95 protein-coding genes (2 of these 95 cut by a window edge) are annotated in these 115,343 nt (G+C 48.6%); 57 read left to right on the top strand and 38 right to left on the bottom strand.

Translation table 11 applies throughout. The features are described from left to right. From GCE9029_RS11325 to mltC, 3 genes are all read left to right on the top strand, one after another. Positions 1–332 carry the final stretch of an EAL domain-containing protein gene (locus GCE9029_RS11325; protein ID WP_062663376.1) on the top strand. 3,436 nt of this gene lie to the left of the window's left edge, so only the last 332 of its 3,768 coding nucleotides appear in the window; the start codon falls outside the window, past its left edge; it ends in the stop codon at positions 330–332. A gap of 149 nt (positions 333–481) precedes the next feature. Continuing rightward, positions 482–1,669, top strand: coding sequence for an L-2-hydroxyglutarate dehydrogenase (gene lhgD / locus GCE9029_RS11320; protein ID WP_062663375.1), 1,188 nt, complete (start codon positions 482–484; stop codon positions 1,667–1,669). 155 nt (positions 1,670–1,824) lie between these two features. Continuing rightward, positions 1,825–2,940 (top strand): membrane-bound lytic murein transglycosylase MltC, encoded by a 1,116-nt coding sequence (mltC, locus tag GCE9029_RS11315; protein WP_062663374.1) that lies wholly within the window; start codon positions 1,825–1,827, stop codon positions 2,938–2,940. A gap of 43 nt (positions 2,941–2,983) precedes the next feature. Here mltC and GCE9029_RS11310 read toward each other — a convergent pair whose 3' ends face one another. The 5 genes from GCE9029_RS11310 to GCE9029_RS11290 form a co-directional block, all read right to left on the bottom strand. Further along, positions 2,984–3,334 carry a rhodanese-like domain-containing protein gene (locus GCE9029_RS11310; RefSeq protein ID WP_062663373.1) on the bottom strand — a complete coding sequence of 117 codons (351 nt, stop codon included), beginning with the start codon at positions 3,332–3,334 and terminating at the stop codon, positions 2,984–2,986. A 21-nt stretch (positions 3,335–3,355) separates the two neighbouring features. Beyond that, positions 3,356–3,832: a peptide-methionine (S)-S-oxide reductase gene (locus GCE9029_RS11305; RefSeq protein ID WP_062665597.1), complete on the bottom strand. Its 477-nt coding sequence runs from the start codon at positions 3,830–3,832 to the stop codon at positions 3,356–3,358. 45 nt (positions 3,833–3,877) lie between these two features. Then, positions 3,878–4,192 (bottom strand): antibiotic biosynthesis monooxygenase family protein, encoded by a 315-nt coding sequence (locus tag GCE9029_RS11300; protein ID WP_002536663.1) that lies wholly within the window; start codon positions 4,190–4,192, stop codon positions 3,878–3,880. A gap of 241 nt (positions 4,193–4,433) precedes the next feature. Then, a complete protein-coding gene (locus GCE9029_RS11295; RefSeq protein WP_062663372.1) occupies positions 4,434–6,932 on the bottom strand; it encodes a putative bifunctional diguanylate cyclase/phosphodiesterase in 2,499 nt (832 codons plus the stop codon). Then, positions 6,932–7,975, bottom strand: a complete 1,044-nt coding sequence (locus tag GCE9029_RS11290; RefSeq protein WP_062665595.1) for a substrate-binding domain-containing protein — start codon at positions 7,973–7,975, stop codon at positions 6,932–6,934. The genes GCE9029_RS11295 and GCE9029_RS11290 overlap by 1 nt, the downstream gene beginning before the upstream one ends. Positions 7,976–8,186: 211 nt before the next feature. On the opposite strand from GCE9029_RS11290, the gene GCE9029_RS11285 reads away from it, so the two are divergent. Beyond that, positions 8,187–9,224: a substrate-binding domain-containing protein gene (locus GCE9029_RS11285; protein ID WP_157487830.1), complete on the top strand. Its 1,038-nt coding sequence runs from the start codon at positions 8,187–8,189 to the stop codon at positions 9,222–9,224. Positions 9,225–9,470: 246 nt separating this feature from the next. On the opposite strand, the gene GCE9029_RS11280 is transcribed toward GCE9029_RS11285, so the two are convergent. From GCE9029_RS11280 to GCE9029_RS11265, 4 genes are all read right to left on the bottom strand, one after another. Further along, on the bottom strand, positions 9,471–10,676 hold the full coding sequence (locus GCE9029_RS11280) for a sensor histidine kinase (RefSeq protein ID WP_062663370.1): 1,206 nt from the start codon (positions 10,674–10,676) through the stop codon (positions 9,471–9,473). Continuing rightward, on the bottom strand, positions 10,673–11,368 hold the full coding sequence (locus GCE9029_RS11275; RefSeq protein ID WP_002536655.1) for a response regulator transcription factor: 696 nt from the start codon (positions 11,366–11,368) through the stop codon (positions 10,673–10,675). The genes GCE9029_RS11280 and GCE9029_RS11275 overlap by 4 nt, the downstream gene beginning before the upstream one ends. A 32-nt stretch (positions 11,369–11,400) precedes the next feature. Further along, the gene (locus GCE9029_RS11270) at positions 11,401–11,664 is read right to left on the bottom strand and encodes a hypothetical protein (protein ID WP_062663369.1); all 264 of its coding nucleotides are present in this window, start codon (positions 11,662–11,664) and stop codon (positions 11,401–11,403) included. A gap of 68 nt (positions 11,665–11,732) precedes the next feature. Beyond that, positions 11,733–12,275 carry a PepSY domain-containing protein gene (locus GCE9029_RS11265; RefSeq protein WP_062665593.1) on the bottom strand — a complete coding sequence of 181 codons (543 nt, stop codon included), beginning with the start codon at positions 12,273–12,275 and terminating at the stop codon, positions 11,733–11,735. A 222-nt stretch (positions 12,276–12,497) separates the two neighbouring features. On the opposite strand from GCE9029_RS11265, the gene GCE9029_RS11260 reads away from it, so the two are divergent. Further along, positions 12,498–12,728: a DUF350 domain-containing protein gene (locus GCE9029_RS11260; RefSeq protein WP_002536650.1), complete on the top strand. Its 231-nt coding sequence runs from the start codon at positions 12,498–12,500 to the stop codon at positions 12,726–12,728. Positions 12,729–12,731: 3 nt separating this feature from the next. Next, the gene (locus GCE9029_RS11255) at positions 12,732–13,544 is read left to right on the top strand and encodes a transglutaminase domain-containing protein (protein ID WP_062663368.1); all 813 of its coding nucleotides are present in this window, start codon (positions 12,732–12,734) and stop codon (positions 13,542–13,544) included. A gap of 193 nt (positions 13,545–13,737) precedes the next feature. On the opposite strand, the gene GCE9029_RS11250 is transcribed toward GCE9029_RS11255, so the two are convergent. Continuing rightward, positions 13,738–15,945 carry an esterase-like activity of phytase family protein gene (locus tag GCE9029_RS11250; protein ID WP_062663367.1) on the bottom strand — a complete coding sequence of 736 codons (2,208 nt, stop codon included), beginning with the start codon at positions 15,943–15,945 and terminating at the stop codon, positions 13,738–13,740. 245 nt (positions 15,946–16,190) lie between these two features. Between GCE9029_RS11250 and GCE9029_RS11245 the strand changes: the two genes are divergently transcribed. Then, a complete protein-coding gene (locus GCE9029_RS11245) occupies positions 16,191–16,667 on the top strand; it encodes a DUF3291 domain-containing protein (RefSeq protein ID WP_062663366.1) in 477 nt (158 codons plus the stop codon). Between the two features lie 167 nt (positions 16,668–16,834). Further along, complete coding sequence (locus GCE9029_RS11240) at positions 16,835–17,188, top strand: VOC family protein (RefSeq protein ID WP_062663365.1); 354 nt, start codon at positions 16,835–16,837, stop codon at positions 17,186–17,188. A 28-nt stretch (positions 17,189–17,216) separates the two neighbouring features. Here the strand turns inward: GCE9029_RS11240 and GCE9029_RS11235 are convergent, their stop codons facing one another. Then, entirely contained in the window at positions 17,217–17,804 is a 588-nt protein-coding gene (locus GCE9029_RS11235; RefSeq protein WP_002536638.1) for an acyl-homoserine-lactone synthase, read from the bottom strand. Between the two features lie 296 nt (positions 17,805–18,100). Between GCE9029_RS11235 and GCE9029_RS11230 the strand changes: the two genes are divergently transcribed. Continuing rightward, on the top strand, positions 18,101–19,072 hold the full coding sequence (locus GCE9029_RS11230) for a hypothetical protein (RefSeq protein WP_197475354.1): 972 nt from the start codon (positions 18,101–18,103) through the stop codon (positions 19,070–19,072). Between the two features lie 376 nt (positions 19,073–19,448). Then, complete coding sequence (locus GCE9029_RS11225) at positions 19,449–20,189, top strand: LuxR family transcriptional regulator (protein WP_062663363.1); 741 nt, start codon at positions 19,449–19,451, stop codon at positions 20,187–20,189. Positions 20,190–20,268: 79 nt separating this feature from the next. Here GCE9029_RS11225 and GCE9029_RS11220 read toward each other — a convergent pair whose 3' ends face one another. Then, positions 20,269–21,582, bottom strand: a complete 1,314-nt coding sequence (locus GCE9029_RS11220) for a type III PLP-dependent enzyme domain-containing protein (protein WP_062663362.1) — start codon at positions 21,580–21,582, stop codon at positions 20,269–20,271. Positions 21,583–21,596: 14 nt separating this feature from the next. Then, on the bottom strand, positions 21,597–21,965 hold the full coding sequence (locus tag GCE9029_RS11215) for a hypothetical protein (RefSeq protein WP_062663361.1): 369 nt from the start codon (positions 21,963–21,965) through the stop codon (positions 21,597–21,599). A gap of 142 nt (positions 21,966–22,107) precedes the next feature. On the opposite strand from GCE9029_RS11215, the gene GCE9029_RS11210 reads away from it, so the two are divergent. The 20 genes from GCE9029_RS11210 to GCE9029_RS11110 all read left to right on the top strand — a co-directional run bounded on the left by GCE9029_RS11210 (position 22,108) and on the right by GCE9029_RS11110 (position 44,786). Further along, the gene (locus tag GCE9029_RS11210; protein ID WP_062663360.1) at positions 22,108–23,055 is read left to right on the top strand and encodes a beta-ketoacyl-[acyl-carrier-protein] synthase family protein; all 948 of its coding nucleotides are present in this window, start codon (positions 22,108–22,110) and stop codon (positions 23,053–23,055) included. Further along, positions 23,048–24,601: an AMP-binding protein gene (locus tag GCE9029_RS11205; RefSeq protein WP_082804333.1), complete on the top strand. Its 1,554-nt coding sequence runs from the start codon at positions 23,048–23,050 to the stop codon at positions 24,599–24,601. Before GCE9029_RS11210 ends, GCE9029_RS11205 begins: the two co-directional genes overlap by 8 nt. Continuing rightward, positions 24,598–25,587: a 3-oxoacyl-[acyl-carrier-protein] synthase III C-terminal domain-containing protein gene (locus tag GCE9029_RS11200; protein ID WP_062663358.1), complete on the top strand. Its 990-nt coding sequence runs from the start codon at positions 24,598–24,600 to the stop codon at positions 25,585–25,587. The genes GCE9029_RS11205 and GCE9029_RS11200 overlap by 4 nt, the downstream gene beginning before the upstream one ends. Further along, the gene (locus tag GCE9029_RS11195; protein ID WP_062663357.1) at positions 25,568–27,103 is read left to right on the top strand and encodes an AMP-binding protein; all 1,536 of its coding nucleotides are present in this window, start codon (positions 25,568–25,570) and stop codon (positions 27,101–27,103) included. Before GCE9029_RS11200 ends, GCE9029_RS11195 begins: the two co-directional genes overlap by 20 nt. After that, on the top strand, positions 27,096–27,986 hold the full coding sequence (locus GCE9029_RS11190) for a hypothetical protein (protein ID WP_062663356.1): 891 nt from the start codon (positions 27,096–27,098) through the stop codon (positions 27,984–27,986). Before GCE9029_RS11195 ends, GCE9029_RS11190 begins: the two co-directional genes overlap by 8 nt. Continuing rightward, positions 27,983–28,933, top strand: coding sequence for a transglutaminase domain-containing protein (locus tag GCE9029_RS11185; protein ID WP_062663355.1), 951 nt, complete (start codon positions 27,983–27,985; stop codon positions 28,931–28,933). The genes GCE9029_RS11190 and GCE9029_RS11185 overlap by 4 nt, the downstream gene beginning before the upstream one ends. Beyond that, positions 28,914–29,873 carry a 3-oxoacyl-[acyl-carrier-protein] synthase III C-terminal domain-containing protein gene (locus GCE9029_RS11180; RefSeq protein WP_062663354.1) on the top strand — a complete coding sequence of 320 codons (960 nt, stop codon included), beginning with the start codon at positions 28,914–28,916 and terminating at the stop codon, positions 29,871–29,873. Before GCE9029_RS11185 ends, GCE9029_RS11180 begins: the two co-directional genes overlap by 20 nt. Positions 29,874–29,881: 8 nt before the next feature. After that, complete coding sequence (locus GCE9029_RS11175) at positions 29,882–30,841, top strand: alpha/beta hydrolase family protein (protein WP_231870085.1); 960 nt, start codon at positions 29,882–29,884, stop codon at positions 30,839–30,841. A gap of 226 nt (positions 30,842–31,067) precedes the next feature. After that, positions 31,068–31,337 carry an acyl carrier protein gene (locus GCE9029_RS11170; RefSeq protein ID WP_062663352.1) on the top strand — a complete coding sequence of 90 codons (270 nt, stop codon included), beginning with the start codon at positions 31,068–31,070 and terminating at the stop codon, positions 31,335–31,337. Between the two features lie 137 nt (positions 31,338–31,474). Next, positions 31,475–32,230, top strand: a complete 756-nt coding sequence (locus GCE9029_RS11165; RefSeq protein WP_231870084.1) for a hypothetical protein — start codon at positions 31,475–31,477, stop codon at positions 32,228–32,230. After that, complete coding sequence (locus tag GCE9029_RS11160; protein WP_062663351.1) at positions 32,230–32,832, top strand: hypothetical protein; 603 nt, start codon at positions 32,230–32,232, stop codon at positions 32,830–32,832. Before GCE9029_RS11165 ends, GCE9029_RS11160 begins: the two co-directional genes overlap by 1 nt. Next, positions 32,829–33,941, top strand: coding sequence for an acyl-CoA dehydrogenase family protein (locus GCE9029_RS11155; RefSeq protein ID WP_062663350.1), 1,113 nt, complete (start codon positions 32,829–32,831; stop codon positions 33,939–33,941). The genes GCE9029_RS11160 and GCE9029_RS11155 overlap by 4 nt, the downstream gene beginning before the upstream one ends. Continuing rightward, positions 33,938–35,251 (top strand): MATE family efflux transporter, encoded by a 1,314-nt coding sequence (locus GCE9029_RS11150; RefSeq protein WP_197475353.1) that lies wholly within the window; start codon positions 33,938–33,940, stop codon positions 35,249–35,251. The genes GCE9029_RS11155 and GCE9029_RS11150 overlap by 4 nt, the downstream gene beginning before the upstream one ends. Continuing rightward, positions 35,248–36,837 carry a class I adenylate-forming enzyme family protein gene (locus tag GCE9029_RS11145; protein ID WP_062663348.1) on the top strand — a complete coding sequence of 530 codons (1,590 nt, stop codon included), beginning with the start codon at positions 35,248–35,250 and terminating at the stop codon, positions 36,835–36,837. The genes GCE9029_RS11150 and GCE9029_RS11145 overlap by 4 nt, the downstream gene beginning before the upstream one ends. After that, entirely contained in the window at positions 36,834–37,949 is a 1,116-nt protein-coding gene (locus GCE9029_RS11140; protein WP_062663347.1) for an efflux RND transporter periplasmic adaptor subunit, read from the top strand. The genes GCE9029_RS11145 and GCE9029_RS11140 overlap by 4 nt, the downstream gene beginning before the upstream one ends. Continuing rightward, a complete protein-coding gene (locus tag GCE9029_RS11135) occupies positions 37,946–41,143 on the top strand; it encodes an efflux RND transporter permease subunit (RefSeq protein WP_062663346.1) in 3,198 nt (1,065 codons plus the stop codon). Before GCE9029_RS11140 ends, GCE9029_RS11135 begins: the two co-directional genes overlap by 4 nt. Before the next feature lie 261 nt (positions 41,144–41,404). Then, entirely contained in the window at positions 41,405–42,220 is an 816-nt protein-coding gene (locus tag GCE9029_RS11130) for a helix-turn-helix domain-containing protein (protein WP_062663345.1), read from the top strand. Positions 42,221–42,268: 48 nt separating this feature from the next. After that, on the top strand, positions 42,269–42,667 hold the full coding sequence (locus tag GCE9029_RS11125) for a VOC family protein (protein WP_062663344.1): 399 nt from the start codon (positions 42,269–42,271) through the stop codon (positions 42,665–42,667). 226 nt (positions 42,668–42,893) lie between these two features. Beyond that, positions 42,894–44,132, top strand: a complete 1,239-nt coding sequence (locus tag GCE9029_RS11120; protein ID WP_062663343.1) for a DEAD/DEAH box helicase — start codon at positions 42,894–42,896, stop codon at positions 44,130–44,132. A gap of 198 nt (positions 44,133–44,330) precedes the next feature. Continuing rightward, positions 44,331–44,786 (top strand): GNAT family N-acetyltransferase, encoded by a 456-nt coding sequence (locus GCE9029_RS11110; protein ID WP_062663341.1) that lies wholly within the window; start codon positions 44,331–44,333, stop codon positions 44,784–44,786. Between the two features lie 48 nt (positions 44,787–44,834). On the opposite strand, the gene GCE9029_RS11105 is transcribed toward GCE9029_RS11110, so the two are convergent. From GCE9029_RS11105 to GCE9029_RS11080, 6 genes are all read right to left on the bottom strand, one after another. Next, the gene (locus GCE9029_RS11105; protein WP_062663340.1) at positions 44,835–45,317 is read right to left on the bottom strand and encodes a YehS family protein; all 483 of its coding nucleotides are present in this window, start codon (positions 45,315–45,317) and stop codon (positions 44,835–44,837) included. A 194-nt stretch (positions 45,318–45,511) separates the two neighbouring features. Then, positions 45,512–45,760, bottom strand: a complete 249-nt coding sequence (locus GCE9029_RS11100) for a DUF3297 family protein (RefSeq protein ID WP_002536576.1) — start codon at positions 45,758–45,760, stop codon at positions 45,512–45,514. A 188-nt stretch (positions 45,761–45,948) separates the two neighbouring features. Beyond that, on the bottom strand, positions 45,949–47,280 hold the full coding sequence (locus GCE9029_RS11095; protein WP_062663339.1) for an HlyD family type I secretion periplasmic adaptor subunit: 1,332 nt from the start codon (positions 47,278–47,280) through the stop codon (positions 45,949–45,951). Further along, positions 47,270–48,949 (bottom strand): type I secretion system permease/ATPase, encoded by a 1,680-nt coding sequence (locus GCE9029_RS11090; protein ID WP_062663338.1) that lies wholly within the window; start codon positions 48,947–48,949, stop codon positions 47,270–47,272. Before GCE9029_RS11090 ends, GCE9029_RS11095 begins: the two co-directional genes overlap by 11 nt. A 14-nt stretch (positions 48,950–48,963) precedes the next feature. Then, positions 48,964–49,473, bottom strand: a complete 510-nt coding sequence (locus tag GCE9029_RS11085; protein ID WP_062663337.1) for a toxin-activating lysine-acyltransferase — start codon at positions 49,471–49,473, stop codon at positions 48,964–48,966. A 71-nt stretch (positions 49,474–49,544) separates the two neighbouring features. Further along, positions 49,545–52,730, bottom strand: a complete 3,186-nt coding sequence (locus GCE9029_RS11080) for a hypothetical protein (RefSeq protein WP_062663336.1) — start codon at positions 52,728–52,730, stop codon at positions 49,545–49,547. 846 nt (positions 52,731–53,576) lie between these two features. Between GCE9029_RS11080 and GCE9029_RS11075 the strand changes: the two genes are divergently transcribed. After that, on the top strand, positions 53,577–55,430 hold the full coding sequence (locus GCE9029_RS11075) for an MFS transporter (protein ID WP_062663335.1): 1,854 nt from the start codon (positions 53,577–53,579) through the stop codon (positions 55,428–55,430). Positions 55,431–55,471: 41 nt separating this feature from the next. Here the strand turns inward: GCE9029_RS11075 and GCE9029_RS11070 are convergent, their stop codons facing one another. The 3 genes from GCE9029_RS11070 to GCE9029_RS11060 all read right to left on the bottom strand — a co-directional run bounded on the left by GCE9029_RS11070 (position 55,472) and on the right by GCE9029_RS11060 (position 57,296). Beyond that, positions 55,472–55,915 carry an L-alanine exporter AlaE gene (locus GCE9029_RS11070; RefSeq protein ID WP_062663334.1) on the bottom strand — a complete coding sequence of 148 codons (444 nt, stop codon included), beginning with the start codon at positions 55,913–55,915 and terminating at the stop codon, positions 55,472–55,474. A 248-nt stretch (positions 55,916–56,163) separates the two neighbouring features. Beyond that, complete coding sequence (locus GCE9029_RS11065; RefSeq protein WP_062663333.1) at positions 56,164–56,682, bottom strand: hypothetical protein; 519 nt, start codon at positions 56,680–56,682, stop codon at positions 56,164–56,166. Positions 56,683–56,840: 158 nt separating this feature from the next. Beyond that, positions 56,841–57,296, bottom strand: coding sequence for a hypothetical protein (locus GCE9029_RS11060; protein ID WP_062663332.1), 456 nt, complete (start codon positions 57,294–57,296; stop codon positions 56,841–56,843). Between the two features lie 270 nt (positions 57,297–57,566). On the opposite strand from GCE9029_RS11060, the gene GCE9029_RS11055 reads away from it, so the two are divergent. Continuing rightward, positions 57,567–57,896 (top strand): hypothetical protein, encoded by a 330-nt coding sequence (locus tag GCE9029_RS11055; protein ID WP_062663331.1) that lies wholly within the window; start codon positions 57,567–57,569, stop codon positions 57,894–57,896. 93 nt (positions 57,897–57,989) lie between these two features. Then, on the top strand, positions 57,990–58,493 hold the full coding sequence (locus GCE9029_RS11050; protein ID WP_062663330.1) for a CreA family protein: 504 nt from the start codon (positions 57,990–57,992) through the stop codon (positions 58,491–58,493). A 60-nt stretch (positions 58,494–58,553) separates the two neighbouring features. Here GCE9029_RS11050 and GCE9029_RS11045 read toward each other — a convergent pair whose 3' ends face one another. After that, positions 58,554–58,808, bottom strand: coding sequence for a hypothetical protein (locus GCE9029_RS11045; protein ID WP_062663329.1), 255 nt, complete (start codon positions 58,806–58,808; stop codon positions 58,554–58,556). Between the two features lie 181 nt (positions 58,809–58,989). Here GCE9029_RS11045 and GCE9029_RS11040 point away from each other — a divergent pair, with 181 nt between their 5' ends. After that, positions 58,990–59,559, top strand: coding sequence for a DUF1415 domain-containing protein (locus tag GCE9029_RS11040; RefSeq protein WP_062663328.1), 570 nt, complete (start codon positions 58,990–58,992; stop codon positions 59,557–59,559). Here GCE9029_RS11040 and GCE9029_RS11035 read toward each other — a convergent pair. Further along, a complete protein-coding gene (locus GCE9029_RS11035) occupies positions 59,556–60,221 on the bottom strand; it encodes a fumarylacetoacetate hydrolase family protein (RefSeq protein ID WP_062663327.1) in 666 nt (221 codons plus the stop codon). The two genes, GCE9029_RS11040 and GCE9029_RS11035, sit on opposite strands and share 4 nt — an antisense overlap. Positions 60,222–60,438: 217 nt before the next feature. Between GCE9029_RS11035 and GCE9029_RS11030 the strand changes: the two genes are divergently transcribed. The 3 genes from GCE9029_RS11030 to yieH all read left to right on the top strand — a co-directional run bounded on the left by GCE9029_RS11030 (position 60,439) and on the right by yieH (position 62,868). Beyond that, positions 60,439–60,816 carry a DUF3302 domain-containing protein gene (locus GCE9029_RS11030; protein ID WP_062663326.1) on the top strand — a complete coding sequence of 126 codons (378 nt, stop codon included), beginning with the start codon at positions 60,439–60,441 and terminating at the stop codon, positions 60,814–60,816. Further along, complete coding sequence (locus GCE9029_RS11025) at positions 60,816–61,946, top strand: HlyD family secretion protein (protein WP_062663325.1); 1,131 nt, start codon at positions 60,816–60,818, stop codon at positions 61,944–61,946. The genes GCE9029_RS11030 and GCE9029_RS11025 overlap by 1 nt, the downstream gene beginning before the upstream one ends. 229 nt (positions 61,947–62,175) lie before the next feature. Further along, entirely contained in the window at positions 62,176–62,868 is a 693-nt protein-coding gene (gene yieH / locus GCE9029_RS11020; RefSeq protein ID WP_062663324.1) for a 6-phosphogluconate phosphatase, read from the top strand. Here yieH and GCE9029_RS11015 read toward each other — a convergent pair whose 3' ends face one another. From GCE9029_RS11015 to GCE9029_RS10995, 5 genes are all read right to left on the bottom strand, one after another. Beyond that, positions 62,869–68,373: a calcium-binding protein gene (locus GCE9029_RS11015; RefSeq protein WP_062663323.1), complete on the bottom strand. Its 5,505-nt coding sequence runs from the start codon at positions 68,371–68,373 to the stop codon at positions 62,869–62,871. A 246-nt stretch (positions 68,374–68,619) separates the two neighbouring features. Then, complete coding sequence (gene putP / locus GCE9029_RS11010; RefSeq protein WP_062663322.1) at positions 68,620–70,116, bottom strand: sodium/proline symporter PutP; 1,497 nt, start codon at positions 70,114–70,116, stop codon at positions 68,620–68,622. A gap of 152 nt (positions 70,117–70,268) precedes the next feature. Beyond that, positions 70,269–71,006 carry a hypothetical protein gene (locus tag GCE9029_RS11005; protein WP_062663321.1) on the bottom strand — a complete coding sequence of 246 codons (738 nt, stop codon included), beginning with the start codon at positions 71,004–71,006 and terminating at the stop codon, positions 70,269–70,271. Continuing rightward, the gene (gene putA, locus GCE9029_RS11000; RefSeq protein WP_062663320.1) at positions 71,003–74,110 is read right to left on the bottom strand and encodes a bifunctional proline dehydrogenase/L-glutamate gamma-semialdehyde dehydrogenase PutA; all 3,108 of its coding nucleotides are present in this window, start codon (positions 74,108–74,110) and stop codon (positions 71,003–71,005) included. Before putA ends, GCE9029_RS11005 begins: the two co-directional genes overlap by 4 nt. Before the next feature lie 216 nt (positions 74,111–74,326). After that, positions 74,327–75,100, bottom strand: coding sequence for a helix-turn-helix domain-containing protein (locus GCE9029_RS10995; protein WP_062663319.1), 774 nt, complete (start codon positions 75,098–75,100; stop codon positions 74,327–74,329). 742 nt (positions 75,101–75,842) lie between these two features. On the opposite strand from GCE9029_RS10995, the gene GCE9029_RS10990 reads away from it, so the two are divergent. Beyond that, the gene (locus GCE9029_RS10990; protein ID WP_062663318.1) at positions 75,843–77,681 is read left to right on the top strand and encodes an SUMF1/EgtB/PvdO family nonheme iron enzyme; all 1,839 of its coding nucleotides are present in this window, start codon (positions 75,843–75,845) and stop codon (positions 77,679–77,681) included. A gap of 508 nt (positions 77,682–78,189) precedes the next feature. Next, entirely contained in the window at positions 78,190–78,906 is a 717-nt protein-coding gene (locus tag GCE9029_RS10985) for a helix-turn-helix transcriptional regulator (protein WP_062663317.1), read from the top strand. Positions 78,907–78,978: 72 nt separating this feature from the next. On the opposite strand, the gene pdxH is transcribed toward GCE9029_RS10985, so the two are convergent. Further along, entirely contained in the window at positions 78,979–79,617 is a 639-nt protein-coding gene (pdxH, locus tag GCE9029_RS10980; RefSeq protein WP_062663316.1) for a pyridoxamine 5'-phosphate oxidase, read from the bottom strand. Positions 79,618–79,760: 143 nt separating this feature from the next. On the opposite strand from pdxH, the gene GCE9029_RS10975 reads away from it, so the two are divergent. From GCE9029_RS10975 to GCE9029_RS10940, 8 genes are all read left to right on the top strand, one after another. Further along, complete coding sequence (locus GCE9029_RS10975) at positions 79,761–81,569, top strand: sensor histidine kinase (RefSeq protein ID WP_062663315.1); 1,809 nt, start codon at positions 79,761–79,763, stop codon at positions 81,567–81,569. Then, positions 81,566–82,873, top strand: coding sequence for a sigma-54-dependent transcriptional regulator (locus tag GCE9029_RS10970; RefSeq protein ID WP_062663314.1), 1,308 nt, complete (start codon positions 81,566–81,568; stop codon positions 82,871–82,873). Before GCE9029_RS10975 ends, GCE9029_RS10970 begins: the two co-directional genes overlap by 4 nt. Before the next feature lie 361 nt (positions 82,874–83,234). Then, entirely contained in the window at positions 83,235–84,635 is a 1,401-nt protein-coding gene (locus GCE9029_RS10965; protein WP_062663313.1) for an HlyD family type I secretion periplasmic adaptor subunit, read from the top strand. An 83-nt stretch (positions 84,636–84,718) separates the two neighbouring features. Further along, positions 84,719–86,038, top strand: coding sequence for a TolC family outer membrane protein (locus GCE9029_RS10960; RefSeq protein ID WP_062665589.1), 1,320 nt, complete (start codon positions 84,719–84,721; stop codon positions 86,036–86,038). A gap of 3 nt (positions 86,039–86,041) precedes the next feature. Next, a complete protein-coding gene (locus GCE9029_RS10955; RefSeq protein ID WP_062663312.1) occupies positions 86,042–86,632 on the top strand; it encodes an OmpA family protein in 591 nt (196 codons plus the stop codon). Between the two features lie 16 nt (positions 86,633–86,648). Then, positions 86,649–87,317, top strand: a complete 669-nt coding sequence (locus GCE9029_RS10950) for a transglutaminase-like cysteine peptidase (protein ID WP_062663311.1) — start codon at positions 86,649–86,651, stop codon at positions 87,315–87,317. Positions 87,318–87,323: 6 nt separating this feature from the next. Next, positions 87,324–89,255, top strand: coding sequence for a bifunctional diguanylate cyclase/phosphodiesterase (locus tag GCE9029_RS10945; protein WP_062663310.1), 1,932 nt, complete (start codon positions 87,324–87,326; stop codon positions 89,253–89,255). Continuing rightward, complete coding sequence (locus GCE9029_RS10940; protein WP_062663309.1) at positions 89,248–91,365, top strand: type I secretion system permease/ATPase; 2,118 nt, start codon at positions 89,248–89,250, stop codon at positions 91,363–91,365. The genes GCE9029_RS10945 and GCE9029_RS10940 overlap by 8 nt, the downstream gene beginning before the upstream one ends. A 102-nt stretch (positions 91,366–91,467) precedes the next feature. Here GCE9029_RS10940 and GCE9029_RS10935 read toward each other — a convergent pair whose 3' ends face one another. The 6 genes from GCE9029_RS10935 to GCE9029_RS10910 all read right to left on the bottom strand — a co-directional run bounded on the left by GCE9029_RS10935 (position 91,468) and on the right by GCE9029_RS10910 (position 99,114). Continuing rightward, positions 91,468–93,132 carry a flagellar assembly protein A gene (locus GCE9029_RS10935; protein ID WP_062663308.1) on the bottom strand — a complete coding sequence of 555 codons (1,665 nt, stop codon included), beginning with the start codon at positions 93,130–93,132 and terminating at the stop codon, positions 91,468–91,470. Positions 93,133–93,417: 285 nt separating this feature from the next. Then, positions 93,418–93,801, bottom strand: coding sequence for a PilZ domain-containing protein (locus GCE9029_RS10930; RefSeq protein ID WP_062663307.1), 384 nt, complete (start codon positions 93,799–93,801; stop codon positions 93,418–93,420). A gap of 192 nt (positions 93,802–93,993) precedes the next feature. Continuing rightward, positions 93,994–94,746 (bottom strand): phosphatase, encoded by a 753-nt coding sequence (locus GCE9029_RS10925; protein WP_062663306.1) that lies wholly within the window; start codon positions 94,744–94,746, stop codon positions 93,994–93,996. Continuing rightward, positions 94,743–96,800 carry a tRNA(Met) cytidine acetyltransferase TmcA gene (locus tag GCE9029_RS10920; RefSeq protein WP_231870082.1) on the bottom strand — a complete coding sequence of 686 codons (2,058 nt, stop codon included), beginning with the start codon at positions 96,798–96,800 and terminating at the stop codon, positions 94,743–94,745. Before GCE9029_RS10920 ends, GCE9029_RS10925 begins: the two co-directional genes overlap by 4 nt. Before the next feature lie 133 nt (positions 96,801–96,933). Beyond that, a complete protein-coding gene (locus GCE9029_RS10915) occupies positions 96,934–97,902 on the bottom strand; it encodes a ParB/RepB/Spo0J family partition protein (RefSeq protein ID WP_062663304.1) in 969 nt (322 codons plus the stop codon). Positions 97,903–97,905: 3 nt separating this feature from the next. Next, positions 97,906–99,114, bottom strand: coding sequence for an AAA family ATPase (locus GCE9029_RS10910; RefSeq protein WP_062663303.1), 1,209 nt, complete (start codon positions 99,112–99,114; stop codon positions 97,906–97,908). Positions 99,115–100,454: 1,340 nt separating this feature from the next. On the opposite strand from GCE9029_RS10910, the gene GCE9029_RS10900 reads away from it, so the two are divergent. The 7 genes from GCE9029_RS10900 (at position 100,455) to GCE9029_RS10870 (ending at position 109,098) form a co-directional block, all read left to right on the top strand. After that, the gene (locus GCE9029_RS10900) at positions 100,455–102,437 is read left to right on the top strand and encodes a replication initiator protein RctB domain-containing protein (RefSeq protein ID WP_062663301.1); all 1,983 of its coding nucleotides are present in this window, start codon (positions 100,455–100,457) and stop codon (positions 102,435–102,437) included. A 414-nt stretch (positions 102,438–102,851) separates the two neighbouring features. After that, positions 102,852–103,211, top strand: a complete 360-nt coding sequence (locus tag GCE9029_RS10895; RefSeq protein ID WP_231870154.1) for a P-loop NTPase family protein — start codon at positions 102,852–102,854, stop codon at positions 103,209–103,211. A gap of 29 nt (positions 103,212–103,240) precedes the next feature. Further along, positions 103,241–104,503 carry an ABC transporter substrate-binding protein gene (locus GCE9029_RS10890; protein ID WP_062663299.1) on the top strand — a complete coding sequence of 421 codons (1,263 nt, stop codon included), beginning with the start codon at positions 103,241–103,243 and terminating at the stop codon, positions 104,501–104,503. Positions 104,504–104,563: 60 nt separating this feature from the next. Then, on the top strand, positions 104,564–105,484 hold the full coding sequence (locus GCE9029_RS10885) for a carbohydrate ABC transporter permease (protein ID WP_062663298.1): 921 nt from the start codon (positions 104,564–104,566) through the stop codon (positions 105,482–105,484). Between the two features lies 1 nt (position 105,485). Next, positions 105,486–106,316, top strand: coding sequence for a carbohydrate ABC transporter permease (locus GCE9029_RS10880; protein WP_002542581.1), 831 nt, complete (start codon positions 105,486–105,488; stop codon positions 106,314–106,316). Between the two features lie 8 nt (positions 106,317–106,324). Continuing rightward, positions 106,325–107,947 carry an alpha-glucosidase gene (locus GCE9029_RS10875; protein ID WP_062663297.1) on the top strand — a complete coding sequence of 541 codons (1,623 nt, stop codon included), beginning with the start codon at positions 106,325–106,327 and terminating at the stop codon, positions 107,945–107,947. 17 nt (positions 107,948–107,964) lie between these two features. Then, on the top strand, positions 107,965–109,098 hold the full coding sequence (locus GCE9029_RS10870; protein ID WP_062663296.1) for an ABC transporter ATP-binding protein: 1,134 nt from the start codon (positions 107,965–107,967) through the stop codon (positions 109,096–109,098). Between the two features lie 75 nt (positions 109,099–109,173). On the opposite strand, the gene GCE9029_RS10865 is transcribed toward GCE9029_RS10870, so the two are convergent. Both GCE9029_RS10865 and GCE9029_RS10860 read right to left on the bottom strand, forming a co-directional pair. Then, positions 109,174–110,715, bottom strand: coding sequence for a glutamate synthase-related protein (locus tag GCE9029_RS10865; RefSeq protein ID WP_062663295.1), 1,542 nt, complete (start codon positions 110,713–110,715; stop codon positions 109,174–109,176). Positions 110,716–110,867: 152 nt separating this feature from the next. Further along, on the bottom strand, positions 110,868–112,484 hold the full coding sequence (locus GCE9029_RS10860) for an alpha-amylase family glycosyl hydrolase (RefSeq protein ID WP_062663294.1): 1,617 nt from the start codon (positions 112,482–112,484) through the stop codon (positions 110,868–110,870). Positions 112,485–112,734: 250 nt separating this feature from the next. Here GCE9029_RS10860 and GCE9029_RS10855 point away from each other — a divergent pair, with 250 nt between their 5' ends. From GCE9029_RS10855 to torC, 3 genes are all read left to right on the top strand, one after another. Further along, positions 112,735–114,438, top strand: a complete 1,704-nt coding sequence (locus GCE9029_RS10855; RefSeq protein ID WP_062663293.1) for a PAS domain S-box protein — start codon at positions 112,735–112,737, stop codon at positions 114,436–114,438. Between the two features lie 266 nt (positions 114,439–114,704). Further along, on the top strand, positions 114,705–114,884 hold the full coding sequence (locus GCE9029_RS10850; RefSeq protein WP_046308195.1) for a periplasmic nitrate reductase, NapE protein: 180 nt from the start codon (positions 114,705–114,707) through the stop codon (positions 114,882–114,884). 41 nt (positions 114,885–114,925) lie between these two features. Next, on the top strand, positions 114,926–115,343 hold the 5' end (the start) of the coding sequence (torC, locus tag GCE9029_RS10845; RefSeq protein WP_062663292.1) for a pentaheme c-type cytochrome TorC. The gene runs 761 nt beyond the window's last position; 418 of the gene's 1,179 nt are visible here — the first part of the coding sequence; the start codon lies at positions 114,926–114,928; its stop codon lies off the right edge, out of view.

The following is a 115,343-nucleotide window of genomic DNA, read 5'->3' as shown; positions in this document are numbered from 1 at the left end:
AACTCTCCTCGTTTGGTTACTTGCGCAAATTCAATATCAGCCTAATCAAAATCGATGGCAGCATTATCTCAATGATGAAGTCGAGCAAGGTCGATAAACGCATTGTTGAATCCATCAAACAGGTGGCGGATACACTGAAAGTTAAAACTTCCGCGCACAAGGTCAACAGCGAGGAAGACCTTCGCCATGTGCGCGAAGTGGGCCTTGATTACACCCAAGGCTATGTGTACGGAGAACCTATCCCGCTTGGGCGCGTCATTTCCTCTTCTAAGGCCGGCATCAGAAATCCCTACGAGAAAGACGCAGCCAGCAATAGAAAGTCTGCAGGTTAACAACATTCATATTCAAACAATACGCAGATCCAGCATTCGGGTCGTTTGGGTATAGCTCGTGTCACAGAGTCACTCCTAACACCTTCCCATCATTGACGATTTAGCATTCAATCAAACTTCTTACAGAAGGCTTTATCAGGGATTGATACATGGTGAATTGCGACTATTTGATCATTGGCGCAGGAATCGTTGGATTGAGTGTCGCCAGTGAACTGCAAAAGCAGGAGCCCAATGCGCGTGTTGTGGTGGTCGAAAAGGAACCTCAACCTGCCAGCCACCAAACAGGACGCAACAGCGGTGTCATCCACGCTGGTGTTTACTACACACCGGGCAGCATGAAGGCGCGTTTTTGCAAAGAAGGCAATCAAGCCATTAAAGCTTTCTGTACCGAGCACCAAATCCCTTTCGAGGAATGCGGCAAACTGCTGGTTGCCACCAGTGAAGTTGAACTGGAACGCATGGAAGCATTAAAAATCCGCGCAGCTGACAACGAATTGGATTTCGATGTGCTGGACGCGGCACAGCTAGAGAATAAAGAGCCAAATATCAGTGGGCTTGGTGCTATCTTTATCCCTTCCACAGGCATCGTTAGCTATCGCCAGATCTGCCAAAAACTCGGAAGTATGATCAAGGAGCGCGGTGGGGATATTTTTTATAGTCATCCTGTTGAGTACATTCAGGAATCAAAAGATGGCGTGACTGTGGTGGCAGGTGAACAAACCTTCCATACCAGCAAGCTGATTTCCTGCGCAGGCATCATGTCAGATCGCATTGTGCGCATGCTGGGAGAGACGCCGGATTTCCAAATGGTGCCGTTTCGCGGCGATTACTACCAACTGGCGAGCGAACATAATGCCATTATCAGCAGTCTGATTTATCCCATCCCTGACCCTGCTTTGCCCTTCCTCGGCGTTCACCTGACCAAAATGATTGATGGCTCGGTCACTGTTGGCCCAAATGCGGTGCTAAGTCTTGCCCGTGAAGGCTACTCTCGCTTTTCTTTCTCTCCGAGTGACGTGGTTGAGATGCTGCAGTATCCCGGGTTTTACAAAGTGATTCGCCGCAATTTCAAATCCGCCATGAAGGAGCTCAGGAATGGGTTCTGGAAACCGGGCTACTTAAAGGAAGTGCAGAAGTATTGCCCTTCCCTAACCAATCAGGATTTGCGTTCCTACCCCTCCGGTATTCGTGCTCAAGCGGTCTATCAAAACGGCGATCTGGTTGATGATTTCCTGTTCCACAAAACCGAGCACGCATTAGTCGTATGCAATGCACCTTCACCGGCAGCAACATCTTGCTTTCCTATCGCTAAACATATCGTCGAACAACTCAACTAGACCTGCTCAAAAAGCGCGCTAACACCTTGTGTGCTAGCGCAAAATTTCTTTCTTTAGCTCCCTCGATGCCGACAAATTTCTTTCCTTTTTTCAAGGTCAGGCATAGCATCGTCGCCTCTATTCACTAAGAACAAAAACAACAATCAGAAGTGACGATGAAAAAAGCCATTCTTCTGCTGTCAGCAACCCTGCTTACTGGCTGCTCAGCAGCGCCCGAAACCCCGGATTGCAACTGCGATAACACTCCGCTACCTGTCACCAGCCAACCCGTATCTGATGCCAACAAAAAGGCAATTAGCGCCCTGTTCGCTTACATTGCCAAAGAGGCGAAAAAACAATGGGGCGACGATGAGTATGTCGAGTCCAGCAAACACCGCTATGTGAAATATCTGGACGGTTATCAGACCCGGGCACACATCGACTTTGAGGCTGGTAAGATTTACGTTTCTACCGTTGCCCAACGCCAGCCGATGGAAAAGCTGCAAAAAGCCATCGTTCAAACGGTATTAATGCCCGCTGATCCGAAGCACGTCGAGCAGTTTACGGACAAAGAGATTGAGCTCACCGGAAAGCCATTTTTCCTCGGTCAGATTGTCGATCAGGAAGGCAAATCAATTGAATGGGAATGGCGCGCAAACCGCTTTGCGGATTACCTCATCGACAACAAGCTGCAAAGCAAATCCATCAAGCGCGGCAAAGCCTATTACGTGCAGATTGATATGGTGAAAGATCATTTGGAGCAGCGTGAATACCAGTATGCACACTATGTCCGCGACGCCTCAAAGCGTTACGACATTCCAGAAGATCTGATTTATGCGGTGATCAAAACCGAGAGCAGCTTCAACCCTTATGCTGTCAGCCATGCCGGTGCGTACGGTTTAATGCAGGTGATCCCGAAAACAGCAGGTGCAGATGTGTTTAATCTGGTGAAGAAGAAGCCGGGAATGCCGACCAAAGAGTACCTGTTCGATCCCGCAAACAATATCGACACAGGCACGGCATATCTGCACATTCTGAAAACCCGCTACCTGCGTGATGTGAAGAACGCTTCGTCCAAGCACTTCAGCATGATCTCCGCCTACAACGGCGGCACAGGCGGCGTACTGGCGACCTTTCATAGTGATCGTAAACAGGCGATGGTAGAGCTTAACCGTAAGTCCCCGCGTCAGGTCTACGATGCCCTGACAACCCGACACCCGAAAGACGAGGCGAGACGCTACCTTCAGAAGGTGCTCTACTTCCAGAAAGACTTTAATGAAGGAAAAATCTAGGTCGGTAAGGTAAGAGTGCTCTAACAGAAAAACGCGAAGTCAGTTACTTCGCGTTTTTCATCTCTTCGAATCCACCAGCATTGTGAAGATTGGTGAAGCCTTTGCTCAGTAGGTATTGATACGCTGCACCTGAGCGAACACCGCTGCGGCAATACAGCACCAGCGGTGTGTCTTTATCTAAATTCTGGATGTGTCTATCCAGTTCTGTCACGGGGTAATTCACCGCACCGCTCAAGTGGCCGTCATCGAATTCACCCGGCGTGCGAACATCCACCACCATCGCGCCCTGTTCAATCATTTCCCAACCATACTCTGCGCGGTCGGATGCCAAAGCTAAAGGCGCCACCAGCAGGGCACTACAGAGTGTCAGGGTTAACGCGATTGTTTTATTCATTCCTTCATCCTTGGTACAAATCTACTTCTGCTTGTATTTATGTAATAAATCCAGAGGGATATGGCAATAGTCATCAGGGAAACGGGTCAGCCTATCCTGATGTTCTTTATCGCTCGGCACGTAGTTACTCAATGGCAGTACTTCCACCGCAACCCTGTCTGCATCTTCCCTGGCCGCAATGAAGTCGCGGACAATAGTCAAATGCTCAGGATGATTGCTGTATACGCCTGTGCGGTATTTTTCGCCGACATCTTCGCCTTGCTTGTTAACGCTATGCGGGTTGATGATTTCAAAGAAATATCCCATCAATGTCTCTACTGAGACCGTGTCAGGGTCGAATTGTGTTCGTACACATTCGGCATAACCATCATAAGGTGAAGCCGTTGAGTGGCTGGTGCCGTTTGCCCGTCCCGCTTCGGTGAACACCACGCCCGGCAAGTGGCGCATAAACTCTTGCACGCCCCACAGGCAGCCACCTGCAAAGTAGATCTCTTCCAACGGTTTTTCTGGCGAAGCATTTTTCATTGTTAATGAGTATCTTGTTTATTGGTTTAAACGACTTTCAACTACTTCATAGTGAGACACGTGAAAGTCAGGTTTCAGTTCGTACTTTTCATCTTCCGGGTACAAACGGGCAATGCCGATATCCTCACCCGCAAAGGCCTTAATGCACTCCAGATCTTTCCAGTAGCTGATCAACGTGATTTCTGAATTTCCATCCATCTCCCGCTTGAAGATCTGCGCCCCCTGAAAGCCCTCAGTCTCAGACGTTTCTTTCACACCAGTTTCATAAAGATAAGCAATAAAGCCCTCTTCATGATGCTTTGGACAGCGCGCTTTCCATTCCCTTGCGATCATCTCAAACCCCTTGTTACTCCCTGAATTTTGAAAACCTTAACACGGTAAAATCCCACTTGGGGAAATTTGTCCGCTAGTCTTCATACATATTCATCCTTTCCAACGAAAAACAGCCCTCTAAGGGCTGTTTTATGAATAATGTTCATCGGTTGAAATCGGGAGAGAAAACTACCGCTTAACAATGTATGGAGTAATACTATTCGGCCTATAAAACCGTTCAGTACCTGCCAATAGCAAGGCTTTATGTCACGGATTTCAGCCTGATAAAGTCACTCTGACTGGCCTTGCGCTGGTTTTCCTCCAAGTAGTCAAGCCAACCATCAACGGGCAGCGGTTTGGCAAAATAGTAGCCTTGAGCCGAAGCACACCCAAGCTGACGCAATGTATCGACATGCGGTCGAGTTTCTGCCCCTTCTGCCACCACGGATAAGTCCAGCACGTTCGCCAGTTGGAGAATCGCTTTGGTGATTTCATAGTCCGACGATGATGAGTGAACGTCTTTGATGAAACTACGATCGAGCTTGATGTAATCGGCTGACAGATTTTTAAGCACGGAGAGCGAGGAGTAACCCGTGCCGAAGTCATCAATCGCGATTTTGTAGCCTTTGGCGTGAAGGGTTTCGATTGTCCTGACGCAGGTTTCAAAGTCCCGCATCATGTCGCGTTCCGTGATTTCCAAAATCAGCTGGCTCGGCTCGCAATCTGTCTTATCGAGGATTTTTTGCAGTTGCTCTGCCAAATCTGTCATGTAGAACATTCTTGCGGAGAAGTTAACGGAGATAAGGATACTTGACGTGTCGATACCGGCATTTTTCCACTCTGTGACCAATCTGGCTACCTTGCTAAACACCCATTTATCGATGTCGACAACCAGATCAGATTTCTCTGCGACTTCCATGAAAGCAGACGGCGGGAGCAAGCCCAGTTTAGGATGCTGCCACCGCACCAATGCTTCTGCACCAACAATATTGCCGGAAGCTAAATTCACTTTGGGTTGGAAAAAAACAGTCAGTTCATCTCGACGAACCGCATGGTTTAAACCGCGGTTGGTTTCGATGATGTCGTTCACTTCTGTGGTCATTTCATCCGTATAAATACGGTAACTGTCGCGACCATTGCGTTTCGCGTAATACATCGCCGTATCTGCATTCCGGATCAGTGTTTCACCATCATGTCCGTGGTCAGGGAACTCACAGATACCGATACTGGTTGATACAAAAATTGTGCTTTTTTCAATGTAGTAAGGCTGCTTGATTGCCTTATTAATTCTCTGGGCAATGAGCTTCCCTTGCTCTAAGTGAGTGTTAGGAATGAGGATCATAAACTCATCCCCACCCATGCGGGCGACAAAGCCGGAATCACCAATCAATCTGGTCAGTTTCTCCGCCACGTTGACCAGTAAGTTGTCTCCCGCGGCATGTCCCAGGGAGTCATTGATGGTTTTGAATTCATCAATATCCAGATAGAGAAGCAGGAATTTGGTGCCATTCTCCTTGGAGTCAGCGATTTGGTTACGCAGCTCTTTCGTCGCGAGTAATCGATTCGCTAAGCGGGTCAACGGGTCATGGTGGGCAAGAAAGTCGAAGTTTTTCTTCTCTTCGGTAATGGCCTGATAAGCTTCGGACAGCCTCGCTGCCATGTTGTTGTAGGCATTCTCGATATGCCCCCACTCATCCGAACGCCCCAAATCAATGGGCCGTTTGGTTCCATGGGAAACCAAGCGATCGAATCCATCTTTAAGATCGTCCAGAGGCTTCTGGATATGCCTGCTGACAACGTGATTAACCAGCAGCACGGAGAACAAAAACGCTAACAGGCTGATGATGATAGCGTTGAAGCGAGATTCAGTGATCACATCTTCCAGCTGAGTCGTGAGCTGTAAGGTTTGCTCCTGCACACGGGATTCCGTGCTTTCCACCATTTCTAGCAAACCTGCCTGAGCCTGAACAAGTGCCGCCATCACAATCCAACGCTGGTCCAGATTGGCGCGGATTTTCCTGAGCGTCGCATGGTATCGCTCTAAGGTCCGCTTAATCGCGATTTTCTGCGTTCGGACTTCCGTGGTGGATATGTCCACGTTTTCCAGATGAAGCTGAAGAATATCCAGCTCCTTTTCTGCCTCGATGAGTAACACTTTTTCGGTTTCAGGCGTAATGCGGCTATGAATATCCCCCAACATTTTACCAACCATCAAAAATGACTCACGAAGCATGGCGATAATATCGAGCTCGTTGTTGTAGATAGTCACTTCTTCCTCGCCGAGGTGTTCTAACTTGCTCGCTGCCACTGCCACCTCAAGCGCGTTGAGTTGATCCGCCAGGGTCGCATCAATGGTTTTGGTCTGTTTGAGAATTCGGTTCAGTGCCAGAGAGCTGCCGAGAAAGCGGTGGAAGTTGTCGATGAACGCATCTATTTGATAGGAAAAGTCCTGATTCGTAGAAAGATCTCTTAGCCTTTGCAGTTGGAAATCAATGTTAAACGCTTCTTCAGAAAGCACAGTTTCACTGTACAGGAAGGTTTGTTCCAATAGCTTCACACGCGAGGTCAATGCAAAGACACGACGGCTGATCTCTGAGTTCACAATCAGTTCAGAGACATGACGTGAGGTTTCCGTTTTGAGTGTTGATTCGACGTAGAACAGCGAACGAATAACAATCAAAACAGCGAAGCTCACCATCAGGAGAGAGATGAGGCTTGAGATGATAAGCCTTTGGGTAATACTGGTATTGTTCAGGTTCATCATGGCTTCCATATCTTGAGGTAGGCATCGCGGTAGCCATTTTTTGGGTCGTACACACCACGTTCATGCTTGCCAATCAATTCACTGACATTATCTGGTGTCACCATGTGTACAGGCGCGGAATACCCACTCGGGGGAAGTTGGTTGAATGCGCGGTTCAGTTCATCCGTGATCTGCCAACCATGCAAGTAGAGTGGCTCTGGAACTGTTGCTAACTGGAAGCTGCCATTGTTGATGCGCTTATAGGCCGCACGGCTTCCGTCACCGGCAGAGATGTTCTGCGGTATATGAATTTGCTGTTCAACGTTTGTTTCTAGCGAAGGGATAACATAATCAATATAGAGGTCGTTGATGGCGAGAATGTGGGTAATATCTGCGCCGTATTTCTTCCATAGACCTTCAAACGTTACTGGCATCTGCTCGGCAATTTTATCCAGCGGCAGCGCGTTGACCTCCAAGACTTCACAGTTTGCACAGCGCCGGATGGTGTCAGCCATGGCGTTCGCTTTGATGGTGGCAATTTTATAGTTGGGGTCTGTGAATATCAGGGTTTTTGCGCGCCCCTTGGAGTTGACGATAGCCAGCATGGCGGCAATCTCAGCAACGGCGAGAGGATCTGTGGTGACGTTCATGAAAAGACCCAGTTCGCTGTTCCCACCTGCTAACTCGGTTGCATGCCAACCAATCACCACGATCCCCTGGCTTTTGGCTATCTTGAGAACGTCTTTATGATGCTGGGCGTCGATGCCACCGAGCACAATCGCATCCGGTTTGAAACTGATGGCTTTCTTGATGGCTGCTCCTTGGCGAACCTCTGAGCCAAACCCATCAATAAACCTAAGGTGCCAGTCGATATTGGAAATGGCTTCAGACATTCCTTTCCCAACGCCGTACACCCCACCGTTTCTCAAGTCAGAAGCAACGAAAATAATGTTTTTGTCGCTCACGATACTCGGGCCGGTCGTGGGGCCATCCCAGACAGCGTTCTCAGATATCGCTCTTCTCACTTTTTCCTGCGCATAAGCAACGTAATACGCTGTCATCGTTTCGGCAGAACACGTTGTCGCGAAGAAAAAGATGATAAAAGTCTTGAATCGGGAAAAAATATAAGCACTCAAAGAATGAAACCAGTCCGATTTATAATTCTCATGTATCATTAATAAGCATGTTAATAGAGTTTTTCCAGTTGGTAAACCACAAGGAAGGAAAATGAAAAGAAGTATAGTGGCAGGCCTGGTTTTTGCTTTATGGGTGATGTCTTTTTCAGTTTCATCTAAAGAAAACCTAAATAATTCGAATAATGAAAAACTTAAAACATTTCAGAAAACCGTTAGTGAACCACCTTTACCGACGAATATAGAAAAATTAAGCAAACCTATGCGTATTGCAGTTATTTACCCGAGTGCAGATATCTCTGATTTTTGGGTGAAAAATTTCAAAGCGATGACCAAACGCTTACTGGACTTAAAGCTGCCCTATGAGGTTCATGAGTATCCCTCAAAGCAAATCGAGCACTCATTGCAATCGCAATATACAGATCAAGTACTTAACGCTGAGCAGCCTTACGACTTCGTGATTTTCGGCCCTTCCGAACTGGACCTGCAGGCAGATAACATCCAAAAACTCTCGGCGTCAGACAAGTTCAAAACCTTCATTTGGGCGTTCCACACACCTAACAATCAATGGACACATCAACCAGACGGCTGGTTCGACTTTTCGAGTGCTATGGGCGCAGATGTGCTTTGCGATCACGTGATTAAACACATGGGAAAACAGGTGGAGTTTGCGGCAAACCGTGGGATTCCTGGCATTACAGATACTCAACGTTCTCAAGGATTTATCGACTGTGTTCAGCAGAAAGGCGATTGGCTAAACATTTACGAGCACTTTGGCCAATATCAGAAACTCGGAGGCGCTGACGGCGTAAGGTTGGTACTCAATAATTTCCCTGAAGTGTCAATGATACACAATGCCAATACGGCCATGACCATGGGAGCGGTTGAAGCGCTTGGTGAAGCAGACCGATTGTCTGACATTTATGTGACGGGCTGGGGTGGTACAGCAAAGGAGATCGAAAAAATTCGGGCGGGTGAGTTAGATGCGACGCCAATGCGGATGAGTGATGATCTGGGTGTGGCCACCGCTGAAGCCATCAAATTTCACATTGAAGGTAGGGCATCAGAAGTACCTTTAATTTATCTCGGACGTATCACTGTGGTTCATAACCAGATGGAAGAAAGCGAATTAAATCGCCTGACCAAAGAAGCATTCCGTTATTCTGGCATTGAGTGAAAAATATCAAAACCCGACACCTTAATTCTCATTAATGAGAATTAAAGTGTCGATAATCCAATTTATTCTCGAACTTAAGAAGATAAAATAATATCCAATTGAATTAATTTGCACAACTGAAAACGAAATGAAAAACATTTCATATAAAAAAGAAAGGTGGCAGTTTAAGAATTATTCTTCCGAGCCTGTACACCTTCCACTTTCTTTATTAATAAAAACAATCTAATAGTGCGTTTAATTGGTCACCTAGCGAACTGGGATAGCTACCCTGACGCCCAACCCTGGCTCAGCATCAAACAGCTCAATATTGCCATAATGCAAACCAGCCACCGCTTTTGCCAAAGACAACCCAAGACCCAAGCCACCATCTGTGCGGCTTTTGTCTACGCGGTATAGGCGCTCGAACACGCGCTCTTTTTCTTCATCCGCAATGCCAGAACCGTTATCGCTCACTTCGAGCCACACATTGCCACTTTCCAAATTTTCCCCGCAGCGAAGTTGGATATAGCTGCCCGCCGGACAATAGCGCAGCGCGTTCTCAATCAGGTTCGCCACCTGCTGGATAAGTAGTTCTCGATCGCCTTGAATCATCAATGGTGAATCTGGCTTATCAACCGTCAGCGTCATCTCGGCATCTTCAGCCACATCGACATAAATCTCTGCCACAGTTTCGATGACATCGTTGAGATCAAGGGCCATAAATCGGCTTCGGCGAGCACCGGATTCAATCTGGGAAATCCTCAGCAACGCGTCAAAGATAGAAGCTAAACGCTGCGAATCTTCCAGCGCTTTGTCCAGTTCCTCGATAAAAGCGTCATCGAGATTCGGCTCGACACGGTCGGCTTCTTCACGGAGTGTCAGCAGGTTATGGCGCAAGCGGGTAATCGGTGTTTTTAGCTCGTGAGCGATGTTGGCAGAGATGTCGCTCATCGCCGCGACAGAGCCTTCCAGTCGTGACAGCATGTCATCAACAGAAACTGAAATACGCGCCAAGTCATTGTGTGTATATTTCACGTCCGTACGTGCGGAAAGATCGCCCTCAGCCGCGGCATTGAGCACGCTTTCAATGCGATTAATGCGTTTTTGACTGATACGGCTCATCGCAATAACCAATGCCACGGTGAAAATCGAAACCAATACGCCGGCAAGTACAAAACCAGATGCCAGCACCGCAAGAATCTCATCGTCCTCAATCGGGTCGTCATCCACTTTTTTGTGGTGACCCGTGGCAAGCTGCTGGGACTCTTTCACTATCTCCCGGTTCTGATCTTTCAGCTCATGCTCGACATAGAGGAAGGTCACGGTTGCCATCAGTACCAGACTGATAATCGACACGCCACCAAACATCAAACCTTGCTGGGTTGCCGAGCTTTTCATCCACGTCGGCAACAACGTCAGCAGTTTGCGCTTGGAAAAGTGGCGATGGAATAAGTCCGTCACTCTGGCTTTCATTTCGCCTCACCACCTTTTTGTTCAAGCTTGTAGCCCACGCCACGCACAGTCTGAATCAGTGTGTCGCCAAATGGCTTTTCGAGCTTGTTGCGAAGGCGGCTGATGTGGGTTTCCACTACACTGGTTTGCGGGTCGAAATGAATATCCCAAACGTGTTCAAGCAGCATGGTACGGGTGATAACCCGACCAGGATGACGGAGGAATAGCTCCAGAATACGGAACTCTTTCGGCTGTAAATCCAGTGGCTGCCCCTGTCGGGTGGCGGAATGCTCAAACAGGTTCAGCACCACGTCGCCATAACTGATTTCAGGGCTGGCTTCGGTGGACTTCAACACAGAACGGCGGGAAAGCGCGGTGACGCGAGCCAACAGCTCAGAAAACGCGAAAGGCTTGGTGAGGTAATCATCACCACCCGCTTCCAAGCCCTGCACGCGATCGTCTACACCGCCTAGGGCGGTCAGAAAGAGAATCGGCGTGCCGACCTGAGCTGCACGCAGCGCTTTTACCAAAGAGAGGCCATCCAGCCCCGGCAACATACGGTCGACAATCGCCACATCGTAGCTTTCTGCCATACAAAGCGTGAGCGCATGCTTACCGTTGTCGGTGACTTCAACCTGATGGCCTGCTTCACGCAGGCCTTTTTCTACAAAACTACTGAGGCTGGTATCGTCCTCGACCAACAACACGCGCATAGGGACTCTCTCTGTTCGGATAACATTGCGGCTTACATAGCCGCAATCGGTTCTTCGTCGTTTCTCTTATCTGTTGGGTTGGCAATGTCGTTCGCCATCTTGCGCTGTTGCCATTTTGCCATAATGATGGCGGCAACCCCTGCCATCAAACTGATACCCAGTGTAACCAGTCCCAGCATAAATAGTAGTGAGAAACTCACAACACCCAGAATTGCCATAGGTGCCTCTTGAACAACACGTTTCACCATCTCTTTTGCGCGTTGCCACATTGATGTGTTTTTGTTTTCGTCGTTCATATGTACCTCCAAATGGGGGCGACACCGCCCCACAGAAAGATTCGAATGGTCTACTTTTCAGCGTGGGTTTACTTCGCTGCTACCGCATTGATGCGGGTTTCAACGCGTTTGCCGTTTGCATCCAGAAGCTCAACTTCATAAGAAGGCTGGCCACGGTGGTCATCTTGCTCAATGCTCCAGGCTTTACCGCCTACCTGGGTTTCTGCTTGCATCAGCGCTTGTTCCAGTGACAGGTAAGTCCCGTCTTTGATGCCTGACAGCCAGATCGCATCTTCTACGTCGTCATCGTGGTGATCGTCATGGTCGCGGCGGGTTTTCGTCAGGATCACTTCTCCCGTCGTCGCGTTCACCACGGTTTTGATTTCTTCACCGGTTTCGCTTGCCAATTCAATCTCGTATACCGCCTGGCCCATTTCTACGTCGCGTTCTGCTTCAAGTACCACGCCGCCAGTGGCGTTTTTGGCAATCTCAACCGCCTGAACCAGGCTGACTGCATCTTCGTTCAGTGACTTTGGCGCGTCACCCGCATTTGCAGTGCCTACCGCCATCATGGCGCTCAGACCCAATACAGCAGAAATAGCAGCAGGCTTAAAAATCATTGTCTTTTTCATGGTGTCATCCTCGTTATTGGTATCGGTGGACAAGGACGTTTCCCTGTCGACGTAGATACTCTAACCAAAGGGGCTTTCGCCAACTTTTCGCGAACTATACATTTTTGTAAGGTTTGATAAGGCTCGCTTTCCCAAGCATTTGCATCGAATCATCGCGATAAAAACAGTAGTATCAACGCTTATGGCAGAAGCCGATTCTTTCCCTATGCAAGGAGTGCAACTATGGGCAGCGAGTTCTTTTTCGCTTCAATTCTCAACCTTTCCATCAATCTCATTTACACCATCATTTCTCTGCTGGTTGGCGTTTACGCCCTGTTGTGGGTGGACAAGAAACTATTGAAGAATGTGGATATAGAAGAGGAAATGAAGAAGGGCAATGTAGCGGTTTCGCTTTTTGCATCAACCATCCTCATTTTCGTCGCCGTTATCGTCGCGTTCGGTTTTCGCAGTTAAGCCATGAACCTCAAGTTTTATCTTCCGCTGATGTTGGTGTTGACCGTAGTTGCCAGCCTGCTTGAAGAGAGAAAGGCCAAGCTACCGGATGTGCCAAGTCACACAGAAAAGCAGGTAACCGCTTCCACCAGCGCCTTGACTCAGGCGGATATCGAATTTGATGGCAGCAATGGCTTTCTCACCTTGCTTGAATCAAACCGTAAGATCTCTCACAAGGAAATCGCCCGTTGGCGTGCATCTTTAAAAGGGAATAACGGGTTTTACACCTACCAAACCAATAACCGATCTTTTACGGCGCTAGCACCCGATATCAAAGGGAACTTTCACCTGACACACAGTTACCTAGAAGGCTATCTGCCCTTCAAGGTCGACAACCCTATGTTGCCCATGCTGGTGATCGCCAGAAAGAAAACCTATCAGTATGACCACGAACAATACGGTGGCCTGATGGAAATTTGGCAATCGAGCAAGCAGTCATATTTCTACCCTTCAGGGGATTGTGAGGACCATGCCATTCTGCTGGCAGACTGGTTGATTGAAGCGGGTTATGACGCACGCGTGGCGGTCGGTACATATGATGGTGGCGGTCATGCCTGGGTAGTGCTGTTCCTTAATGGCAACGAATATGTGTTGGAAGCAACCCAAAAGCGGGGATTTGGCAGACAGTATCCACTGGCTTCAACACTACCAAATTACCACCCGACAATGATGTTTACCCAAGACCATTTTTGGCTGAACACAGGTTCTGAAGTCACCACAGATTATTCATCTAAGCACTGGAAACTGATGAGCCGGTTCACTGAGCAGCCTTTTTAACAATTTACAATGTAAACAAGGACACTTACCCGCTAGATGGAAACGGTTTCCCTATCACCTCTCAGCTTAAATGATTGCCGAGCACTAAACGCAGCTTTGATTCAGGGGCAGCACCACGATTTGTTGAGCTACCAGTTAATCCTTTAAAACAAACCGCCGGAATTGCGCCGGCGGTTTGTTTTTGGTCGTTGGATTACGGACGCAAAGTCGCAAAATCCAGCGCCTTTCCATCTTTGGAAAGCGGGAAGAAGAAAGTCTCTCCGCTGCTGTCATCCACACCGTCATTGTCGGTGACAGCGAATGCTTTACCGTCTTTGGTGATCGCAAAGCCTTCAATCTTGTCCGTCACGAAGCCACCTGGTGCTTTCAGATCCGGAATGAAGTCGTATACCACTTCTTTGCGAACCAATGGCAGTTTCCCGCCCAGAGCCACTGGCTTGGTATCTGCCAGCAAGACACGGGTCAGTTGCTTCACTTTCGCCGCGTCACCAATTTGGTTATCACGCTCAATGATGTAAAGTGCACCTTCGTGTTCCGTGATTTCAGACAGACCTACCCAGCCTTTTGAAGCAGGTTCGGTCGGGTAGCGCACCGCTTTCCACTCGCCAGTTTTGGTGTTGTATTGCACCAGCTTTACGGTGTTTTCAGGGTCGTCTTTCCAGCTACGTTGAATGGCAACCCAGAGGTTGTCACCCACACGGGTCACGCCTTCTGAGCCGAAGCGTTTTTCCACAGCCAGCAATTCAACGGGGAATTCGACTGTTTCTACAATGTTGCCGTTGACGTCAGTGCGATACAGGGCGTGTGGGATCTCTTTGTCAGTGCGCCCTTCAGAGGCTAACCAGAAACCGCCTTTACCATCTGTGGTAATCCCTTCCAAATCCAGCTTCTTCGCTGGTTTGCCGTCTTTCATTACTGGAATACGCTTTGTGATTTTGGCTGGCGCAGAAGAAGCATCGACCACAAAAATCGAAGGCTGGGCTTTATAGAAACTGTCGTTCACAGCATACAGGGTGTTTTCGTTGTTTGGATCCGCAACCAGACCTGACAACGCCCCCCATCCGATGGGTTTACCATCAACCATCACAGATTCAATTTGTGGGTAAGCAGGCGTTTCGCTGCCAATCTGATAAAGCATCACATGAGCACGTACGCCACCATCTTCAATCAGATCTTTCTCGTTGGCCGTTGCCAGCAGACCACGCTGTGGAATCGCAACAGCGGATTCCGGTGCAATGCCAGATGGTAGCAACTGAACAAACTCTGGTGCTTTACCTGTGTCGCGGTAAACGCCGACGACTGAGCCTCGCTCAGACAACACAAAAATGTATTGCTGCCCATTGAAAGTACCGACTTCCAGACCTTCCGGCTCTGCGCCTTTGTTACCAGAGCGTTTTTCCGGGTAGTGGCCCGCCATTGCGATGCGGTATTCCAGATCCAGACCCGACTCAAACAGCACATCGCCTTGCTTGTTAAAGATGGTGAAACCGCGTGAGCCGCCTTCGTAGTCACCTTCATTGGCAATCACGAAACGCTCGTCATCCAGCCATTTCACCGCATCGGGTTCGCGCTTACGGTTCTTCTGCGTGCCATCAAAAGTCAGGGCGCGCTCTTCATCCAAGTCGACGTTATCCAAGTCAACCGCGCCAGCAGGGAAGTGCGCAATCACTTCGCCTTTTTTACCATCAACAATCACCAAGTGATTGTTCTCTTGCAGGGTGACCACGATTTCGCCAAGGCTGTTTATATCCACAAATTCTGGCTCTGGGTCTTCCGGCGCAATACCTGCCATACCTGTCATTGCCACTTTCATTTGTTCTGCACACACCAGTTGACCGCCTTTCACAGGGACAATCGCCAAGTGGCCGGCAGGAAATTGCGGAAGCACACCGTCATTCAGGTCTTCATCGCGTTCATTTTCAATCGCCACCGCAACAAAACTGCCGTCTTTCGCCACCGCAACCGAATCGGGTTGTCCGCCCAAGTCGCACTTCCACATTTGTTTACCCGTGTTCAGGTTTCGCTGAACCAGATAGCCGGAAGGCTGGGTGTAATTTTCTGAAGTGTTCACGCCAGTGACAAAGGTGTCACCCAACACATCAATCGAGGTTGGCTCGCCATCCAAAGAAACAAAACCTTTCCCAGTTGGTTTTTTAGGGTTGGTGATATCCAGCATCCCCACACCTTTCAACGGACTATCGGTGTAAACCAGTGTGTTGCCGTCTTCACTGACAGCAATAATTTCCGCGGAGGTTTCGTGACTTTTTTCCACGCCCGGTGGGATATTGTTGGCTGTAGACACGGCACTGATGCGCTGGAATGAAGACTGATCTGCGGCGTGCAAACCCGCGCTGACTGAAAGCGCCAGCACAGAAGTGAGTAGGTTGCGCTGCTTACGCATGGGTGGACTCCTTTCTATTACCCTATTCAATGGCGCTACCTTTACGAGCCGAGATTTCAGAACAATGACAATCGGATGGCAGTTAGGTGATGCTAGTGAAATATCGTTCAATACCCACACTTCAGTGTCTGGTAACTTCCACATCACTGCATGAGTGAGACGTACTCCTCGCATCATCTTAGGGTGACTTTACCCCTCTGATGATTCGTGGGAGGTTGATGAACGGACAAATTAGGGAGAATAGAATGCACCTTGCCGAGTTAAATATTTCGTTTGCAAAAGCCAATATCGACGACCCACTTTTGAAGGACTTTGTCGATAACATTCCCTCAGTCAATGCGACTGCGGAATCGTCCCGTGGGTATGTGTGGCGCTTCAAAGACTCCTACAGCAAGGTGCTCAGCTACCGCCTTTTTGGTAACCCTAACACCCTGATTAACCTCTCTGTTTGGGAGTCCGCCGATGCACTCAAGCAGTTCATGTTCGAAACCCATCATTTGGACATCATGAAGCGCCGCAATGAATGGTTTGAAAAACCAAGCTCCCACAACTTTGTGATGTGGTGGATTCCGAAGGGACACATCCCTTCTCTGGAAGAAGCAAAAGAGAGGCTGGAGCATTTACGCGAACACGGCGAGTCAGAATACGCCTTCACTTTCCGTCAATTCTTCGAACCTTCAGATTCAGGTGCAACAACAGAAACAGCTCAAAACCAAATGTAACCCACTTCACCGCATAGCATTTTGTTTCCGTTTTAAGAAGGTTTGTTTGCAGGAAGTTGCCTTTGATCTCAAAGCGATCAACGTCCTTCATTTAGGATAACTTCAATCATCTTGAATGGCTGCGCGGCCGGACATGGTCGCGTTCCTGACGACCTTGGAGTGCGCCAATGAACCAACACGGTAAACTGAACTACGTTGAATTTCCCGCCCGCGACCTGTTAGCCACCAAATCCTTTTTCTCTGAAGCCTTTGGCTGGACCTTCACTGATTACGGCCCTGATTACACCGCCTTTTCTGATCAAGGCTTAGATGGTGGATTCTTCCGCGCAGACATGTGCTCAGAGACGTCAAACGGCGGCGCACTTTTGGTGTTTTACAGTGAGTCTTTGGAGCAGACAGAAATCAATGTGAAGCAGACTGGCGGCAAGATTGTGAAGCCGATTTTCGATTTCCCGGGTGGCAGGCGTTTTCATTTTACCGAACCAAGCGGCAATGAGTTTGCGGTTTGGTCAGATAGATAACGAGGAGGGGGCGAGCCCCCTTCTGTAATCAATTTAGGTTGAAGTTCAAAGACTCGTCCACATCCAGCCAAAGTGCTACTGAACGTTCTTTTCCTACCTGAAGAGACTTGCCTTCTCCCATTCTACGCATATTCAAACCAAGAGAACGTAACATGCGCTCACACCCCACTGTGGTGACAAAGACATAGGCACGGATATCATTTTGTTTGGCAAAGTCATAAAAAGATCGAATCAAAGTGAGTGCATGATTGCCAAACCAGCCATTGCTTGCTTCCGTGTAGCTCTCCCGTGCCGTTGTAAATCGCGAAATTTCCCATACGCCCTCTTCCTCAGGAGCGGCTTCACCTTGGAGTAATTGCGGAAACACATCTTTTAGCATGTAGCTCTGCTGTGTTGGTAACGCTCTCCAACATCCCACAATTTTTCCTTCCTCATCTTTTAGAGCGATATGGCTGGCACCGGAACGATCAAAATCGTCAGACTCCATTTTCTGGTTAGATTTTACTTCCCACCCCAGACGTTCCAAGAAACTGCGATGACGTAGGCGATAAATATCGTTAAGCACGGATTGATTGGAAAAACGTGTTTCTGGAGTCAGAGTAATTAGCTGGTTCATGGTCTCATCCTTTAGCCGTTGGCATTGTTTTGAACGAACGTTGCTGAACGGGTTAAAGGCTATTGCAGAGCATTTTTTTAGATAAGCTGTCTAAAATAGCAGTCATTTAAAGAGCGCCAATAAATGCATGAAAAATAAATAAGTTGAATGGGTCTTGTATAATTTCCTATCACATATAACAGGGAGATTATTTGCAATAGTTTGCTTATTGTGGATGTGGGTGTCGTTTATATATCAAACGGTCGTTTAATTTTTATTTAATTGACACCTGTGTTTCGATATTGAAGGAAATTAACTTGAACAACTCAGAAAACAGTAATCTCATGACATTACAAAATGTTGATTCAACCTTGGATTACAATGTGATGCCGGATGAACTCGTCATCACAATAAATAAGGCAAAATCCCTTTCTAACCGGAATGGCATTGCCTGGATGCTCTTTCAGAGAAACCAACTAATACAAAGCCACACTGGCTTTTTAGGCGACCCGGTATTCAATACCCCGAAAAAGCCCCTTGAATCTTCTTCGACGCAAAGACTTTATATTTCCTCACCTCCTCATCGCTTCTCCTACAGCACGAGTGAGTTAAACGCTTTTATTCAAGGACTTAATGTTGAAACAGTTTGCTATCCGACACTATCTCCCACTCTAAGCAATTTATTGGGGGTAGAAGCGTTTAAGCATGATGACATCACTCTCATCCAACCTGAGTTGGATGCAACTAATGAGTCGCTCTTCTTTGGGCCTGCCACTATTCAAAGCCAGCAAAGACCGTGGACAACGTGCTTTGTTTCTATGAATGCGATGGGCCAAGGAGTGACTTATGAGCATTTTCTATCTGGCTTTGGTGCGAAAAGTACTTTGTATCACTCACTGACGAAAGACACGATTGTGGCTGTTGAGAAAACACTTTATCAGGTTGACGCCCATATAGACGTCATAAAAGACAAATGCTGTGCGATAGAAATAGAGAGTGTTGAAGCGTTCAAAGCCTTGCAGAGTAAGCTGGCTTCTGCCGGCCAAAGTGTCCTGGTTGTACTTTGTGGATACCCTTTTTTTTGCCAGTTGGCCAATGCCAACGTCATCGATGAAAGCAACCTATACGTTGCTTTGACAGGTGTCCCTTCCTTTGCTCAATACCCCGCTCCCACCAATCATACCGAACCTAAAATACCCAGTTTATGGCATTGGAAAGTCATTTCTACTCAAGGCTTTGACTCTGGTGTACTAGTGAAAATGCGTAGAGAGATCGGAATAAAGAGTTGAAGTAAAAAAGCATTTAATTAGTGCAATCAACTCTATGACAGAGAATGGAATTCAAGAGTACGACATTAAATATTAAAGAAAAAATCATATTGCATGCATGTTGCTAAATTTATTCGTTTCTTCAACTCAATTTATCATTCTCGCTTTAGTGAATTTAGTCTCACCTTACTCTTTCCTGCCTAATTTACCGTCTACTAATTTGTCAATTAGATAACTACGGTGCTAAGGTCATTCATGCTGTAAGCCAGCAAAAGATAATAGAAAGACAAATAAGAGGGTAGTTTCTGGCCATCGACTGAGCGGTGTTCAGCTTTTTCTATTTGTCTAAATAATTTTTTACTCAGGCTACGCATTATGGAAAGAGAAAACGGCAATCATGGATACTCAACAGCTGTATGCCATCATCAATAAGCTAGGTGACATCAAAAATACACAAGAACTAGAAACGATCTGCGAAGAGTTTTGCGAACTGGTAGAAATACCCTTTTATTTATTTGGCGTGATTGAGCAAATATCCCTCCACGCTCCTGTCATTCATGTATTGAGTAATTACCCTAAACCCTGGTTAGATATTTATTTTAAGCAAAACAGTCAACGGGTTGACCCTGTTGTCAGCTACATCATGACCCAACAATCTCCCATCCGTTGGGATTCGCTTGTCCAACGTGAAGAGTTTCAAGATCCCAAACAACAGGAACTGATGCGTGCCGCCAAAGAGCACGGACTTCATAATGGATTTACCGTTCCTATCAAGTCAGCGTCGGGTGATTTTGTCCTCCTAAGCATGGCAATCGGGGATGAAGATAACCATTGTGACAAACTGAACGCCGCTATTCCTTTCGCACATACCCTGGCAACACACCTCCTTGAGTGTTACATGCTGCTGAAAGTGAAGGAAAAAGGGAAAGGTGAAGCCACACTAACTCAACGGGAGACTGACTGTCTTTTCTGGGCAAGTGAAGGCAAGACGGCATGGGAAATATCAAAGATCATTGATGTATCTGAACGCACCGTATTGTTTCACCTTAACAACTGTACCAAGAAGCTTGATGCATCCAACCGTCAACATGCGGTTGCACTGGCTATCAAAAAAGGACTGTTGAAGCCCAACTTATGACTAGGGGCTAAGAAACGACGGAAGAATTGAAGCAAAAGAGAAGTTGATAACTTCTCTTTTGCTTAATTACGACGCGATTTCAAACAACCGCCAACTGACTGTAAGTGTCGGACTGATGATCTTTTCTTTTCGCCCCAATGACATATCGACGCTTCATTTCCTCAATAGAGTCTTGCTTGCCGATTTGAACAATGTCCGTCCCTGTAGCCATGTATTCAGCGGGAAATCCGTGACCAATAAACAGGCCAGGAGAACTGGTAATCGCATAAGCGCCCACCTGATGGATAACCAAATAGTCACCCACAGAGAGTGGTTCAGAAACATACTTATCAGCAATGATGTCTGACGGTGTGCAAAGTGGGCCAACAAGGGTATACACCTCACCGTTAACATCCCGCCCAGGAAGCGGTAATTCGGACAGAATATTGAGGTTTTCGGGGTCTACTTTACTGATGAAGTAAGGCTTTCGCATCAAGTTCGCAAAGGCTGTCGCACCGTGGAATAAGTTGTAGCCACCATCACAAATGGCATAGGTTTTATTCATGGATTGCTTGATTGACTTCACCTGTACAACGGCTTTCCCTGCCTCCCCAACAAGAAAGCGGCCACTTTCAAAGAAAAGACGCCTTACTCCCGTCTTTTTCACCAGAGCATGTTGTAGGTTCAAAAGCTCTTCCTGAATCGCTTCAAGACGCAAAAACTGCTCGCCCTTGTAATAAGGGATCCCAAACCCTCCCCCAACATTGAGCCACTCCAGCTTGAGCCCAAACCGCTCAGGAATCGCTGCCAGATATTCACAAAGCGAAGAAAAATTGGTGAGAAAACTGTCCGGATCAAGCACACGTGTTGTGGCGTAAACATGCACACCATGAATATGAATCTGACGCTCACGTGCTAGTGACAGGACACCTTCAAGATCTGATTCTGCGATACCAAACTGAGACGCCGCACCTCCCATCTTCATTGAGCCACCCGAGATATCAATATCAGGATTGAGTCGCAGCAGAATGGCCGTGTCTGACTGATGTTCCTTTCGGAGCGCCGCCAATTCCAGCAATTCTTCAATACTTTCAACAGCCACAAAAGCGATGTTGTTCTTCACACACATCATCAGTAGCCGTGTTGATTTGTAGGGGCCAACACAGCCGATATTCTTGGGGTTTACCCCACTGGAAAGAGCAACATCCAACTCAAATGCACTGCTCACATCACAGCCCATCCCCTCCTCCACGATGGTATTAACCAAAGCTGGATTTGGATTGGCTTTCAGGGAATACAAAACGGTAGAAACATCCGGCAACACAGCCCGTTTTAACCGCTGACACTGATGTTGGATTGTCGACTGCGAATACACATAGAACGGTGTTTGCGGTACAGAAAGTTGTTGAGACATCACACGCCATCCTCTTATGGGTTTTTGAACTCTGTATATGTGAGACAGCGTGGTGCAGGGGCATGGTGCACCATATCCACTGCTTCAACTTCATCACTTTTCATGTTGATGGTGATGAGACTCAACACGTTATGGCAAGCCTTCTCCGCGCGAAGGCTCATATAGACGAAATACTCCAGGTACTCCTGATTCCGCTCTTCACGCAAGAATTTAAAGTGATTGATTTCATCACTTTCCTCAAACACCCAAGGGCTGCCAGAGAGCTCATGGCCGTTAATCAACGTGCGAATCTCCGCTTGGCTGAAGTCTGATTTGGCAAAGGTCAGGGGCGATACCAACACCACTGCCGCCATGATCAATGCGTGCAACATCTTCCGAAACATATTTCCTCCATTTCGTTTGTCGGGAAGCTTCCTTAACCATGTCACAGCTTTTTCTGGGGACTAACTGTCAGAACTGACAGCTGGGTGAATGGAAATAGAGGGACAACAATGATAGCCATAAGTCAGCAAACGGATTGGCACTATGACCCACTTAAATTATTGGTCGGACACTGCAGAGCTCAGGGAGCCCGTTGAAACGACGCTTTCGGAGCTCGGCTATGACAACGGCTACGTCGGCATCATCAAAAAGATATTCCGGATAAGCCAAACGCCGGTGTCTCGCAAATCACCTTATCAGTACCTGTTTCAGGATGACTTTTGCCACCAGCCGGCACTGAAAGGCTCAACCTATCTTGCCTATACACATACTGGCCAAGAGGTTTATCCCTTCGGCCAATCGTGCCTTCGTAAGTTAAACCGTGTTAGTGAAGGTAAAGGCGCTTTGTTTGGCTCGACGGCCAGTAATTGCGCCTCGACGTTTAAAGTGATCGACCTTTATCGCCGCCGGCAGCAAGAAAGCAAACAAATCATAGTCACTTGCGACACGGGCTTTACTTCTATTTTAAAAGACATTCCCGGCTCTACCGTCACAGGCGATGCTAGAAGCGCAGTCAGTCTTGATGTCACATCCGGCAACTACCAATTTGTCGACTATCAATCACAGGTTTACCCCGCCCATTTCGGAGGAGCCTGGGAAGAACCTGATAGCCACTCTGTTTACGAGAAAACTTATAAAGACCGTATCGTCGCTCTGATCGAATCGGCATTGGCAGCCATCAATCCAAATCCGGAAGCGCGCATTGCGGTCGTGCCGCATAACGTCAATGTGTACACCTGGAATGCTATTGAAAAGAAGCTAGGTAATCCTCAACTGACATTCTTCACCGGTGGTGTCTCTGACCATGGCCACTGTTACGGCAGCGACGCGTTCATCAACCTTAAGCTGTTGGAACAACTCACCGTCTCCGGTGACGCGGATGTTGCTCACGCACCCGATTTCTTTCTCTGCGTTACCGCAGGAGTTGGCGGCTTTTTCTCCAGCGTCACCTTAAAGCGCAATGAAGCCGATAAGGAATCTTTCCATGACTAATATCACCCCAAACACCACGCCTCTGCTCAAGACTATCGAGGATAATCTTGCACATTACGGTGATGCTGCTGCAGTACGTTTTCGACACCTGGAAATCAGCTACCGCCAACTTCTGGATATGTCGACAGCGTTAAGGGCGTTGCTTGAAAAGCAAGGCCACTTGAAACCTAACGTGCCTGTTATCACTTGCTCCCGTTCGCCCTTTTTCAGCAATCTGTTTAACCTTTTGCTGGGGATTGAAGGGATTACCTACGAGCCTATTTCGCTGAACGAGCCTTTTGACCGTGCAGAAGCAAAAGCGGGGAAATGGCAGGCGTTTTTACTGCTTACCGATGCAGAAACTGCATCAGAGCTGTCCGCCATTTCTGAACGTGCCGCACTGACACTGGTTTGTGATACTGACTTCAACTACACAACAACGGAACGGCCTGATAACACGGGTAAAAACCCTTTCCAGCTTGAGGATTGTGTGTACATCCTGTCCACATCCGGTTCCACTGGGGTACCGAAATCTGTGCCGATAAAAAGCGACAATCTGCAGGCATACCTCAGTGCCGCGACACGCTTTTTCGACATTCATCGAACCGATCGTTTTTCAGTCATTCACGATGTTTGTTTCGACTTCAACATTCACGAGCTCTATGTACCTATCCACAATCACGCCTGTTTATGTGTTGCGGAGAAGTCGGATCTTCTCAGTCCAGCCACCGTTGAGAACTTTGTCGACAAACACCAAATTAGCTTCTGGTCGTGTGTCCCTTCATTTATCAACCACTTGAATCAATTAAAAAAATTCGGCAATCATCGCTTCAACAGCATTCGTAAAACAATGATCTGCGGTGAAGCATTTCCAATGGTCATTCAGCAAGCATGGAGAGAGCTGGCACCTAATAGCCGTATTTTTAATCTCTACGGCCCAACAGAATGCACGGTATCGGTATCAGGGAAAGAGGTCACTCACCCCAGTGATGATGACGTGCTAAATGGCGTTCTCACGATAGGTAACGCATGGGATGACACGACATTCTATGTCCTGAGTGAAGGTCATATTTCAGAGGAAGGGCATGGCGAACTGCTTGTTGGTGGTGCTCAGGTTTTCGATGGTTATTTCCGTGATGGCAAGCTCTGCCGTGACAAACTGGTAGAAGAACCGCTGTCAGGACAACTTCTCTACCGCACTGGTGACATTGTCGAGCTCTCACCCGGCAAGCCCAATCACTATCTGGGCCGCGCAGATGATCAGTTGCAGATCCGCGGTCATCGCATACAGAAGAATGAAATTCTACACCTGATTAGACAAGCCGTACCTTGTTCAAACCTCGCCGTTGTGGAGAAAAACTCTACGAACGGCACCACCGTTGGCATCGTCCTGTTTATTTCTGGCGAGGGATTGAATGAAGTCGACATCCGGCATCAAGTCGCCACTGTGTTACCCAGTTATGCCCTGCCACTCAAAATCAATATCGGGCCGATCCCACTCAATAAAAATATGAAGGTAGACCACAAATCTCTCTTCCAGCAGGTCAACGCAGAGGTGGTGTCATGACATCCGTAACGATGCCATCTAAAGCGCTCTCTATCGATGCAATCCGGGTGATTCGGCCAGAGCATAGATTGGTGCTGATTGAAGAACATGACGCCGTGCATTGCTCGTCATTCAATGCCCATATTCTGAAAAAGATGATGGGAATCGAGTCCGTCAATGTGTTGCCAGAAGGCACATCGACCGACGACATTCTGCTACCTCTGGTTTCTCGCAGCAAATCGGTTAACCCATCACTGCTGCGAAGTGCGAACACTGGCGCGAGACGCACGCGCTTTGGGCTTTCATTAGACCGAAAATTAGCTCGCATCCACAACCTGACCCCTTTGGGTTCGGGCAATGCCAATCGATGTGTATCACTGTTTAAGCAGCTTGATCTCCTGTTCCGAACACAGTCCGAACATCAGGTTGCCATTCACAACGGAGAATTGGCCTTTAGTAAAGAAATGCGGATCACACGTGGGCTCTCTGTTCAGGGGGACAGCAGTACCAGTTTGTTTTTGACCCAGACAGACACGCCAAAAATTCGCGTCAGTAGTGTGTATATGCACTACGACCGACGTTTTTCCCGCGGCATCTGGGGCGAAGGTTCAGAAACTAAAGCCTACGAAGACAGCTATCGCAGCAATATGCATCAGGTCATCCACTCTGCGCTTGAAAGAGCAGGCGTCACGCTAGAGGAAGTCGACCATATCCTGCCTCACAACATCAATATCAAGTCATGGCGCTTTCTCTGCCAATCGCTCGATGTAGCGGAAGACAAGCTCTTTGCGCGCAATATCCAGACCGAGGGGCACTGCTTCTGCAATGACATGGTGATCAACCTGAGTGACGCGATTGAAAAACATCGTCTTGCCGGCACAAACCCGACAGCCTCCGCGCCGCTAAGGTTTCTGGCCGTTGCCGCAGGTGCCGGGGGCATGTTTGGCGCATGCGTGTTGGAAGTAGTTCAGCTAGAGGGATTTCTTAATGAGAGACAAGCTATTTAATATCATGGTCGACGCTGGCAAACGAAAAGCCGTCATCGACCAGGGAAAAACGTACCGCTATCACGAGCTGATTCATGATGTCGAAGCCTTGAAGAATAAGCTCGTAGATGCCAAGGGCGAACATCAGCACGGCACCCATATCATTATGTCCGCACAGCGCGGTTACCAGAGCATCGCTCTGTACGTTTTCAGCGTGGTTTACGGCTATACCCTGGTGCCAGTGACGGCGGAGATTGATAACCGATCTCTGGCGAGATTGCTCCGGGAATTACCTGTCGCTTTTTTCTATACCGACAATCCGGATTCACGCTTGCTTGAAGAAGCCACAGCCCATGGCTGTCCCACACTGGTATCACAAGAAGGGCAGCATCTGAATCAGGCGCGCTTTGAAGCGGGAGACGATGCCTTCCACAAGACCGCCCAATCATTCTCTTCTCCTTCTATGAATAACCGCGAGTTATACCTGATTTTCACCTCAGGCAGCACCGGTAACCCGAAAGGGGTGGGCGTAGAGACTCACAATCTACTCAATTATCTTGAAGCGACACGTGAGGAGTTCGGTATTCAGGCTGACGATGTATTCAGCCATATTTCTCCACTGAGCTTTGATTTCAGCATTCACGAAATCTTTATTGCACTGTTCAACCAAAGTGCGATTGCCGTGCTTCGTGAAAATGATAAGTTCAACTTTTCCGGCTACCTCAAAGCCAATGGCGTCAGTGCGTGGGCATCGGTTCCATCAACCGTTTCATATCTACAGAAAACACGTCAGCTGCAGCCCGACCAGTATCCAGACCTGCGCCTCGCTTTTGTGGGTGGTGAGCCAGTGCAACCCGCACTGCTGAAAGCACTGAAAGATGCTGCACCGAATTGTGTTATTTACAGCTATTACGGCCCGACAGAATGCACCGTTGCCATGATGGCATGTCGGTTCGAAGCAGACACCCACTACCCGCAGCATATGCCGCTAGGTAAACCTTTTGGTGGTCACCAGCTGTTAGTGCAACCCACACCAGACAGCGAGCTTCAACCGTTTGGCACAGGTGAAGCGTATATTGCCGGCCCTCAAGTGCTAAAAACCTATTGGAAGAATCCTGAGCAAACCGCATTGCGATTCGCGTTTAGCCCAGAGCATGGAAACCTCTTTCGAACAGGCGACATTATCCGTATAGAGGATGATGGAAACCACGTGTTCATTGCCCGTCAGGATGATGACATCAAAATCGGTGGGTATCGTTTTAATACCGCTGCCTGCCAGTCATTCGTCAAAGAAAAATCGCGTGCGGAAGAAGTGGTTGTGATGCCATTTACGCAGGGAGAAGCTGGCACATTTGAGCGCCTGCTTGTGGTCACAGTGAACGCTGAGATCTCCGAATCAGCGTTGGCACGCATCTTCCGCGACCAGTATGACAACTACGTTCAGCCCCATTTCGTGAATGTCACTTCACTACCTCAGAACAGAAATGGAAAGCTCGACAAAAAAGCACTCATTAAACAGGTGACTTGCCATGCTTGACACGCTCATTACGCCCCGCCAAACAAGAGTAAATACACAGACACCAATCGACGTTGCTATGTTCAATAACCTGGTGACGCTCGAAGGCAGGCCGACAAACCTAGCAATCTGGTGTCCGTTAAGTGAGCTTGCAAATCCGCCTGAGCGTCAACAAAACGCACGATACTACTTGAGCCATCTGGGGAGCGCAGTGAAAACACGTTGCGTTGAAGCGAAGCCGGATGTGGAGGTTGAGAAATTCTGCTTGATGCTTCCCGGCTTCAATGGAGGTCCTTTTGATTGCTTCCATCTTGCCGAAAAGCTTGCCCAACAAGGCTATTGGGTGTTGTCGGCAGGTTGCTATATCAACCCAAACCTAAAGCCAAGCGAAGACCCGGATAAAGTCGCTTTTGCATTGGCGGATGCTTATCCCGAATACAGTGCCATGCTACGCGCATTCTCTCTGCTAACAGGCGTTGTGCTCTCAGAAGAGCGCATCAATCGTGTTCGTTATGTGTCTTTTTCCGCCGGTATTTACCCGCTAATCCGTGCTATCTCTGCCGGGAATTGCCCAGGCTGGCAACATGAACTCATGCTGATGGCACCCGGCTTATCAGCCACCCGAGACCTCAATGGCACACTCAGCGATGCACCAATCAGCAATATTCAATTGATACATTCAGAGCAAGATAGTCACCCCACTTTTGGCAGCCCATTAGCCTATCTTGACCTGTTTGAGCGCAACAAAACCACCTTGCACCTGCTTTCAGAAGGCGAGCACTACGATTTCATCCACCTTCCCCGGCAAGCTAGCCATACCGAAGCGCAATCTCAGCATGAACAGACGGTGAAAAACGAATGCCTGGCTGTTCTCGACGCATTACTACAGGGAGAAAGACCATGACAGCAAATGCCGCACAATCTGCCATGATGAATATCGCCAGGATTTACTCAACCCATACTCCTTACACGGAATTTGACGCTTGGCAGCAATTCGCACCAACCTATGGAGAAGACATTCTTTCTGATCCACAAGCTGCCATTGATCTCGCCAACGAGTTGGTCGCTCACTACAACCACTCTGAATTTCACGAAATGGGCCCAGAGCGCGAAAACGATCTATCGCTTCGCGCCGTCAATGAAATCATTAAACGCTACGCTGAGCTGAATCCTGATCCTAATACCCCTCAATCTCCTGTCGGCGGTCGCTGCCGTGATCTCGCACTGCTGATTTGCAGCCAATTCCGCGCCCAAGGTGTGCCTGCGCGTCTTCGTTACGGCTTCACTCATATGTACTACGACACCAAACGCGCGCTGGCTGATCATGTGATTGTGGAGTATTACGACGGAGAGTCGTGGAAATTGCTCGAACCGAGAGGCAGTTCGCGCTTGATGCAGCATCAGGATCTGGGAATTAACCCGGTGAATGTCGACCCTGCCAAGTTTATTTCAGGCCCCAGAGCCTGGCACAAAATCCGCACTAAGAAACTCAGAGCGGAATGGTTCAGTGGCAGCACACCCAATGCTCAGATGGGGCTCTGGTACGTGCGAAAAATCATGTTGTTTGATCTGGCAAGCCTTTGTCGCTACGAGGCTGATGTCTTTGACCTATGGGGTTATCTCACCGACTCCAAGCCAGGTGTCATGCCCAAATTTAAGCCGCACCTCCAAGCGCTGGATGACATTGCAGCGGTTGATTTCCTGGATGAAGAAGCGTTCCTTGATTGCTATCGGTTGCTTGTTGAAGACGAACGTTTCCTCCCGGACGGCGATATCAGTGTCTCCCCTACATTGGGTAAACGCGCCACATTATCAATAAGGAAAGACGACTATGTTTTATATCAGTCGTAACGTTACAGCACCGGCACCCGCTACACTGAATGTTGCCGCTGACCACGATGCCCTGTTTCTCAGTGCCTCGTCAGCAAAAGTATTCAGCCAATGGTATGGCTTTGGCGAAATTCCCTATTACGACAGGACGCCATGCACTGAATACTACGCAAGGGCACTTTCAATCTATGCCCAAGCAAGCGCTGGCGATGAGCCCGCTTGCGATGCAGTGGTACACAATCACACTGGCGCTTTATGTGGGGTATTCGCTGAGCGCGTTATGTTGAAAAGCAGCCGCGCCTCTCTGACAAACAAAGGCGCAGGGAGCCATTGGCTGGGCTTTTCGTCATCCGCCACCAAGTGCGCCACACCCATGCAGCTCATGCAGTACTTCGAGCGGAATGTCTCGTTGAACAACATTCTTCTTGTGACAGGAGATATTGCTGACAACGAAGATTTGCGTGTTAACCCCGTCGCGCTGAGTTCCGACACCATCAATCTCGTGAAACTTACCCGCACCGAAAGCGACATTGCCGTTGTGGCGGTTTCAACCCTGTTTGATGGTGAGTTTTCTGGCGGTATCTATCTCGAGACCAATGATGGGCTGCAGCAAAAATATAACGAACACTACCAACTGAATGTTGCCAAGGTCGTCGGTCGTTGCCTGGATAAAGCCAATCTTTCGCTCGCGCAGGTTGATGTGATTCTGCCACACAATGTGAATGTACAAACGTGGAAGAAGCTCACCGCGAAACTCGGAGTCGGTATGGAGAAAGTCTACTCGCGCAATATTTCCCGACTAGGCCACTGCTTTGGCGGTGATGTCTTCGTCAATCTTGGTGATTTCTATGACGGGATGAAAGCCGGACAAACGGCCCATTGCCTCGCTGTCGCTGCAGGCATTGGGGCGTCGTTTGGAGCAACGGTATTCACCATTACCAAAGGAAAGGACACTGAATGAGGGGCAAGATGAGTATTTTCATTGCGATTGTCGCAATCGTCATTGTCGGCGTAGCGTTTTCGGTTTATCAGCTGTCTAAACAGCAGAATGATATAACACTTGAGAAAGGACTTAATGTTTCAACTTTTGGTGTTGAAGATCCAAAAGGGCAAACCTCACTCACCGCCAAATTGTGGCGATTACCAGAGTCCGGAGAGGCCTCCAAAGGCGTCATTCTCATCTCCCACGGTTTTTCAGCCAATGCAGACTCATTGCAGCGATACGCGGCCAATCTTGCTCAAGCAGGATACGTGGTTGCCGCCGTTTCGCATCAAGACTTGAAGGGGCTCAGGAGTGGTCAGCTTTCCAATGACCCTATGGTGGCCAGGCAAAGGCATTTGAAACTTCTGTTAGAGAACTTGTATCTCAATGATGCAAATCTAAAGCAGTTACCCGTTGGCATACTCGGTTACTCGCTGGGAGGCTATGCCGCACTCACCAGCACTCACTTTCGAGCTCTGCTTGATAAACAGGAAAATTACTGTTCATCGCTTTCGCCGGGTGACAATGTGCTGATTTGTAACCCAAGGTTCAGTCAACGTATAAGCGCACTTTCTGCAGAGCCAGAGTTAACACCCACCCCATCAATACCCGCGAAGGCCATCGCTCTCTTTGCACCCGCATATACTGAATTGATTAATTTGGATAAACCCGCAGATGCGCCTGCTATATTCCTCGCCAATGGCGTCAAAGATGAGTTCATTTCAGTCGGTCAGATGGATGATCTGGCACGGCAACATAGTTATGTTAAAGAACATCAGGAACTCATGGAAGCGGGTCACTATGCCTATTTACCAACATGCTCTTGGCCGTTCAACTATTTCATTGAAAGTTGCCGGGATCCTATTCCCATTGACAGAGCGAAATTTCAGAACACACTGATAAAAAATGTCATTAATTTTTTTGACGACAATCTTGCCATTAAATAATCATCATTATTTTAATAAGCACCCTAATGGGTGCTTTTTTATTACCTGTTAGATCTAACACAGTTTAATTCCAATCCTATAACAACCTATTGAATTCAACCAAATAGAAGAATTTACACTTATCGCTGTAAAAAGTATCAGGTTATAAATTATCCATTTTGCGCTTAAATGGTTTTGTACTGAATAATTAATTTCCCGTACATAACCAGGACAAATGGAGTTCAAAATGGAAAGACAAGACGCATACAATCAAATGATCACTATTCTCAAATCAACCATCACAGTACCGGAAGATGTTCAACTTACGGAAAATACCAGTCTTCGTGACGATCTAGGAATGGATTCACTGGGCTCCCTGACATTTCTGATGGAATTGGAAGAATCTATTGATGGTTTTTCTATTAATCCAGAAAGTTTAGAAGAGCGCCACTTTAGTTCAATTGGCGCCATGGTGGATTACATCGTAGATAACGTTGCACTCGAAACGGCTGCTTAATTATGTATATCAATTACTGCGAACACTTCCCTATGTCAGAAAGGCATCTTAGCCAGACACCACGAGATCGGTATGTCACTTATTTTAAAGACTTACACCGGATCTCTGATAAGCCTCTGTCTGAAGAGACTTTTCTGATGGGTGACCAGTATAGCTATACCAATATCATTGATAATGTGCTGGACAAGGGATTGCCATTTGAGCAATTCCCTGATGTCTCGGACGTCACCTTTAGCTATTGGACACCGGAATGGGATCCAGACTATTCTGCCTTCGCGACATATTTCCTCTGGAAGAGCAATCTCGATGCCGAAATTCTCGATGTCTGCGATGTAGGATCTATTGCTACAACTACCGCGCTTCACATTCTGTTTAATACTGATGAAAAGTCAGATCTTAGGAAGAAAATATTGGTAGGTATGGAACAAACTTCCGTACCCCGTTTTCTCCCAGACAATAATCTCATTCCAAATCATTCAAGTGGTTCGGCATTATTTGTTAGTCAGGCGGATAATACCAGCGCGCTATTTAAGGTTTTGGATTCTCAGTATTTAAATGAAAATACGATTTATTCTGAAACCTTCGCATTATCCAACATCATTACTAACTTGTTGGCTAACCACCAGTTAAGTACGTCTGACTGTGTGTTATTCCTGCAACGGAATAGTGCTGCTTTTAAGCAAATTGACTATCTAACTGATAGAGGGGAGCTCTCCAAAGATCTATTAGATAATGCCTATTACCTTACCAATGATTATTCCGTCAACACCTTACCGAAGTTGATATCGGAATATCAAAATAATCCTGAATCATTTCGACATGGAATTTGGCTATTCGTTGATGAAGATGCCGAATCGTTGAATACAACTCTTACTTTGCTGAGGCCGTTGTAATGTATTGTCTCGACTTCGAAAACCAATGCGCTGCTGTTGAATATCAGCATCAGGAAAATATCACTGGCGTCATCGTCTCCAAGCTTTCACTGGCAGACCACAGCTATGTGATTCTGGACACACAGGGCTCATCCTTCGACACCTCTGTTTCACTAAATACATGGGAGATAGAAAACCTGGTATCACTGAAGCACTTCAGTTTTGTGAAGTTGCCGAAAACCACCAAGTCACTCCAATCCCACCTGAAGGAACAAAGCTGGGAGGCTTTCACTCAAGAAGCAGTGAGCCTTTTTCATCAAAACTCGCTCGATAACTTTCGCCACCTGATCAAACGTCTAAAAACCAAAAAAGTCGGAGAAACCTCTCTGATCGACATCGAAAACGTCAGCCTGTCTGTGGCTGATTACCATCGTTTTCTTTTTCAGCTTGAGATGGTGGCGGATTCACTTCCTGAAACCCTCTCACCACTCGCTGACCGCGCCATGCTTGCATCTAACATCATTTCCAACCTTCAGGGTGGCATTTCCATTCTGGCAGGGGCAAGTGTGGAACAACACCTGCAGTTCGCACTGCTGCTGAATGATCTGGAGTACTGGCGATGATGAATTTAGACAGATATCAAGCTACCTATGGCGAGAAATACCCCGACCATATTGAATGGTTGCGTGAAATATCAACGGCGGTAGACAGCTATCAGGATGTTCTGACAGGGGCCGATTTCCGTAATCCGGCGCTGGATAAACTCCTGCTGAGCAGTTTTTCCATGACCACGGAAGAGCGTGTGCGCATGTTCGAACAGCTTTCGTATGGAGACCCGGGTTCGCTGCTGTTTTCTCCTGGTCCAAGCCTATCTGGCGTCATTTTGAATGAGGCGGGCTCTGACGAACAGAAAGCGCAGTTTTATGACTACCTGAAAGCCCATGATTGCCGCACTTTTTTTGCTGTAACAGAACCTAACAAAGGCAGTGATGCAGGCCGCCTGGAATCGCGTCTGGAAAACGGCGTCTTAAACGGAGAAAAGTGGCTGATCGGAAACGGGGCCCGCGGTGAAATGGGGGTCGTGTTGTTCAAAACCGGCAGCAGCCCGCTCGCAACTCGCGCGGCGTTACTGACCAAAGAGATGATCAACAGTGGCCATCTAGAACGTCGCTTACTCAAACAACACTGTATGCGCGGAGCGCGTCTGTCATACCTGACTTTCAACAACATGCCCATACCCCGTGAGAATCTGTTGGGCGAACATCTTCACCCTTGCGAACGTGGATTGTTCTCTATGATCCGCACCTTTAACAAAATGCGCCCTTGTGTCGTTGGACTGAGTATTGGCTACGCGCAGGCAGTCATTGATCTACTGCTTGAACATGGTGAAGAGGTCGATATTCCACTGGAAACCTGCCGTCACTTCAACACCACCTTGGCCAACATGCGCGAAATGAACATTGCGGCGGCACGAACTGCCGATAAAGAACCGGACAACACGGCATATTCATCAATGGCAAAAATTGAGCTGGATGATTTCGTGAAGCAAATCCGTCCGTTTCTGTTCACACATTATCAGAAACTTCAGTCAGATCGCTTTACTCACGTTCGCAAGTTTATGCGCGATAGCTATGGCGTGGACTTCATGGAAGGCACACATGTTATCCAGAAACACAATCTGGTGAATATCCTTAAGCGCAATGACTATCAAAGCCCATGGAGAGGATTATGAAACAGATCGTCTCAACCCTCTCCATCTTTGCCTCCTCGTCATCGACTTTCGTCACGCAATTGTTGGCGGTGTGGATTATCTGCCAGGAAGACCAGCGGGCGCTGTTGATCCTGACGGTCTTTATGCCGTTCGGTTTTACCCTGTCTTCCCTGTCAGATGCGTTGAGGGCGGGGGCGCTCCCTGTAGTATCTAGTCACGAGGATACAAAGTCGAACGAGGTTCATGGGGCACTCGCCACCCTGTTGGCGATGGCTGTGGGTGTGTTTGGTGCACTGTCAGCGATAGCATGGGGAGCACTTCCTATGCTTCGCTCCTACTTTGACTTGCCGATTGTCACCTACCTCGATTTTGTCGATTTGCTGACAGCAATGGCAGGGGCATTCCTGCTCATCACCTTCTCTTCCGTTCTCACGACCTGTCTGTTCGCAAAAGAGAAAAACGCTACCGCTACCAGCATTGTCGTTATCGCCAATGTGCTGCAACTGAGCTTGATTTACCTATTTGCCAAACAAGGTCACGGCGTTATGTCGATGCCCTACGCAGCAGTGTGCTCAACCCTTGTGTCGATGGCGGTTGCGTTAACGCTATCGCCTACACTGCGCGAATTATTGGCCCCCCGGATGATGCATTACTTCGGTGCCATGCGGTCTCAATTCAAGCAGTTACTCACCATTGTTGTACCCATTTTCTCGAGTTATCTGCTGCTGATTGCCTGGCTGTTCTACATCACCTACGTGCTGCTTCAGTACAGTGATGCTGCTGCTTCTGCATTCCCGCTCTACTCCCGCGTGCAGAACATCATCATTATGCTGTCGATTGCCGTCGGCGTCAGTCAGGCAATCCGCTTTAACAAACACTCAGCGGAATATGATTACAGCATGCTGAAAAACAGTGTGACGCAATTTGTCACTCACTCATTGCTTTATCAGATCCCGGTACTGTTGGCGGTATTCATTTTCAGTGAGCAGATTGCGCAATGGCTGATCAATGAGCCCAGCGTTGCTGCTGAGTGTGCTGAGTATCTTCGCATCATTGCACCCGCGCTTCTGGTGCTTTCTACCTACGTCGGCATGACGGTGTTCATGGAGCAAACATTCCGCTCCCGCCGTGCCTTTATCTACAACTTCCTCTATCTCGGCGGTGAAGTCGTCCTGATAGAACTGGTGCGTCCTTACTGCACCACCAGCACCGAACTTTACACCTTACTCGCTGTAGCGTTCTTCGCGTCTGCCATCTTCATCCTGTTTGAAATCGGACGTTCTCGCTATGAATACCATTTGATGCAAAAAATGCAGAGTGTGACCTTATGAAAACGACGCTATACCACCAATTGATCGACATCCAGCAACGCTATCCGAACAAGATTTGTTTGAGTGATTCGCAACACGACTGGACGTTTACCACCCTTCGCGAAAAAGCCGATGACTATGCCAGCGCACTGTCAGCACTTGGCTTGGGATTGGGTGACAGATTGCTGTACGTCGCCGGCCGCGGTATCAACACCATGCCGCTGCTACTGGCTGCCAATAAGCTCGGCGTGTTATTTGCCAATATTGATGCGCGTGCAGACAAGGTGAAAAACCAGTCGATTATCGACCAGTACGAAGCCGACCTCTTGCTCATCGCCCCTGAACATGCTCAAAACGCTCAGTATCAGTTTGGTTACTATCGAGATGCCGAAACAGAAGCGTTCAATGCGCAAGCCTGGCTTCGTAACGACCGCGCAACCGGTGTTAATGACACTCAGGTTTCTTCGCAGCAACGTCAGCGTGCCCCGGTAGCCACTGACATTGGCCTGGTGTTCTTCACATCCGGTTCAACTGGCCGTTCGAAAGGGGTGGCGCTGAGCTATGGCAATGTCAGTTTTGCCGCCCAATCGATCACCGAGTATCTGGAAATCGACAGTGATGATGTCATTTACAACGCGTTGCCGTTGAACTTTGATTACGGCTTTTATCAGATCCTTTTCCCACTGTTCACAGGTTGCCGTACTTACCTGACCTCTTCGTTCATGATTCCCCAGAAAAATCTGATGGAGATCCAGAAGATATCCGCCACACACTTCCCTATCGTTCCTTCCATGGCGCGTCTCATCAAGCAGTTTGGCAGCAAGAGTCAGTTCGAGTCTGTCACCACAATCACTAACACCGGTGAAGCCATCCACCGTGGAGAAGTCGATTACATGCAGGCTGTTTTTCCAAACTGCCGCTTCTTCTCTATGTATGGCCTGACCGAGTGCAAACGCACTACTTGGCTTCACCCTGATGAATATGCCAACAAACCGGAAAGTGTTGGCGTTGCCATTCCCGGCACACGCATCGAGATCCTTGATGATAACAACCAACCCGTTCCCTATGGTGAAGAAGGCCAGATTGTGGTGTCAGGCCCGCACGTCATGACGGAATACCTCGACAATCCTGAAGCGACGCGCAAAGCCATCTTCTTTGATGAAAATGACCGCCAGAAGAAACTCGCCACTGGTGATTACGGCCGCATGGATAGCGATGGTTACCTCTACCTCAGCGGGCGTAAAGATGAAGTGTTCAAGATTGATGGTTTGAAGTACTCCTGCAAAGAACATGAGCAGTGGTTGAAGTCTCAACCTGAAATCCGAGATGCCTGTATTTTGGTGGATGCAAAATCCCTCAACATTACTGCATTTATCGTCGAAGAAATCGGCAAAACCTTGTCCGACGACGCAGTGCGTGAGCGTCTACAGAAACGCTCAGCCCTCTCTTCCCACTTGCCAAAACGGATTGAGCGCTTGATTGACATTCCTATCAACGACAACGGAAAGCACAACAAGCAATACCTCAAGCAAGGCAAATATGAAGGCCTGCGTATGCCAGAGCCTGCATCCCGTGAACCACAACGACAGGTAGCGGAAACACTATGAACAATAAACTCGCCCTTTTTCTTCCATTGTTGGTGCTGGCCTCTACCACTTCTGATGCGCTGGCTGGTGTAAAAAAGAAAACCTCGGAGACTGAGATACCTGCTGGCTTCCAACTTAAAACAGTTGAAAGTCTGACTGTTCGTCAGCAACAACGTCACAAGGTTTATCAATCGTCATGCATGATTGCACCCCAACACATCTATCACATCGCACCGAAAGTGGAAGGCGAAGTGATTTATGTGCGCAAAGGCGGACACCAGGTGAAGAAGGGTGAGTTATTGTTAGAAATCGAAAATGAGTCAGTGCGCTACGCCTATCAAGTCGCGAAGAACAATCTGCGCTTGGCAGCACTCAACCTCAAGCGTTACCGCTCGCTTAGCGTGAAGCAATCCAGACAAGAGATGGATCAACTCCAACTGGAAGTGGATAACCTCCGGGCTGAGGTGGATTACCAAACCGCTTTGTTTGAATCCTTCAAGTTTTATGCGCCGGAAGATGGTGTGTTCGAAACGCCAAGCGTAAAAATGCACGACCGAGTGGTACCAGGCGTATCCGTTCTTACGTTTTACAGCAACAGTTCATTCGAGTTTACGTCCCGTATCCCGCTGCACATTTTCTCGTCGTTGGCCTTGGAAAACGAAATTTCACTTCAGTCCGTTGACGATAGAAGACAGATGGCAATGGCTAACTACAGCCACTTCGAGCCTGAGGACAACGGTGAGTTCGTGAAGCTCTACGGCAATGTCAGCCATACCTATGAGGGTGATGACAACGTCAAAGCAATGTCCAACCGTTCACTGTTCCAGCGCTGCACAGCCAGCCTGCCCTTCTACCAGTCTGAGCAAGGCATTTTCCTCGAGAACAAATATGTTCATCTCGATTACAAAGGATTTTATGTTTTCAAACTCAAAGGTCGACGTGTCAACAAAGCTTACGTTCAGGTGCATTGGTATGACGATGGCATATTAGAAGTGGAAAGCGGTTTAAGCGCAGGTGATCGCATTGCAACAGCAGGCTCTTTTAAGCTACTCGATAACGAACTTGTGCGCATAAAGCCTCAGCCCAACACTGACAACAATGACACTCAACAACTTGTGGGGATGGTTCGATGAAGGCGCAATCGCCGCTGCAACGGTATTTTGACTCAAAGATGGGCTACATCATTTTGATGTTGCTCATTACCCTCTGTGGTTTGGCAGCGCTGAAGTTCGCCACTCTCACTTCTTTCCCTTACTCGCGCAGCAGCAGTATTTTTGTCTCTGCACAGTTTTTCGATAAGCCAGCCAAATACATCGCCACACACGTTGCCAGCGATATTGAAGATATTTTTGCATCCCAAGACGGGCTCGAATACACCCGTCTAACGGTTGAAAACAATGCGCTCCGCGTCACTGGAAAGTTCGACAAGAGTGTAGATATAGATGCCGTTGCAAGAGACATCAGTAATGCGCTGACTAACAGCACCATGGTTCAAAACAATCTGGATGAGCTGACCTCTGGCCTCGATGAAGGCGATTATGCGCCTGACCTGGGTTACGTGTTTACTTCTCCATCTCGCTCAGATGCACTGGTGAGCCGACTGCTGGAAACAGAAATCACACCTATCCTCCGTAGCTTGCCAGGTATCCAGTCTGTTGCCTTGTACGGCCCAAGTGATGCCATTTACATCGACATCGATCAGGACAAACTCAACGCATCTGGCCTCGCTTTAAATCAGGTTTATGACGCGGTACGCAATGCGTTTACCCAGCCTGCCAGCTATCTGGTTGATGGCGAGAATTACGAGATTTTCCATCACAAAGAGGTCAACAACGGCATTCAGAAGATGGCGACACTGCGTATTGAAGACAGCCATTCTGAAGGGATTCATACCCTCTCTGATATCGCCGATTTTCGTGTAGCCAACGAGTACACACGGGTTAAGGCACAGTTCAATGATAAAGATGGCGTTGTGCTTCTCGCGACTTTTGATGGAAGAGACAACCCGCTCTCGGTCGCTGGTGACGTGAAGCAAATGATCACCACATTCTTGCAGAACGAGCCTGATTTACAGGCACAGGAAATCATGGACAGCACGGTGATGCTTTACGGCTCTATTAAGGAGACGTTGATATCCATTATCCTTTCCGTCGTCGTCACTTGTTTGATTGTGTATTTCACTACACGTTCCGCAGCATCAGCCTTGGCTATTTCGCTTTCCATCCCTCTTTCATTGCTGCTGGCCTTCGCTTTCTTTTCAGTGTCACTGGATTCAATAAACCTCATTACGATCACTGCATTGATTATCGCTATCGGTTTGGTGGTTGATGACTCTATTGTGGTCACAGACTATCTTCAAAACCAGGGGTCAGACAAAACGAGAGCGGGAAACCGTCAACTTAACAATCTCAGAGCCATCATGATGGTGTTGGTCGCCATCACCCTCACACTGGTTGTTGTCTACTTGCCTTACATCTTCTCCAGCGCTGACTACAGTGTTGTCAGCAAGGAGTTTGGTTTGTCCATTTCAATTGCACTGCTCTGCTCGCTGTTTGTTTCTGTGCTGGTCACTCCCAAGCTCCTGCCCACCCAATTCGTCCGAAACGAACAAGGAAAGTCTGCGCCTTACCAAAACCCAGTCATGCGCGGTTATCGTCATTCACTCGTTTGGTTTGCGGAAAGCCGCGGATTTCGGGCGACGATGGCCTTTGCATTGCTAGGTATTCTCGCCTTCGGTTACCTTGCTTGGCAGAACACAAACAATGAAGTCGCGCCGCCAGAAGACAAGCGCTTACTGATGGTACTTAGCGAAGTGAGTCCAAATGCGACATCAATCGAGGTGCAGCAGCAAGCGAACGCCCTGACCGAGAAAGTGCTAAGTCTGCCTTGGGTTGAGTCGACAAACTATGTCACGGGTGTGCCAGACAGCAACATGATCACTCACTACGTGCGTCTGAAAGAGCCTGAATACGAAACATCTTCTGAGGGTTTGTTCGGAGATTTGAACAGTCTCCTTCAACAGTTCAGCGAGAATCCTCAGAGAAACAATACGTTGGTCAAACAATCAGAGAGTCTGGCGTCACTACTGGCATCTGAAACACTGAGCCGCTCGTTTGTCATACTTCCGACAGACATACCCGGTGCTTCAACTTTTCCGATTGATATTGCCGTGATGGGGAGTGACACCGAAGAGATTTTGGAAAAAGTAGAAAAGGCCCTCAGTGAGGCTCGGGCGACGGGTCTCTACGAGTTTCTTATCCATGACGCGAAGTATGTTTCTAACCAGTTCAATATCGAAACGCTTGTAGACACGTCAACGTATGGCAGTGCCGAAAATCGCTACTTTGCTTCTTTAATTGCCGCCTTTGCCCAGCCCAACTACATAGGAAAAACACCACACGCTAATGACAATGTGAAAGTCTATCTTGGTATTTCCGAAGCAAACTACGACCGAGCCACGCCAATGCCTCAAATGACATGGGTTGATGACTACACACTGTATGACGATGGCAGCCGCCAAATCATGAAGAGTGCCATCCAACGGGTCGAGCCTTCATTCGAACCAAGAGACATCAACAAAACCAATGGATTACCTAGCGTTCAAATTCGTGGGATAACCTTGTCGGGTGCAAATAAATACGAAGCCATCGAAACTCTGAAAAACATTCTGATTGCGAAAGGAGTCCCCGAGCACAACATTACTTTTTTAGGTTCGAGTCGCTCAATTTCTAAATCAGTCACAGAACACGTTCAGATCACCTTGTTCTCTCTTGTTTTGATTTTCCTTCTCCTGACCGTGCTGTTTGATTCACTGATAGCTCCGATCATCATCATGATTTCTACCGTACCTATCACCTACTTCTCAGGTTATATTGCTCTCGATTTGTTCGGGCTTAGTGACAACATCTACACCCGTCTGTCCATTTTGACGGCTGTGGGTTTGTCGTCCAAGCAAGCCGTGATCATGGTTTATGAAGTGCTCAGGCTGGCAAGAGAAAATGGACAAAAAGCCTCAATGAAAGAAGCCATCATTCAGGGATGCTCGAAGCGCTTCAATGCGGTATTCATGACCTCATTCTCACTGATCCTCGGCGTGCTCCCACTAATATTCCAGTTTAATTTTGGTGCCGTTGCGAAATACAATATCGCAGTGGTCATTGTGTTCTGTATGACCATCTCATTCATCACCGTTCTCTACTTCGTCCCTCTGGTTATGTTGAGCTTGCCAAAAACCTTGTACCGAGGTCTTCTGTTTCGAAAATCCTCCAAGCAGGAGGGGGATGCCGAGGTTTCTCTTACCCAGCAAACAATAAAAACAGTAAGTTAAGTACTAAAGAAAAATGGGTACCAATAAAATTAGTTGAGCACCAGCTATCAGCTGGTGCTTTGGTTTCACTCGAATTCCCATCATCTATGCTTATCACGCAAGAGTTTCAATGGATTGAATCACCATTGCAGCACCTTCCGGGTTATCGAGCGCAATCTCCCACATTATTGATGAAACGGAAGTAAGGCAGGACAAAGCAGTCCCAACCTAAATGCCTGTGATATAAAAAATGAAGCACATTCATAACAGAGGCAACGAGTATTGCTTGATATCGACTATCAACCTGCACAAGGGTCTGTCACTCTTCAAAACGCTTATAAAGTCTATGTGCCTCCTCCTCCTCTGAGTCACTGGATACATAGCTTTTGGCAGTTAGATGTCCCCTTCGGCGAGCATTTTTATCGAAGCATGCCCGACAATTGCGTCGACTGGATCATTAATGTTGGAGACATCGACGACAACGTCATCGTCTCGCCCTTTCTTTCCTCAATCGAGTTCCCGCTCTCTGGGCCTGTCAGTTACTTTGGTGTCAGATTTCGCGTACTGGCAAATCAAGGTCTCATTCCGCACCCTATCGGGGAGTGGGATGCAGTAACACCTGATACGCGATCCCTCGAACTCGTGTCGCCATCAGTTTTCATGGAGGTGTTTGAAGGTCTTCAACGCACTACCTCGTTTAGTGAAAGATGCAAATATGTTGGAACGGCTTTGCTGAGAGAGGTGAAGTCCCCTTCGGTTGACCGACGCTTGGTTAGCTTCATCCGCTATTGCCTCCACAATACTGAATCTGTTATTCAACTTTCGGATAAGCAATGCGCCGAGTTTGGCGTTTCCGCTAGACAGCTAAGACGGCTGACACAACTTCATTTGGGGATGTCCCCAAAGTCTTTCTCAAGTGTTTTGAGATTTCAGAAAACAGTTAAACAGCTGACTCAAGAAAACCAAGGCGCATCATCCTGGGCGGCACACTATTACGACCAATCCCACTTTATCCGCGAGTTCAAAAGATTCTCTGGCCTAACACCACAAGAATTTAAGCGAATGTCCGTTTTATACAATCGTCAGAATCGCCGATAACACATACTCACTTCTGTTCAACACACATTCGTTTTCAGGAGAGAAGCTATGATAGAAATTAATGCTATGTTCCCAGTAATGGTGACGTCAGAGCTCGAAGCCGTTAAGCGTTTTTATGAAACCGTTTTTGGGTTCAATGCTGTATTTTATGACGACACATTTTATCTGCATCTTGTCTCCCCTAGCTCTGGCGTTCAGCTTGGCTTTCTAATGCCTGAACATGCCAGCCAGCCGGCGTTTCTTCATCCCATTATGCATCCGGAAGGATACGTCGTTTCTCTGGAAGTCCAAGATGCAGCAAAAGCATATACGGCCGCGAAAGAGCTGGACCTGCCCATTGCCATGGCGCTTAAAGAGGAGATTTGGGGGCAAATCCATTTTATGGTTGAAGATCCAGCAGGGATCCGATTAGATATCGTTCAGCACGTAGATATGGAAGGTCAATAACGCAGTGGAAAGTGAACGCTTTGTGCGATGACCACTATCTAACCAAGCGAAATGCAATCTAGCCAGATCGTTTATAGACATTTGCAAAAGCAGGTATCTCCACCTCTTTCGGTATCTGCTTTTCTCTTCCTCTCCTCCCGCGTGACAAAATCAAACAGCTTTTCGTACAATTCCTGGCGACTCACTGTTAGACTTCGCCACCTTTCCAATCTCATTGTGACTGCCCATGACTTTTTCATCGTTGAATCTCTCTCCTGCTTTACTTGCTGCGCTACCTGAAGCGCTCTCGTCCCCAACCCTGATTCAGGAAAAAGCCATTCCAGCCACTTTGAAAGGCTGCGATGTGATTGCACTCGCGCAAACAGGTAGCGGAAAGACGCTGGCATTCAGTCTGCCAATGCTTGATCGCATCAATCCAAGCCAGAAAGACATTCAGGCATTGGTGCTGGTTCCTACCCGTGAACTGGCCGCTCAGGTCATCAAAGCGATTGATGAAATAGCCACACCCGTGGGCATCAAAACCGCGATGCTATGTGGCGGCGTCGCGCCTGAAAACCAGCTCAAAGAGCTGGCGGACAAACCGCAACTTATCGTGGCAACGCCAGGTCGCCTGATTGATTTCATCGACAAGGAAGAAGTATCACTTCACGCTTTAAAACTCTGGGCGCTTGATGAAGCAGACCGTCTGTTGGAAATGGGATTCTGGCCAGATGTTCAGCTTCTACTCAAAATGTTGCCTGCCAAGCGACAGACGCTGCTGTTTTCAGCCACCATGCCACAAGCACTTGAATCTGCTGCCACATCGATGCTTTTTAAGCCCGTGAGAATCGAAGCCCACCAGAAAAACAGTGTGGTGGAAGAGATTGAAGAGCGCCTTTACCTTGTAAACAAAGGCAGTAAAGCGCAGGCGTTGATTTCGCTGATCAAACAACATGGCTGGGATCAGGTATTGGTGTTTGTCGGAGAACGCGGCAATGCCGATGCCCTGGCGAAGAAACTCACCAAAGCCAGCATTTCCGTGGCGGCGCTTCATGGCGACAAAGATCAGACAGCACGCGAGCAAACCCTGGCAGCTTTTAAAGCTAAGAAAGTGACCGTTCTCGTTTCCACTGATCTGCTTTCCCGCGGTATTCATATCGATGCGCTACCAGTGGTCATTAATGCCGATTTACCACCGAACGCGCCTGTCTATGTACACCGCGTTGGCCGTACCGCACGTGCTGGCGAAAATGGTTTGGCGCTCTCTTTGGTTTGCCATGGCGAAACTGATGCCTTGAACGCCATCCGCAAGTTAACGGGAAGAACACTAGATCTGCTTCCACTTGAAGGGTTCCCAGTGACCGACAAACCTGCAGCAGAAAGCAACACCAGCGAGCGAAAACGTCCGCCACGCGACAAGAAAGCCAACCGTCGCAGCAACAGCAAACGCTCCATTAAACAATTCAAACCGAAAACGCGGAGCTAGTTTTTTTGTTTCCAAGCTTGTGCCCAAATGGATAGTAAGGCCTTAAAGAGAAAGCACTCACTTAATCGCATTTTGGCAAGCCATCTCACAGAGCACCGGCAAAACGGTGCTATAAAACCCACTACTTCCCTGCTGGCAAGACTAAAAAAGCTGTTTTTGTAAGGCACCTCGGCATTAATTGGAAACTTGATAAAACACATGATAATTCGCGAATATTCGGAAAATGATTGGGCTCGCCTTTGCGAGATTCATGATTTAGCTCGATTAGATGAGCTTCGAGGGGCTTCACTTGAAGACGCTTTCATTCCACTGGAAATAGCGGCAAAAAACGAAGACCTCTTTGATTATCACCTTCTGGTCGCAGAGGATAATGATCAGGTTGTCGGGTTTATCGCACATGATGATGAAGAGATCGCGTGGTTGTACGTTGATCCAACAGCCTATCGTCGTGGTGTCGGCAAAGCATTGGTCAATGCCGTGATTGGCTCACCTGCACGTACTTTCGCTATTGAAGTGTTAAAAGGGAATATTACTGCTCTAAAGTTCTATCAATCTGTTGGGTTTATTGAAACAGGTATCGCCAGCGGCCGCATGCCAGGTAATGAAAAGTTCCATGTCACTGTCCATACATTGGATAACGCGAAATCTAACTAAAGTGCCAAAAACAAAGCCCGGATCACCGGGCTTTGTTTGGATTAGCAATCAGTCTTGGTATTCCGTCTGATCTTCAGGGCGTAGTTTTAGCTGCACACCCATCAGGAAGTTACGCAGGATCTGGTCTTTACACTGACGGTAGTGTTTGTTGTCCGGCTTGCGGAAAAATGCACTCAGCTCGTGCTTGCTCAAGCGGAAGTTCGCCAGTTCCAGAATCTCCAGAATATCTTCCGCTTTCAAGTTCAGCGCAATACGCAGTTTCTGAAACACCATGTTGTTGCTCAGATGGGCATCAGGCTGAGGCTGGTCACCATCCCGCTTACCGCGTTTCAGGTTGATCAAGCCGTTCAGAAAAGAAGAAAGCTCGATGCTATTCATTTGCACGAACGCTTCGTCTTCATCTCTTTTCATCCAAGCCGCCACTTGTTCAAGCGTAACGGTTACATCAGCCAACGCGAAAATTTCCACGACCTCTTTGTCTTTGAAGTCGAAGGTATAACGAATACGGCGCAAGATATCATTATTGGTCAAAGCAGATCCTAGTCTTAGGTAATCCGGCATAATCAACACGATTTACCGGAGAGGCGGGCGAGTCTAACAGAGTTCTCAGATTGCACCTAAGGGAAAAGGGTTAGCCCCAAAAGCCACCCTAGAGCAAAAAAAGAGAGCCAAGGTAAACCTGGGCTCTCTTTCTTTTAAATCAGTCTCTTGCGACGGAGGAAGACTTAGATGTAGTAAGCTTCTACCGTGCCTTTCAGCGTGATCAGCAGTGGCTGGCCACGACGATCCAATGCTTTTGGTGAAGGAATTTTGATCCAACCTTCGCTGATGCAATACTCTTCAACATCAGTACGCTCTTTACCGTTGAAGCGAATGCCGATGTCGTGCTGGAAGCATTCTTCCACAAAGTGTGGGCTACGTGGGTTACCAGAAAGATGGTCTGGCAGCGCTGGTTTTGAAGTTGTGTCGTTCATTGTATTGACCTGATGTCATTTGAAAGTGCGCCATTGTAAAACATAGCCAGCCCAGTGCTCAAGCGTACTGATGCCCTACTGAGTTCTCTTGACACATCACGGTCGTAAGATCAAAAAAAGCCAGCAAATCTAGGCTGGCTAAAAAACCACTTAGGGCACGTTGGGAGCCCGTTGTGAACAAATGGAGTTTACCTTTCCCGCATCGAGTGCTGAATTTGATCCACAATCGGCTTCAGTAAATAGGACATTACCGAACGTTCCTCAGTGGTGATAAACACTTCCACTGGCATTCCGGGGATCAGGCCTTTTCCATTCAGCTTCTCCAACTCAGCAGCATTGATTTTTAACCTCGCCATGTACATAGGTGGTGTTTCCTGACTTTGTTGCACCAAGTCCGGTGAAATCAACGCCAGTTCGGCAAAAAGATCGGGCGTGGTTTTCTGATTGAAGCTTGGAAAGCGCACACGGCTGACTTGCCCCGGATGGATCTGGTCAATGTCTTTCGGCGCAATCTGCGCTTCAACAATCAGATTGTCTTCTTTCGGAATGATTTCCATGATCACCTGACCTGACGTCACCACTCCACCCCGGGTATGTACCGCCAGGTTATGAACGTAACCACTGACCGGCGCTTTTATCACGATGCGTTTCAACTCATCCGCGAGAGAGAAATACTCGTCCCGTAAATCACCAATTCGGTAACGGGTGTCATGCAACGCGGCCAATACGTCTGTGCGATGGTCAGTATCGATTTGGGTCAATGTCAGGTGTACTTCACTGATTTCTTGCCGAGAGCGGGAGATCTGGCTTTTTGCATCCGCTATTTCCGTTTCTACAATCAACAGTTCTCGTTCATAACGGTGCAGGTTGTCTTTGCTGACATACTGTTTAGCACGCAGTTTTCTGGTGTCACCGACTTGTTGCTTTAAGATGTTTGCTTCGCGGTTTTTTGCTACCACCTTCGCTTCCAGCGCATCAATCTGAAGGTTCAGGCTGGAGATTTGCTCTTCCAACCGCTGGCGTTGCAAAAACAGCGACTCTCTGCGCTTGCGGAACAGTGCATGTTCACTGGCAAGAATGTCGTCCACCTCTTGCTGATCCAGTATGTTCTGTCCTTCAATCAACGGAAAATCTATCGATGGACGTTCATCTTTTTCCGCTTCCAGACGCGCCAGCTTTGCCGTTTGTTCCACCAATTGTTGATAAGTGATGGTCAATTTAGTTTCAATCAGTTCACTGTCGAAAAGCACTATCGGCTGTCCGGCTTGGACTTCATCGCCGTTATCCACGTAAATGGTACTGACCACCCCGCCTTTGGGATGCTGAACCTGCTTGGCATTGCTTTCGACCACGATGACACCTGAGCCAATCACAGCGCCGGAAATTTGCTGAAATGCCGCCCAGCCGCCAAGCAACAATACGAGTACAGCGGCCAGGATCCACATCGTCCTTTTGTGATTATTCAGGCTGTTGTCAACGTCCTGTTGTGCTGGGAAGTCGATAAAAGAGTTATCTACCACGGTTGCTCTCCTGCTTTGGCACCGAATTCACCAATTGTCCTAGTGCTTTGTCTTTGGGAAGGAAGCTTTTCATCCGCCGTTCTCCCAATGTCAGTACATAGTCCACTGCCGTCAGTGCACTTGGCCGATGCGCCACTATGATGACAATGCTGCCGCGTTCTCTCAGGGAGTGGATAGCCGACGTCAGCGCACTGTCTCCATCGGCATCGAGGTTTGAATTGGGTTCATCCAGCACCACAAGGAAAGGGTTGCCATACATGGCCCGCGCAAGCGCGACGCGTTGTTTCATGCCACCGGATAACGACATGCCTTCCGCACCGATCACGGTGTCGTAACCATCAGGAAACTGGAGGATAAGCTCATGGATTGACGCCATTTTGGCAGCGTCAATCACACTGTCTGCATCAACCTCCGCAGAAAAACGGGCGATATTTTCAGCGATAGTACCGTCAAACAACTGCACTTCCTGTGGAAGATAACCAATGATCTCGCCGAGCTGTTCGTCGCTCCAACGCTCCAGCTCAGCCCAGTCAAACCGCACATCCCCCATTAATGGGGGCGCAAGGCCTGAAATCGTGCGCGCCAACGTCGATTTCCCCACACCGGAAGGGCCAATGATCGCCATTGCATTGCCCGCATTCAGTTGGAATGAAACACCATGAAGCACAGGTTTGTTCACGCCCGCCGGTGCGCACGCCAGCGAATTGATGCAAAGATTTTCCTTTGGCAATGGAATATCCATCACTTCCGGTTTGGCTTTGGCCAGCTCCAGCAGTTTGGTGAGCCGGTTATAGGCAGATCTCGCGCCTTGAAATCCGCGCCATTGGGAAACCGCCTGTTCAACGGGCGCGAGCGCGCGTCCCACCAGAATGGAAGCCGCAATCATCACACCCGGAGAAATTTCCTGTTTGATGGTGAGCCAGGCACCCATTGCCAGCACCGCAGATTGCAACATAAAGCGAATGGTTTTGGTGGCAGAGCCAAAGACACCGGAAACGTCAGTCGCATGACGTTGGCGTGGAAGAAACGAGCGGTTTCTTTCATTCCAGCGTCGTACCAAAGCGCCTTGCATGCCCATGGCGCAAATAGCTTCTGAGTGGGTTCTGCCTTCTTCAGCGAGTTTCTGGCGGTGACTGCTTTCCTTAGACGCTTCTTCCGAAGGCGTTTTTGACAGCCACTCATTCAATGCCAGAAAAGCAATCAGCACCAAGGCACCCACAATACCCACCATGCCGAGAAGGGGATGAAAAAGGTAAACCAAGGCAAGGTAGAAAGGCAGCCAGGGCATATCAAAAAACATGGCAGGGCCTGGGCTTGCCACAAATTGGCGGATTTGCTCTAAGTCCTGAACTGGGCGGAACACACTGCCTTTTGCGCCCAACATGGTGGGTAAGCGGCAAGATAGGTCGAAACAGGTGCCTGAATATTGAATATCCAGCTTCTGCCCAATGCGGCCTAAAATCCGTACTCTGAGTGCATCGAACAAGCCGAAAAAACTGTAGAGGATGACGGCAAACCCACAGATCACCAACAGGGTTGGAATCGACCCGCTGGCGAGCACACGATCATAGATTTGCAGCATAAAAATGGGCCCGGTCAGCATCAGCAAGTTAATGGCAAAGCTGACCACGGCCACCGACCCAATGGCCGGTTTAATGGTCGAAAACATGGTGATGCCCTTCCCTAGCCGAGATTCGATAAAGTATCTTCGGCAGGGCGAAGCACATCAGATTTATCAAAGTTGATCGGCTGAAGGCACTCTCTCACACGACCAATCATGTTGACCCCTTGATAAGTGATAATCCGCCCGTGTGTGCTGTCTTTTTTCACCCGAAGTGAACGGGCAATGTTATTGGGGAATACTTCTGTGCGAAGAATATGCACCATTGAGCGGGCATAACCGTTTTTGGCAATAAAATCAGGAAACCAAAGACGGTTGCCATTTCGCCATTCGTCCGTCCCCAGGCTGTGGGGTTTGGCGATGTATTTCACTTCCGTTTCTTCATCGAAAAACGCCCAGCTGACGTAGCCGACGATCTCACTGCCGTCTTTGAAAATGTAATATTGGCTGTTCTGAAAAGCCGGTATCACCGATGCCTGCATGAGACGTACGGGCCAATTACGGTGCAGCGGCGATTGCATCCACATCCAACACGCTTCGCCTAGAGAACCTTTTCCATAAGTCAGTTTCATTGCAACTCTCCTTAAGGTGGCATGCCAACGTGTCATGCCACCTCTGCTGTCAGTTTTCGTTCAGGAATGGATTACACGAAGCGGAAATCCTGAGCACTCAAATCGGCAACCTCGACGTCTCTCAACGTTAAAGATGCGTTTTCATTGAATTCAAAGGTGGTATTCCCGCGATATTCCGTTGCGAAGGAGAGCAGTGCGTCAAAGCTGTCTGCAAAGTTACTGGCGATTTCGATTTTGTCGGCCAGCTCGTCGGTGTCTGCTGCGGCAGCCGATCCGGAAACAAAGTCCATCAACAGTGTGCCGCCGGTAAAAGAGGTGCCAATGGCAAAGGTATCACTGCCTTCCCCACCAAAGAGGAGGTTGAACCCTTCGTTGGCGACCAGTTTGTCGTTGCCTTCACCGCCGACCAGGATGTCGCTGCCGCCACTGGAAACCAGCAGGTCATTACCTTTAGCGCCAGAGATGGTGTTGTCGCCCATGCTGTCGTAGACGACGTCATCGCCGTCAGTGGCAATCAGGTTTTCAACATTGGCGATAGTGCCTTCTTTCACGAACTGTCCGGTACGGTCGTACGCATAGTGGTACTTGCCATCCTCAAAAGAGAGCCAACGAACTCTACTGGCATGGTTTGAAGTAAGCGTATACTCTTCCTCCTCGAGGTTTACATATAGTGACGCGAAGCCGAAGTCGCTCTCACTTTTGGAGTCAGAAATCGTTTTAGTGTTTTTTCCATCTTTAACTTCGTAGCTGTAGCTTCCATAGTAATTCACGCGATAAACAGAGTCTGAACCGGAAAGGTCAACCGTATCCACCCCTTCACCACCATCGATAGTATCCATACCTTCAGCGGAGAGATTGACAATGATTTTGTCGTTGCCATTGCCGCCAAGCAATGTGTCCCAACCGTCACCACTGATTAGCGTGTCGTTACCATCAGCACCGGAGAGGTAATCATTGCCGTCTTCACCGTTGAACACATCGTCCCATTGAGAGCCGTGGAAAGTGTCGTGGCCATTGGATCCAATTACGCCTTCGACATTTTTTATTGTGTCCCAGTTGTTGAAGTAAACAGTGCGATCCTCAAACTCAAACACTTCTGTTGTATATGAGTCCTTGCCTACATCATCATATTCTTTCTCATTGATGACACCAACCTTAACAAGGTAACTGCCTGCTTTATGAACTAAGTAACTCCCTTCTTCTGCACCGGCAGCTACGGTGACGCCCTTGTTAAGATTATTGTAGGAAACGTAATCGTTTCCTTCGCCACCATCAAAGTAGGACTTAGCCGCAGAGCTATAGAAGATGTCATCTCCGTCGCCCAAATTGGCAGTCACAGAGAACTCAGAGGAAGAAAGGCGATTGTATATCGAGTCTTCGATAACCGCTTCAGTCACCACTCTTTTGGTATCAAGGATGGTATTTCGCGCCCCATCATTGATGATCACTTTGTGCTGATTTACACCAGCGATGGTTGTCTTATATGTATGTTTACCTTCCTGCTCTGTTTGGTAATTTTCGTCAGGTACGTTCAGTAACTTTATGCCCTCAAGCATGTCAACATACTGCGTAACGTCAGAATCATTGTCTTTCGAAATATCGAGAGTGAGCGTGCCATTTGTCGCCTTCACTTGCTCGAAGCCCAGAAGACCGTTCTCATCCCATGATGCTATGTAGTGCTGTTGAGCGTTCAGCGAATCAGGTGAGTCGAGCCAATGGGCAAAGTATTCCTGATGCGCCCCGGCAGCCGTGCTATCAAAAGTATCTAGGCTGACAAATTCGTCGATATGCTCATTGTTTTCCAGGAAGGTCTTAATGCCCGGTGTCGCTTTGTTATAGAAGTATCGTGCTCTTGCTTCGAGAGCCTGCTCAAAGTAAGCATCAACCGATCCATACTGTTCAACAATCTCTTGCAAATCTGCATCGCGCATGGCCTCTTCAACAATTCCCTTCAACCAAGGGATCACATTGTAGAAAGGAATAATGCCGAGCCACGCCTTCTCAACCAGAAGCTGCGCCACTTGCATATCACCATCAAACAAGATGCCGTCGGCATTGTTTTCCAGCGTCTCGTACTCTCCCAGCTTCGCCAACTCAGCTTTGGTCTTGTAAGCATCCACAATATTGACGATAGAGGTCGCGCCGACGCCCAAGATGCCTAATGGCGTTACCAGCAAGAAGGCATCAATGGTGCCGGCAATTTTCTGCTCAATCGACAGGTCGCCGTTTGCCCACAAGGTGGCAATGTGAGTAGTGATAATCACCGCAGAAGCCAACACGCCCACCCCCGCAGCAGCTGCACTCAGCACAGCGGCAACAGGCGCCATGACGGCAGAGAATGACGCTACGGTTGCTGCAAGGGCTGCCACCCCAGACGCCGCTTGCAAGCCGCCTGATACGGCCAGCAACGCATTACCAACCAAGCCGCCCACACCTGCAATGAAATCTGATGCTTCCTCACCTTCAATCAGTGTGGCCAACGAAGCAGCGGCACCGACCAAACCCGCGACCACCTGCAAGGTGCCAGCAACAATATTGATTGCTCCACCGGAATACGTTCCCCAAGCGCCCGTTGAAACGCCAAACGTTGATAGGGTTGCGCCGGTTGGAATAGCTTCCGTGATCGAGTTCAGTGAATAGAAAACACCACTGAGCCCCTGAAGTACGCCAGATATATCATCCGAATGGAAAATTTGATGAATGTAGGAAGGCAGCAGAACGGCACCTGCTGCACCTTTAAATTTGGTGAGTACATTGAGGTAAATCGCGTTGATTTGCGCAGGCGTAAACGTCGAGGTCACTTTCCCATCTGCGTCTGTCTTGATCAAACCAACTTTCAGCGTGTTATAGATGTTCATAAACGAAGAAATGGTTTTGGCACGTGCAAATCGCGCATGCAAATCCAAGTCTTCCAAAGAATCGTTGTAGTTGAAAATCTCTTCAATGAATTGCAGCTGTTCTGGTAGCTCTATCGAATAGGTTTCCTGAAGGTTTTCATAGAAGACAAATTCGAGCATGTATTCATTCAGTTCTTCCTGTGGCAGCACGGTCACGTTGGTGTTCGTTTCATAGTGCTCCATCATGTATGACTGAAAATCATCCTGATAGAAATTAATAAACTCATTCAGTGCTGCATCTCTTTCTTCATCAGTCAGCGTGGCGTCAAATGCCGCCCGGAGTAACTGAGAAGCTTGAGTGAACGTAGCATCCTCCTGATTATTCGTTGCAGTCGTCGTGTTTGCATAATCAACGGTCATTACTTTTCTCCGAAGTAGTGTTGTTTGCTGTAAGGGGTTTTTTACGCAGATTTATATTCCGCATAAACCTTGGATCTTATTGTTGTTATCGATTACACGACGAGATGCTGGTCGAAAACTCGACCGCACGCAAATTAGAAAAAACTTATTGAAAGTGAATATATATTCAACATGATCTTGAATAATTCAATATGAAACCTTGTCTGGTTATTTAGATGAGAGAGACATCTCAATTGATATATCCATGCACCTAAACCCACAAACTTACTATGGAAACGTTAACAAACTTGCAACATCTTGGTCTTACCAGTAGATCACTCTACAGATTTACAAGAAAGCTAGACATTAAGGCTAAACAATCGAACAATGGTCAATTTTTAACCATTCACAATTAGTGAATGCGGGATGAATTTGCGTTCCCCTCAAACCATTACGATTTTGGTTATAAAACATTCCGTTTTCTTATATTGGAGACGATTTATTGTGCTAAATGGAAGAAACGCTTACAGGGTAATACGTTATTATGTACATCTATTTGCACTAAGAGGGTGCATCTATTTCGGGCCTAAATTTGCCGCGCCCAATCAGGTGTTACGCCGGCTTGTAGATGTTTCCAGAATGCATAGCGTTTTATCGGTGTAAATAATAAATGACATCCAGATATGGAGGATTAGGTATACGAGCCTACTGGTAATGCAAAGCCCAAAGAGCAAGATAGGCAAATAAAAGTCTTACTCTGTATGACTTTTGGTTTCCTATATCGAGACTCTTTTCAACAAGCTGGCATCGAAGCTCACAGCTTTTAAAGTGAAAACATCTGATGCGAATTGACTCTATGGAGCCGGCATGTTTTTCACGAAACGATTCTTTCCCTATTTTCTTACTCAGTGCCTAGGCGCACTGAATGACAACATCTACAAGAACATTCTGTTGTTGATGGTGACCTACAGCTTTATTGATTCACTTCCTGTTTCGGTCGATCTCTTCGTTAACCTTGCTGCCGGTCTTTTCATTCTGCCTTTCTTCCTGTTTTCTGCGCATGCAGGCGCGATCGCCGACAATATGGATAAAGCCAAACTCATTCAGCGTTTGAAACTGGCAGAGCTCGCCATTATGGGCTGCGCCGCTGCAGCCATCTTGACGCAAAATGCCTTGCTGATGTTGGCCCTACTCTTTATGACAGGAACCCAATCGGCCTACTTCGGACCGGTTAAGTACGCTCTTTTACCTCAGGCTCTGAAGGCCAATGAACTGGTAAAAGGCAATGCCTGGGTCGAAATAGGTACTTTCCTCTCTATCCTTATTGGTACGCTCAGTGCAGGTCTGCTGCTCGCCATGCCAAGCGGGACATTTATTGCAGCGTGTCTGGTAGTCTCGCTGTCATTGATTGGCTTTTTGAGTAGCGTGAACATTCCATCTTTGCCCGTTTCCAATCCGGAGAAAGTGTATTTCTCTCCGATTTCAGGCATGAAGAACACACTCAAAGTCGCCAAAAAACAACGCGGGATTTGGATGTCGATTCTCGCCATCAGTTGGTTCTGGTTTATGGGTGCAACCTATCTGACGCAGTTCCCGAACTTTGCCCGTGAACACCTGCATGCGGACAGTACCGTGGTTTCGCTGCTGCTTGCCCTGTTCTCTATCGGTATTGCCGCAGGTTCTTTTCTCTGTGAAAAGCTGTCTTTCAACAATGTGGAACTGGGCATTCTTCCTTTCGGTATTCTTGGCCTGACACTGTTCAGCGCTGATTTACTTTGGGCAGTTCCTTCCGTTGAATCTTTCCACGAGCAGTTTTATGGCGTGCAAAGCTTCATCGCTCAACCAAGCCATCTGCGCGTAATGTTTGATCTCTTTATGGTGGGTGTCAGTGGAGGCGTGTTTATTGTTCCGCTGTATGCATTTATTCAGTCACGCGCTAAAGACGGTGAGTGCGCTCGTTCTATCGCAGCAAACAACATTATGAATGCGTTATTTATGGTGGCCTCGGCACTGGTTTCTATCTTGGTATTGAGCGTATTGGATTTATCAATTGTTGAGCTGTTTGCACTAATGGCGGTAGGGAACTTCATCGTGGCGGTTTACGTTTACCGTCAGGTGCCTGAGTTCACCCAACGTTTCATCAGTTACTTGCTGAGCCACTGCCTGTACCGCGTTTCGGTCAATGGCCGCCAGCATATACCAGAGCAAGGCGCAGCCTTGATTGTCGCCAACCATGTCAGCTATGTCGATGCACTGCTCTTGATGGGAACATCAACCCGCCCGGTACGTTTTGTGATGGATAAATCCATCAGTGAAATGCCAATACTGAAATACGTTTTCCGTCATGCGGGTGTCATTCCTATCTGCTCACCACGCAAGTGCGAGAAGACCTACAAGGCTGCATTTGAAACCATCGAGCAGGCACTAAACAACGGCGAAGTCGTCTGTATTTTCCCAGAAGGCCGCTTAACCTCTGATGGTGAACTTGGTGAATTCAGACCTGGCGTGGAGAAAATCCTCGCTCAATCACCGGTTCCGGTCATCCCAATGGCATTGAAAGGGTTGTGGGGTTCATTCTTCAGTCATAAAAACGGCCATGCACTAACGACCCGCCCAAGACGGTTTTGGTCAAAGATTGAAGTGAATATCGGTGAGCTCTTAAAACCGAACGCATTAAACCGTCACTTGCTGCAAAAGGAAGTACAGAGTTTGCTGATATAGGAACAAAAAATGCCACCCTGTTGAGATGGCATTTTTCATATTTACACAGCTGCAGGCATCGCCTGAACACGAAACAGTTTGCGGCAACGCTCCAAGAAAGAGCCATACACCACACCCAGCAAGCCGGAAAGCAGGGCATTTGAAGCGACGGCTGTTGCGATTTGGCTTGGTTCAGCGCCAACGGTAAACAAAATGGCTGCATACACTGGAGACTGGAACGCCACATAAGCGACAAAGTCTGCTGCGCGCTTCATTGTTTTGGTCGAAGATAAACGTTGCGAGAACTTTTGCACATTGTCGCGGAATACACCGTAAGGCCAGGCAATCAAGATATTGACTGGAATCGACAACAGTCGCGAAGCCAAAGATTGTTCGAAAGACATACCAGACACGAAGATCTCGACCATCATGCCAGTGACGAAGCAGAAAACGACCATGGCAAACATATCAGCCACGACGCTGCGAACGCGGTTAGCGCCACCCATTTACTCACCCCAAAATCGCTAAATCAAAACGGCTAAAACAGCCAAAAATTCAATAAAAAAACGGGGTGGAGAAGTGCCGTTCACGCCGACGTTTTCACCACCGTTATATCGGCTATTAGAACAAAACTCTGTTGGATTTAGGCGCTATATTTAAAATTAAAACCAGTGTTTTATTCTAATTAACAAGATATAAATAGCTCATATGACCACAACAAATCTGGCACATGTCAAGCCCATTTGATCACCATCTAGTCTGGCTTTCGTGAGAGGTCTCTGGCCATGATCAGCGCCAGACCAAGTATCTGGAGGAAAAGGGCAAGGTTTCGGTAGTTAGAGATACTACTCACAATTTCACGATAGGAGTCTGCTAACTGCAGGTTATCGAGATATAGCGTGTCTATCTTGTTTCGCAGAAGATCTTGCTGCTGGTCAATACCAAGCATGATTTTGTTGATGTTGGCCATATCGAGGGGTGTGTCTGTCATATCAGAAAACGGTGAAAGCAGTTGGCTAACGAGCATCTTAGATAATTCTCTACCCTCTTCTTGGGTGGTAAGTATGATGAGCAACGTTTCCCTTCGGCGCTCTAGGGCATCGACTTGCTGCCAGGTCAATTGAATAAGCTGATTGTTGCTGCTCTGGGTTTCTTCGACCACCGCCGCTTTCTCTCCCAAGCCATCAATCACAAAGTTGGTCATCAGCGCGGCGATCACATTCATGACCAGTCCTGTCGCAACAATCACCCAAGTAGGCAGTCCTATTTGCACCTTGTTACTCCCTCAACACAACGCTAACGCTCTGCCTTCATGTATAGCGCAAAAACAATGCGTTAGGGGTCTCACTTATACCTAATGACCAGAGAAATTCGCTAGAAATGAAAAAGGCCAGCGTATCGCTGACCTTTCGCGTTGGATTTAAATAGCGCTTACGCGCTTTGCGCTACCGGCATGACTTGAGCCAGTTTGAGATAAGAATGCAGTTCGCCGTTTTTGTACTCGATGGCGGAGTGAATGTTCACTGATTTATTGGCAATGACACGGCTGCGGTAGGTGTTGTCATTTTTTACGATTTCCAAATCGAGCACACCTTGTTCCAGTTTCCACCAACCTTTGGTTGGTAGGCGGTTGAACAGGGTAAATTCTTCAAGGGTACCGTCTTCATTGAGCAGCAGCTCGGTGACATAACCTGCGCTGCAGGTTTTTATCCAACGCTGGCCTCTCACTTCAGACGCTGAGAAGGAACGCTTGCTGGACATCCAGTCAAAAAGAGCGATGGCATCGACATCTGACACATCGGGAAGTTGTTCAATATTCAGCATGGCTGCGGTGCCAGATTCACGCAGAAAAAGCTGTAAGTACGAGCTGTTTACCTGTTTTTGCATCTCTTACGTCACTGTCATTCCTTGAAAAAGATGAAGATAACCGCAAGCTAAGTCGTCTTCATCCCTCTTTTTGTAGGAATGTTAACCAGCGCCGAAAACAGGCCGGAATCTGATAGTCCATGTTTGATAATGAGGCGTTAATTCAGGAACCAATATCACTAAATGAAAGGGGAATTGCGCTGAATCAAAAATGAGCAATGTATCTCACTGGAGAGGCACTGTTGTGTGAACTATCTTTAAAACGAGTGGGTTCACTATCAGGTGAGGATTATGCGCTATCTCGTTGTTAAATCAATAATTATAACTTCTGCTCTGATATCTGGGTTTGCCTTTGCTGCAAAAGATCAGTTGGGTGAAGTGGTTACAGAAAGAAACGAATCAATCTGCAAGCAGAAGTTCACACAAGAGCTGTTTACACAACAGCGTATTTTCAGCTCTGATCGCAATGGCTCTGATAAACGCCGTATCGCAGAACGAAAAATCGAAGCTGCTCGCCAAAAATACAATGATACGGCAAGCTTTTGTGATGCATACGACGAGCTACTCACTTTCAATCCAGAAACGCTGGATCGCCGCCCTGGTGACGCACAATTCGATTAGTGACTCTTTACCAGCGGTACCAGTCGAAGTTAGACAATTAACACAAGCCACTGATAAAGTGGCTTGAAATATTTCTAATCGACAGGTGCTGCCATGTTCGCTTTCCCTAAATCTCCTACCTCAAAACCACTTCGAGCGCTTGTCGCTGCGTCTGTTTTCGGATTTGCTTTGGCAGGCTGTTCAGGTGATGAGGTTGGTGATGTCAGTTTGGGTTTGTTCACAACCAAAGACATCAAAATTCAGATCTTTAACGACCCAGAAGTGCCCGGCGTCACTTGTCACATCAGCCATGTGAAAGCAGACCTCGATTTTTCTGATCCGTCAGATATGGGAATCTCATGCCGCCAGACGGGTGAAATCACCCCAGAAATGATTGCCAACGTCGACCGTTCAAAGTCCGGTGAAGTGGTGTTCACAGCATCGAAAAGCATTTTGTTCAAATCGATGAAAATCCGCAGAATCTTTGATTCTAAAAACCAAACCTTGATGTACCTTTCTTACTCGACCAAAGAGACACAAGGGAGCCATAAACACAGTCTATCAACGGTTCCACTGTGGGGTACAAAAGCATGGCAAGCACCTACAGAAGATAAATAAAACTCTGTTTGCTCACCGTTCGTTGCAAGGTTGTTGACGAAGGGTGAGCACTTTCGCTTTTCAGCACGGTAGACTGCGCTCGTAACGTCCAACAATGTAAGTCACATATCCAACCTTGAATACTCCCGCAATTACGATGGTCACTATGTGAGCGATGGTTTGATGAAAAATTGAAAAATTGTCGGCAAATGGGAAGCTAATGAGTAAAGAGCTCACCATTATCAAGCCAGACATAATCATCAACATGCCACCGACCTGCGTGACTTTTTTGAAGTTAATGCCTCGTTCATTTCCAGATTGGTTTACTACTTCCATAACCTTTCCTCTTAAAGATGCATTTTAAATACACTTTAAATGGTAGGACCTCTCCCGTCAAACTAATGCGAATGATTTTCACTCACCACCAGGTCTGTTTGCTTTCTTGTTTTGGTATAAACGTTGGGTTTGGCGAAATACGCCGTTAAAATACCGCGTCACATTTAACAGAGTAATTACCATGACCGCTTTTCCCTCCAAAAACCTCGTCGAGCAACAAACCACAGAATGGCTCGAGAAAGTCGTCATTGGCTTAAACCTCTGCCCTTTTGCCGCCAAACCGCAGCGTAATAAGCAAATCAAGGTTGCCGTATGTGAAGGTCAGGATGATCAGGAAGTGATGGAAAGCATCATCACAGAATTAACCTTGCTGGAAAAAAGTGAAGTGGCGGATTTAGAAACCACCATTGTGGTCACTCCGAATCACTTTCTGGACTTTGATGACTACAACCAGTTTTTGGATGTCGCAGATATGCTGATCGATCAGTTTGGCTGGCGAGGTATTTATCAAATCGCGAGTTTCCACCCGGATTATTGTTTTGCAGATGTCGAACCTGAAGATGACAGCAACCTGACCAACCGTTCGCCGTTTCCGATGTTTCATCTGATTCGAGAGGCCAGCATTGAGAAAGCGCTGAAGTACTATGGTGGGGACGCGGAAGATATCCCTCAAATCAATATCGACCGCGTTTGCAATTTGTCAGCTGAAGAGAGAAAAGCGCTGTTTCCTTATCTGTTTAAGGCGCTTTAAGCTACCTTCACACAACTAAACTCTGCTAGCACTTGATCCGATAAGGTCAGTGTCAACGCATCACCGTCAGCGAGTTTGCCCACGCCTTTTGGTGTGCCTGTCAGAACAATATCACCCGGTGCCAGCGTAAAGTACTGGGTGAGATGACAGATCAAATCGACCACAGGGTTAATCATCAAACTGGTGTCACCGCGCTGGGTTGGCTTGCCATTGATGTCTAAACCGTAAGTTGTAGCGGAAAGATCGAAGCCCTCAAGTGGTACAAACGGACTTTGCACGCAGCTGCCATCAAAAGCTTTTGCCAGCTCCCAGGGTAAGCCTTTCTCTTTCAGTTTGCTTTGAGCTTCTCGGCGCGTGAGGTCCAGCGCAACCCCAACACCAACAATCGCGTCCAACACTTCTTCTGGTTTTGCCTTGGTCAGTGGCTTGCTAATTAACACTGATAACTCAGCTTCATAATGAATGGGGGCCAGACTCTCACTCAGCGCAAGGGCGGAATCCGTGCCGACAATAGAAGTGGCGGGCTTGATAAACAGCACAGGCTCATCAGGGATAGGGTTATTGAGCTCTTGGACGTGCTCGACATAGTTTCTTCCAATACAAACCGCTTTGCCCGTGGGCAACCCTGCACCCTTTCCGTCAACCCATTGATGTAAGTACATTCCTGACTCCCTGTCTTCCCAAATAACCGTGCCATATTATCAAACATCTTTTGTGATGATGGCGGTTCGATCCAAACTTGTTAATTCTTCTACCATCTTAACCACGATTGGTTAAGTGAGTGTTATATTATCGCGTAATCGCCCGTCTTTTTGGCCTTGAATTTCAGCGGTATTCGGTAACACGGACGAGTCAGTAAGTCATATAAAAGGATAAAATATGAACCTTGATTACTTTGCGCTGGGGCTACTGGTTTTTGTCGCACTAGTCATTTTTTACGGCATCATTGTCATTCATGACATCCCCTATGAAATAGCCAAGAAGAGAAATCATCCCCACCAAGACGCTATCCATCATGCTGGTTGGGTCAGCCTTTTCACCCTTCACGCCCTTTGGCCGTTTCTCTGGATTTGGGCAACGCTGTGGCGTCACGACCGGGGCTGGGGTATGAATGCACTCGAACATAATCAGGAAGCGCTACAGAGTGAATTCAATGCCATGAAGGAACGCATTGCAATACTTGAGAAAAAGCTCGAAGACAAAGAACAACAGGCATCTACACCTTCAAACGGCGATACTGACGGGGAGACGAAATAATGGATTTGCTCCTCATTCTTACCTACACCGCGCTATGCGTTGCTGTCTTCAAGATTTTCCGTATCCCTCTGAACAAATGGACGGTTCCCACAGCAGTATTGGGCGGCATTGTGTTGATAGGTACGCTTATCCTTCTGATGAACTACAACCACCCCCACACAGCGCTCGGCGGTAATGTGTATGTGACCACGCCGATTGTACCGAACGTGCGTGGACAGGTTGTTGATGTGCCGGTACAGGCTAATCAGCCACTCAAGCAAGGCGACATCCTGTTTAAGATTGATCAGACCCGCTTCAAAGCCCGGGTGATGGAAGCCAAAGCAGCCCTTCAGGATGCGCAGCAATCTGTCCTCGGCCGCGAAGCGTCTTACGCCACAGCCAAAGCCAACACACTCAAAGCGCTGGCTGAACGTGATCGCACCAAGAAAGAGTATGAACGCTACCAAAAAGGTGCCAAACGGGGCGCGTTTACCGCATCAGATGTCGACAACAAACGTCAAATTTATCTGGCAGCAGAAGCTTCCTTAGAAGCGGCGGAAGCAGAAGAAGATCGCCAACTACTCAGCCTGACTTCTCAGGTAAACGGCGTTGATACCACGGTAGCGAAAGCACAAGCCGCACTTGAGCAGGCACAATTTGATTTAGACAGCACCATTGTCCGCGCACCAACTGATGGGTATGTCACGCAAGTCACCCTGCGTCCAGGTATGATGGCGGTACCGATGCCGCTAAGACCTGTAATGACCTTTGTGAACGAAGACCGTACCCGATACGTTGGCGCATTCCGTCAAAATAGTCTTCTGCGCCTCAAACCTGGCTTTGAAGCGGAATTCATTTTCCGTGCTCTGCCAGGGCAAACATTCCAAGGAAAAGTCGTTGAAGTACTACCTGCAATTGCAGAAGGTCAAATCCAGGCTCAGGGTATGCTGGTAGGTGACAAGATGTTCAATAATCAGGGTCGTGCTTTGGTGGTGTTGGAAATGACTGACGATATTTCTGAACATAACCTGCCAAACGGAACCAATGTTGAAATCGCCGTTTATTCAGATAGCTTCCATCATGTGTCTATTATGCGCAAAGTCCTCATTCGCATGAAAAGCTGGCAGAACTACCTGTATCTGGACCATTAATCCCTCCCCAATCCGGCTCAACCTGTAGGTTGAGCCGGAGCACATTTCCCTACTTCTGCTGAGCTGTATCACTTCTAATAAAACAAGATCTTAGATGGATTTTTCTCCCTTTTCGCGACAATTGATAAGACCTAGCTAGCAATTTATCAAATGGCATGTTGTTGGATTTGCTGGTCAGGTTAACGCTTAATGTATCGGCATTGATGTGAAACCAATTGAACGAAAAAGCATGAATTCCTTTGACTTTGATGTCCCTGTTTCTTGCGTGATTTTTGACTGTGACGGCACCTTGGTCGACAGCGAAGTGCTGTCCCAGATGGCGATTGTCGAGATTTTCTCAAATTACGGCGTGAAACTGGATTTGCAGGAATGTCTTGATAACTTTCAGGGTGGCAAACTGGCGGATGTACTCATTCAGACGTGCGAGCGCTATAACCTGAAAATCTCCATTGATGAATTGGAACACCTTTACCGTAATAAATGTTCGGAATTGTTCTCAGACCATCTCGATCCTGTGGATGGGGTTCCTGAACTGCTTGATAACCTGAAAGATGTCGGCATCGACATGTGCGTCGCGTCCAACGGACCGGTCAATAAGATGGAAATGTCTCTGGAAATGACGGGATTACTACACCATTTCCGTGATCATCTTTACAGCGCTTTTGATGCCAACAGTTGGAAGCCTGCTCCCGATCTTCTCCACTACGCTGCCATGAATATGGCTGCGCTCACTCAAGAATGTTTGTTCATTGATGACACGCTTCTGGGCGTTGAAGCGGGTATTAACGCGGGAATGCGTACTGTCTATTTCAACCCCGGAAACAAAGAGAACGTCGACCATCCCCTAGTCATATCAGTTGGCTCGATGAAAGAATTGCAGGCGTTGATGGAACGCCTGCCTCTGTCTGACTGTTGGGCATGATCACGCCACTTGCGTAATGAGAATCCCGTTTTCAATCATCTTATCCAGAATGTCTGCCCCTGAGCCACCGCTGATACCCAACACATCTTGGCTGAGTTCATCCAACGATTTATTATCAAAAACAATCACCTGATCGTTCTCGTCACCTTCACTGGCGATGGTGAGTGTGGCTTTCCCTGCGTCATCAACCAAGGACACCAGATAATCATCGAGATTCTCGTTATTCACACCATCCAGTAAGTCGGAAAGATCGAGCACATCGGTCGTCACGTCAAAGTCAGTGAGGGTGTCAGTGGCCAGTGTATCTGCATCACCTCGCAAGAATCTGAAGATATCGGAGCCTTCTCCACCAGTGAGCATGTCGTCACCAGCACCACCAACCAACAGATCATCGCCAAGACCGCCATCGAGAATGTCTGCTCCCGCATTGCCCATCAGTGTATCGGCTTCATTTCGACCCACCAGCAGGTTAGCGTCTTCATCCCCTGTCAGTTCGGTGGTATTGATCAAAGCACTCAAATCTGTGTTGGTATTGTCATCGATACGGATATCCAGCACGCTTTGGATGCGAAGACCACTCTCATTCAGCAGTGTGTAATTGAAAGATTCCAGCACATCATCACTCGGCACATCGGTCATTAGCTGATAAACGTAGTGACCCTTGTTATGGCTTCCATCATCTTCTCCATAGATAGTCAGAGAGCCGTGTTGGGTCTCAATGATCATCACGCCTTCCGATGCGTTGTATGTCGCTCCCTCAAACTGAACAGATTCAAACGTCCAAGTCCCACTTAAGGTATCGTTGTTAAACAAGTTACCTTCCGCAATGTGTGCATCAGAAACTTCACCACTGAGTCCTGCCGTTTGGACGGTGGCAATATCACCAGCGACACGCAAGGTGTCATCGTAGCTGATGGTCAGTTGTGCCTGAGCGCTGTTGCTGTCTGAGTCCGCAAGTGTGTAAGTAAAGACTTCGTCTGCCACTGTATTTGAAGCCAACTCTGCTGTTACGGTTTCCACATTCAGGTTTTCTGCATCGAGCGCGATATATCTGAATGTCGTATCCGCAGGTGCGGAGACCGTCAGCGCGGCACCTGTATAGGTGCTGGAACCGCTACCAACAACATTGCCGGACACATCGTAAAGGTACCAATCCACAACCTCATTGTTTGCCAGTCCGCTGACGGTAAATGTCACCTCGTCAACTTGATCTCCGAAACCATAAATGGAGGCGTGGTAATCACCGCCTGTGGCTGAGGTGTCGAAAGTGAACATGTCAGCTGTAAGGTCATCTTTATCAACACCATTGAGCGTCAGAGTGTCCGAACCAACGGTGATAACTGTGTTACCACCTACCTGCTCAATCGCCAGCTCCGCGAAGGTATCAATTCCCGAAGTATTCTTGATAATAATGACGTCATTGTTGAGATCGAAGTCTGTGACAGTATCGTTCCCCGACTCAAAAACCACGGTGTCAGCACCTTTACCGAGTGTGAGCTCATCATCACCGGCTCCACCTATTAAGCGGTCATCGCCCCGACCACCATCAAGCGTGTCATTGTCTTCCCCGCCATAAAGATGGTCTTCAGCGTTGTCTCCTGTGAGATTATCGTCGCCTGCCTCACCATAAATCTCATCTACACCATTGCCACCAGTAACTGTATCGTTGCCCGACCCCGCATAAACAACATCGGCACCATTTCCGGCATTGATTGTGTCATCGCCATCCGTGCCAAGAATGGCACCATCCGGGATTGCATCATTGTCATCTTCCTGGTTACCTTCATCGGATGGGTTATATACCTCATCCAAATCCAGCCCATTAGATGCATCACCACTCAAGAACACTGCGCTTGTCAGATTGTTACCGTAGAAAGTCACGCCATTAGCGCTGCCAAAGGCGGTATTCAATTCGCTGGCATAGAATTCTGTCTGGACGGAAGAGGTAAAGGTGTAATCGCCGTTTGACGAAACAGTCAGTTGCCCTGAATCAGCATTAATCGTAACGCTACCATTAGTCAGGGCATAATCCACGCCGTCATAAGCCACTTGTGTTACGTTGACGGAAGATGGTGACGCCAGCGTATCCGCACCATTCCCTTCACCATTTCTCCCCGAAATCACATTGCCCGAAGCGGTCGCTAAAGCAGCAACCTCATCGTTGTCATTAGTTGCCACAATGTCATCAATGCGGGTAACGGAGACACTCACATTCTCTGTGTCGATGTTCGTTCCGTCGCTGGCCTCGACGGTAAAAGACATAGATGTTAGCGGCGATGCAGCGCTATCACTGTTGATTGCAGCCACGCCTGCAGCCGTCAACAGAACCTGGTTTCCGCTCAACGTGAAATAGTTATTGTCGTTGTTGCTCAGGCTATATGTCACGGCGTTTTCGTCAGCATCGGTTGCGGTCAGGGTAGCGACCACATCATTCTCTGATACCGACTCTTCTGTCAGGTCATTGACGGAAACACTCAGCACTGGGTCGTTATCATTTACGCGGGTCACCGACACATTTGCATCGTCGCTGCTTGTGCGGGAACCATCAGATGCTGTCACGGTAAAATTGATGGCAGTAATTTCTGCGCCATCATCGTTGATGGCTGCCACCCCTGCGGCGGTGAGTTGTACTTCGTTGCCATCAATCGTCACCCAATCTGCATGGGTACCTGAGATGCTGTAAGTCAGGGTATCTTCGTCCGCATCAGATGCGGAAATCGTCGCAACCACCGCCCCAACCGATACGGACTCTTCTGTCACACCGACTTCCGTCAGGGTGATCACCGGATCGTTGTCGTTCACTCGGGTCACCGACACACTCGCATCATCACTGCCAGTGCGGGAGCCATCAGATGCTGTCACGGTAAAGTTGATGGCGGTAATTTCTGCGCCATCATCGTTGATGGCTGCCACACCCGCGGCGGTGAGTTGTATTTCGTTGCCATCGATCGTCACCCAATCTGCATGGGTGCCTGAGATGCTGTAAGTCAGGGTATCTTCGTCTGCATCAGATGCGGAAATCGTCGCAACCACCGCCCCAACCGATACGGACTCTTCTGTCACACCGACTTCCGTCAGGGTGATCACCGGATCGTTGTCGTTCACTCGGGTCACCGACACACTCGCATCATCACTGCCTGTGCGGGCACCATCAGACGCTGTCACGGTAAAATTGATGGCAGTGATTTCTGCGCCATCATCGTTGATGGCTGCCACACCCGCGGCGGTGAGTTTTACTTCATCACCAGAAATAGTTACCCAATCTGCATGGGTACCGGAGATGCTGTAAGTCAGGGTATTTTCATCTGCATCAGACGCGGAAATCGTCGCAACCACGGTTCCCACCGATACGGACTCTTCCGTCACACCGACTTCCGTCAGGGTGATCACCGGATCGTTATCGTTCACTCGAGTCACCGACACGCTCGCATCATCTCTGCCTGTGCGGGAACCATCAGATGCTGTCACGGTAAAGTTGATGGCAGTGATTTCTGCGCCATCATCGTTGATGGCAGCCACCCCTGCGGCGGTGAGTTGTACTTCGTTGCCATCAATCGTCACCCAATCTGCATGGGTGCCCGAGAGGCTGAAGGTCACCGCATCCCCGTCTAGGTCTGACGCCGATATTGTCGCGACTACATCACCAACAGACACGGACTCTTCCATCACATCCGTTTCGTTAAGCGTGATGACAGGAGCGTTGTCGTTCACACGCGCTATGGTGACATCGTCACTGGCTACGACGTTAAATTTGCCGTCAGATGCCTGCACAGAAATGGGTAAACTGGAAACCGCATCTACGCCATCTTCATTAATGGCAGCCACACCATCTGCGGTCAGGTAGATTTCAGATCCATCCAGTCTGAAATAGCCATCTTGGTTGTTTAACAGCGTTAAAGAGATTTCATCTCCATCACCATCAGACGCTGAGATAGTAGCCACCAGCGTTGATTCAGACACTGATTGCTCGGTCAGGTCTTCAACTGAAAGCGAAAGGGTTGGCGGAGTATCGTTGTCGCGCCCAACGAGGAAAGAACCTGAGCCATTGGAGACGTTCTCACCGTCGCTCGCCTGCACTGAAACGGTCAGAGACTGAATATCCAATCCGTCGTCCTGAACGGCTGCAACGCCAGCAGTGGTCAGAGTGACCTGGCTGTTGGAAAGTGAAAAGTACCCGTCACTGTTGTTCGTCAACGTTAGCGAAACCGGATCGCCATCTGCATCTGAAGTTGTCACCGTTGCAACAACCTGACCAACGCTTGCTGTGCTTTCAGAAATGTCGCTGGTCGAAATAGAAACAGTTGGGCCATTGTCATTGATTCTGTCCACGACCATAGTGTCTGAGGCACTGGCCTGGAAATCGCCATCAAAGACCGTCAGGAATATATCGAGAGACTCGATATCCAGAACATCATTATTAATAGCATTGACGCCAGCCGCCGTTAAGAGAACCTCGCCGTCTCCCAATGAAAAGTAGCCGTTGTCATTATCGGTCAACGAATAACTCAGATCGTTGCCATCAGCGTCCGACGCAGAAAATGTCGCAACAACCATGCCTTCAGTCACTGACTCTTCCACCACATCAACTGCTTCCAATGTCAATGTGGGAACATTGTCATTCACCTTATTTATTGAAAGAACGCCGGACGCCTGTTCACTCAATTCACCGTCATCGGCTTCGACAACAATTGACATACTTTCCAAGCCAAGAGCATCGTCATTAATCGCATCAACACCGACTTGAGTTAGCACGACATCATCATCTTGTATGCGGAAATAGCCTTCTTCGTTGTTCAACAGGTTCACTGATACCGAATCATCATTGGCATCATTGGTCGTAATGGATGCTACCACCTGGCCTTCTGTGACTGATTGTTCCGTTACCGTCAGCATGGAAAGGGACACAGAAGGCGCTTGATTGGAATCCGAAGGTTCTGGCTCAGATCCTGGCTCGGAAGGTGTAGGCGTGATCGGGGGCGTCGCCGCCGTTTCTGGAGTCTCCGACGCTGCGTTTAGCTGTTCAAAGAAAAAGCGCTGGAGTGAAGAAATAGAATTCAGCTGAAAGGTGGTAAGGCTATTGGCGTTGAGGTTTTCGAGATTGTCACCTTCCTCACCGTCCTCCAATAACTCTGTAAGGCTTGGGCGGGCACCAGAACCGTCTGCAACAATCACATTGCCCGCAGCGAAGAAAGTCGAAGAACTGCTCGCTTCGCCCGAAGCCGGGTCTGCGTTTTCACTGGGATCTTCACCCTCTTCCACGCCCCGCCGCGCGGCGTTAACATCATCGTCATTGTCTGGTGGAGTTTCAAAGCGAAAGCCACTGTTGGCATTCACCTGAATTTCCCTTTCACCGTTTTCTTTCAGAACCGCAATGCTGCCGTTTTCTGTCACCAATACTTCTTCCGGTTTCAGTTCTGCGTATTGTTCTGCTGCCCTTACGCTACCATCCGGTGCAAATATCAATGCGTTACCGTCCAGTTGCGTAATGATCATTTTGCCAGCCATGCCACTGTCCTCGTACTCGTTCCAACGGCTTCCTGCTCGTTTGAAGCGGGTCAATTTTGTGCTAGACGCACCTTTCCACTACTAACTGTAGTGCATATATCTCACTACTGAGACGGGTGATCTTGGTTCAAAATTAGTGCTTTTGGAGGAAGAGAAGCGAGGAAAACCGGAGATGATCGGCACAGCTCATTGATAAAGAAAGAAAAAAGGGACGCTCCAGCGTCCCTTTTTCAATAAAAACATCAATTATGGCAAGGTCTTAAGGCTTTGCTCATAATCGTCAAATTTTTGCATGACTGTGTTTTCCGCGCCGCCTGTCATCTTGCTTACAGCAATGATGGCAACACCTGCCAGGATAAAGCCAGGGACGATTTCATACAGATCAAAGATACCGCCAGTCAGTTGCTTCCAAACTACAACCGTCACACCACCGACGATAACGCCAGCCAAAGCACCATTGCGGTTCATGTCTTTCCAGAACAGGCTCAGCAGCAATGCAGGACCGAAAGCAGCACCAAAGCCAGCCCACGCATAGGAAACCAGACCCAATACAGAGCTTTCTGGGTTCATCGCCAGTGCCAATGCAATGATGGAAATACCCACTACTGCAAAACGCCCCACCATCACAACTTCTTTGGTTGACGCATCTGGACGGAAAACCTGCTTGTAGAAATCTTCAGCCAGTGCAGATGAAGACACCAGCAACTGGGAGTCCGCTGTACTCATCACCGCCGCCAGAATAGCCGCCAGCAGGATACCCGCAATCACAGGGTGGAACGCTGCGTTTACCAAGTACATGAAGATGGTTTCACCATCGGCCAGTTCACCGCCAAGGTGTTGGTCAACATACAGGATACCCACCAGGCCAATCAGGATTGCACCTGCCATAGAGACAGCACTCCAACCCACGGCGATACGGCGTGCTGTAGTGATGTCTGCATTGGTTCGGGTAGCTTGGAAGCGCGCCAGAATATGCGGCTGACCAAAGTAACCCAGACCCCAAGCCACCAGCGACAAGATAGCCACAGCTGTCAACGGTTGGCCACTCACATCTTGCCACAATGTTAGAAGCTCAGGATTCTTCGCTTCCAGTGCTGCAGGCAAGTCTGAGAAAGAGCCATCCAGCGTCGCGATAGGCACAATCATCAGTGCTGCCGCCATCAGCAGCCCTTGCACCAGGTCCGTCCAAGATACCGCAAGGAAGCCACCAAACAGGGTGTAAGACACAACACAGACGGTACCGATGACCACTGCTGTGGTGTACTCAAGGCCAAAGACCGTCTCAAACAGTTTACCGCCTGCTACCAAGCCAGAGCTGGTGTAGAAAAGGAAAAACAGCAAGATAAAGAAGGCAGATATGGTCTGCAGCAGTTTCGAATTATCTTCAAAACGGCGAGACAGGAATTCAGGGATAGTCAGTGCGTTGTCGACTTCGATACTGTAAGTACGAAGACGCTTGGCACAGATTAGCCAGTTTAAGTAAGTACCCGCTAACAAACCACCAGCAAGCCACAGCGATTCGATACCTGCAGCGTAGGCATAGCCCGGCAGACCCAGAAGCAGCCAACCACTCATATCAGACGCACCGGCTGACAGCGCTGCAGGCCAAGGGCCAAGAGAACGTCCGCCAAGGAAGTAGTCTTCAGAGTTTGACGTGCGCTTGTAAGCGTATACGCCGATTGCGAGCATAAGAATCAGGTACACGATAAACGTGGCGCTGATTGCAAAGCTGTTTTCAATCATGTTTTTTCCCTCAATAACAAGGCACAACAGTGGGAAGCTAAAAACTTCTAGTGCCTAATTCCGATTGGTGAAAACCGTCAGCAACAGAAACCCCAAGGCCTCTGCTTTGCCAGCAGAGTACCTGGGACATCTTCACATCGGGTTACTTGGGTTTAATGTTCGCCACTACCAAGTTCCAGCAGGGTGGCATTGCCCCCTACCGCAGTGACGTTTATGGTTCTCGTCCGCTCGGTTATAAAGCGGAGTAGATAGGTTGGCGAAGCGATAAGAGGTAATTGGGTTGCGTTGTCTTCAGCGACAAACTGCACCAACACACCATCTCGAGCTGCCAGTTTTCGGTTCATAGCAATCAAGGTTGCTGAATTCGCCACCGCGGCCACACCACAAATCGGTGCAGAGACAATGACATCTTCCGTTGTTTCGCCATCAAGCAGTGAAACAAGTCGGTTTGGTACACTGGCTTTCACCAAATCGCCAATCAGCGCCTCAGCTTCATGTTTCAACGATGCTGGTACTGACAACAGCGCGCAATTACCTGCAACCAACGCGGCCGTCAATTGGCCTGCCAACGCAACAACAGACAAAGACTCATCGCCTGTCACCAGAAACAGTCCACGGCCCGCTGTATAGAGCTCGTTGGTTTCACCCGTTGGACCAGGCATATCATGGACAGGTGCAATCAGAGCTTCTGCCTGATTAAGGTGGAAGCGAATGAGGTCTGCTGCAGGCTTAAAATCACCGCCACGTTGCCCTACATTGTCCGCCCAGTTGCTGAGCAGCAACACACGCTCCAGTACACCCAGATTATTCCACTCTTCCCAAACAGCTTGGCTCTGCGCCGCCAGCGTCGATACTTCATTCATTGCTTGCGTTCCTATTACCTTGCTCATGCCACAACCTCCTCTTTCGTGAAGCGATAGAGATAGTGAGGTCCACCTGCTTTTGGCCCAGTTCCTGACAAGCCTTGTCCACCAAATGGCTGCACGCCGACCACCGCACCAACCTGATCGCGGTTGATGTAGCAGTTACCGACTTTGGCGCGGGATTCAATGTAGCGGTAAGTGCTTTCGTTGCGGCTATGAACACCTAACGTCAAGCCAAAGCCTGCGTTGTTGATGTCATCAATCACGCTGTCGAGTTCGTCAGCGTGGTATCGCACCACGTGTAAGATTGGGCCAAAGTGCTCTTCTGAAAGCATTGAGATACTCTCGATTTCAAACGCCACAGGTGCAATATAAGTGCCCACGCGGGTTTCGCTTTTCATTGGGGCTTTGGCAATGAATTTGCTGGTTTTGAACAATTCGTTGATGTGGTTCTGCAGCTTCGCCTGAGCCGTTTCATCGATCACAGGGCCAACATCGGTCGAGTGAAGGTAAGGTAAGCCAATACGCATTTCCGCCATGGCACCTTTGATAAGATCAATCACACGATCTGCCACATCCTGCTGCACATAAAGCACGCGAAGGGCTGAACAGCGCTGGCCTGCAGAAGCAAAAGCAGAGCGAAGTACATCGCGTACCACTTGCTCAGGCAGCGCAGTACTGTCGACCAACATGGCATTCTGACCGCCCGTTTCTGCAATAAACGGCACCGGCAAGGCGTCGCGGGAAGCAAGCGTCTGGTTAATGCGCTGCGCTGTCGGGGTTGAACCAGTGAAGGCAACACCTGCGATGCTGTCATCCCCCGTCAATACACTGCCGATTTCTGCGCCGCTACCCGGCAACAGATGGATCACTCCGGCAGGAATACCTGTTTCCAAGAGCAGCTCAATGGTACGGAACGCAATCAGTGATGTTTGCTCAGCCGGTTTGGCAACAACGGTATTGCCCGTTACCAAGGCAGCTGAGATTTGACCAATAAAGATCGCGAGTGGGAAATTCCACGGGCTGATGCAGGTAAACACCCCACGGCCTTCACTTCGCAAAGTGACAGACTGGCCATCGAAACGGGTGAAAGATTGCAAGTCGCCTTCAATCTTCTCCGCCTGAATCGGGTAGTAACGGAGGAAGTCCACCGCCTCACGCACTTCATCAATGCTGTCGTGAATAGTCTTGCCCGCTTCACGGTGACAAAGTGCCACCAGCTCACCCAAATTCTCTTCAAGCAAGTCAGCCAGCTTAAGTAAGTACTCACCTCTTTCTTTGGCAGAAAGTGCTCGCCAGCTATCGACATTGGCTGCGGCGACATTCAGCGCTTCTTTGGCTTGCTCTGGAGTCGACCAGTTAATGCTGCCCACTTTCAGGCGGTGATCGTAAGGTGTGACCACTGTGTGAGCACCACCTGTCAGGCATTCGCCATTGATGATAGGCCCCGCCTTCCAATGGGTATCCATAAATGCCTGAACTTTGACATCATAAGCTTTCCATTCACTTTCAATGTCGATCGCAACACCTTTCGAGTTCTGGCGTGATTCGCCAAAAATCTCAGAAGGCTGAGGAATGCGCGCATTATGCAATGTTGGACGTGACGTCAAAGTATCAACCGGATGTTGAGTCAAATCAGACACCGGACATGCCGCGTCGACCAAACGGTGCACAAACGAGCTGTTGGCACCATTTTCCAGCAGACGGCGAACCAGATACGGCAGCAGATCTTTATGGCTGCCCACCGGCGCGTAAATACGTACAGACTGACCAAACATTTCTTTGGCATGGAAGTAAAGTGCATCCCCCATACCATGCAAACGCTGGAACTCATAGTTGTCATGCTGGGCCATGGCTTTCACTGCCGCTACGGTTTGCGCATTGTGGCTGGCAAACTGCGGATAGATAAGCCCATTCACATGCTCAGAAAGCAGGAAACGCGCGCAGGCAAGATAGGCCACGTCGGTACCTTCTTTTCTGGTATAAACAGGATAGCCCGGCAAGCCTGCCTGTTGAGCCAGTTTGATTTCACTGTCCCAGTAAGCGCCTTTTACCAGTCGCATTGGGATCACGGTGCCGTGCTCTTTAGCCAACGCCGCCAGCCAGGTGATGACAGGTAATGCACGCTTGGAGTAAGCCTGAACCACCAGACCAAACTGGCCCCAACCTTTAATATCTTCGTGAGTGAAAAGTTTTTCAAAAAGCTTCAGTGACAGTTCGAGACGATCCGCTTCTTCCGCATCAATGGTGATCGCCACACCCAACTCCCGGGCGCGCTTCAGGAGGCGAAGCACAGTCTCCGCCATTTCGCCCATCACGCGGTCTTCATTCGCCACTTCATATCGCGGATGCAAAGCAGACAGTTTGATGGAAACAGAAGGTGATGGTCCATTGCCTACAGACAATTGCTGGGAAACAGTTTCAATCGCCACCATGTAATCATTAAAGTACTTTTGCGCGTCCTGAGTAGTAAGCGCAGCCTCACCCAACATATCAAACGAGTAAGAAAAGCCTCTCTGGCGCAGTGGTTTACCGTTTTCCAGTGCTTCGTTGATTGAACGGCCGAGGACAAACTGGTGACCCATGACTTTCATGGCTTGATGCATCGCCTGACGAATCACAGGCTCAGACATCTTGTTAACCAGACGATTGAGTACCTTTCCTGCACCGCCTTCTTTGCGCTCATCGATGGTGACAACTTTACCGGTGAGCATTAGTCCCCAGGTCGAAGCATTCACAAACAGGGATTCTGAATTTTTAAGATGGGCTTTCCAGTCTGCCACGCCCAGCTTGTCACGGATCAAGGCATCAGCGGTTTTCGCATCCGGCACACGCATCAATGCTTCTGCCAGACACATCAGCAAAATGCCTTCACGGGTATCCAGACTGTATTCGAGAAGAAGTGCATCAATCATCTGCACGGCCGTTTTATCCGCACGCACACGCTCAATCAGATCTGCCGCTTGGGCTTCCGTCTGTTTTCGCTCTTCATTAGAAGGTGTTGCAAGTGGGAGCAGTGATGCAAGCAACTCACTTTCATCGACACAATAGTGCGAAGAAATATGAGGCCATAGCGCGGAAGCGGGTTGCTCAAGGTAACTTGGCACCAGCACATCGGTCGCTTTTAACATAAGCAGATTCCTCTCTCCATCAACCACGAGGCAGTGGCATATGTTACTAATATGTTAGATTAAAGACCGATTCTAGGTATGCGGTGCCGGTGAGTCTTTCAAAATTCTGCGGCATTATTGCAAAAAACTCCGATGATTAACAAACAGAGAACCACGGCCATTGCTCGCCGATAACAACTTTTTGCATATGTTGATGATTTAGATCAGGGTTACAGCTCAGTGCTGTTGGCGATAACGTGCAGGAGAGACGCCAAACGCGCGGGTAAAGGCGGAGGTAAAACCACTTTGGGAAGCAAAGCCGCAGCTATCGGAGATTTGAGCAAGATTCAGCTCGCTGGTGCAGAGCAGTTCTTGTGCTAACTCAAAGCGCTTTTTCAATACATATTGATGCGGCGTCACACCCACCTGGGATTTGAAAAGTTGGTGGAACTGGCTTTCTGCCAGAAAAACCGAGCCCGCCAATTGTGCCACGCTGATCTTGCGGCTGATATGTTGGCGAATGTAGAGATCAATGATGTCCATGTTCAGACGGTGACCATGACGTCGCGGCGCGATTTGCTCACGGAAATGACGCTCCATGACGCACAGCAGGGTGTCAGCGCATGCCCTACCCAGCATGATGTCGTGAGGATTAGCAATCATCTCAGAGGTCAACGCTTTCACCAGCGTCTGCGCCTGACTGTCCAGTTGGAAATAGGCATCACGTTCGAACAAGCGCTCGACTTTGTCCTTCATACTGAGCTCGCGATGCAACACAGATTCCGGAAGGTTGATCACCAGAATTTCGTTTTGTCCCACACCAGAAAAAGCATGAAGTTCTGACTCAGATACCAGGCACCCTTGACCCGGCCCGACAAGACTGCCGCGCCCGGAGAGTTCAAACTCTGTCTGGCCTTGCAAGCCAATCACCACCTGACGATATTCGTGCGCATGCAGCGAAGGGTGATTGGGTAAAGCAATAACCTGAGAATGCTTCAATTCGGATGCCATAGTGAACAATAGTAGTAAGAAAACAGCGGCTATTCTGCCACGTGGTACAGGAAATCGAGAAGAAAAATCGCTCCGGAAAGATGATCAAGAGAGGGTCAAACTACGGAGGTTGTCATTTCAACTTCAAAACTGTGCAGGATCTCAACAAACAAGGTGTTGCGATCGCTAACAAAATCTGCTGCAACATTAGAAAAGACCTGAAAATTCTCTATAAGTAAATGTTTTAAATAGATTAATCACTTGACCCACACAGAAGCATGAACATGCATTTTGCTTGATCATGCTTTCGATGTTTCAGACACATGATCATTCCGTGATCATCGTTCCGGTGAAAAGGATCTTTTCGGTTTCATTATGAAGGTTAACTCAACCGCGTAATTTAGCTTTATCAACTGTATAGCTACTTGCGTAATATCAAACCGTCAAAATTATGACGAAAAATAATCAGAACGCGTCAATTAAAATGATATTTTTTGTCTATGATTGTTTTTACCAGACAATATTTCCTAAAACACAGAATGCAGCTAAAATTTATTGAGTTATCACTCAAAAGATAAGCATTGAATAATAACGATAAGCGTCAAATAATTAGTAACATGGACAAGCTAATTGGCATTTACGTGTTAATCTAGCTAATTGGGACAAAGCTTATAAATACCGGGTTTTGCTGAGATGCAGTAATGGGCAAAACATCTTAGTGCAGTATCGGTGTTTATGATTTCTGAGAATAAGCAAGGGACATATGAAAAGTAATCGCATCGCCGCGTTAGTATTCGCGTTATCGCCGATACTTCTTAGTAGTCAATCGCTTGCCAATGAGGCCAATGCGGCAACCGACGATCCTGTGGTTGCGCTGGAACAGAAGCTAGCCGATAAACGAAGTGAAATTAGCGTTCACGCTGAAAACCTCCAAACGCAACGTGACAAGCTGGATGCTTTATTAAGCGAGCGCGAAACGCTGGCTACCAAAGCAATCGAGTTAGAGAAAAAACGGAATCTGGCACAAGAGCGCCTTGATGAGCAATTCCGTCGACTCCTCGAAAATCCAGACACCGACCTCACCCAATATAAAGATGATTACCAAGCTGCGTGGAGCGCAGTGAAAGATAATCAATCTTCCACATTAACCAATGACCAAGCTATTGCTGAACAGCAACGTATTGTTGAAGGTGAAAACCGTCAGAAACAATTGCTGGTAAGTGCATTGGAAAATCTGCAGGAATCCAAGAAAGAAGCGCGTGTTAAACGTCTTCGTCAGGAATTGACCTTTGCAGATACCATTGAAGTGGTTCACACCATTACCTGTAGCGAATCCATGACGCTGGCTGCCTGTTCCAATCAGGGTAAGACCCTGACCATGCAAAAAGCCGTCAACACCTTCCAATCTCAGGTGCTGGATAACGTTACCGAGTCCACCACAGCAAAGCTCAATGCTAACCGCGTGTCGTTCAACATTCATGTAATGAACAGCAATGTGGTTGACAGTGGTTTCAGCGGTAACAACCGCTACATCACCCGTATGCAAGCGGAAATGCGCAGCCAGCCTGATGAAAACGCGGCCTGTAAATTGCTGGACTTCGCTGAACGCTACTGTGTGGAGAACTCTTTTACCGCAGCGAAAGCAGCACCGAAGCAACAAGCTAAACGCTGGGTTAACGTTAAAATCCGTTCAAACCGTTATGAAGACAATGTGACGATTAACGGTGTGACTTACGGCTCAACCCCGGTAGAGATCATGCTGCCAGCAGGCCAACATCAGTTGACGGTTGAGAAGCCAGGTTTCGAACCGTACAGCCGTCAGATGTACATGAACAAGGATTCAACGGTTTGGGCAAATCTACGCGAACAGGAGAACCGTCCGCAGCCGGGAAAGCGTTTCGCTGACAAACTCTCGAATAATCGTCAGGCACCAAAAATGGTGGTAATTGGTGCAGGCCAATACCGCGTTGGCTTTGAAGCCAAAAAACCGGTGGTTGTCGACCAACCCTTCTCTATTGCAGCGACGCCAGTCACTGTGAAACAGTTTGGAGAGTTTGTCGCTGCAACAGGCTATGTCACGAATGCAGAAGAAGGTCAGGGCTGTAATTCCCTGATCAACGGCGAGCCAAAGCAATTGCTGAATCACAACTGGCGCAAACCTGGTTTCGACCAGTCTGAAAACGCCCCGGTTGTTTGTATCACTAAAGATGATGCACATGCGTATTCAAAATGGCTGAGCACGCAAACTGGCTTTAGCTACACACTTCCAACTGAAGTTCAGTGGGAAGTAGCAGCACGCGCAGGTAGCGATTCTGACTTCTGGTGGGGTAACGATATTGGTGTGGGCAACGCGAACACAGGTTGGAGCGGCACAGTCTGGTCCAACAGAAGTACGTCTCCTGTCGCCAGCTTCCCTGCTAACCCTTTCGGTGTCTACGACACAGCCGGTAATGTTTGGGAGTGGGCAGAAAGTCAGACACCTGTGGCCCGTGGCGGAGCTTGGAGTTTCTCTCCAAGCAGCGCTCGTGTAGCCGAACGCCTTGAGCTGAAATCTGATATCAGTGCTAACTACCTAGGCTTTCGAGTCGTCAGAAACATCTAGCGCCAAACGTAATAATATGTCCCAAAAGCCCGCTGCTGCGGGCTTTTTTGTGCCTCGAATAACCTATTTCATGTCATCACACCAACACATAGAGACCCAGAAAAAACGCGACCGACATCGCTAATAACAAACAACCTTGTCAGTTATTGGCTCAAATAGTGCAATCCCCCCCTGTCCGAATTTCTAGCCCCTGCGTATAGTGACACTCGAATAGGCGCATATTGCAGTATGCGCCTGTTTTATCACTGAAATTTACCTCGGTGACCCATCAGATACTGTGTGATTACCCTCGAACACAGTGTCAGATGGCCTCTTCTACACGTCGTACAGGAAACTACTCTAATGAGTGAGATCTTGTCTTTACCGGCTCCTACGAGCCGGTTTTTTTTATCCAAACCTTCGGAAATTCCTGCAGTAAGAAAAGAAATAACCATATGATTAATATGCTTTTAATGTCATATGGAATTACTTACAATACGTTGTAATCTAAACGTACCTTCCAGCAATCATGAATAACAATTGCCTGCCATCTTCTATGCTGATATCTCTTTTTGAACAACTCCCCGGCTGCTGGGGCTGTAAAGACACCCAATCCAGATTCGTCCATGTAAACCATGCTTACGCCCGGCTTATCGGAGCACGCGCACCAGATGAACTGATAGGAAAAAGTGATGACCAGCTTCCCGGTGCTATCGCTGAGCATGCAAAGGCGTTTCGCGAACAGGATTTACAGGTGATAGAAAGCGGAAGGTACATGCGTGTTCTCAACATCCATCCCTATCCTGGTGACAAATGGCAAGCCCATGTGTTCACAAAAGTGCCTTGGTATGGGGACGACGGTGAGATTTTAGGGACTATTTTTCACGGTCAGGCATTGAATGATAATCCTATGTTGGAAATAGGACAGTGGATTTGTAAGGCAGCCGCCGCAGAGCCCGTTGAGTCGCTCGCAACCGAAAGCATGAAAAGCGGCATGCAACTGTCAACCCGCGAATCAGAAGTGCTTTTCTTTCATCAGTTTGGCAAGAAGCCGCAATTTATCGCTCAGTCACTCGGTGTATCGGTGAAAACCATTGAAAACCACTTTGCTAATCTGAGGGTGAAACTTGGTGCTGCAAGCAAGACAGAACTGGTTGATAAAGCGCTGGAAAACGGAGTCGGCTGCAAGATCCCAGATTCATTACTCAAGCAACAACTCACTTTGGTCTTGTCTGAGTCATTCTAATGCTCAGACGAAAAAGCAGCGCTAAGTGCGCTGCTTTTTGTTTCACAAAAACAATGTTTTTAGGTGCTGTATTTAAGGCGCCAAGCGCTCAATATCCCACTTGCCATCGAGTTCACTCTGGAACACAAAGCGGTCATGCAGCCGATGCTCACCACCCTGCCAGAACTCAAAAGACTCAGGTTTAACACGGAATCCACCCCAGAACGTAGGAACGGGCACTTCACCTTTGTCGAACTGCTGCTTTAATTCCATATACTTGCTTTCCAGCGCTGAACGCGCAGTAATGCGCTCGCTCTGACGGCTTGCCCAAGCGGCCAATTGGCTTTCTTTAGGGCGCGACAGAAAATACTTCATCACTTCAAGCTTACTGAGTTTTTCGGCGATACCCATGATGTGTACCTGACGCTCGAGTGGATGCCATGGGAAATGGAGGCTGATACGTGAGTTATCTGCTAATTGCTTGGCTTTACGGCTGCCAAGGTTGGTATAAAACACAAACCCGTCGTTATCAACATGCTTCAACAATACAATACGTTGAAAGGGCTGACCATTTTCGTCAACGGTGGCAACAGTCATTGCCGTTGGGTCTGGCAGCTTGGCCTCAATGGCTTGTTTGAGCCAGTGCTCAAAGAATTGAACCGGGTTTTCAGGCAGGTCTTTGCGTCTCAAACCGCCTTGGTTATATTCTCTGCGAATATCATACAAATCCATTGTGGTGCTCCGAATGCGTTTTTACGCCATTGTGATGGGGCGTGAGTCTTTTCTCAAGCGAATTTAGGCACTCTACAGGCAGTTACTGCTCATCATATCAATCAGTAAAGCCTGATGGCACCCAACCACTTAGCAGGGAAGCTATGCGCCGACGTCTATTCATCTCTTTGGTCATTGCTATCGGTGTGTTGCTAACCGTAATGGTTGGTTCTTTCACCTACTCTTCTGTGGAAAAACGCTTCACAACCGAAATCGAATATGATGTCTATCAGCTTCAGGAAAAGCTCTCTGCCGAACTCGCCCGTTACAGTGAAATTCCCGTCGTCCTCTCAGCGGATCCGAGATTGAAACGTCTTTTACGTGTGCCAAACAGCGAAAGATTACTCAAAGACACCAATCTTTTGCTGAGCAACTGGAATGCGCGCCTGAACAGCGATGTACTCTACCTGATGGACAGAAATGGCCTAACCTTGGCAGCCAGTAATGCCGACGCGCCGCAAAGTTTCGTCGGACACAATTACAACTACCGCCCTTACTTCCAACAGGCTCTCAAAGGACAGAAAGGGCGTTACTATGCACTGGGTGTGGTCTCTGATAAACGTGGCTACTACTTCTCCTACCCCATTTGGGATGGCAAGGAGATCACCGGAGTGCTCACGCTTAAAGTGGATCTGTCCATTATCGACAGCATTTGGGACCAACAGAAGTTCGACTACCTGATTGCTGACCCGCTAGGTGTGGTTTTCTATAGCTCGCGTGACGAGTGGCTCTATCAGTCCCTTTCAATATTGTCTGATCCGCAAAAAGAAAACATTCGTGACTCCCGACGCTACGGCGATTCCGCGTTAAGTCATCTCACAAAATTCACAGCACTGGAAGATATTGAGGCGCAGGAAGCTCTGCATCTTGGATTGCCGAACAAAGATCGCGAACGCGTGTTGGTGTCCAATACCGACCTTGGCAGCGCTGGCTGGCGAATTTATGGTTTTATTCCCACCAGCAATGCATGGCCAGTGGTTACACAATCTGTCCTAATATTCGCAACCTTCTATGGCCTGCTGGTTTTGGTTCTCACTGCGTGGCTGCAAACCGTAAAAGCCCAGCGCAAACTCGCAAGACTCAATGATGAGCTGGAACAGAAAGTCGCTTCAAGAACCGCCAGCCTTGAGGAAACCAACACAAAATTGCGTCAAAGTATTCAGCAATACGAGGACACGCAAAAAGCCCTTCGCCAGACTGAAAACGAGCTGATCCAAGCTGCAAAGCTGGCGATGCTCGGCGAGCTTTCAGCCAGCATTAACCACGAGATCAACCAGCCTCTTGCGGCCATGCGAACTTATACCGAAAACAGCATTAAGCTGATGGATAAGGAGCGCTACGACTCGGTCAAGGGTAACCTGAACCAACTGAATGAGCTTATTGGGATGGTGGCAGACATTGTCGCACGCTTTAAGATCTTCGCCCGGAAACAGAACCTTGAAGGCAAAGCCCGTGCATCACTGGATGATGCCATTACTGCATCACTGAAACTCTCCGCAGCAAGTTTTATCAAAAAAGGCATACAAATCGCCTGTTACATGCCAGAGAAAGGCTTGATGGTAAATGCTGATACCGTGCAACTTGAGCAAGTGATTTTGAACCTTTTGAACAATGCTTCGCAGGCGGTCATGAATACACCGTCGCCAGAAATAGGCATTAAGGTGGAAACCTTTCTGGAACGCGTGTCTATTCACGTTTGGGATAATGGACCAGGCGTTGATAACGACACCAAGAAGCATATCTTTTCACCCTTCTATACCACTAAAAAAGAAGGGCTCGGATTGGGACTGACGATTTGCCGACGGATAGTTGAAGAGTTTGGCGGCAGCCTTCAAATCAGCGACCATCCAACGGGTGGCGCTGAGTTCACCATCACCCTTCAACGTCTTTACGATGGAGATACCCCGCAGTGACACCGGAAATATGGATCATTGATGACGAGCGCACTATCCGTGATGCGCTGAGCCAGACTCTCGATATTGAAGGGTTTCATTCACGTGCTTTTGCTAATGCCAAAGATGCGCTAGAGCAACTCAGTACCGCATTTGAAGGCGTGATTATTTCAGATATCAATATGCCGCAAATGGATGGCATGACTTTTCTGAAAAAAGCGCTGGATGTTGACTCTGAACTTTCTATTGTCATGCTGACAGGACACGGCGATATCTCTACGGCGGTTTCTGCCATGCGCCAAGGCGCGTACGATTTTCTGGAAAAACCCTTCTCGACAGATCACCTTCTCGATGTGCTCAAACGGGGTATTGATAAACGCCAACTGGTGATGGAAAACCGCGAGTTAAAACGCCAACTTGAAACCCAAAGTGCACCCGGCCCCCGGATTTTGGGAAATGCAGACTCTGTTAAGCAGCTCAGACGCTCTATTTTCCACCTCAAAGATCAAGATGGTGATGTATTGCTGCAAGGGGAGCGTGGCACAGGGAAGGAGCTCGCCGCCCGCTTTATCCATGATCAGGGAACCCGACAAGACGAACCTTTTGTCGGCATGAAGTGCAGGCAGATACCTGAAGCCCTGATCGCCATGGAGTTGTTTGGCTCTGAACAACTGGCTTATGCCACGCTGCCAAGCTACAAAAACAGCAAAATTGCTGCCGCAGGTAAGGGAACACTGTTCCTTGATGGTATTGAAGCACTGCCACTCAATGTGCAAGAAAAGCTCGCAGCATTAGCGGATTCTTCCGAACGACCACGCATCATTGCATCTACCCGTGTTGACCTCACCAACAGCATCGCCCAAGGGCACTTTAGTGCCGCTTTATTCAAGAGGCTCTCAGCAACCTCTCTCGTCTTCCCTCCGCTGCGGGATCGCAGTGAAGACGTGATCACCCTTTGTCAAAACTTCGTGCGTACCACCGCATCTCGCTTCGGTGTCGCCCCTCCCACATTGGATGCAGAGCACAAAGACAAGCTGCTACAACACCCTTGGAAAGGCAATGTTCGGGAACTACAAGCGTATTCGGAACGCTGGGTTCTGATGGGAGAGCAATGTCTGAAAAATGAAGGAGGGACAGATCATGAAAAAGAACATGACACACTGGCTGATCGTATTTTAAAAGTGGAGCGAGCTATATTGTTCGATGCCCTAAACAGGCACAACGGCATGCTGAAAGAAGTGCAGAATGAGTTAGGACTAGCAAGAAAGACGCTTTACGAAAAGCTGAAAAAACACCATCTGGACAAGCAAAATTTCAAAGGCTAAACACACAGCCACTGCAACTGAGTGGCTGTCTTTTACAATATGCAATCCCGCACCTAACTCTCCAAAAAGTCAGGAAAATTTCACAGCTCCATACCGTCTAAAACAGACTTTTTTCGATTTTTTGAAGAAAATTTCTGAACGCCAACTGAAGCAGTCACTTCCCGTAGATGCCGCGCCGCGCCTAAGTTACGGAATACTCGCCAGTTTCTCGCTCGTGAGAAACTGGCCTGTGCTCAATCTCGTTACACTATTCCCGATTAGTGAGAATCTCATAGATAAACTACTCTTTTATTAGGGAGTGTTGGCTTTTCTGGTCTGCAACCCTTTTTGTCTTTCTTAGATATTTTCAGTCGGCATAACAATGACAAAACCAAATAAATCGGGATCTAAGCTGCCAGCCAGTGAGCACCTCGACTATATCGATGACAAAACTGCTGCCCTTTTGCTGTCTACGCCCAAAAGTGCACGCGTCCTGCTGTGGGTTATTGCGCTCTTTATTTCCATCAGCGCGGTGTGGGCAGCGTTTGCCGAACTCGACAAAGTGACCGTCGGCCAGGGTAAAGTTATCCCTTCCTCTCAATTACAGGTGGTGCAAAACCTGGAGGGAGGACTGGTGAAAGAATTACTGGTCCGTGAAGGTGACATTGTTGAACAGGGTCAGCAGTTGCTGCTTATCGATGACACCATGTTCCGCTCCGATTTCCGAGAGCGCATTCAAGAACTAACCAGCCTTCAGGGCGATGCCGTTATGCTAAAAACGCTGGTGGACTCTGTTGTTGTGAACCCAGAAGTTGATGTTAACGCCTGGCAAGGGGCAGTTTCTATTGAACGCGCCGAACTCAAATATGACCCCGAGTTTATAGACGAACACCGCTCAGTGGTGTCGCGCCAACGCGCGGAATACCGAGAGAAACTTAACAACCTGCAAAACCAATTGTCTGTGACCTCCCAGCAAATTCGCCAGAAGCAACAGGAACTGATTGAAACCCGTGCAAGGGTCCAAAACCTTCGCCAGAGCTACAACTACGCCCGTCAGGAATATAACATCACTAAACCCCTCGCTGACGAAGGTGTAGTGCCGCAAATTGATTTGCTGAAGCTTCAGCGTCAGGTCAATGACACCAAACGTGAGCTGTCCTCCGCTGAGTTGTCGCTCCCCTCTATCACATCTGCACTTCAAGAAGCTGTTTTCAAGCATGTTGACGTTGCGTTGAAGTTCCGCGGTGAACAGCAGGAACGCCTCAATGATGTGGAAGACAAGCTTCTGGCAATGACCGAAACCCGCGTCACTCTGGCAGACCGTGTTGAGCGTACCGTGGTGGTCAGCCCGGTTGATGGCACTATCAAGAAGCTTCACGTCAATACAGTAGGTGGCGTTATCCAACCCGGCATGGACTTGGTTGAAATCGTCCCTAGTGAAGACAACTTGCTTATCGAAGCGAAAATCGCACCGCAGGACATCGCCTTTCTTCGTCCAGGGCTCGAAGCCATCGTGAAATTCAGCGCATACGATTTCACTGTCTATGGCGGTCTAACTGGCATTTTGGAAACCATCAGTGCTGACACCATTCAGGACGAAGAAGGAAATAGCTTCTATCTTGTAAAAATACGCACCGAATCCAATAACTTGGGTGACGGTAAAGAGCTTCCAATTATACCGGGAATGACAGCTTCAGCTGACATCATTACGGGTAAACGAAGTGTGTTGGACTATCTTCTAAAACCAATACTGCAAGCACAGAAGTCCGCACTCAGAGAATAAAGCTAGCATTATCCAGCACGTTAAAGAGGCTGGGGTATAACAATAATTTGCGCTAAATGCTGCCTTTTATAGGGGGATGTGTTTTGAACTGGAAAAAGCTTTTGATTGCTTCTGCCATCAGCTCGCTGTGTACACCCGCATGGTCGATGTCTTTAGAACAGGCCGTTGCCACTACCATTGCCACTGATCCAGAACTGAAAAGTGCGTTTAATGATTTCATGAGTAATCGAGAAGACATAGAAGCCGCTGTGGGTGATTACCTGCCAGACATTAACCTCAATGCAGGTTATGGCTTCGAGCGCATCGATAACACAACCACTCAAGCAAGCGGCGACAAAGACTTCAATCGCAAAGACGCCAATATCAGCCTGACCCAGCTTATCTGGGACGGCCAGACTGGCGACAACATTGACCGCACTGAATTCGAAGCAGAAGCACAGCGCTATCAACTTCTTTCCGACGCGCAGGACAAATCGCTGGCAGTCACCGAGTCTTATGTTGCCGTTATTCTCGCCCAGCAGCTTCTCTCACTGTCAGAAGCCAATGTGGAAGTGCATGAAAAGATGCTCGCAGACATTCAGCGCCGCGCAGAATCGGGCATTGGTTCCACTGCTGACCTATCACAGGTTCAAGCTCGTGTCGCTCGTTCTATCACTAATATGCTGGCAGCGAGAAGCAACCTCGATGATGCACGCACAGAGTTTGTGCGCATTGTCGGCGTCGACATTAAAGACCCAGTCGACCCGGAAGTGGATGCACTTTATCTGCCGCAATCTCAGGCAGAAGCAATAGAAGTGGCTTTTGCGACCAATCCGGTAGTCAAACTGGCGACCTATGACATCGATGCAGCGCGCGCTCAATATCGCCAGAACAAAGGCAACATGTATCCATCATTGACCTTTGAAGCGAGCCAAAGTTGGAGTGAAGAAGCCAGCGGTATCGAAGAAGAAGTGAACGAACTCAGCGCCATGCTGCGGCTTCGGTTCAATTTGTATAACGGCGGCACGGATTCCGCCAACGTTCGTCGCAGTGCGTATCAACTTAATAAGTCCAAAGACATTCTGGACAACGCATCGCGACTTTTAGGGGAGAGTACGCGTCTAGCATGGAGTGCGTACCAGCTAACAGAGCAACAAAAGAAGTACCTTGCACAACACGTGGATGCAGCGTCTGAAACCGTTATCGCCTACGAAAAGCAGTTCAAGATTGGGCGCAGAACCTTATTGGATCTGCTCAATACCGAGAATGAGCTCTTTGAGGCAAGGCGATCATATCTCGACGCGCACTACGCGAATATCACGGCCAAATACCGTGTACTCAACAGTATGGGCACCCTGCTGGATGCACTGCGTGTCGATGTACCGGAGGAATGGCTTGAACCGGTTATAGAAAAAGAAGGTTAACCCATGAAATACGTTTTGCTTCTCAGCAGCTTTCTTGCCATTGGCGGTTGTTCCCTCTCCGCTGATGAGCCGCCTCTTGCTGAACAACGTTCCGATTTATTGGATGACGATAGTGATGGCGTAATCAACGCGCGGGATTTGTGTGATGACACACCGGGTGTGGCGATCATCGATAATGACGGGTGTCCAACATACCTTTTGCTTGAAAGTGATAACTCACTGAGAATTCAGTTTGCAAACGACTCTGCAAATGTAGAGCCCGCTTACCGTGAAGCACTGGACAAAATGGCTGGATTCCTTAAGCTTTACCCCGAAACCTTTCTAGAACTTCAAGGACATACAAGTTCTCCTGGGTCAGATGACTACAACAGAGATTTGTCTGTTCAACGTGCCAAAGCAGTTCAAGCACAGCTCATAGAAAGAGGCGTTCCAGTCGATCGTCTCACCATTGTAGGCCTGGGTGAAGGCGATCTTATGCTGGCTGACAGCACGGAAACCACACAACTTGTGAACCGCCGTGTCGTGGGCCGCGTTAAAGGATTCAAAGGGGAAATCAAGGAAGCATGGACCATCTTTACCCAACGGGAACAATAGCAGCTGAGGTTGCCTGATGCGAAAACAGGCCACCTTGTTTCTCATGTTCCTGTTGCCGTCAATCGTAACATTCGCACTGAATGGCACAGACACTCAGTGGATCAACAAAGTAGCATCGTTTTACGGCGAAAGAGCGGGAAAGCGGGTCGCGGCATGGCGTAATGTCGTCGCGGAATCCGCCGATCTCTCAGAAACCCAAAAACTCGAAGCAGTAAACAACTTCTTCAATCAGCTCTATTTTGTGAATGACATCGATTTGTGGGGAAAGAAGGACTATTGGGCAACACCATTGGAGTTTCTTGGCAGCGCAGCGGGGGATTGTGAAGATTTCAGCATCGCAAAATACTTCACTCTTCGTGAGCTTGGCATTGACGATAAAAAGCTTCGTCTGGTTTACGTTAAGGCCATCAAACTCAATCAATTCCACATGGTTGTTGCTTACTACCCTACCGCTTCCTCCGAGCCAGTCCTGCTGGATAACATTGACCCAGAAATTAAAAAGGCCTCAAAGCGAAGAGACCTACTTCCTGTATACAGCTTCAACGGTAGCAGGCTATGGCTCATGAAAGAACGCGGTAAAGGTGAGCTTGCAGGCAAATCATCGCGACTGGGATTGTGGAACGATCTCCGGGCGCGCATGGGGTCTGTGAAGCTGAACAGACCGATCAAAAACTATGATGGGTAAACGTCTATGACTTTATACCGGCAATTGTTTACATGGATGTTGGCGATATTCTTCCTGCTGATTCTGGCAGTGACAGGTATTGAGCTAAACACCACTCGTAATTTTCTGCTGACTCAGCAATCGGCTGAGGTAAATAACACCATTAACTCGATGGGCCTTGCCCTCGCGCCTTATCTTGAAGACGACGATAAAGTCGCCGTGGAATCAGTGATCAACGCACTGTTTGACGGCGGTTTCTATCAGGAAGTGCGTCTGAAAATGCTTTCTGACGGCAGCGAAATTGTTCGAGAATATCCAATACACGTGGAAGGGGTGCCCGATTGGTATACCGGTCTAGACCTCTTCCCTGTGATCACCGAAGAGCGCACATTTACGAGCGGATGGCTTCAGCTTGCTGAGGTAACGGTCGTTTCCCACCCGGGTTATGCTTACAAAGAAATGTGGCGCTCCACCATCCAGCTTGGTATCTGGATTGGTATTCTGTTCGTGATTGCCATGTTGATTATTGCGGTTCAGCTCAGCCGCTCTCTTCGTCCGCTCGACACCATTACCAACCGAGCAAAAGAAATTGCCCGAAACAAATTCGGTGACCCAATTCCACTGCCACCTACCCGCGAATTGAAAACTGTGGTGCGTGCCATTAACCAAATGAGCAGCCAGCTTGAAGCGTACTTTGAACAACAAGCCAAAGAAGCGGACCGTTTGCGCGAACACGCATATCGCGACACTGTGTCAGGTTTGGGCAACCGAAGCTTCTTCGTCGGTCAGCTGAAATCCTGGCTTGCCGAATCTGCTGTTGGTGGCTTGGTGATGGTGAAAGTCGACCTGATCACCGACACCTATCGCAATCAAGGTTTTGCCCAAGGCGACACGATTGTTGGTCAGTTTGCCAAAAAACTGAATACCACCCTCACCGATGCTGACTGCACTGCGTCGCGTATCTCTAAAGACGAGTTTGTGGTGCTGGCACCAAACAGCACAGGTGAAGATCTACAAATCATCGGCGAAAGCATCATGGCGATCGTCAACGATATGCAGCATGACCCAATGGGGATTACCCCACCGAAGTTGGCGATTGGTCTTGCCGTAAACAGCACCGATAACCGAGATGCCAGTGTGCTGCTGGCGCAGGCGGATAATGCCCTTACCCAAGCGCGCAATACGCCAAATCACCCTATTTCTATGATTGACCAGACCGATAACGATGCGTCCATGGGTAAACAGCAGTGGAAATCACTCATCCTGGATGCCATGGCTCACGACTGGTTCAAATTCAAACTGCAATCGGCTTCAACCAGCGACCAGACTGTTATCCATCAGGAAGTCTTCTCTGCGATTGAAAAAGGTAATGACTATTACGGCGCAGCGCACTTCCTAGGGGCTGTAGAGCAGTTAGAACTCGGCGAATCGTTTGACCGCTACGTAGTGAGCCACATGATTCAACGCCTGAGTGATGACGCAAACCTTGGCCCTGTTGCTATCAACCTGACTCAGAACAGTGTCACCAACGCATCCTTCATTCGCTGGCTGACGACGACCATGCAAAAGCACCGTAACATGGCCGGTCGACTGTTCTTTGAAATCCCGGAAAGTGTGTTCGTCCGCTTCCCGGATCACGTCAGCTTACTGACCGAACAAGCGCATCGCTTTAACTTCGGATTTGGTGTCGACAACTATGGCCGTAACTTCCAATCGCTGGATTACCTCAATAAATTCAAGCCTTCATACGTGAAGATTGATTTTGCTTACACCAGCAATCTCGACGACGAGTCACAAAGCCATGTGCTAGCCTCAATATGTCGTACGGCACACAACCTGAACATTACGACGATCGCAACACGTGTAGAAACGGAAGCTCAGCTCAACAAGCTGTCAGAGTTGTTCGTGAATGGCTTCCAGGGCTTTATTTTCGAGAAGAAATCAGAGAATCATGGTTAAAGACCCCCTGCTGCAATCTTTGGTTTACGTCAGCCGATACTTCGGCCAATCAAACTCGCCGGATGCCCTGGTATCCGGCCTGCCAATTTCTGACGGATTCCTTTCCCCGTTCCTTTTCCCTCGCGCTGCGGAGCGGGCAGGGATTGATGCCAAAGAGAGCCGTCAGGCACTCAAAGATTTGTCTCCCATGCTGTGTCCTTGTGTTTTGTTGCTCAAGGACAATCAAGCATGTGTGCTTCAGAGCATTAACCATGAAACCGGTGAAGCGGAAGTCGTTGAGCCGCTCACCGATACGACGCCTGCAGTCCGCCCTATCAGCGAACTGGAAGAAGACTATCTCGGGCGTGTTTTCTTACTGAAAAAACAATTTCGTTACGATGAACGCTCTCCCGAGATTCTCAAAGAGCGACAAGGCCACTGGTTTTGGAGCACGCTTTGGGAGTCACGTTCGATTTACCGTGATGTACTGATAGCTTCCATTTTTATCAACACCTTTGCTATCGCTACCCCACTTTTCTCCCGTCTGGTCTATGACAAGATCGTACCTAATCTGGCGTTCGACTCCCTTTGGGTTTTGGCCACAGGGGTCTTCGTCATCTTCATTTTCGATCTTGTGCTCAAGATGCTGCGAAGTTACTTCATCGATATTTCGGGAAAGAAGTCTGATTTACTGATCTCGTCGCGGATTTTCGAGAAGGTCATGGGCATCCGTATGGAGGCGCGCCCGCCCTCCGTCGGTGCTTTCGCGCGACACATGCAGGAATTCGAATCCATAAGGGATTTCTTTACCTCTGCATCTGTCTCCGCTTTGATTGATTTACCTTTTGCCTTCTTCTTCCTGTTTATCATCTGGATTGTCGCGGGGCCATTGGTCATCGTCCCTATCGCCGCCGTGCTGATTCTGATGATCCACGCTGCCATCATCCAAAAACCACTGCGTCACACCATTGAAGAAGGATCCCGCCTCTCTTCTCAGAAAAACGCTAACCTAATTGAAAGTTTGGCGGGCTTGGAAACTATCAAACTGTTTGGCGCAGAAAGCCAGTTCCAATACCGCTGGGAAGAAGCCGTCGCGCACATGGCGAACTGGGGTATCAAAACACGCCGTCTCACTGATTCTGTTCAAAACGCTGCCGGCTTTATCCAGCAGTTCGTGAACGTGTCCATGATAGTATTTGGTGTGTATCTGATTTCTGCGGGTGACCTGACCATGGGTGGATTGATTGCCGCTACCATGCTGAGCTCCCGCGCCGTTGGTCCCATGGTGCAGCTGTCACTGCTTTCCACCCGCTACAATCAGGCTAAATCAGCGATGGAGATCATCAGTCAACTGATGGACATGCCATCCGAGCAGGAAGAAGGGAAACGCTACATTCACCGCCCTATCATCCGTGGCAAGATTGAATTCGATCGCGTGAACTTCAACTACCCCAATTCGGAAATGGCAGCGCTTCGTGATATCTCCTTTACCATATTGCCTGGTGAGAAAGTCGCTATTATCGGACGTATCGGTTCAGGCAAGACAACCCTAAGCAGGCTGCTAATGGGTCTGTATCGCCCCACAGAAGGCTCTGTACGTATCGATGAGACCGACATCAGCCAAATCCATAACATCGACATACGACGTAATATAGGCTGCGTACCGCAAGACCCTATTCTGTTTTTCGGCTCCATCCGCGACAACATCACTTTGGGACGCCCATTGGCAGACGATCGCGATATTCTGGATGCGGCTAACCGTTCTGGTGTCACGACGTTTACACAGCGCGACCCGGCAGGTCTAGAGCGTCAGGTCGGTGAAGGGGGCAACCAGCTGTCTGGTGGACAACGTCAGTCCATCGCCATTGCACGTGCCATGCTCGGCCGACCGCCAGTGCTTTTAATGGATGAGCCAACCAGTGCAATGGATAACCGCTCTGAGCAATACATTAAGCAGCAAATGTCATCGCTTCGCCGTGACGAAACACTGATCATCAACACGCACAAAACCGGTATGCTGGATGTCGTTGACCGTATCATAGTAGTCGAACAAGGGAGCATAGTGGCAGATGGCCCCAAACTGGCTGTATTGCAAGCTTTGAAAGACGGAAAAATTCAGAAGGTCGGCTGATAAAAAGCGGCCCTGCTAGACAAAAAAAGCACCTCAACGGTGCTTTTTTTGTACCTGTCATTTTACAGTGTAAATGACGGTAACCTGTATTAGAGCTAAATGTCAGGAGGAAGATTTTTCGATGGTGACTTCTTTTCCGTTAGTGACAAATTTACATGCCCCGTATTCATTCACGAGATTAATTGATGTGTCCCCTATCTGGCAGTAAACACCGGGGAAGCAGTTTTTATAGACTTCTATCACGTAACGTCGATATAGCGAGCTGAGCTGAGTGGAGCTACTCTCCATCTTAGCCTTGATTTCAGCTATACGTTCAAAGTGGTGCGTTTTAGTCCATGCCAAGCGCTCTATGAGCTCTTCAGGGCGCTTATTCGCAGGCTGTTGCAGCAACTTCATTTCTGCGTCTTTCACCTTCATGAGCTGTTCATGTTCATGATCCAACTCTTTCGACAGGTTTATCGTGTCTTCCATTAACTCACTGAGACCGGTAAATGCATGAACATTGGTATGAACACCAGACGCCGCCCCTAAGGTCAATGCCCTTACGCCACACTGCGCAACATGTGTGCCGCCAGTCAATGTACCCGTGCGTTTGTTATCATCACAGACTACCAAGTGATTTTCAGTGTAGGTACGGCAATGCATCGCATGCTGACTAATGTTGATGTCACCTTTGGCTTCGATCCGCGCATACTGTGCGAATTTGGCAACCACGGAGCCTTTGGCATTTAGGCTGGTGGTAATTTCTTGTTCAGACTGAACCTGTCTACCTAAAATGCCATTATGGATAATGATGTCACCGCCCGCGGTTAATGTCGCAGACTCCACAACACCACCTACAGTAATTGAGCCAGTAGCGTTTACTTTCATCCCGGCGTTTACGTCACCGTTGATAACCACGCTGCCTTCGAAATCAACGTGGCCAGTAGCCACAGTTACCGCCTTCATGCACAAGGCATTATCAACTTCGACACCATCAGGTTGTAGGAGTGGCAATCCAGCTACTTCAGCGACAATCACATTCTCATCGTTGCTGCTGAATTTACTGCCAGGATAGAGTTTTAAAGGAACATCATTACCAGGAGTGGTTGGGAGGATTTCACCCGTCACACGGAATCCTTCGATCCCTTTTGTTGGTGGGATTCGTTTCGCAAGCGGCTGACCTTCCTGAACCGTGATCATCTTGCCCAAATCACGCATGTCGACGGTACCGTCATCTCGCTCTTGCGGCCGGAGTACACGGGATTTACTGTCTTGAACCAGATAAGCAAGCTTGGAGTCATCACCAGGGATAGGCCATTTGCCATTGGCGATGGGCACTTCGAGGTATTCACCAGGCTTCAACCGCGCTGAAGCGGTAAGAAGTTTTTGTAAGGTTTGTTTCTTTACACCACGCACGATTTGAGATGCTTTGAGCGCAGCAAGGAGATCGTTGCCTTTTATGGGATTACCGCCACAGGCGCCATTGACTCGGAGGAAGGCTGTCATTTTTTCGTCGTCAAAACGCGCGCTGACCGAAGCATCTCGGCGTTCAGCGACAACAACATCGTCTGGCTCCCCCTTCCACTCATCATTGGAAGCGTTGATTTTCACAAGCACCGCTTCAATGGTTTTTTCAAAGCGGAAAAAGCTGGCTACTTTATTTTGTACCAGCCAATCAACAATGTGCTTTTTTTCGATATGGGGCGCGTCTTGGTCTGCCTTAGGTACCACAGTCATGTAGACCCTGCGACCATCGTTAGATAGCCGCAAAAGCTGTTGCAGCATGTAATCCCCTAAATAAATACACTAAAACTACGAACGAATGTCACATTCGCATTCTACCTAGATGAAACACTTCGAAAGAAACACCACAACACTCAAGTTAGAATCAGATCTCATTTAATTATTGACCACTGACTCATTTAAGATACGTGTGTCATATAAATGAATTATAGAGAGTTTTGGCTATTATGCCCTCCTCACAACAAAGTTTAGTCCAAGGTTGTGAAATACAAAAAAAGCACACCTATTTAGTGTGCTTTTAAATCAGGAAGTTAACGTACTCCGCCTCTATGGCGATAACTTTTGGTGTTCTTCATCAGAGAGCCATTCATCCAAACTGAATCCATAACGAAACTTACCATCAGGCTGATCATTACAGTAGATCAATGAGCCTTTCAATGAAGGAATATCAACGACTTTAAGGAAGTAATTTGTTTCTAAATCAATAATTTCTGTCGTTAGTAATCCCATGCCACTACGACTGATATCACGAATGACAACAGGGTGTCCGAAGCCTTCCTCTTCGTTCTCAAGCATCGGGGACGAAGTGGCATACAAACGCGCGAGGATCCCCCCGCCACCAAGTTCTATTCTCTCTTGAAAGCGTTTGCACTCACTTTCTCCCCCCGACTTTTCAATCAGGGTATCGCAGAGCTTTTCGTAATCATTCATTGTACTGCCTCCCCGACAACTGCTTCTTCCCTTTACCTGCGATAGCTAACTATACACAGCCGTAACAGCACCTTGTTACTCTCCGCAGCAGAGTTAAAAGTATATTTATGATTCAACAAATTGGATGTATTGAATGTTAGATAATTCTTATCCAATTCACTGCAAATTTCCATGTTCATTTACAGTGTAAATTTACGTTTTTAGAGAAAGTTCTTCGACGCGTTTTTGTCTGACTGCAAATCGATAACCTTGGAACGATTCAAAGCGCTTGGAACTTGAGGTGATGACCTGGTCTTCAGAAAGACCAACCTTTTTTATCATGGTCAGTACGCTAGATAGGTTGCCAATGTCCGCGGCGAAATGCGCATCAGAGCCTGTTGTAACAAATGCCCCCTTTTCTTTCGCCAATGCTGCAATAGCCAAACAGTATGGCTCACTACCTTTGCGTGAGCCATTCAATGAAGAATTGTTGAGTTCAATAGCTACACCGTGTTTCGCGGCTGCAGTGACGACAGCTTCTGCATCTATTGGATAGTTGGGGTTTCCCGGGTGAGCAATGGCATCAATCAACTGCGTTTCCATTGCACCAATCATTGCTTGCGTATGTGCAGCATCAGTTTGGGCACGAAAAACCGCTTCATGTAAGCTGGCATTAACCCACTCCATACTGGCGTACACGTAGGCCGGCATATCTAGATCGCCATTAGAATTCATGATGTTTGCCTCAACACCGCGAACAATACGAACACCGCTGAGAAAATCGGGGATCACACGTTGGTTAACGAAGTGCCAATGATGAGGTGCCCCTGGCATGGTGCTGGCGTGGTCAGTCACACAGAGATAGCTTAGACCAGCAGATTTTGCCTGCGCTGCATTCTCCATAATTGTGCTGTAAGCATGACCACTGGCAACAGTGTGGGTGTGTGTATCGGCGACAAGTTTCATTGCATATCCTTATTTGGCAACTGCTGACGAGTCCAATCACGCATTGCGGCTTCAGTGTCTTTGCGTCCACGAAAGCCGAACTTCTCCGCGACATTCGCCCATGACTGGCGTTGAAGAAGTCGAGCGATCATTAACGAACACATTTCATCTGCTGCATTTTGTGTGCTGTTTGCGGCAAGCCAATGAATAAACCACTGCCATAAGCTTCCAGTGACCAAATCGTATCCCAGATTGCCTTGAGCAAAAAGGCTAACCTGATGAAGTGCAACAGAAGAAGGAGAGCTAGCCGCATTAGAGTCAGTCAACAGCGCGGCGACTAATTCCGTCTCCATATCAGAAAATTGCTCTGCTACCTGGTAGTTCAAGTTGAGATAGAACAGGGCTTGTAGAGCATCAAACCACTCAGGTTTTCGCTGAATTGTTTTACCCAACTGAAGTGAGTAAGTACCACTAGCAGCATCCCGTTGAACGCCTAAGCGCAAAGGCTGGTACCCCAACGAAGACCAGAATCGCCAAAGTTCACTATTCGCTCCGAAGCTGGTTCCCACTACATTAATGTTTTCCAAGTCGGCACTTGTTTCCAATGCTCTGACTAATTGCTTGCCAATACCTTTGTTCCGGAAAGCTGGCAACACTGCGATGCGGACGATCCGAATTAGAGGGTCAGCCAACACCGCGTCGTTCCCCGTATGGGTGGCAAGACTCTGAGCAAGAAGATGACCTTTAATACGGCGCCGCCCTTCAACGACTGCTTGGGCCAGTTCCCGCTCAAAGCCACCTTCTTTCGATGCGAACAGCGCGCCAACCAAAACTTGGCCGCAATAAGCGCCGAGTAAACGAAGACCTTGCCCATCCAACAACTGAACGAGATCATTGGGAGACGTTTGATAATGGGCGGTGACCAAAAGAGAAAATAGCTGCTTCAATGTGTCTTCGTCATTGGCGAGCTCTTTAGGATCAATAGCCTTTATGGTGATAGCAGCTTCAGAACCTTTAGGTGTTAAAGGCTCAGCATCGAACAAAAAGGCGCTAAATAGCCATGCTTCCAAAGGGTCGCTATCGGCCCATCGTACAGGCTCAGTCAAACTGACTTCTCGCCAGCCTTTAGCCTCTTCGTTCAGCATGGCTCTGAATCGGGTGCTGAAAGCGCGCCCTGTTCCTTCATAGCCATGCTCGGTAGACGAAAATACAATCCTGCTGTAGACCTTAAGCATTTTTGACAACATTGGAAGAGGAATCGCTGCTGCTTCATCTACAAGGAGAAGGTCGCAAGACGGTTCATCCCTTAACAAAGCATCAGGCGCTACAAAGAAGAGTTCGCTACCATTATCTGCTATTCGCGAAAGACGCCCATTCTTTGATAAAAGTCCCCTTGCTGCAGCATGGGAAAATAAGGTTTCTACATTCGAAAAGCGTGGAGAAGTCACAGCTATCTTTTTGTTGGATTGGCTCATCACTTCAGCAGCAGCGATGCCCATAGCGGACGACTTCCCGCGACCCCGGTCTGCGACAAGTAGAGCAGGGCGACGGCGGTGACCTCTCAACACTTTCTCAATCGCTGCGATGGCAGATTGTTGGGATAGGGTTGTCCCAGTCTCCTTATCCATCCATTCGCCTTTTGCTTCAGTTACTTCCATCGTTGGCAAAGACGACTCACCGCGCTGACGTATAAAGGCCGCTGCCGGATGCTGCCCAAAGCGAAGGAAGCGATGATAAAAACGGCTTTCCTGAAGTACATTTTCGTCGACAATCAGAGCAAGTAAGGCACCACCTTTAACACAACCGGCCGCAGCGCAAAGCTTATCGACATCTAAGCCGTTTCGAAGATCGAGCGCCAGTGCCCCAGTCTCCTGCCCAAGCAATTGACGGGCTGTGTTCCATGGGAGGACATTATCACCCTCCAGTACATCACTGATGACTGAATCAACATCGCAGGCAGATATCATGCTTTTTAAAAATGCATCATCACCGGAAACAAAAACGGGATATCTAACAAAGCCTGATCTAGCCTTGTGTTTCAGTGTCTGTAGTAGTTCAAGAGGGTATGTATTCACAGTCTTTTCGTTTATCAATGAGCACCTAACAATGATAACGGAAATACGATCGTGGAGAGAGACTTAAAACATCAGCGCTTTAAACGGTAGGTATAAAAAAACGCGCCTGATGGCGCGTTTTAAGTCGTTCAGCTTAAGCTAGGCGGGATTTTATAAATGCCAGAATGGCATCCGCATCTTCATCGTTGAGTTTCTTAAGATTAATCGAAATAGCATCGCCTTTGCGGCGGTAGCTCGCACGACCTTTAATCAAATCGATAGAGGGTGCTTCAGGTTTTGTCGTTTTAGGTTTGAGTGAATCACACCATTGCTCAAGAACCAGTGTCACTTCACGGGTAATACGGCTAACACCAGTTGCTTCAACGGTTTGCCAAATTGGCGTCCCTTCGAACTTCGCATCCAGCGCCGCCTTCTCGTCATCCGTCAAAGAGAAGTAAAGCTTGTGCAGCTTAACGATGGTTGGGCGCCCCAGTTCAGCAACACTTGGGTAAGCTTGAAGCAGCGACAACGGTAGTGCTGCGGCTTTCAACGCACCGCTCACCAAAGCTTCACTGCACTGACAGACCTTCGCCAATTCTTTTTGATCAAGCACATCCCCGCGATCCAGCATGGCCTGCATCTCTTTACCGCGCTCATATAGCGACAGCGGTTTGTGTGCATTGGCTACATCTGATAGGAATTTTGCGTGCTTACTGTTGATCCCCTTAGCGACATAAATCAGGAAATCTTGTTTAGCCAGAATACAAGACATACGACGGCGGCTACCGTCCAGTACTTCAATCTTATCGCCTTCCAGCCAACGACCGACAGCCGGATATTGCTGGCCACGGTCCTTCAGGGTGGTCAGTATGTCCTGCAGTGCAAGCTCATTGAGGAATGACTGCTCACGGGCGTTTTCGGAAAATACCGATGTGCGGTTAGCAACATCTGCAGCCGGCACGCGTACCAGTTCGAATTCAACCGTAGCTTCTCCTGCGACGGAAAGCTCAATGACAGCTGCCTTCTCCGAAGCCGCTTTTTGCGCTTCCTGTGCGGTGGAAGCGCGGCGTTTATCCGCTTTACCAAACAGACGCGCATTCAGTTCTGACGTTTTAATAGCCATTTATCACTCCTGATTTCGCTGCGACCAATGGCTGTGAAGCACTCGCTCCAGCTCCAGCCCGGCGCGGTGTACCGCTTCCTGCGCCGTAGATAGGGTCTTCTTACCGCCTTCAAAATCCTGGGCAGTAAGGTCAAATACCGTACTGTAGGTGTCTGCACAGGTTTCAAAGGCACGGCTACGTGGAATCGTCGCCATCATCACCTGGTCACCAAGGAGATAGTTCATCTCGGTCAGCACTGACACCTGCTTCTTGTTGTCATCTTCAAACATAGTCGGTACCAGGCGAACAAACTCCAAGCCAGGCCAATCTTCAGGAAACATTTCGTACACGGTTGGGAGATGTTGGAAAAAGTTCACCGTAGACGCCCAGTCCAGACGCTTCGCAGCACAAGGGATCAGCAGTGCATTAGAAGCATACATCGCGTTCCAAACCAGTGGATCGATGTGCGGACCAGTATCAATCATGATGACGTCGAACTCGTCGGCAATCACATCAATCACTTTCTCTTTCAGCAATTGAACAATGTCCAGAGAGCCGTTGGTAGCAAGGCTCTGCCAAGCTTCGGCGTTAAACATGGCATCTTCAGGGAAAGCCGCGATGGTTTTCAGGTTAGGGTACTGCGTTGGAAGCAGCACGTTCTTCATCATGAATTCTTTATCTGGTGTCTGTGGCGTGTTGTCTAACATCACATCAACCGCAGAATAGATGCCTTCCTGCTCGGTAATACTGATTTGAGGGTTCAGGAAAAGACGAAGCGAACCTTGTGGGTCCAAGTCGATAAGACAGATGCGGTAACGCTTTTCTAGGTTCAGCGCCATGCAAGCTGCCATATGAACGGCACTCATTGATTTACCTGTGCCGCCTTTTTGGTTCTGGATATTGATAACCCAAGGCTTGTAACCCGCTCCTTTACCTTCATGGAAAGCAGGAATTTTTGCAGCTTCCATAATTTGGTGGGCTTCATCCAGAGTAATGGAGTAGTGATTAGCATTGTTTTTGGTGAACTGATGGCCAGCCTCTTCCATCCGGCTAATCGCTTCATCCAACTTACGACGCGTCAGACCAGAGCGCGTTTCCATCAATGCTTTTGACATCGGTGGGAACAGTTGGTCATGACGCTCTTCCATTACGATTTCAATGCGGTCTGCTTGAACCTGCTTCGTTTGCTCTGCAATAGTTTGCAGGTTTTCTATTGTCTTTTCCCTATTCATTTTTCTTTTCGCCATAGAAGAGAATTAAAACAAATTGTACAGCAAATTACATCGCGCACAATAAAATGCTGAACATACTGCAATATAATTAAGATCTTGCTCACTTTATGTCAAAGCGATGAAAAATCGGCCAAAATATATGTGACTTATGACAAGCTAAATCTCTCAGATTTAAAGTGTTACGGCGTCACTTCTTTACAATGTAAACTCAAAATAGTCTGAAAGTTGTCAAAAGTACCGGAACACTGAAAAGGGTTGGCTAAATTACGGATGATGTTCATCTGATTTCATCTCTATACTATTTCAGACTGAATACCTGCTATCTAAAAGCGAAGTCACCAAATAACAGAGCATCTTGATCATCTTTCCGGAAGAATGATCAAGCAAAAAGCTGAAACGGGTAAATGTCGGTGTAAATAATGAAGTCGACCTTGATCATTCTTTCACAGAAATTCACTGCCAGAGGAAGAATGATCAAGGTGCAAATTTGAGGAATATTTGGTCAAAGGGTAGGGCTTTCGGATCAAGATTTACCGAAAAAATGATCAAGAGGAATAGCCAGCTTTGATCGTCTGTCTTTCCTCTCGGAACGATGATAATCCTTCGCCAAATTACGGCTGATGCCTTTTCAATACTGGCTTTATACTGAAAATCACCTTGGTTCAGCCACATAAGTGCCGTCATCAAACGGATTCAGTGAACAGTTCCAAATACACAGACACATTCTTGATCATTGTTTCGGTAACCGGACACATATATCGACCCGGCTAAAATACGCCTGTCGTCAATTCAACTGAACAGATACCCAGTATGTTTGGTGGCCAACATATGTACCAAAGGCCGAAACCAGCCGGGAAAAATGTTGAAAAGGCACTTCCCTGATCATCTTTCCAAGAAGAAACACAGCCTAGAGAAGATTAAAACGTCGCATTATCCAAGGACACAACAAAACTTCTGTGGATAAGTTGTGAAAGTACCATGATCATGCTTTTGAGGGTTCGATGATCACGTTTTCAGTGTTCTGATGATCATCGTTTCGGACTTATAATGATCATGCTTTCAATACTTTATTGATCATCTTTCCAAGCTCCCCCTGATCATCGTTTCGGATCGGGTAAAATTTAATGCTTTATATAACAGAAGGTTACATCATTCCTTTTGCTCGGATCATAAGATCAAGTAATCAATAAGATCTATTTAAATCAAAAAGATCAGTTTAAAAGCCTCAACAAAAAGATCTTTCTTTCTTTGATTTTTTCTTTTAATCTTTTCGGAAAGATGGCGTAATTACGGACATCTGTATTCTTATAACACTTTGGCTTAACAAGGAGCTGTGGCGAATGGCCTCAAGTCCCTCTGAAAAAATCCTGATCACAGCCCCTCGATCTCACAAAGACGGGCATTTGTTTGAAGTACATTCCCAATTGGTTGACTGGCTTCCTCAGTATGAACATTTCAGAGGCGTCACTAAAAGTATCCTTGAGCTGCTAAACCTGATCTCTCTTCGAGGCTTTTCTTCAAAAGACGGTTTGGTTTCCACAACCGAACTGGTTGAAGCAACTGACGGACAACTGACACGGGCTGCTATCCAGCAGCGTTTGCGTGCCGCTGTGCAGATTGGCCTTTTCACCCAACAAGGTGTTCGGTTTGAAGAAGGTTTGGCGGGTAAAACAATGCTCCACCGATTTGTGAACCCGAGTCAGCTGATTTCCGTTTTGGGCTCTGCAGGCCTTCAATCCGAGAAAACCAAAGTCATTGCCAAGCAAAAACGTTCTAAGGCATTAGCGCAAAACCATGTTAACAAGCAATTGCTGCATGAACATGGTTTGGGAACGCCTCCAATGATGCCAGATGAAAAGGATCAGATCCTGATTTCTCCCACCAGCTGGGCAGGCATCATTGACCAGGCTTTGGCACCACCACGCACCAAGAAAAGCTATCAGAAGTCGATGGTGGCGATAAGTGGCACTAAGGCGATCATCGAAACGCGATCATCGAAGTCGATCATGACGGTAGATGATCTGATGACGCTGTTTGCATTGTTCACGCTTACAGTGCAGTACCATGATCATCATCTGCCAAACTATGAACTGCAGACACAGAAAGTAGGCAACAAAACGCCAGTTTACATCACGGATATCCTATCTTTACGTGGTAAGAAAGACAGCGGGCCAGCACGTGATTCCATTCGTGAAAGTATCGATCGTATCGAATTTACCGATTTCCAACTTCATGAACTGACTGGCCGTTGGTTGAGTGAGAACATGCCAGAAGGCTTCAAGAGTGACCGCTTCCGTTTTATCGCTCGAACGATCACAGCATCGGAAGAAGCGCCAAGGGAAGGGGAGGATGGTGAGATCCGCATCAAACCCAACCTCTACATCATGGTTTGGGAGCCATCTTTCTTTGAAGAGCTGATGACCCGCGACTACTTCTTCTTGTTCCCACCGGAGATCTTGCGTCAGCATACCCTGGTTTTCCAGCTTTACAGCCTCTTCAGAAGCCGTATGTCGCGTCGATTGGAAGATTCGATGACATTGAGCGATCTGAACCAGAAAATGGCGAGAAACATCGAATGGCGTCGTTTTTCGAGTGATCTGATCCGTGAGCTTCGCAAGATGGCGAAGAAGGAAACCGTGGCAGATGGCGTGTTTGCCGTTAATCTCTACGGTTATCACCTCACACTTTATCGCCTTGATGACGACAAGAAGCACCCGGACTATCGCATTGATATCAAGTGTAACGTCGATGAAGTGATCCGCTTCTCGCGTGCCAAAACTTACAATGAAGGTAAACGATCCCTGGCTCCAACTATGCCTAACCCGCTGCGCAATGAGATCTTGCCTAAGCAGGACCTTGATCAGCTTTCAGAGATTATTGATGGTGAGTTCGAGCCGATCCAGCGTAAGGAAAAGCGTGGCGGTCGTTTAGGACGTCGTGTGAAGCTGCGTAAGCATTTGGTAGAAATCAATGCCGACGAGCTGACGATCACTTTATCCAAGTACACGTCACAGGAAGCAATGCAGCGCGGGATCACCGCGTTGTCTGCCATGACAGGTCATCCGGCAGCAACGATCGCGGAAGAATGCCAGTCTTACATGGATAAGCTGGATTATTTACGCGTAGATGGCGAAATCCTCTCGTATGAGACTCTCAGTAAAACGATCGAGTTTTACAACAGCCAACAAGACGATAAGCACCTATCGATCGAGCGCCTGATCTCCGGTCTGGCTGTGCGCCGCAAGGTTTGCCGTCAAGTTTATGACGGTCATTTAGACAGCACTGTGCTTGCGGTTTTGGACGAAGTTGCTTCCGGTGTATAGAAAAACTCACCCTATATTGACAAAATTCTGACATGCCAAGCCCAGATACCGACTAGGATTATTAACGAATAGATACCTTTGTCCTATTGGCATCTGGGTTCGCCCGATGCATTGATTTGCTAACCCTTTGACGAGCCTCCCGGCTCGTTTTTTTTGTCCAGCATTTCGGCAGTGTTCAGGAATGCCTGCACAGTCACATTTCCACATGTTGCAAATATGTAATCACGGTGCTAGCGTTTACACATCAGCCGCAGATATCGGCTGGCCGCCCACGATGGCAAAGCTAACGCAATATCTACTTCCTAACATACTTCTAAGAAATTGGTTGTCACCCGGAAGGGATGCGGGCTACGAGTGGGCCGTTGCGTGCGTATTTTCACCGGTCAATGATCCTAAGGGAACACAGTGACATCCATGATCCTGACTGACTCAGACATCAAAGCCTTCAAGCGACAGGCGAAATCACAAAAGCGTCAGCTGCATTGTTCTCATATGCAGGCGTTGGATGTGGTTGCGCGTCAGCATGGTTTTGATAGCTGGCATCAGGTACTGAAAATTGCCGAGCGGTCTGCGCAAGCCCATTTACAGGGTGATATTTCGACGACACAGCGCGTATTGCTTGATAACTCACTGTACACCTCTGTTCCTGTTGGATGGTTGATTGGCCGAAAATCCTACCCGGATTTCTCTTCGACCAATGACGCCGCGCCTTCTGCTAACCCAAATGAATTGGAAGTGCCGACCTCTCGCTGGCGAGGAGAAAAACACGGGTAATACCGGGGTGACGCGACAGGGAGTTATCCATGAAACGTGCTATCTTCGGAGCCGTTGTTGCTTCAAGCTTGCTAAGTGTTAGTGCTTACGCTGAAACCATTTCCATTTCCTGCGGCGCTGTCGGACAGGAACTGGAGCTTTGTCAGGAAGGCGTTTCCGCGTGGGAGAAGGAAACTGGCCACACGGTAAAAATTGTTACCACCCCTAACTCTACCACTGAGCGTTTGGCGCTTTACCAGCAACTGCTGGCAGCCGGCGCAAAGGACATCGATGTCTTTCAGATTGACGTTATCTGGCCGGGTATCCTCGGCAATCACTTTATCGATCTGAAGGAATATTCTAACGGCGCAGAGGAAGGTCACTTCCCAGCGATCATTTCCAACAACACAGTAAAAGATCGTCTGGTGGCTATGCCATGGTTCACCGATGCAGGCGTGCTTTACTACCGTTCTGATCTTCTCGAAAAATATGGTGAGCAGCCGCCGACAACCTGGGAGCAGCTCACCGCGACTGCTGAAAAAATCCAGAAGGGCGAACGTGAAGCCGGTAACGACAAAATGTGGGGCTTCGTATGGCAAGGCCGCGCCTATGAAGGCCTGACCTGCGATGCACTGGAGTGGGTGGCTTCCTACAACGGCGGCACCATTGTTGATGAAAACGGTAAGATCACCATCAACAATGACAACGCCAAGAAAGCACTGACAACAGCGGCTGGCTGGGTCGATACCATCTCTCCCCCGGGTGTACTGAACTACGGTGAAGAAGAAGCACGTGGTGTGTTCCAAACCGGAAATGCGGTCTTCATGCGTAACTGGCCGTATGCCTGGTCGCTTGGTAACAGCGAAGATTCACCAGTGAAAGGTAAAATCGGCGTTGTGGCTCTGCCCAAGGGTGGTGAAGATGGCAGCCATGCCGGTACTTTGGGTGGATGGCAGCTTGCTGTTTCTAAATACTCTGCAAACCCAGAGCTTGCCGCAGACCTCGTGATGCACCTGACTTCGTTTGAAGAGCAGAAACGACGTGCTATTAAGGGCTCTTATAACCCAACCATAGAAGCGCTTTACCAAGACGAAGAAGTACTCACGGCCGTTCCTTTCTTCGGTAGCCTTTACAACACCTTTGCGAACGGTACACCTCGCCCTTCTACCGCAACGGGTTCCAAATACAATCAGGTGTCTAACGCCTTCTGGAATGCAACACACAGCGTGCTCTCCGGCAATAAAGATGCCGATGCTGCACTGACCAAACTCAACAAAGATCTCAAGCGCATCAGTCGCAATGGTCGTTGGTAAGTGTTGATCTGGCTGTCAGGCCCTCTCATCGCCTGACAGTCGCTTTCAGAGGAAAATTGTATGGAACAGACCAGCGCACTCACGCGTAAGCGCGTACGCGCCGCCTGGTGGTTTCTGACGCCAATGATAATCACCCTTGCTATGGTGGCAGGGTGGCCGCTCCTGAGAACCTTCTGGTTCAGTATGACCAATGCCACTTTGGATGGCAGTGGGGTAGCGGAATTCATTGGCTTCGATAACTACTTTATTTACGAAGACGGCGAATTTTACGGCATCTTGTTTGATCCCACTTGGTGGCAGGCAGTGTGGAATACCCTGTATTTCGCCATCGTGTCTGTAAGCCTTGAGACAGTGTTCGGGATCGTGGTCGCTCTGGTGCTTAATACCAAGTTCAAAGGGCAGGGATTGGTTCGTGCAGCGGTACTGGTACCGTGGGCGATCCCAACGATTGTCTCTGCCAAAATGTGGGGCTGGATGCTTCACGATCAGTTCGGGATCATCAATGACTTTCTGATGACCTTGGGGTTGATTGCTGCGCCACTTGCCTGGACGGCGGATTCTGATCTCTCGCTCAATGTGGTGATCGCGGTAGACGTGTGGAAAACCACACCGTTTATGGCCCTGCTGGTGCTGGCTGCTTTGCAGATGCTGCCTTCTGATTGCTACGAAGCCGCCAAGATTGACGGTATCCATCCGGTCAAAGTCTTCTTCAAAGTCACCCTTCCACTCATCATGCCTGCCGTTATGGTGGCCGTAGTATTCCGCGCTTTGGATGCACTCAGGGTATTCGATCTTATCTATGTGCTCACGCCTTCCAACGAAGCCACCATGTCGATGTCTGTGTACGCAAGACAGAACCTCGTGGACTTCCAGGATGTCGGTTATGGCTCAGCCGCTTCCACGCTGCTGTTCCTGATCGTGGCACTCTGCACCATTGCCTATCTCTACGTTGGTCGTAAAAGCATGAACGAGGGCAACTGATATGTCGAAGAAATGGTATTTGCAGGTAGGCTTCTACCTCTTGGTTGCTGTGATTGTCGTGTTCTCGGTGTTCCCGTTTTACTACGCCATCGTGACTTCCTTTAAGTCTGGTTCAGCACTGTTCCAGGTCGAGTATTTGCCTTCATCGTTTGACTGGAGCAATTACGCTTCGGTGTTTTCCGGTGGGGTGTTTGAACGCAACCTCTTGAACTCCGTGCTGGTGTCGACCGTGGTGGTGGCCATTTCGCTGCTGCTGGGTGTGACGGCGTCCTACGCGCTGGGACGGATCCGTTTCCGCGGTCGCAATATCGTGCTGCTGACGATTCTTGGGGTCTCGATGTTCCCACAGGTGGCGGTACTTTCCGGACTGTTTGAGCTCATTCGCGCGTTTGGGCTTTATAACTCCATGCCGGGTCTGGCGCTCGCTTACATGATTTTCACGCTGCCGTTTACGGTTTGGGTACTCACCACCTTCATGCAGCAACTCCCTCTTGAATTGGAAGAAGCTGCGATTGTGGATGGTGCAACCCCATGGCAGATCATTACCAAAGTCTTGATGCCACTGCTGTGGCCAGCGCTGGTGACCACTGGCCTGCTGGCGTTTATCGCCGCGTGGAACGAGTTCCTTTTTGCCCTGACTTTCACCCTGACCAATGAACAACGTACGGTTCCTGTGGCGATCGCACTGATTTCCGGTGCCGGTCAATACGAACTGCCGTGGGGCACCATCATGGCGGCTTCCGTCATTGTGACAGTGCCGCTCATTGTTATGGTGCTGGTCTTCCAACGTCGAATCGTCTCCGGCCTCACTGCCGGTGCAGTTAAGGGATAATCAGAAACATGAAACAACAAGAATCAACCTGGTGGCGCGGCGCGGTTATTTACCAAATCTACCCACGCAGTTTTTATGATGCCAATCAGGACGGAATCGGTGACTTGCCGGGGATTACCCAGCAGTTACCTTATGTGGCAGCGTTAGGCGTTGATGCGATCTGGCTGTCGCCTTTTTTTAAATCGCCCATGAAAGACTTCGGCTACGACGTATCCGATTATCGCGATGTCGATCCGCTGTTCGGCACACTGGATGACTTTAAGCGTCTGGTGCAGGTTGCGCACGATCTGGGTCTGAAAGTGATGATCGATCAGGTTCTCAGCCATACCTCGGATGAACATGCCTGGTTTCAGGAAAGCCGCGTGAGTCGCGACAACCCGAAATCCGACTGGTATGTCTGGGCTGATCCAAAGCCTGACGGTACACCACCAAACAACTGGCTCTCCATTTTTGGTGGCTGTGCCTGGCAGTGGGAAAGCCGACGTCAGCAGTATTATCTGCACAACTTCCTCGTCAGCCAGCCTGACTTGAACTTCCACAACCCAGAGGTCGTGGAACACCTGTTGGATACCGTGAAATTCTGGCTCGATTTGGGCGTCGACGGTTTCCGTCTCGACACGGTCAATTTCTACATGCATGACCGTCAGTTGCGCGACAACCCCGGGTTGTCGGCAGGAGACAGCAAATCGCTTGGCGTGCCTGGAACCAATCCGTATTCCATGCAAAAACACCAGTACGACATTTCACAGCCGGAGAACCTCGGTTTTCTGAAAAAGCTGCGTGCATTGCTCGATCAGTATGACGATATCACCACCGTCGGGGAGATCGGTGACGACAACCCTCTGGCGTTGATGGCGGAGTACACGGCAGACAACGACAAGCTGCACATGGCTTACACCTTTGATTTGCTCAACGTTCACCGCAAGCCGGATTACCTGGCGTCCGTGATTGAAAAAATTGAAGGGGCCATCAACGATGGTTGGGCGTGTTGGGCGCTGTCAAACCACGACGTGGTGCGTTGTATCACCCGTTGGGGGGCAGAAGAAGCAGACCAAGTGGCTTATGGCAAAGTGTTGTTGGCTTTGCTCACCTCGCTTCGCGGCAGTGTCTGTCTGTATCAGGGGGAAGAGCTTGGATTACCAGAAGCGGATATACCGTTTGAGAAAATTCAGGACCCGTATGGCATTCCTTTCTGGCCAGAATACAAAGGCCGGGACGGATGCCGTACCCCAATGCCTTGGGTCGGTGATCAAGGTAACGCAGGTTTCAGCTCTGCAGAACCTTGGCTACCTGTTGACCCGCGCCACAGCGCGCTGGCGGTGGATAAGCAAGAGCAGCAAAGTGACAGCATGCTGGCTCATTACCGCACTTACCTTCGCTGGCGCAAGCAGTTCGCCGCGCTGGTTGATGGCGAGTTGAGTGATGTGCAGTCCAATGCGCAGGGGCTCAGATTCGTGCGCTACAACGACGAGCAACGTCTGCTGGTGGCCTTTAACCTGTCCGATTCAGACATGACTATTTCCCTGCCGGAAGGAAACTGGCAGGCACTGGAAGGTCATGGTTTCGCATCCAGGCTGGAAAATGGATCGGTCACCCTCCCGCCTTATCAGGCGGCATTTGCAACGACATAACAGGGTAAGGACGCAATATGGCTGAGGTCATTTTAAATAAAGTTAACAAGAAGTTTGGCAAGGTACATGTCACCAAGGATGTGGATCTGCATATCGACAAAGGCGACTTTGTGGTGTTCGTTGGCCCGTCAGGCTGTGGTAAATCGACCCTGCTTCGCTTGATAGCGGGTCTTGAAGATATCACCTCGGGCGATCTGAAGATCGATGGCCAAGTCTGTAACGATCTGCCGCCACCGGAGCGTGGTATCGGCATGGTGTTCCAGTCTTACGCCCTGTATCCGCACATGACAGTTTACGAGAACATGGCGTTTGGCTTGCAACTGGCGAAAACCGAAGCCAAAACCGTGGACGAGAAAGTACGTGAAGTGGCGGCTGCACTGCAACTGGAACCCTTGTTGGAACGCAAGCCGAAAGAGCTTTCCGGTGGTCAGCGTCAGCGTGTGGCGATCGGTCGTGCGATTGTGCGGGAACCAAAAGTCTTCCTGTTCGATGAGCCATTGTCGAATCTGGATGCGTCGCTTCGCGTGCAAATGCGCATGGAAATCGCCCGTCTGCACGAACGTCTTGGCGCGACTATGATCTACGTGACCCACGATCAAGTGGAAGCGATGACACTCGCAACCAAGATCGTGGTGCTGGATGCTGGCCGTGTTGAACAGGTGGGTTCTCCGCTTGAGCTATACAACCACCCAGCGAACACGTTTGTGGCCGGCTTCATCGGCTCACCGAAGATGAACTTTCTGACAGCGGATATCGTGGAAACCGGTGAGATGACGACCCGTGTCCAGATCCACCGTGGTCAGGAAGTGGAAGTCTCAGCCAACACGATCGGCGCCAGCGTCGGCGATCCTTGCGTGATTGGGATCCGTCCTGAGCATATTCGTTTCGGCGAGAAAGATGCGATCCAGGAGGGTGGTGTGGCGTTGAGTGTGGTGGAGCAATTAGGTAACGAGTGCCTGATGTACTTCAATACGCCACAAAGTGCCGAGCCAGTGGTGATTCGCACCGAAGGGCAAACCAATATCCGTGCAGGTGATAAACGTTGTATCGAGTTTCTTGCGGATTACTGCCATCTGTTTGATCGCGACGGAAAGGCCTTCAAACGCTCTGTGGTGGGCGAAACCAAACCGTCACTGGTCGTGACTCCGTAATAGTCGGACAACGGCTTAAAACGCGAAAGAGGCAGGATTAAAATCCTGCCTCTTTTTTGGCTCAATGGGAGCGAATCAGAGCGTTGAAGGGCCCGTACCGGAGTAGTGGATACCGGAAAGCTCTGCCATTTCCTTATTGAAAGTCGCCAGATCGCTGTGAGTGAATTTGCTCAGATGATCGTGGCCACAAGCGCGTGCCATCACCTGCATCAGGTGGGTTGATGCGGTAAAGAAGTTGTAGAGTCGCTCAGAAGCTGCCTCCACATTCAGACGCTTACGAAGTTCTGGATCTTGCGTCGCAATACCTGCCGGACACATGTTGGAATTACACATGCGCGCACCGACACAACCAATCGCTTGCATCGCACTGTTGGAAAGGGCAATACCGTCCGCGCCCAGAGCCAACGCTTTCACAAAGTCACTCGGCACACGAAGACCACCAGTAATGATCAAGGTGACATCATTCACGCCCTGTGCGTCGAGGAAGCGTCTTGCGCGTGCCAGTGCCGGAATGGTTGGCACACTGATATGATCCCTGAACAGCGTCGGAGCAGCACCTGTGCCGCCGCCACGCCCATCTAAGATGATGTAATCAGCGCCTGCATCCAGCGCAAAGCCGATATCGGCTTCAATATGGTTGGCACTCAGTTTAAAACCAATTGGAATGCCGCCGCTTTCACGGCGCACTTCGTCTGCGATACGCGCAAAATCCGCGGGTGTTTTCAGATCAGGGAAGGTGGATGGCGAAATGGCATCTTTCCCTTCTGGAATACCGCGCACCTGTGAAATCTTTCCATGGTTTTTGATGCCTGGCAGGTGACCACCTGTACCGGTTTTTGCACCCTGACCACCTTTGAAATGGAAGGCTTGAACATCGCGCACTTTGGAAAGTTCAAAGCCAAACTTGGCACTTGCCAGTTCATAGAAATAGTGGCTGTTCGCAGCGTGTTCTTCAGGCAGCATGCCGCCTTCACCCGAACAGATGCCTGTCCCCGCTTTTTCCGCACCGGTTGCCAGTGCCACTTTGGCTTCTTCTGACAACGCACCAAAACTCATGTCGGACACAAACAGCGGCGTGTCGAGTTTCAGTGGCTTCTTCGCACGTGGACCAACGATAAGTTCAGTGCCAACGGAGGCGTCATCCAAGAGTGGTTTCGTGGCCATTTGCGCCACCATAATCTGGATATCGTCCCAAGTAGGTAGCTGGTAGCGAGGCACGCCCATGGAGGTCATCGGTCCGTGGTGACCAAATTTCTCCAGCCCTTCCTTCGCAAGCTGATGGATCAGCTCAACATAAGGCTCTTCCTTGGTCGCTTTTGGCGCGGGGGAAGCGCTTTCTCTTTGAACCGGCGGCATTTCTTTTCCGACATCCGTATCCGCATAGCGGGTATGGGTGCCATCGCAGAAAGGCTCATTTCCGGTGTGTTTACAGGCGCAGAACCAAGCTTCGCCATCTTTGTCGGCCTTGTAGGCCAGAGGCGTAAATTCCGTCCCGGCATGAGAGCCGTCACAATAGGGTTGTTTCTTCGAGCGTCCGCAGCGGCAATAGTAATATTCTTTACCTTTTTCGAGCTCGACTTTGATCGGTTTGTTATTGGATACAACAGGGTCTGTCATGACTTACTCCTTTAAGCGACATTGCTTCAGACGACCAACGTGATTGGCGTTTTTCACGCCTATTTAGGAATAGTGTCGAAGATCGTCAGACGTAAGTATGGCCTGTTTTTCAATACCTAACGCGCAACAAGTATGAGGCAAACCTAAATTAGTTAGCCGCGAACCAATTCGCCGACCCATGCTTGCCAAGGGAGAAGCTTCAGCACCCCATGGTTTTCGGGCACTGCATTGGCCATGTGCGGAAGAGAAAGGGATTTTGCCTCAGAGGGCAGGTTGAGCCTCACTGTTGCTTCATTGTTTGAGGCATTGAGTGCAATGATGAGGGTTTGGTCTGCATGGTGACGCTCTAACACCATCAGAGTCTGGTTATAGGCAAGAACCCGGCAGGCGCCGTCCTGCATCGCGACATGTTGTTTGCGCCATTGAAGCAGGGTGCGGGTAAAGTTCAACACAGAGGTATCATCCTGCTGCTGTTTATCGATGGTATATTCTGAGTGCTTAGGGTCGGCGGGCAACCAAGGAGATGACGCGCTGAAGCCAAAGTTCTCTTCGCTGCTTTGCCAAGGCATTGGTGTGCGGCATCCGTCGCGGCCAACATAGTTGGCGATCACTTGCTGACCAAATAAGTCCCTGCGCTGAGAAGGCGGGACATCGGATTCAGGCAGACCCAGCTCCTCCCCCTGAAACAGGCTGATAACCCCTTGTAGCGACATCAGCATGGTCAGCAATAGTTTTGCAGCCTCGGGTTGATTGTTGGCGTCCTGCCAGCGGCTAACTGTTCTGGCAATGTCGTGGTTTCCTGTGCTCCAACAACCAATACCGGGGTGAACGGCCTTCATGAAATCATCGAGTTGTTCACCCACCTGGCCAACGCTGTGACAAAGACTCAACGATTCGAATACATTGGCAGCGTCCAACGCATCTCCTTCACTGGTGTAGCGGTCAATCGTAGCATATGGGGAAGGATCACTTAGCGAACCCAGGAGCCATTTCTTTTCCTCGTAGCCATCAACGATGACCCGAAGCTGCTTGAGCAGGTGGATGTTTTCCGGTCTGCTGATGTTGTAACGCTGACTTTGATAGCGATAGGGGTCGGCACGAGCATCATCCTGCCAGCCCAGATGGCGTGGCGGGTTGTTGCGTAGCTTGTCGTCATGGAGGAACAGATTCACGGAATCCAAACGAAGCCCGCTCACGCCGGTATCCAGCCAAAACCGTACACTTTGATTCAACTCCCGCACGACATCAGCATTTCGGTAATTAAGGTCGGGCTGGTTGCTCAACGTGTTGTGTAAATAGTATTGCCCACGCGTAGGGTGCCATCGCCAAGCGGATTCGCCGAATATGGTTAGCCAGTTGTTTGGCGGCGTGCCATCGGCTTTTGCGGGTGACCAGACATACCAATCCGCTTTCGCTGAGGTTGCGCCAGCACTGCTTTCAATAAACCAAGGATGTTTGCTCGAGGTGTGATTGGCAACGAAATCCAGCATCACTGAAAGTCCGCGCTGTTTGGCTTCCTCCACCAGCGTGGTGAAGGTTGCCATGCTGCCATATTCCGGGTTGAGCCCTCGAAGGTTGGTGATGTCATAACCAAAGTCACTTAAGGGAGACTCAAAAACAGGGGAAAGTAATATGCCATCGACACCCAGCCAAACGAAATAGTCGAGCTTATTGATGACGCCCTGAAGATCGCCGATGCCATCACCGTTGCTGTCGAAAAAGCTGCGTACATAAACGTGGTAGAGGATAGGTGACGTGTTGGGTTTCATCGGTTTTCTTTTATTCCTTAACAGGTTAACCCTTTCAGCGTAGTGCAATTCTCAGTGTTTCTGGTGAGTTGCCACGCTTTACACTGTAAATAACGGGTGCCGTTCCCTGAATTTTTATTAGCGCTTAATTATCACCAAGTTGCAAAAACAAACCGAGGACATTTGGGGTTATCTCAAACGCTGTCTAAGATTTGAATATTAGTCACAAAAGTGAGCCTTTGACTTCCAATACTCAAAGTAGGACAGAGACATGGGACTTTTTGGAAACAGCAACGACAGCGTCATCAAGCAAGTACTGGACAAAGCCAACGATGCAGTGCTTTACACAGACAGTAAAAACCGTGTGAGCTACATTAACGCAGCGGCAGAACGGCTTTTCAATATGTCTGCAAAAGATGCGAAGGGGAAAGATATCTCCTCATTCAATCTTGGAAGCCTGAATGTAGGTTCATTTCAAACCCAGCTCAATGGTCAAGCTTGGGTGGAAGTGAATGTTTCCGAAATTACGGTTTCTGGTGGGAAAGGCTTGTCCGTCTTTGTGAAAGATATTTCTAAAGAATACGGTGAGCGTCAGCGCAATGAGCAAATGTTGGAGCAATCAGTCAATGCGGTCGTGTCGATTGATGGTCAGAACAATGTTACCTATATGAACCCGGCGGCTGAAGCGCTGTGGGGATACAGTGCTGGCGACGTTCTGGGGAAAAACGTGAAGATGCTGGTACCGAAAGAGATCCAGCAATTTCATGACACCTATGTGAATACCAACCGCCAGAGTCGCGTTGACATTATTGTTGGTACCAGCAGGGATATCGAACTGGAGCGCAGCGACGGTAGCCGTATTTGGGCAAATCTATCGCTGTCGCGTGTCGAAGTCGGGGACGAAGTGGGATATACCGCATTTGCCCGCGACATCACTAAAGAAAAACTTGCCAGTGAAGAAACGGAGCAGGTGTTGCGTCAGGCCATTGATGCAGTGGTCAGTATCGATGCGGACAACAACGTGACCTTCTTCAACCCAGCAGCTGAAGAGCTTTGGGGATATTCGGCCGATGAAGTACTGGGTAACAATGTGCGTATGTTGGTGCCGGATGAATTCCAGGCAAACCATGATAACTACGTAAACAATAACCGTCGTACTGGGAAAGATAAGATCGTTGGCAATGCGCGCGAATTGGAAATGCAGCGTAAGGATGGCAGCCGTATCTGGGTAAACTTCTCACTCTCCAAAGTCGATATCGGCGGGAATATTGGTTACACCGCATTTGTGCGTGATATTTCCGCGCAGCGCACGGCACAGGAATCAATCAATCAAACCTTGTCACAGGCACTTGATGCGGTGGTCACCATCGATGAAAACAACATTGTGACCTTCTTTAATCCGGCAGCAGAAATGCTCTGGGGTTATTCAGCAGAAGAAGTGATTGGCCAGAATGTGAAGTTACTGGTACCGCCAGAAATTCAGTCAAACCATGATGCGCTCGTGAATTCAAACCGTACGACCGGGAAAGACAAAATTGTTGGCTCCAGTCGCGAAGTGCCGATTCATCGGAAAGATGGTCAGGTTTACTACGGCTTGCTGTCACTTTCGAAAGTGAAGATCGATGGCAAAACCCTATATACCGCGTTTGTGAAAGACGTCACCGCCCAGGTTCAACAACGTGACGGCATGGGTGAAATCATGGATGGGGTGGCAAAATCCAGCTCAGAGATTTCAAATATCGCCAAGGTCATCGATGGTATTTCAGAGCAGACGAACCTGCTGGCACTTAACGCTGCCATTGAAGCAGCACGTGCCGGTGAGCATGGCCGCGGGTTTGCTGTGGTGGCGGACGAAGTTCGTCAGCTGGCGACGCGATCTTCTGAATCAACCAGCGAAATTAACCGTCTTTCGGACGATACACAGAAGCTGCTGACGGAGCTCTCTGAAGTCTTGAAAGCAGCGACAGGACAGTAATTGTATGGCGGTCTGAGGGTGTCGCCTATGGCATCTTCAGACCGTAATGTGCAACTTGGAGACAAGATGCTCCCAGTCTTAACAATGAAATAGTTTCTTCCCATCACTCCTATACCCTCTAGCGTACTGTAATCAAAGACTTTGTGTTGTTCTATGAGTCAATAAAGAGACACGCCTTGAGCAAGTCTCTCCTAGACTTGTGGGGAGCATATTTTCAATTCCAGCTCAGCCTAAAAATAAGATGCTGGAAAAGTGAGGACAACGTCATGGAAAAAAGCGAAACAGATATTGTTCAGGAAGGTGAGAAAGGGACGTTTGAGTGGCGTGCTTTCTTCTTTATCGCCGTCTTCCTGTTCCCCATTCTCAGCGTGGTACTGATTGGTGGGTACGGCTTTCTCATTTGGATGAGTCAGGTGTTCTTTTTTGGCCCTCCGGGTCACGGCTAACAGCGATGCACATTCACTGACCCAATTGAGAGCACACGATCATGAAAGAATTTATCAAAAAACTTTGGGCGACCATGCGGCGTCCGGCCACCAAAATCAGTCTTGGGACGCTGACGCTCGGTGGCTTTATCGCGGGTGTGATTTTCTGGGGCGGCTTCAATACCGCGCTGGAAGTCACCAATACTGAACAGTTCTGTATTTCCTGCCATTCGATGCGTGACAACGTTTATCCGGAACTGCAGAAAACCATTCACTGGTCTAACCGCTCCGGCGTGCGCGCGACCTGTCCCGATTGCCACGTGCCACACAACTGGACGGACAAAATCGCCCGTAAAATGCAGGCCAGCAAAGAAGTGTTTGCCCAGGTTTTCGGTGTCATTGGCACCCGAGAAAAATTTCTCGAGAAGCGGTTAGAACTGGCCCAGCATGAGTGGGCGAGGTTCAGTGCCAATGGCTCGA

The sequence above is a fragment of the Grimontia celer genome, from assembly GCF_900055185.1.
GTDB classification, from domain to species: Bacteria; Pseudomonadota; Gammaproteobacteria; order Enterobacterales; family Vibrionaceae; genus Enterovibrio; species Enterovibrio celer.
The sequence above is the reverse complement of the archived record's forward strand: the minus strand, read 5'-3'. Positions and strand labels throughout refer to the sequence as shown.

Bases quoted from the DNA above. Each gene is read 5' to 3' on its own strand.
- lhgD (WP_062663375.1), top strand. From the start codon at position 482: ATGGTGAATTGCGACTATTTGATCATTGGCGCAGGAATCGTTGGATTG.
- mltC (WP_062663374.1), top strand. From the start codon at position 1,825: ATGAAAAAAGCCATTCTTCTGCTGTCAGCAACCCTGCTTACTGGCTGC.
- GCE9029_RS11310 (WP_062663373.1), bottom strand. From the start codon at position 3,334: ATGAATAAAACAATCGCGTTAACCCTGACACTCTGTAGTGCCCTGCTG.
- GCE9029_RS11300 (WP_002536663.1), bottom strand. From the start codon at position 4,192: ATGATCGCAAGGGAATGGAAAGCGCGCTGTCCAAAGCATCATGAAGAG.
- GCE9029_RS11295 (WP_062663372.1), bottom strand. From the start codon at position 6,932: ATGAACCTGAACAATACCAGTATTACCCAAAGGCTTATCATCTCAAGC.
- GCE9029_RS11290 (WP_062665595.1), bottom strand. From the start codon at position 7,975: ATGACAGCGTATTACGTTGCTTATGCGCAGGAAAAAGTGAGAAGAGCG.
- GCE9029_RS11285 (WP_157487830.1), top strand. From the start codon at position 8,187: ATGTCTTTTTCAGTTTCATCTAAAGAAAACCTAAATAATTCGAATAAT.
- GCE9029_RS11280 (WP_062663370.1), bottom strand. From the start codon at position 10,676: ATGAAAGCCAGAGTGACGGACTTATTCCATCGCCACTTTTCCAAGCGC.
- GCE9029_RS11275 (WP_002536655.1), bottom strand. From the start codon at position 11,368: ATGCGCGTGTTGTTGGTCGAGGACGATACCAGCCTCAGTAGTTTTGTA.
- GCE9029_RS11270 (WP_062663369.1), bottom strand. From the start codon at position 11,664: ATGAACGACGAAAACAAAAACACATCAATGTGGCAACGCGCAAAAGAG.
- GCE9029_RS11265 (WP_062665593.1), bottom strand. From the start codon at position 12,275: ATGAAAAAGACAATGATTTTTAAGCCTGCTGCTATTTCTGCTGTATTG.
- GCE9029_RS11260 (WP_002536650.1), top strand. From the start codon at position 12,498: ATGGGCAGCGAGTTCTTTTTCGCTTCAATTCTCAACCTTTCCATCAAT.
- GCE9029_RS11255 (WP_062663368.1), top strand. From the start codon at position 12,732: ATGAACCTCAAGTTTTATCTTCCGCTGATGTTGGTGTTGACCGTAGTT.
- GCE9029_RS11250 (WP_062663367.1), bottom strand. From the start codon at position 15,945: ATGCGTAAGCAGCGCAACCTACTCACTTCTGTGCTGGCGCTTTCAGTC.
- GCE9029_RS11245 (WP_062663366.1), top strand. From the start codon at position 16,191: ATGCACCTTGCCGAGTTAAATATTTCGTTTGCAAAAGCCAATATCGAC.
- GCE9029_RS11240 (WP_062663365.1), top strand. From the start codon at position 16,835: ATGAACCAACACGGTAAACTGAACTACGTTGAATTTCCCGCCCGCGAC.
- GCE9029_RS11235 (WP_002536638.1), bottom strand. From the start codon at position 17,804: ATGAACCAGCTAATTACTCTGACTCCAGAAACACGTTTTTCCAATCAA.
- GCE9029_RS11225 (WP_062663363.1), top strand. From the start codon at position 19,449: ATGGATACTCAACAGCTGTATGCCATCATCAATAAGCTAGGTGACATC.
- GCE9029_RS11220 (WP_062663362.1), bottom strand. From the start codon at position 21,582: ATGTCTCAACAACTTTCTGTACCGCAAACACCGTTCTATGTGTATTCG.
- GCE9029_RS11215 (WP_062663361.1), bottom strand. From the start codon at position 21,965: ATGTTTCGGAAGATGTTGCACGCATTGATCATGGCGGCAGTGGTGTTG.
- GCE9029_RS11210 (WP_062663360.1), top strand. From the start codon at position 22,108: ATGACCCACTTAAATTATTGGTCGGACACTGCAGAGCTCAGGGAGCCC.
- GCE9029_RS11205 (WP_082804333.1), top strand. From the start codon at position 23,048: ATGACTAATATCACCCCAAACACCACGCCTCTGCTCAAGACTATCGAG.
- GCE9029_RS11200 (WP_062663358.1), top strand. From the start codon at position 24,598: ATGACATCCGTAACGATGCCATCTAAAGCGCTCTCTATCGATGCAATC.
- GCE9029_RS11195 (WP_062663357.1), top strand. From the start codon at position 25,568: ATGAGAGACAAGCTATTTAATATCATGGTCGACGCTGGCAAACGAAAA.
- GCE9029_RS11190 (WP_062663356.1), top strand. From the start codon at position 27,096: ATGCTTGACACGCTCATTACGCCCCGCCAAACAAGAGTAAATACACAG.
- GCE9029_RS11185 (WP_062663355.1), top strand. From the start codon at position 27,983: ATGACAGCAAATGCCGCACAATCTGCCATGATGAATATCGCCAGGATT.
- GCE9029_RS11180 (WP_062663354.1), top strand. From the start codon at position 28,914: ATGTTTTATATCAGTCGTAACGTTACAGCACCGGCACCCGCTACACTG.
- GCE9029_RS11175 (WP_231870085.1), top strand. From the start codon at position 29,882: ATGAGTATTTTCATTGCGATTGTCGCAATCGTCATTGTCGGCGTAGCG.
- GCE9029_RS11170 (WP_062663352.1), top strand. From the start codon at position 31,068: ATGGAAAGACAAGACGCATACAATCAAATGATCACTATTCTCAAATCA.
- GCE9029_RS11165 (WP_231870084.1), top strand. From the start codon at position 31,475: ATGGGTGACCAGTATAGCTATACCAATATCATTGATAATGTGCTGGAC.
- GCE9029_RS11160 (WP_062663351.1), top strand. From the start codon at position 32,230: ATGTATTGTCTCGACTTCGAAAACCAATGCGCTGCTGTTGAATATCAG.
- GCE9029_RS11155 (WP_062663350.1), top strand. From the start codon at position 32,829: ATGATGAATTTAGACAGATATCAAGCTACCTATGGCGAGAAATACCCC.
- GCE9029_RS11150 (WP_197475353.1), top strand. From the start codon at position 33,938: ATGAAACAGATCGTCTCAACCCTCTCCATCTTTGCCTCCTCGTCATCG.
- GCE9029_RS11145 (WP_062663348.1), top strand. From the start codon at position 35,248: ATGAAAACGACGCTATACCACCAATTGATCGACATCCAGCAACGCTAT.
- GCE9029_RS11140 (WP_062663347.1), top strand. From the start codon at position 36,834: ATGAACAATAAACTCGCCCTTTTTCTTCCATTGTTGGTGCTGGCCTCT.
- GCE9029_RS11135 (WP_062663346.1), top strand. From the start codon at position 37,946: ATGAAGGCGCAATCGCCGCTGCAACGGTATTTTGACTCAAAGATGGGC.
- GCE9029_RS11125 (WP_062663344.1), top strand. From the start codon at position 42,269: ATGATAGAAATTAATGCTATGTTCCCAGTAATGGTGACGTCAGAGCTC.
- GCE9029_RS11120 (WP_062663343.1), top strand. From the start codon at position 42,894: ATGACTTTTTCATCGTTGAATCTCTCTCCTGCTTTACTTGCTGCGCTA.
- GCE9029_RS11110 (WP_062663341.1), top strand. From the start codon at position 44,331: ATGATAATTCGCGAATATTCGGAAAATGATTGGGCTCGCCTTTGCGAG.
- GCE9029_RS11100 (WP_002536576.1), bottom strand. From the start codon at position 45,760: ATGAACGACACAACTTCAAAACCAGCGCTGCCAGACCATCTTTCTGGT.
- GCE9029_RS11090 (WP_062663338.1), bottom strand. From the start codon at position 48,949: ATGTTTTCGACCATTAAACCGGCCATTGGGTCGGTGGCCGTGGTCAGC.
- GCE9029_RS11085 (WP_062663337.1), bottom strand. From the start codon at position 49,473: ATGAAACTGACTTATGGAAAAGGTTCTCTAGGCGAAGCGTGTTGGATG.
- GCE9029_RS11080 (WP_062663336.1), bottom strand. From the start codon at position 52,730: ATGACCGTTGATTATGCAAACACGACGACTGCAACGAATAATCAGGAG.
- GCE9029_RS11075 (WP_062663335.1), top strand. From the start codon at position 53,577: ATGTTTTTCACGAAACGATTCTTTCCCTATTTTCTTACTCAGTGCCTA.
- GCE9029_RS11070 (WP_062663334.1), bottom strand. From the start codon at position 55,915: ATGGGTGGCGCTAACCGCGTTCGCAGCGTCGTGGCTGATATGTTTGCC.
- GCE9029_RS11060 (WP_062663332.1), bottom strand. From the start codon at position 57,296: ATGCAAAAACAGGTAAACAGCTCGTACTTACAGCTTTTTCTGCGTGAA.
- GCE9029_RS11055 (WP_062663331.1), top strand. From the start codon at position 57,567: ATGCGCTATCTCGTTGTTAAATCAATAATTATAACTTCTGCTCTGATA.
- GCE9029_RS11050 (WP_062663330.1), top strand. From the start codon at position 57,990: ATGTTCGCTTTCCCTAAATCTCCTACCTCAAAACCACTTCGAGCGCTT.
- GCE9029_RS11045 (WP_062663329.1), bottom strand. From the start codon at position 58,808: ATGGAAGTAGTAAACCAATCTGGAAATGAACGAGGCATTAACTTCAAA.
- GCE9029_RS11040 (WP_062663328.1), top strand. From the start codon at position 58,990: ATGACCGCTTTTCCCTCCAAAAACCTCGTCGAGCAACAAACCACAGAA.
- GCE9029_RS11035 (WP_062663327.1), bottom strand. From the start codon at position 60,221: ATGTACTTACATCAATGGGTTGACGGAAAGGGTGCAGGGTTGCCCACG.
- GCE9029_RS11030 (WP_062663326.1), top strand. From the start codon at position 60,439: ATGAACCTTGATTACTTTGCGCTGGGGCTACTGGTTTTTGTCGCACTA.
- GCE9029_RS11025 (WP_062663325.1), top strand. From the start codon at position 60,816: ATGGATTTGCTCCTCATTCTTACCTACACCGCGCTATGCGTTGCTGTC.
- yieH (WP_062663324.1), top strand. From the start codon at position 62,176: ATGAATTCCTTTGACTTTGATGTCCCTGTTTCTTGCGTGATTTTTGAC.
- GCE9029_RS11015 (WP_062663323.1), bottom strand. From the start codon at position 68,373: ATGGCTGGCAAAATGATCATTACGCAACTGGACGGTAACGCATTGATA.
- putP (WP_062663322.1), bottom strand. From the start codon at position 70,116: ATGATTGAAAACAGCTTTGCAATCAGCGCCACGTTTATCGTGTACCTG.
- GCE9029_RS11005 (WP_062663321.1), bottom strand. From the start codon at position 71,006: ATGAGCAAGGTAATAGGAACGCAAGCAATGAATGAAGTATCGACGCTG.
- putA (WP_062663320.1), bottom strand. From the start codon at position 74,110: ATGTTAAAAGCGACCGATGTGCTGGTGCCAAGTTACCTTGAGCAACCC.
- GCE9029_RS10995 (WP_062663319.1), bottom strand. From the start codon at position 75,100: ATGGCATCCGAATTGAAGCATTCTCAGGTTATTGCTTTACCCAATCAC.
- GCE9029_RS10990 (WP_062663318.1), top strand. From the start codon at position 75,843: ATGAAAAGTAATCGCATCGCCGCGTTAGTATTCGCGTTATCGCCGATA.
- GCE9029_RS10985 (WP_062663317.1), top strand. From the start codon at position 78,190: ATGAATAACAATTGCCTGCCATCTTCTATGCTGATATCTCTTTTTGAA.
- pdxH (WP_062663316.1), bottom strand. From the start codon at position 79,617: ATGGATTTGTATGATATTCGCAGAGAATATAACCAAGGCGGTTTGAGA.
- GCE9029_RS10975 (WP_062663315.1), top strand. From the start codon at position 79,761: ATGCGCCGACGTCTATTCATCTCTTTGGTCATTGCTATCGGTGTGTTG.
- GCE9029_RS10965 (WP_062663313.1), top strand. From the start codon at position 83,235: ATGACAAAACCAAATAAATCGGGATCTAAGCTGCCAGCCAGTGAGCAC.
- GCE9029_RS10955 (WP_062663312.1), top strand. From the start codon at position 86,042: ATGAAATACGTTTTGCTTCTCAGCAGCTTTCTTGCCATTGGCGGTTGT.
- GCE9029_RS10950 (WP_062663311.1), top strand. From the start codon at position 86,649: ATGCGAAAACAGGCCACCTTGTTTCTCATGTTCCTGTTGCCGTCAATC.
- GCE9029_RS10945 (WP_062663310.1), top strand. From the start codon at position 87,324: ATGACTTTATACCGGCAATTGTTTACATGGATGTTGGCGATATTCTTC.
- GCE9029_RS10940 (WP_062663309.1), top strand. From the start codon at position 89,248: ATGGTTAAAGACCCCCTGCTGCAATCTTTGGTTTACGTCAGCCGATAC.
- GCE9029_RS10935 (WP_062663308.1), bottom strand. From the start codon at position 93,132: ATGCTGCAACAGCTTTTGCGGCTATCTAACGATGGTCGCAGGGTCTAC.
- GCE9029_RS10930 (WP_062663307.1), bottom strand. From the start codon at position 93,801: ATGAATGATTACGAAAAGCTCTGCGATACCCTGATTGAAAAGTCGGGG.
- GCE9029_RS10925 (WP_062663306.1), bottom strand. From the start codon at position 94,746: ATGAAACTTGTCGCCGATACACACACCCACACTGTTGCCAGTGGTCAT.
- GCE9029_RS10915 (WP_062663304.1), bottom strand. From the start codon at position 97,902: ATGGCTATTAAAACGTCAGAACTGAATGCGCGTCTGTTTGGTAAAGCG.
- GCE9029_RS10910 (WP_062663303.1), bottom strand. From the start codon at position 99,114: ATGAATAGGGAAAAGACAATAGAAAACCTGCAAACTATTGCAGAGCAA.
- GCE9029_RS10900 (WP_062663301.1), top strand. From the start codon at position 100,455: ATGGCCTCAAGTCCCTCTGAAAAAATCCTGATCACAGCCCCTCGATCT.
- GCE9029_RS10895 (WP_231870154.1), top strand. From the start codon at position 102,852: ATGATCCTGACTGACTCAGACATCAAAGCCTTCAAGCGACAGGCGAAA.
- GCE9029_RS10890 (WP_062663299.1), top strand. From the start codon at position 103,241: ATGAAACGTGCTATCTTCGGAGCCGTTGTTGCTTCAAGCTTGCTAAGT.
- GCE9029_RS10885 (WP_062663298.1), top strand. From the start codon at position 104,564: ATGGAACAGACCAGCGCACTCACGCGTAAGCGCGTACGCGCCGCCTGG.
- GCE9029_RS10880 (WP_002542581.1), top strand. From the start codon at position 105,486: ATGTCGAAGAAATGGTATTTGCAGGTAGGCTTCTACCTCTTGGTTGCT.
- GCE9029_RS10875 (WP_062663297.1), top strand. From the start codon at position 106,325: ATGAAACAACAAGAATCAACCTGGTGGCGCGGCGCGGTTATTTACCAA.
- GCE9029_RS10870 (WP_062663296.1), top strand. From the start codon at position 107,965: ATGGCTGAGGTCATTTTAAATAAAGTTAACAAGAAGTTTGGCAAGGTA.
- GCE9029_RS10865 (WP_062663295.1), bottom strand. From the start codon at position 110,715: ATGACAGACCCTGTTGTATCCAATAACAAACCGATCAAAGTCGAGCTC.
- GCE9029_RS10860 (WP_062663294.1), bottom strand. From the start codon at position 112,484: ATGAAACCCAACACGTCACCTATCCTCTACCACGTTTATGTACGCAGC.
- GCE9029_RS10855 (WP_062663293.1), top strand. From the start codon at position 112,735: ATGGGACTTTTTGGAAACAGCAACGACAGCGTCATCAAGCAAGTACTG.
- GCE9029_RS10850 (WP_046308195.1), top strand. From the start codon at position 114,705: ATGGAAAAAAGCGAAACAGATATTGTTCAGGAAGGTGAGAAAGGGACG.